General features: G+C 70.9%; 106 protein-coding genes, 4 tRNA genes and 2 pseudogenes. 63 read left to right on the top strand and 49 right to left on the bottom strand.

Translation table 11 applies throughout. The features are described from left to right. Positions 1–225: 225 nt before the first annotated feature. A complete protein-coding gene (locus ADL05_RS19980; RefSeq protein ID WP_053618505.1) occupies positions 226–534 on the bottom strand; it encodes a hypothetical protein in 309 nt (102 codons plus the stop codon). 489 nt (positions 535–1,023) lie between these two features. On the opposite strand from ADL05_RS19980, the gene ADL05_RS19975 reads away from it, so the two are divergent. The 5 genes from ADL05_RS19975 to ADL05_RS19960 all read left to right on the top strand — a co-directional run bounded on the left by ADL05_RS19975 (position 1,024) and on the right by ADL05_RS19960 (position 4,816). After that, a complete protein-coding gene (locus ADL05_RS19975; RefSeq protein ID WP_053618528.1) occupies positions 1,024–1,788 on the top strand; it encodes a helix-turn-helix transcriptional regulator in 765 nt (254 codons plus the stop codon). A gap of 149 nt (positions 1,789–1,937) precedes the next feature. Further along, positions 1,938–2,060 carry a DLW-39 family protein gene (locus tag ADL05_RS30650; protein WP_231640829.1) on the top strand — a complete coding sequence of 41 codons (123 nt, stop codon included), beginning with the start codon at positions 1,938–1,940 and terminating at the stop codon, positions 2,058–2,060. Between the two features lie 225 nt (positions 2,061–2,285). Beyond that, positions 2,286–2,358 (top strand) — tRNA-Ala (locus tag ADL05_RS19970). 1,209 nt (positions 2,359–3,567) lie between these two features. Further along, entirely contained in the window at positions 3,568–3,900 is a 333-nt protein-coding gene (locus ADL05_RS32310) for a WhiB family transcriptional regulator (RefSeq protein WP_053618504.1), read from the top strand. A gap of 310 nt (positions 3,901–4,210) precedes the next feature. Beyond that, positions 4,211–4,816, top strand: a complete 606-nt coding sequence (locus ADL05_RS19960) for a DUF1707 and DUF4870 domain-containing protein (RefSeq protein WP_231640825.1) — start codon at positions 4,211–4,213, stop codon at positions 4,814–4,816. 78 nt (positions 4,817–4,894) lie between these two features. On the opposite strand, the gene ADL05_RS19955 is transcribed toward ADL05_RS19960, so the two are convergent. Then, positions 4,895–5,491 (bottom strand): hypothetical protein, encoded by a 597-nt coding sequence (locus ADL05_RS19955; protein WP_053618502.1) that lies wholly within the window; start codon positions 5,489–5,491, stop codon positions 4,895–4,897. A gap of 363 nt (positions 5,492–5,854) precedes the next feature. On the opposite strand from ADL05_RS19955, the gene ADL05_RS19950 reads away from it, so the two are divergent. Both ADL05_RS19950 and ADL05_RS19945 read left to right on the top strand, forming a co-directional pair. Then, positions 5,855–6,379, top strand: a complete 525-nt coding sequence (locus ADL05_RS19950; protein ID WP_053618527.1) for a peptidylprolyl isomerase — start codon at positions 5,855–5,857, stop codon at positions 6,377–6,379. Between the two features lie 285 nt (positions 6,380–6,664). After that, positions 6,665–7,414, top strand: coding sequence for a rhomboid family intramembrane serine protease (locus ADL05_RS19945; protein WP_369800976.1), 750 nt, complete (start codon positions 6,665–6,667; stop codon positions 7,412–7,414). A gap of 292 nt (positions 7,415–7,706) precedes the next feature. Here ADL05_RS19945 and ADL05_RS19940 read toward each other — a convergent pair whose 3' ends face one another. The 8 genes from ADL05_RS19940 to ADL05_RS19905 form a co-directional block, all read right to left on the bottom strand. Continuing rightward, positions 7,707–7,961 carry a cell division protein CrgA gene (locus ADL05_RS19940; RefSeq protein ID WP_053618500.1) on the bottom strand — a complete coding sequence of 85 codons (255 nt, stop codon included), beginning with the start codon at positions 7,959–7,961 and terminating at the stop codon, positions 7,707–7,709. Between the two features lie 139 nt (positions 7,962–8,100). Beyond that, positions 8,101–9,888: a Stk1 family PASTA domain-containing Ser/Thr kinase gene (pknB, locus tag ADL05_RS19935; RefSeq protein WP_053618499.1), complete on the bottom strand. Its 1,788-nt coding sequence runs from the start codon at positions 9,886–9,888 to the stop codon at positions 8,101–8,103. An 86-nt stretch (positions 9,889–9,974) separates the two neighbouring features. Then, positions 9,975–11,462 (bottom strand): serine/threonine-protein kinase, encoded by a 1,488-nt coding sequence (locus ADL05_RS19930; protein WP_053618498.1) that lies wholly within the window; start codon positions 11,460–11,462, stop codon positions 9,975–9,977. Beyond that, complete coding sequence (locus ADL05_RS19925) at positions 11,462–12,925, bottom strand: penicillin-binding protein 2 (protein WP_053618497.1); 1,464 nt, start codon at positions 12,923–12,925, stop codon at positions 11,462–11,464. The genes ADL05_RS19930 and ADL05_RS19925 overlap by 1 nt, the downstream gene beginning before the upstream one ends. Then, complete coding sequence (locus tag ADL05_RS19920) at positions 12,922–14,328, bottom strand: FtsW/RodA/SpoVE family cell cycle protein (protein WP_053618496.1); 1,407 nt, start codon at positions 14,326–14,328, stop codon at positions 12,922–12,924. The genes ADL05_RS19925 and ADL05_RS19920 overlap by 4 nt, the downstream gene beginning before the upstream one ends. 4 nt (positions 14,329–14,332) lie before the next feature. Continuing rightward, complete coding sequence (locus ADL05_RS19915; RefSeq protein WP_053618495.1) at positions 14,333–15,688, bottom strand: Stp1/IreP family PP2C-type Ser/Thr phosphatase; 1,356 nt, start codon at positions 15,686–15,688, stop codon at positions 14,333–14,335. Further along, positions 15,685–16,248 (bottom strand): FHA domain-containing protein, encoded by a 564-nt coding sequence (locus ADL05_RS19910; RefSeq protein ID WP_053618494.1) that lies wholly within the window; start codon positions 16,246–16,248, stop codon positions 15,685–15,687. The genes ADL05_RS19915 and ADL05_RS19910 overlap by 4 nt, the downstream gene beginning before the upstream one ends. A gap of 233 nt (positions 16,249–16,481) precedes the next feature. Further along, positions 16,482–17,243, bottom strand: coding sequence for a DUF3662 and FHA domain-containing protein (locus ADL05_RS19905; protein ID WP_082376612.1), 762 nt, complete (start codon positions 17,241–17,243; stop codon positions 16,482–16,484). 249 nt (positions 17,244–17,492) lie between these two features. Here ADL05_RS19905 and ADL05_RS19900 point away from each other — a divergent pair. Further along, a tRNA-Leu gene (locus tag ADL05_RS19900) sits at positions 17,493–17,575 on the top strand. 286 nt (positions 17,576–17,861) lie between these two features. Further along, on the top strand, positions 17,862–18,476 hold the full coding sequence (locus tag ADL05_RS19895) for a TenA family protein (protein ID WP_053618492.1): 615 nt from the start codon (positions 17,862–17,864) through the stop codon (positions 18,474–18,476). Between the two features lie 112 nt (positions 18,477–18,588). Here the strand turns inward: ADL05_RS19895 and ADL05_RS19890 are convergent, their stop codons facing one another. Then, complete coding sequence (locus tag ADL05_RS19890; protein ID WP_053618491.1) at positions 18,589–19,161, bottom strand: SSI family serine proteinase inhibitor; 573 nt, start codon at positions 19,159–19,161, stop codon at positions 18,589–18,591. Positions 19,162–19,229: 68 nt separating this feature from the next. Here ADL05_RS19890 and ADL05_RS19885 point away from each other — a divergent pair, with 68 nt between their 5' ends. The 7 genes from ADL05_RS19885 (at position 19,230) to pheA (ending at position 26,120) form a co-directional block, all read left to right on the top strand. Continuing rightward, complete coding sequence (locus ADL05_RS19885) at positions 19,230–19,562, top strand: rhodanese-like domain-containing protein (protein WP_053618490.1); 333 nt, start codon at positions 19,230–19,232, stop codon at positions 19,560–19,562. Positions 19,563–19,639: 77 nt separating this feature from the next. Next, entirely contained in the window at positions 19,640–21,727 is a 2,088-nt protein-coding gene (locus tag ADL05_RS19880) for a PAS domain S-box protein (protein ID WP_053618489.1), read from the top strand. Between the two features lie 125 nt (positions 21,728–21,852). After that, positions 21,853–22,452, top strand: coding sequence for an ATP-binding protein (locus tag ADL05_RS19875; RefSeq protein WP_053618488.1), 600 nt, complete (start codon positions 21,853–21,855; stop codon positions 22,450–22,452). A 558-nt stretch (positions 22,453–23,010) separates the two neighbouring features. Then, on the top strand, positions 23,011–23,367 hold the full coding sequence (locus ADL05_RS19870) for an STAS domain-containing protein (RefSeq protein ID WP_197285866.1): 357 nt from the start codon (positions 23,011–23,013) through the stop codon (positions 23,365–23,367). A gap of 52 nt (positions 23,368–23,419) precedes the next feature. After that, positions 23,420–24,226 carry a glycosyltransferase gene (locus tag ADL05_RS19865; protein ID WP_053618525.1) on the top strand — a complete coding sequence of 269 codons (807 nt, stop codon included), beginning with the start codon at positions 23,420–23,422 and terminating at the stop codon, positions 24,224–24,226. 36 nt (positions 24,227–24,262) lie between these two features. Continuing rightward, positions 24,263–25,162 carry a DUF4446 family protein gene (locus tag ADL05_RS32490; RefSeq protein WP_369800974.1) on the top strand — a complete coding sequence of 300 codons (900 nt, stop codon included), beginning with the start codon at positions 24,263–24,265 and terminating at the stop codon, positions 25,160–25,162. Between the two features lie 10 nt (positions 25,163–25,172). Further along, positions 25,173–26,120 carry a prephenate dehydratase gene (gene pheA / locus ADL05_RS19855; protein WP_053618524.1) on the top strand — a complete coding sequence of 316 codons (948 nt, stop codon included), beginning with the start codon at positions 25,173–25,175 and terminating at the stop codon, positions 26,118–26,120. A 9-nt stretch (positions 26,121–26,129) separates the two neighbouring features. On the opposite strand, the gene ADL05_RS19850 is transcribed toward pheA, so the two are convergent. Beyond that, complete coding sequence (locus tag ADL05_RS19850; protein WP_053618523.1) at positions 26,130–26,309, bottom strand: hypothetical protein; 180 nt, start codon at positions 26,307–26,309, stop codon at positions 26,130–26,132. 143 nt (positions 26,310–26,452) lie between these two features. Between ADL05_RS19850 and serS the strand changes: the two genes are divergently transcribed. Further along, entirely contained in the window at positions 26,453–27,730 is a 1,278-nt protein-coding gene (gene serS / locus ADL05_RS19845; protein ID WP_053618522.1) for a serine--tRNA ligase, read from the top strand. A gap of 277 nt (positions 27,731–28,007) precedes the next feature. Here serS and ADL05_RS19840 read toward each other — a convergent pair whose 3' ends face one another. After that, positions 28,008–28,544, bottom strand: a complete 537-nt coding sequence (locus ADL05_RS19840) for a bacterial proteasome activator family protein (protein WP_053618487.1) — start codon at positions 28,542–28,544, stop codon at positions 28,008–28,010. A 33-nt stretch (positions 28,545–28,577) separates the two neighbouring features. Then, a complete protein-coding gene (locus ADL05_RS19835; RefSeq protein WP_053618486.1) occupies positions 28,578–29,552 on the bottom strand; it encodes an NAD(P)H-quinone oxidoreductase in 975 nt (324 codons plus the stop codon). A gap of 178 nt (positions 29,553–29,730) precedes the next feature. Between ADL05_RS19835 and ADL05_RS29865 the strand changes: the two genes are divergently transcribed. The 3 genes from ADL05_RS29865 (at position 29,731) to ADL05_RS19820 (ending at position 33,637) form a co-directional block, all read left to right on the top strand. Then, positions 29,731–31,614: a MinD/ParA family protein gene (locus ADL05_RS29865; RefSeq protein WP_197285865.1), complete on the top strand. Its 1,884-nt coding sequence runs from the start codon at positions 29,731–29,733 to the stop codon at positions 31,612–31,614. 84 nt (positions 31,615–31,698) lie between these two features. Beyond that, complete coding sequence (locus ADL05_RS19825; protein WP_053618485.1) at positions 31,699–32,613, top strand: universal stress protein; 915 nt, start codon at positions 31,699–31,701, stop codon at positions 32,611–32,613. Positions 32,614–32,704: 91 nt separating this feature from the next. Further along, a complete protein-coding gene (locus ADL05_RS19820; protein WP_197285864.1) occupies positions 32,705–33,637 on the top strand; it encodes a universal stress protein in 933 nt (310 codons plus the stop codon). A 63-nt stretch (positions 33,638–33,700) separates the two neighbouring features. On the opposite strand, the gene ADL05_RS19815 is transcribed toward ADL05_RS19820, so the two are convergent. The 4 genes from ADL05_RS19815 to ADL05_RS19800 form a co-directional block, all read right to left on the bottom strand. After that, positions 33,701–34,096 carry a nuclear transport factor 2 family protein gene (locus ADL05_RS19815; protein ID WP_053618483.1) on the bottom strand — a complete coding sequence of 132 codons (396 nt, stop codon included), beginning with the start codon at positions 34,094–34,096 and terminating at the stop codon, positions 33,701–33,703. 150 nt (positions 34,097–34,246) lie between these two features. Beyond that, positions 34,247–34,335 (bottom strand) — tRNA-Ser (locus ADL05_RS19810). A gap of 69 nt (positions 34,336–34,404) precedes the next feature. Continuing rightward, complete coding sequence (gene alc, locus ADL05_RS19805; protein ID WP_053618482.1) at positions 34,405–35,529, bottom strand: allantoicase; 1,125 nt, start codon at positions 35,527–35,529, stop codon at positions 34,405–34,407. Positions 35,530–35,616: 87 nt separating this feature from the next. Next, positions 35,617–36,543 (bottom strand): LysR family transcriptional regulator, encoded by a 927-nt coding sequence (locus tag ADL05_RS19800; RefSeq protein WP_053618520.1) that lies wholly within the window; start codon positions 36,541–36,543, stop codon positions 35,617–35,619. Between the two features lie 111 nt (positions 36,544–36,654). Here ADL05_RS19800 and ADL05_RS19795 point away from each other — a divergent pair, with 111 nt between their 5' ends. Further along, on the top strand, positions 36,655–37,113 hold the full coding sequence (locus ADL05_RS19795) for a DUF4442 domain-containing protein (RefSeq protein ID WP_053618519.1): 459 nt from the start codon (positions 36,655–36,657) through the stop codon (positions 37,111–37,113). Positions 37,114–37,384: 271 nt separating this feature from the next. Further along, entirely contained in the window at positions 37,385–38,539 is a 1,155-nt protein-coding gene (gene dnaN, locus ADL05_RS19790) for a DNA polymerase III subunit beta (RefSeq protein WP_053618481.1), read from the top strand. Positions 38,540–38,787: 248 nt separating this feature from the next. On the opposite strand, the gene ADL05_RS19785 is transcribed toward dnaN, so the two are convergent. The 3 genes from ADL05_RS19785 to ADL05_RS19775 form a co-directional block, all read right to left on the bottom strand. Next, on the bottom strand, positions 38,788–39,588 hold the full coding sequence (locus tag ADL05_RS19785; RefSeq protein WP_053618480.1) for a DUF2786 domain-containing protein: 801 nt from the start codon (positions 39,586–39,588) through the stop codon (positions 38,788–38,790). A 157-nt stretch (positions 39,589–39,745) separates the two neighbouring features. Beyond that, on the bottom strand, positions 39,746–40,183 hold the full coding sequence (locus tag ADL05_RS19780; RefSeq protein WP_053618479.1) for a hypothetical protein: 438 nt from the start codon (positions 40,181–40,183) through the stop codon (positions 39,746–39,748). 230 nt (positions 40,184–40,413) lie between these two features. Continuing rightward, positions 40,414–40,920: an NUDIX hydrolase gene (locus ADL05_RS19775; RefSeq protein ID WP_053618518.1), complete on the bottom strand. Its 507-nt coding sequence runs from the start codon at positions 40,918–40,920 to the stop codon at positions 40,414–40,416. A 113-nt stretch (positions 40,921–41,033) separates the two neighbouring features. Here ADL05_RS19775 and ADL05_RS19770 point away from each other — a divergent pair, with 113 nt between their 5' ends. After that, complete coding sequence (locus ADL05_RS19770; protein WP_053618478.1) at positions 41,034–42,338, top strand: hypothetical protein; 1,305 nt, start codon at positions 41,034–41,036, stop codon at positions 42,336–42,338. 176 nt (positions 42,339–42,514) lie between these two features. Here ADL05_RS19770 and ADL05_RS19765 read toward each other — a convergent pair whose 3' ends face one another. The 3 genes from ADL05_RS19765 to ADL05_RS19755 form a co-directional block, all read right to left on the bottom strand. Then, a complete protein-coding gene (locus tag ADL05_RS19765) occupies positions 42,515–43,087 on the bottom strand; it encodes a hypothetical protein (RefSeq protein WP_156365931.1) in 573 nt (190 codons plus the stop codon). A 1,303-nt stretch (positions 43,088–44,390) separates the two neighbouring features. Next, positions 44,391–44,999 (bottom strand): hypothetical protein, encoded by a 609-nt coding sequence (locus ADL05_RS19760; protein WP_053618476.1) that lies wholly within the window; start codon positions 44,997–44,999, stop codon positions 44,391–44,393. 2 nt (positions 45,000–45,001) lie between these two features. Next, entirely contained in the window at positions 45,002–45,700 is a 699-nt protein-coding gene (locus ADL05_RS19755) for a hypothetical protein (RefSeq protein ID WP_053618475.1), read from the bottom strand. Between the two features lie 608 nt (positions 45,701–46,308). On the opposite strand from ADL05_RS19755, the gene ADL05_RS31205 reads away from it, so the two are divergent. Continuing rightward, the gene (locus ADL05_RS31205) at positions 46,309–46,482 is read left to right on the top strand and encodes a hypothetical protein (protein ID WP_197285863.1); all 174 of its coding nucleotides are present in this window, start codon (positions 46,309–46,311) and stop codon (positions 46,480–46,482) included. A 169-nt stretch (positions 46,483–46,651) separates the two neighbouring features. After that, positions 46,652–49,591: a BTAD domain-containing putative transcriptional regulator gene (locus ADL05_RS19750; RefSeq protein WP_053618474.1), complete on the top strand. Its 2,940-nt coding sequence runs from the start codon at positions 46,652–46,654 to the stop codon at positions 49,589–49,591. 85 nt (positions 49,592–49,676) lie between these two features. On the opposite strand, the gene ADL05_RS19745 is transcribed toward ADL05_RS19750, so the two are convergent. Further along, complete coding sequence (locus ADL05_RS19745; RefSeq protein ID WP_053618473.1) at positions 49,677–50,471, bottom strand: oxygenase MpaB family protein; 795 nt, start codon at positions 50,469–50,471, stop codon at positions 49,677–49,679. Between the two features lie 644 nt (positions 50,472–51,115). Between ADL05_RS19745 and ADL05_RS19740 the strand changes: the two genes are divergently transcribed. The 3 genes from ADL05_RS19740 (at position 51,116) to ADL05_RS19730 (ending at position 53,545) form a co-directional block, all read left to right on the top strand. Further along, positions 51,116–51,640, top strand: a complete 525-nt coding sequence (locus tag ADL05_RS19740; RefSeq protein ID WP_053618472.1) for a lytic polysaccharide monooxygenase auxiliary activity family 9 protein — start codon at positions 51,116–51,118, stop codon at positions 51,638–51,640. Between the two features lie 472 nt (positions 51,641–52,112). Then, on the top strand, positions 52,113–52,784 hold the full coding sequence (locus tag ADL05_RS19735; protein WP_053618471.1) for a hypothetical protein: 672 nt from the start codon (positions 52,113–52,115) through the stop codon (positions 52,782–52,784). Between the two features lie 53 nt (positions 52,785–52,837). Next, complete coding sequence (locus ADL05_RS19730) at positions 52,838–53,545, top strand: hypothetical protein (RefSeq protein ID WP_197285862.1); 708 nt, start codon at positions 52,838–52,840, stop codon at positions 53,543–53,545. A gap of 145 nt (positions 53,546–53,690) precedes the next feature. On the opposite strand, the gene ADL05_RS19725 is transcribed toward ADL05_RS19730, so the two are convergent. Then, positions 53,691–54,392, bottom strand: coding sequence for a CPBP family intramembrane glutamic endopeptidase (locus tag ADL05_RS19725; RefSeq protein ID WP_197285861.1), 702 nt, complete (start codon positions 54,390–54,392; stop codon positions 53,691–53,693). 107 nt (positions 54,393–54,499) lie between these two features. Here ADL05_RS19725 and ADL05_RS19720 point away from each other — a divergent pair, with 107 nt between their 5' ends. Then, the gene (locus ADL05_RS19720; protein WP_156365930.1) at positions 54,500–55,087 is read left to right on the top strand and encodes a DUF2975 domain-containing protein; all 588 of its coding nucleotides are present in this window, start codon (positions 54,500–54,502) and stop codon (positions 55,085–55,087) included. Between the two features lie 210 nt (positions 55,088–55,297). Here the strand turns inward: ADL05_RS19720 and ADL05_RS19715 are convergent, their stop codons facing one another. The 3 genes and pseudogenes from ADL05_RS19715 to ADL05_RS19705 form a co-directional block, all read right to left on the bottom strand. Next, positions 55,298–55,852 carry a bifunctional 4-hydroxy-2-oxoglutarate aldolase/2-dehydro-3-deoxy-phosphogluconate aldolase gene (locus ADL05_RS19715; RefSeq protein WP_053618516.1) on the bottom strand — a complete coding sequence of 185 codons (555 nt, stop codon included), beginning with the start codon at positions 55,850–55,852 and terminating at the stop codon, positions 55,298–55,300. Positions 55,853–56,030: 178 nt separating this feature from the next. Then, positions 56,031–56,777, bottom strand: a complete 747-nt coding sequence (locus ADL05_RS19710) for an IclR family transcriptional regulator (RefSeq protein ID WP_053618468.1) — start codon at positions 56,775–56,777, stop codon at positions 56,031–56,033. Between the two features lie 240 nt (positions 56,778–57,017). Further along, a pseudogene (locus ADL05_RS19705) lies at positions 57,018–58,055 on the bottom strand (sugar kinase); the annotation flags it as partial. Positions 58,056–58,252: 197 nt separating this feature from the next. Between ADL05_RS19705 and ADL05_RS19700 the strand changes: the two are divergent. The 4 genes from ADL05_RS19700 to ADL05_RS19685 all read left to right on the top strand — a co-directional run bounded on the left by ADL05_RS19700 (position 58,253) and on the right by ADL05_RS19685 (position 62,994). Continuing rightward, positions 58,253–59,518 carry an amidohydrolase/deacetylase family metallohydrolase gene (locus ADL05_RS19700; RefSeq protein WP_053618467.1) on the top strand — a complete coding sequence of 422 codons (1,266 nt, stop codon included), beginning with the start codon at positions 58,253–58,255 and terminating at the stop codon, positions 59,516–59,518. Further along, positions 59,515–60,894: an alanine racemase gene (locus tag ADL05_RS19695; RefSeq protein WP_082376592.1), complete on the top strand. Its 1,380-nt coding sequence runs from the start codon at positions 59,515–59,517 to the stop codon at positions 60,892–60,894. Before ADL05_RS19700 ends, ADL05_RS19695 begins: the two co-directional genes overlap by 4 nt. Before the next feature lie 51 nt (positions 60,895–60,945). Continuing rightward, a complete protein-coding gene (locus ADL05_RS19690; protein WP_053618466.1) occupies positions 60,946–61,332 on the top strand; it encodes a RidA family protein in 387 nt (128 codons plus the stop codon). A gap of 162 nt (positions 61,333–61,494) precedes the next feature. Continuing rightward, positions 61,495–62,994, top strand: coding sequence for a sodium:solute symporter family protein (locus tag ADL05_RS19685; protein WP_053618465.1), 1,500 nt, complete (start codon positions 61,495–61,497; stop codon positions 62,992–62,994). Positions 62,995–63,045: 51 nt separating this feature from the next. Here ADL05_RS19685 and ADL05_RS19680 read toward each other — a convergent pair whose 3' ends face one another. Further along, a complete protein-coding gene (locus ADL05_RS19680; protein WP_053618464.1) occupies positions 63,046–63,855 on the bottom strand; it encodes an alpha/beta fold hydrolase in 810 nt (269 codons plus the stop codon). Positions 63,856–64,926: 1,071 nt separating this feature from the next. Here ADL05_RS19680 and ADL05_RS29855 point away from each other — a divergent pair. Then, a complete protein-coding gene (locus tag ADL05_RS29855) occupies positions 64,927–66,267 on the top strand; it encodes a DUF3696 domain-containing protein (protein ID WP_082376590.1) in 1,341 nt (446 codons plus the stop codon). 903 nt (positions 66,268–67,170) lie between these two features. Here ADL05_RS29855 and ADL05_RS19675 read toward each other — a convergent pair. Together ADL05_RS19675 and ADL05_RS19670 are read right to left on the bottom strand one after the other, a co-directional pair. Further along, positions 67,171–67,707: a flavoprotein gene (locus ADL05_RS19675; RefSeq protein WP_053618463.1), complete on the bottom strand. Its 537-nt coding sequence runs from the start codon at positions 67,705–67,707 to the stop codon at positions 67,171–67,173. A 61-nt stretch (positions 67,708–67,768) separates the two neighbouring features. Next, positions 67,769–68,224 (bottom strand): NUDIX hydrolase, encoded by a 456-nt coding sequence (locus ADL05_RS19670; RefSeq protein WP_231640823.1) that lies wholly within the window; start codon positions 68,222–68,224, stop codon positions 67,769–67,771. A gap of 30 nt (positions 68,225–68,254) precedes the next feature. Between ADL05_RS19670 and ADL05_RS19665 the strand changes: the two genes are divergently transcribed. The 7 genes from ADL05_RS19665 to ADL05_RS19635 all read left to right on the top strand — a co-directional run bounded on the left by ADL05_RS19665 (position 68,255) and on the right by ADL05_RS19635 (position 73,588). Further along, entirely contained in the window at positions 68,255–69,034 is a 780-nt protein-coding gene (locus ADL05_RS19665) for a GntR family transcriptional regulator (RefSeq protein WP_053618462.1), read from the top strand. A 611-nt stretch (positions 69,035–69,645) separates the two neighbouring features. Continuing rightward, complete coding sequence (locus ADL05_RS19660) at positions 69,646–69,906, top strand: hypothetical protein (RefSeq protein WP_231640822.1); 261 nt, start codon at positions 69,646–69,648, stop codon at positions 69,904–69,906. Beyond that, on the top strand, positions 69,903–70,334 hold the full coding sequence (locus ADL05_RS19655; protein WP_082376586.1) for a hypothetical protein: 432 nt from the start codon (positions 69,903–69,905) through the stop codon (positions 70,332–70,334). Before ADL05_RS19660 ends, ADL05_RS19655 begins: the two co-directional genes overlap by 4 nt. A gap of 213 nt (positions 70,335–70,547) precedes the next feature. Further along, entirely contained in the window at positions 70,548–71,288 is a 741-nt protein-coding gene (locus ADL05_RS19650) for a GntR family transcriptional regulator (RefSeq protein WP_053618461.1), read from the top strand. A gap of 113 nt (positions 71,289–71,401) precedes the next feature. Then, positions 71,402–71,809: a hypothetical protein gene (locus tag ADL05_RS19645; RefSeq protein ID WP_053618460.1), complete on the top strand. Its 408-nt coding sequence runs from the start codon at positions 71,402–71,404 to the stop codon at positions 71,807–71,809. Positions 71,810–71,909: 100 nt separating this feature from the next. Further along, a complete protein-coding gene (locus tag ADL05_RS19640) occupies positions 71,910–72,161 on the top strand; it encodes a hypothetical protein (RefSeq protein WP_053618459.1) in 252 nt (83 codons plus the stop codon). Further along, positions 72,161–73,588: an FtsK/SpoIIIE domain-containing protein gene (locus ADL05_RS19635; RefSeq protein WP_156365929.1), complete on the top strand. Its 1,428-nt coding sequence runs from the start codon at positions 72,161–72,163 to the stop codon at positions 73,586–73,588. Before ADL05_RS19640 ends, ADL05_RS19635 begins: the two co-directional genes overlap by 1 nt. Here ADL05_RS19635 and ADL05_RS19630 read toward each other — a convergent pair. Further along, entirely contained in the window at positions 73,561–73,785 is a 225-nt protein-coding gene (locus tag ADL05_RS19630; protein ID WP_053618457.1) for a hypothetical protein, read from the bottom strand. The two genes, ADL05_RS19635 and ADL05_RS19630, sit on opposite strands and share 28 nt — an antisense overlap. A 29-nt stretch (positions 73,786–73,814) precedes the next feature. Here ADL05_RS19630 and ADL05_RS19625 point away from each other — a divergent pair, with 29 nt between their 5' ends. From ADL05_RS19625 to ADL05_RS19620, 3 genes are read left to right on the top strand one after another with little or no spacing between them, the layout of a single operon-like run. Continuing rightward, positions 73,815–75,500: a replication initiator gene (locus ADL05_RS19625; RefSeq protein WP_053618456.1), complete on the top strand. Its 1,686-nt coding sequence runs from the start codon at positions 73,815–73,817 to the stop codon at positions 75,498–75,500. Continuing rightward, the gene (locus ADL05_RS29850; protein ID WP_082376585.1) at positions 75,497–75,706 is read left to right on the top strand and encodes an AlpA family transcriptional regulator; all 210 of its coding nucleotides are present in this window, start codon (positions 75,497–75,499) and stop codon (positions 75,704–75,706) included. The genes ADL05_RS19625 and ADL05_RS29850 overlap by 4 nt, the downstream gene beginning before the upstream one ends. A 27-nt stretch (positions 75,707–75,733) precedes the next feature. Further along, complete coding sequence (locus tag ADL05_RS19620) at positions 75,734–76,933, top strand: site-specific integrase (protein ID WP_053618455.1); 1,200 nt, start codon at positions 75,734–75,736, stop codon at positions 76,931–76,933. Between the two features lie 102 nt (positions 76,934–77,035). Here ADL05_RS19620 and ADL05_RS19615 read toward each other — a convergent pair. Beyond that, positions 77,036–77,109, bottom strand: a tRNA-Pro gene (locus tag ADL05_RS19615). Positions 77,110–77,182: 73 nt separating this feature from the next. Continuing rightward, positions 77,183–78,106 carry a metallophosphoesterase gene (locus ADL05_RS19610; RefSeq protein WP_053618454.1) on the bottom strand — a complete coding sequence of 308 codons (924 nt, stop codon included), beginning with the start codon at positions 78,104–78,106 and terminating at the stop codon, positions 77,183–77,185. A gap of 100 nt (positions 78,107–78,206) precedes the next feature. On the opposite strand from ADL05_RS19610, the gene ADL05_RS19605 reads away from it, so the two are divergent. Next, the gene (locus ADL05_RS19605; protein WP_053618511.1) at positions 78,207–78,659 is read left to right on the top strand and encodes a GatB/YqeY domain-containing protein; all 453 of its coding nucleotides are present in this window, start codon (positions 78,207–78,209) and stop codon (positions 78,657–78,659) included. A 216-nt stretch (positions 78,660–78,875) separates the two neighbouring features. Here ADL05_RS19605 and ADL05_RS19600 read toward each other — a convergent pair whose 3' ends face one another. Continuing rightward, positions 78,876–81,260, bottom strand: a complete 2,385-nt coding sequence (locus ADL05_RS19600; RefSeq protein WP_053618453.1) for a penicillin-binding protein — start codon at positions 81,258–81,260, stop codon at positions 78,876–78,878. 446 nt (positions 81,261–81,706) lie between these two features. On the opposite strand from ADL05_RS19600, the gene ADL05_RS19595 reads away from it, so the two are divergent. Further along, on the top strand, positions 81,707–82,024 hold the full coding sequence (locus tag ADL05_RS19595; RefSeq protein WP_053618452.1) for a WhiB family transcriptional regulator: 318 nt from the start codon (positions 81,707–81,709) through the stop codon (positions 82,022–82,024). Between the two features lie 292 nt (positions 82,025–82,316). Here the strand turns inward: ADL05_RS19595 and ADL05_RS19590 are convergent, their stop codons facing one another. After that, a complete protein-coding gene (locus ADL05_RS19590) occupies positions 82,317–83,519 on the bottom strand; it encodes an ArsA family ATPase (protein WP_053618451.1) in 1,203 nt (400 codons plus the stop codon). Next, positions 83,516–84,562 (bottom strand): ArsA-related P-loop ATPase, encoded by a 1,047-nt coding sequence (locus tag ADL05_RS19585; protein WP_053618450.1) that lies wholly within the window; start codon positions 84,560–84,562, stop codon positions 83,516–83,518. Before ADL05_RS19585 ends, ADL05_RS19590 begins: the two co-directional genes overlap by 4 nt. Before the next feature lie 380 nt (positions 84,563–84,942). On the opposite strand from ADL05_RS19585, the gene ADL05_RS29845 reads away from it, so the two are divergent. The 4 genes from ADL05_RS29845 to ADL05_RS19570 all read left to right on the top strand — a co-directional run bounded on the left by ADL05_RS29845 (position 84,943) and on the right by ADL05_RS19570 (position 87,538). After that, positions 84,943–85,116, top strand: coding sequence for a DUF4177 domain-containing protein (locus tag ADL05_RS29845; protein ID WP_073381827.1), 174 nt, complete (start codon positions 84,943–84,945; stop codon positions 85,114–85,116). Continuing rightward, on the top strand, positions 85,116–85,577 hold the full coding sequence (locus tag ADL05_RS19580; protein WP_053618449.1) for a RidA family protein: 462 nt from the start codon (positions 85,116–85,118) through the stop codon (positions 85,575–85,577). Before ADL05_RS29845 ends, ADL05_RS19580 begins: the two co-directional genes overlap by 1 nt. A 229-nt stretch (positions 85,578–85,806) precedes the next feature. Beyond that, entirely contained in the window at positions 85,807–86,637 is an 831-nt protein-coding gene (locus tag ADL05_RS19575) for an NUDIX hydrolase (RefSeq protein WP_053618448.1), read from the top strand. A 94-nt stretch (positions 86,638–86,731) separates the two neighbouring features. Continuing rightward, positions 86,732–87,538 carry an MBL fold metallo-hydrolase gene (locus tag ADL05_RS19570; protein WP_053618447.1) on the top strand — a complete coding sequence of 269 codons (807 nt, stop codon included), beginning with the start codon at positions 86,732–86,734 and terminating at the stop codon, positions 87,536–87,538. 133 nt (positions 87,539–87,671) lie between these two features. Here ADL05_RS19570 and ADL05_RS19565 read toward each other — a convergent pair whose 3' ends face one another. From ADL05_RS19565 to ADL05_RS19550, 4 genes are all read right to left on the bottom strand, one after another. Further along, complete coding sequence (locus ADL05_RS19565) at positions 87,672–88,643, bottom strand: NAD(P)-dependent alcohol dehydrogenase (RefSeq protein WP_053618446.1); 972 nt, start codon at positions 88,641–88,643, stop codon at positions 87,672–87,674. Beyond that, positions 88,640–88,903, bottom strand: a complete 264-nt coding sequence (locus tag ADL05_RS19560) for a helix-turn-helix transcriptional regulator (protein ID WP_053618445.1) — start codon at positions 88,901–88,903, stop codon at positions 88,640–88,642. The genes ADL05_RS19565 and ADL05_RS19560 overlap by 4 nt, the downstream gene beginning before the upstream one ends. A 2-nt stretch (positions 88,904–88,905) precedes the next feature. Next, complete coding sequence (locus ADL05_RS19555) at positions 88,906–89,325, bottom strand: hypothetical protein (protein ID WP_082376584.1); 420 nt, start codon at positions 89,323–89,325, stop codon at positions 88,906–88,908. A gap of 316 nt (positions 89,326–89,641) precedes the next feature. Further along, a complete protein-coding gene (locus ADL05_RS19550; protein WP_082376582.1) occupies positions 89,642–90,328 on the bottom strand; it encodes a Crp/Fnr family transcriptional regulator in 687 nt (228 codons plus the stop codon). Between the two features lie 287 nt (positions 90,329–90,615). Between ADL05_RS19550 and nth the strand changes: the two genes are divergently transcribed. From nth to ADL05_RS19535, 3 genes are all read left to right on the top strand, one after another. Next, the gene (gene nth, locus ADL05_RS19545; protein WP_197285860.1) at positions 90,616–91,359 is read left to right on the top strand and encodes an endonuclease III; all 744 of its coding nucleotides are present in this window, start codon (positions 90,616–90,618) and stop codon (positions 91,357–91,359) included. 280 nt (positions 91,360–91,639) lie between these two features. Further along, positions 91,640–92,293 (top strand): CoA pyrophosphatase, encoded by a 654-nt coding sequence (locus tag ADL05_RS19540; protein WP_053618442.1) that lies wholly within the window; start codon positions 91,640–91,642, stop codon positions 92,291–92,293. A 22-nt stretch (positions 92,294–92,315) separates the two neighbouring features. After that, positions 92,316–93,494 (top strand): MarP family serine protease, encoded by a 1,179-nt coding sequence (locus tag ADL05_RS19535; protein WP_053618441.1) that lies wholly within the window; start codon positions 92,316–92,318, stop codon positions 93,492–93,494. A 164-nt stretch (positions 93,495–93,658) separates the two neighbouring features. On the opposite strand, the gene ADL05_RS19530 is transcribed toward ADL05_RS19535, so the two are convergent. Both ADL05_RS19530 and ADL05_RS19525 read right to left on the bottom strand, forming a co-directional pair. Then, positions 93,659–94,228 carry an ATP-binding protein gene (locus ADL05_RS19530; RefSeq protein WP_053618440.1) on the bottom strand — a complete coding sequence of 190 codons (570 nt, stop codon included), beginning with the start codon at positions 94,226–94,228 and terminating at the stop codon, positions 93,659–93,661. Positions 94,229–94,241: 13 nt separating this feature from the next. Continuing rightward, positions 94,242–94,589 (bottom strand): STAS domain-containing protein, encoded by a 348-nt coding sequence (locus tag ADL05_RS19525; protein ID WP_026117083.1) that lies wholly within the window; start codon positions 94,587–94,589, stop codon positions 94,242–94,244. Between the two features lie 224 nt (positions 94,590–94,813). Here ADL05_RS19525 and ADL05_RS19520 point away from each other — a divergent pair, with 224 nt between their 5' ends. The 4 genes from ADL05_RS19520 (at position 94,814) to ADL05_RS19505 (ending at position 98,120) form a co-directional block, all read left to right on the top strand. Then, a complete protein-coding gene (locus ADL05_RS19520; protein WP_053618439.1) occupies positions 94,814–97,102 on the top strand; it encodes a DEAD/DEAH box helicase in 2,289 nt (762 codons plus the stop codon). A gap of 144 nt (positions 97,103–97,246) precedes the next feature. Then, complete coding sequence (locus ADL05_RS19515) at positions 97,247–97,435, top strand: DUF4244 domain-containing protein (protein ID WP_053618438.1); 189 nt, start codon at positions 97,247–97,249, stop codon at positions 97,433–97,435. Then, positions 97,413–97,763: a TadE family type IV pilus minor pilin gene (locus tag ADL05_RS19510; RefSeq protein ID WP_255351850.1), complete on the top strand. Its 351-nt coding sequence runs from the start codon at positions 97,413–97,415 to the stop codon at positions 97,761–97,763. The genes ADL05_RS19515 and ADL05_RS19510 overlap by 23 nt, the downstream gene beginning before the upstream one ends. A 3-nt stretch (positions 97,764–97,766) precedes the next feature. Next, on the top strand, positions 97,767–98,120 hold the full coding sequence (locus ADL05_RS19505; protein WP_053618437.1) for an Rv3654c family TadE-like protein: 354 nt from the start codon (positions 97,767–97,769) through the stop codon (positions 98,118–98,120). Between the two features lie 207 nt (positions 98,121–98,327). On the opposite strand, the gene ADL05_RS19500 is transcribed toward ADL05_RS19505, so the two are convergent. The 5 genes and pseudogenes from ADL05_RS19500 to ADL05_RS19480 form a co-directional block, all read right to left on the bottom strand. Next, a complete protein-coding gene (locus tag ADL05_RS19500; RefSeq protein WP_369800978.1) occupies positions 98,328–98,981 on the bottom strand; it encodes a type II secretion system F family protein in 654 nt (217 codons plus the stop codon). A 187-nt stretch (positions 98,982–99,168) separates the two neighbouring features. Then, positions 99,169–99,879, bottom strand: a complete 711-nt coding sequence (locus ADL05_RS19495; RefSeq protein WP_053618436.1) for a type II secretion system F family protein — start codon at positions 99,877–99,879, stop codon at positions 99,169–99,171. A 344-nt stretch (positions 99,880–100,223) separates the two neighbouring features. Beyond that, positions 100,224–101,378 (bottom strand): annotated as a pseudogene (locus ADL05_RS19490) (TadA family conjugal transfer-associated ATPase); the annotation flags it as partial. Beyond that, positions 101,375–102,463, bottom strand: coding sequence for a septum site-determining protein Ssd (ssd, locus tag ADL05_RS19485; RefSeq protein WP_053618435.1), 1,089 nt, complete (start codon positions 102,461–102,463; stop codon positions 101,375–101,377). The pseudogene ADL05_RS19490 and the gene ssd, both read right to left, overlap by 4 nt. A gap of 1,113 nt (positions 102,464–103,576) precedes the next feature. Further along, positions 103,577–104,389, bottom strand: a complete 813-nt coding sequence (locus ADL05_RS19480) for a hypothetical protein (RefSeq protein WP_053618507.1) — start codon at positions 104,387–104,389, stop codon at positions 103,577–103,579. 218 nt (positions 104,390–104,607) lie between these two features. Here ADL05_RS19480 and acs point away from each other — a divergent pair, with 218 nt between their 5' ends. From acs to ADL05_RS19450, 6 genes are all read left to right on the top strand, one after another. Then, complete coding sequence (gene acs / locus ADL05_RS19475) at positions 104,608–106,578, top strand: acetate--CoA ligase (protein ID WP_053618434.1); 1,971 nt, start codon at positions 104,608–104,610, stop codon at positions 106,576–106,578. Between the two features lie 214 nt (positions 106,579–106,792). Further along, positions 106,793–107,284 carry a phage holin family protein gene (locus tag ADL05_RS19470; protein ID WP_053618433.1) on the top strand — a complete coding sequence of 164 codons (492 nt, stop codon included), beginning with the start codon at positions 106,793–106,795 and terminating at the stop codon, positions 107,282–107,284. An 11-nt stretch (positions 107,285–107,295) separates the two neighbouring features. Then, entirely contained in the window at positions 107,296–108,210 is a 915-nt protein-coding gene (locus ADL05_RS31880; RefSeq protein ID WP_053618432.1) for an alpha/beta fold hydrolase, read from the top strand. Positions 108,211–108,228: 18 nt separating this feature from the next. Beyond that, a complete protein-coding gene (locus ADL05_RS31875) occupies positions 108,229–108,750 on the top strand; it encodes a DUF309 domain-containing protein (RefSeq protein WP_053618431.1) in 522 nt (173 codons plus the stop codon). 606 nt (positions 108,751–109,356) lie between these two features. Next, positions 109,357–111,816 carry a sodium-translocating pyrophosphatase gene (locus ADL05_RS19455; RefSeq protein ID WP_053618430.1) on the top strand — a complete coding sequence of 820 codons (2,460 nt, stop codon included), beginning with the start codon at positions 109,357–109,359 and terminating at the stop codon, positions 111,814–111,816. 472 nt (positions 111,817–112,288) lie between these two features. Further along, on the top strand, positions 112,289–112,768 hold the full coding sequence (locus ADL05_RS19450) for a histidine phosphatase family protein (protein ID WP_053618429.1): 480 nt from the start codon (positions 112,289–112,291) through the stop codon (positions 112,766–112,768). Positions 112,769–113,317: the final 549 nt, after the last annotated feature.

Genomic DNA, 113,317 nt, shown 5'->3' with positions numbered 1-113,317 from the left:
GATCAATAAGCCTCTGGTGGCCGAATTGATGTGAGAAGTCTGGGTTAACCCCTCGTGAGGTCAGGCGGAACGAGGGGCGGAGAGGAGAATGGTCGCCGGGAGCGCGGGAGCCGGGAGCCGGGGCTGAGCGCTGGCCCGTCCGCGGGGGCCGCCTCCGGCAGGGCCCGTGAGACGCGCTGAGCGGGCCGCGGTGGCCCGGCGCCGTGCCGACCGCGACGGCGTCCCTCAGACGCGCTGCTGGAGCGCGCTGCGGCACTCCGGGCAGCGGCAGCGCTTGTTGTAGCCCGTCACCGTGCCGTGCGGCAATGCTGGATCGCGCTGCTCCGTGAGGGTGGCGTCGAGCTGGTCGCCGAAGGGCGTGAGGATGCGCGCCGTGGAGAAGACCTGCTTGGGCCGGATGTCCAGCTCGGCCGCGGCCTCGTCGATGTGCCTCCCCATGCGGAGCTTCGCGATGAGCCGGGACCGTGTGCTCGGAGGCATCTGGGCCTCCGCGTTCGCGATCAGCTGCTCGGTGTCGTCTATGGGGTGGCTCATGGGTTTCCTCTGCGTGTGCGGGTACGCCCGCCGGGACGGGCACCACAAGCATCGTACGCGCTTTCTTCCCCGTGGCATCAGGTTGAGACGTAGACGACAGAAACGGACAAACCGGCCATCTGGTCACGTCAGCTCCCCGCACCTCACCGAGCGGCGGTCCGGCACGGTGGGCCGCGTGTGCTGAGTGACTGACGTGGCTGAGGTGAACCCGGTTCTTCTGATGGTGCTGATGTGGCTCTTCAACCGGAAGTAGCCCCTGCGCTTCGTGACAATCCGTAGTTCTGGCGTCCGATCGGGCCGGTGTTCACGAGCCCTAATGCATCGAATCCAGCGTTGTTTTCTAGAAACGCATTGCTAGATGCTAGGCGTCGTGTTTCGCTGGAGGACGACCACCCCACTCCGTGTCATTGGATGCGCGTTATGGCCAGCCCCACGGTTCGTCGTCGTCGACTCTCCGCCGAACTCCGCCGTCGCCGCGTGCAGGCGGGCCTGACCCTCAGCGACGTCGCCGACGAACTGGAGTGGTCGCCCGCCAAGCTGGGCCACATCGAGACCGGGATCCGCAAGTGGCCGTCGGTCATGGAGATCTCGGCGCTCCTGCGCCTGTACGGCGTCACCGGAGGGCAGCGCGAGGCGATCCTGACACTCGTCCGGGAGTCCCGGCTGCGGCCGTGGTGGACGGAGTACGAGGACGTGCTCCCCTCCGCCTACGTCGGCAACGAGGCGGGCGCGGTGGCCGTCGAGTGCTACGCCGGCATCCTCGTGCCCGACCTGCTCCAGGTGCCCGACTACACGGCCGCGGTCGCCCGGGCCCTGGGGCACGGGGAGCGCGGGGCCGAACGCATGGTGGCGGCCCAGCTGAAGCGCCAGGAGATCCTCGACCAGGGCGGCCTGGCGCGGTACCACGCGATCGTCGAGGAGGACGCCCTCCAACGGGTCGCCTCCGACCTCGACCTCCTGCGGGCGCAGACCACCCGGCTCGTGGAACTGGCGACCGGGAGCGACCACGTCACCATCCAGCTGCTGCCGACCTCGGCCGGCCCCCACGCGGGCGTCGCGGGCCCGTTCGCCGTCCTGGAGTTCGACGAGGACGAGGCCGCCCTGGCCTACGTCGACGCCACCCAGGGCGGGGCCATCGTCGAGTCGGAGGAGGCGGTTCGCGCATGCCGTCGGGTCTGGGGCGAACTCGCCCGTGTGGCGGCGTCGCCGCAGGCCACCGTGGGCATCCTCCGCCGGATGGCCCTGCTCACCTGACCGTCCTTCGGAGAAGTTGGTGTGAATCGGTCCACGGTGGCGGGGACCGCCCGAGAATGCTTGCTAGTGTGCTAGGTGACAACCTCATAAAGTTCTCCATGGACCCCCGTCCGGGGGACCGTGTCAGTACCAACGAAAGGGTCCAGGCAGTGAAGAAGATCATCATCCTGGCGCTGGTGGCCCTCGGGGCTTTCGCCGTCTACCGCAAGATCCAGGCCGACCGCGCCGAGCTCGACCTGTGGACCGAGGCCACGGCGGTCAGCGAGAGCTGATCGGCGCACGCCTGGCCGCCGTCAGGAGGCCGGTCGGTTTCCACCGGGAGGACCCCGAGTCCGCCCGTGCGGGACACGAAGACGTGGGTGGGCCGATGAACCCGAGGTGCGACCCACGGCTTTGTGCTGTTTCTGGTTCCTGGAGCGTGGCCCCACCCGAGTGATCGGGGCATCCCTGCGAGGAAGGTATGCTCCTCCTAGTGACCAGGGCGATCGCCCGGTCCGGGGGCCATAGCTCAGCTGGCAGAGCGCCGGTTTTGCATACCGGAGGTCAGGGGTTCGACTCCCCTTGGCTCCACTCGCGTTCGCGCGGTTCACAGACATGACGACGGCCACCCGGCCATGAGATCCGGGTGGCCGTCGCGCGTTTCGGGACACCTGCGCCAATCACTTGCGGCCATCCGCGCGCCGGGGTCCTCAGACCCTTGGCTCCTCCGCGTCCTGATGTACCGGTCGTCCGGAACCGCCCGATTCCCCGGCCGCGCCTGATTCGAGATGCGTCACGCCCGCCCGGCGCACTGGCGGCCCGGTCCCTGGGGCCACGCCCGGTCCCATGTCCACCGGGGCTCGCAGGCTCCGCTCCGCCTCGATACGCCGGTCGGTCCGGAACCGCCCGGCTCTCCGACCCCCGCTCGCCCCGACGGCCGCCGCGCCCGCCGCTACAGGGTCACTGCGCTCGGTCGGCTGATCCCGTCGATACGACCCGTTCGGCGCCCGGAACCCCTCGCGGGTGGTCGCCGCGCATCATCGTCTGTGCCCCTGTGCCCCTGTGCCCCTGTGCCCCTGTGCCCTCGCTGGCTCCTCACCGCCCGCCGGTCCCGGCGTGCTGGCCCGGTCCGACCGGGGGGTCGAACAGGCGAACGAGGTGTCGCGAAAGCGCAAAAATGGGGCATATGCCCATAAGAATGGCACTCGTGGATCCCCGGTGTGCGAAATGCGTTGGGTTACTATTCAGTAGGACAAAGATCGTCTTCGCGGGCTGGTTAATGAGTGACTCGTGGGGTTCGGGTGCGAGTCGGACCGGGTGGTCCGTATAGTCCGTTCGGGTGAGTCTGGTCACGGAGAGTCGGACTGGAGAACCGTGAACTGATTGGGCCACTCGATCATCGGATGTTACATCATCGCAGGTCAATACGCGTGTGGCGGAAAGGCTGGGGTGCGGCCTTGCATACTGGTTGCTCGCGGGCGATTCTGGCCCATGCAGTGACTCTCTGTGTGTGTATGATGACACTCCCCCTAAGTGCAATGGTCCTAGTGGGCCATATGAGAAATAGGCCTCTTGGGGTCTGTTGGTGAACTGGGACGATCCGTAGTTTCGACACCAGCGACAACGAGGAAGACAGCACGCCGAAACGATCGACCCCCAAGGCGAACCGGGCGGCCCCCGCCCGTACTCGCCCACCGTCCTTGTTTCGGTCCGCTTCTCCTCATCCGCCGACGGTCGTGGCAGTCGGTTCGGTCGGCGGAGACCGATCACCACACATGCTGATCTTGGGAGTGGGGCAACATGTGGAACGAAAAGATGGCGGCGCGCGCCAAATGCCGGGAGATCGACCCTGACGCGCTGTTCGTGCAGGGCGCGGCCCAGAACAGGGCCAAACTGATCTGCCGTGGCTGCCCCGTCCGAACGCAGTGCCTGGCCGAAGCGCTGGACAGCCGGATCGAGTTCGGTGTCTGGGGAGGAATGACCGAACGGGAGCGCCGGGCGCTGCTGCGCAGGCGCAAGGACGTCACCAACTGGTACGAGCTGCTCACCAGCGCGGAGCGGCACTACGAGCGCGAGCGCGGCGACCAGGAGGCCGCCAGGCCGGTCGGTGTGCCGGCGGCCGCGCGGCGGTAGCGGAGCCCGCTGGGCGTGCCGCACGGGGCTGGGGAGGCCCGTGCGGGGGCGGACACCGGGTCGGAGGGGCCGACGGAGGGGAGCGGCCGCCGACACGGCGGGAGCGGGGGTGACCGACCAAAGTCGGTCCGCGTCCGCGACGAAGGTCGCGGACGACCTCAGGGGAGGATCAGGGACAGCCCCCATATCCACGGCCGCACCCATGGCGCATCATGGAAGGGAGCACGGTCGTCCTGGACGGTCTCGACCGTCGACCGTGCTTCCTTCGGCGTTGGGAGTGGGAGTGGCTGTGAAGGACGCTCAGTATCCGGTGAGGCGACCAGGGGAGCGGCCCGGTGTCCAGCCCCACCTCCGACTCACCCACGCGGACCGCGACGCCGTCGCGGAGGTCCTCCGCGAGGCCTACAGCCAGGGGCAGCTCGACGAGGACGAGTTCGAGGAACGCCTGGACACCGCCATGCGCGCCAAGGTCGGGGCGGACCTGGAACCGCTCACCGCCGACCTGGGCGTCGCGCCGCTGGGCGCGCCCTCCGGGCCCGCCGCGGCACCCGCCGCCAAGGACCGGCCGGGCCCCAAGGAACCCCTGGAGAGCACCTCCACCGAGCGGGTGCTCGCGGGAGTCGGCCACGCCGGGAACTACTTCTTCCCGGTCATCGCGCCGCTGCTGCTCTTCCTGGTCAGCGACCGCGCCTCCCCCTACCTGCGCCGGCAGGCCCTGGAATCACTGAACTTCCAGCTCTTCTGCATCATCGGCGGGATCGCGAGCGTGCTCCTGGCCTGGCTGGTGCTGCCGATCGCCGTCCTGGTCTACGTCGTGGTGGGATGGATGGTCCTGCCCGCGGTCGCGACCATCGCGAGCCTGCTCGGGCGCAACTGGCGCTACCCCATGTTCTTCCGGGTGGTCAAGGACGACTGACACCCGGGGCCGACGACGGAACGGCCCGGGACCATCGGCGAGTACGCCGTTCGGTCCCGGGCCGTTCCCGTGTCCGGGTCAGCGGTCGGCACGCCCGTTCTTCTGGGCGCGGTCCTCCCCCACCGCGCTGCGGACCTTCTCCTTGGCCTCCTTGGCCTTCTCCTTCGTCGACTTACCGGCCTCGGCGGCCTTGTCGGCGGCGGCGGAGGCCGACTCCTCGAGGTTCTCCCGCGTCTCGCGCACCTGCTCCCGGGCCTGGTCCAGGTGCTCCTCCCACTCGGCGTCCTGGGAGGACTGGCGCAGCCGGATGAGCGAGTACACGATCACCCCGCCGACCAGGGCGGCACCGCCGATGAGCACGCCCCGGGGGACGCGCCGGGACCCGCGCAGCCTGCGCAGCCCGCGGCGGGCCGGCGCCGGGTCGACGCGCTGGGCGGCCGAGCTGAGCAGCCCGGACACGCGGGGCGCGAAGGTGTCCTCCACGCGCTGTGCGGCGGTCTCCAGTCGGGGCGCGGTCCAGCCGCGCGCCTGCAGGAGCTTGAGGGCGGCCTGGTCCCGTGCCTGGTCGGCGTAGGGGCCGAACCGCTCGGCCTGTTCCTTGGCCAGGTCCTGCAGGCGGGCGAGAGTCGCTTCCGCCTCCTTGCGTGCCTTGCGACGCTTGGCAGTGATAGGCACGTCGTCAGCTCCTTTGATCGTTCACTGGATTCCTGCGTTCGCCACCCGGTGGCCGACCTGGCCACGCAAAGCGGCCTGCAGTCGTCCCTACCCGTTATCCGGGTGTTATCTCAACTTACGTCCTCTCCGGCGGCGTTTGGAGCTTCGACACCGGCTGTGGCACTTTCGATGCGTCCTCATCCTCCTCATGCGTGTCACCGGTCCCACCCGCCCCGCCGCTCCCTCGGCGCGGAACGGACCCGGAGGTCGCGCCGCCTGTCCCGGGTGCGGCCGTATCGTCCACAACCCGCCCGGTTCCGGCGAACCGCGGTGGCCAGCCGGGTAACGTGAGCACGTAACCGAAGTCGATCGAAAGGCACATTGGTGTCCGACTCCAAGGGTCAGCCCACCGCGCGGCTGAACACCAACAAGGGAACCATCGTCGTCAAGCTGTTCGAGGAGGAGGCGCCCGAAACGGTCGCCAACTTCATCGGGCTGGCGGACGGGTCGAAGCAGTGGATGGACCCCACCACGGGCAAGCCGTCCAACAGCAGCCTGTACGAGGGCACGATCTTCCACCGCGTGATCGACGGCTTCATGATCCAGGGCGGCGACCCGCTCGGCACCGGCCGTGGCGGCCCCGGCTACACCTTCGGTGACGAGATCCACCCGAAGCTGCGCTTCGACCGCCCGTTCCTGCTGGCCATGGCCAACGCGGGCCCCGGCACCAACGGGTCGCAGTTCTTCATCACCGTCGACAAGCCCTACTGGCTCGACGGCCGCCACACGATCTTCGGCGAGGTCGTCGAGGGCCAGGACGTCGTGGGCGAGATCGCGACGACCCCCACGGACGCCCAGGACCGTCCCCGCGAGGACGTGGTGATCAACAGCATCGAGATCTCCCGCTAGGGAGCCGTCGGACCGAGCACCAGGAGGCGGAACCCGCCCATGACCGCACCCCCACCACCGTCCGGGGCCGCGCCCGAGCCGGGGCCGGCAGCCCCACGCACCTGCTACCGCCACTCCGACCGGGAGACCGGGGTGAGCTGCACCAGGTGCGGGAGGCCGATCTGCCCGGACTGCATGGTCGAAGCGGCCGTGGGTTTCCAGTGCCCGTCCTGCGTCACGGAGGGGAGGCGCGGAACGAGGACCGCCCGGACCGCCTTCGGGGGCCGGACGGTCACCCGGCCGTACGTGACGTGGACCGTCCTGTCGCTGATGGCGGTGGGATACCTGGTCCAGATGGGAACGGCGGATCCGGTGGGGTCCGCCGCGGCGTCCCCGCTGGTGCGACTGTTCGGCATGCTGGGCTACGCCTACGATCCGGCCGCCGGACAGGCCATCGGCGTGCTGGGCGGCGAATGGTACCGGCTGATCACCGCCGCGTTCCTGCACGGCGGGATCTTCCACCTGCTGTTCAACGGGTACGCGATGTACCTGCTCGGCACGCAGTTGGAGCGGTGGCTGGGCCACGGGCGCTTCCTGGCCCTGTGGGGGCTCGGTGCCCTGTCCGGATCGGCACTGACACTGCTCGTCGCCTCGTACGGGCTGGAGCTGTCGCCGCTGGGCGGCCTGCCCGAGCCCGTGCTGGCACAGCTGTCCGTGCCGCTCAACCAGGTGTCGATCGGCGCGTCCGGAGCGGTCTTCGCCCTGTTCGGGGCGGTGTTCGTCCTCGGCCGCCGACTCAACCTCGACCTGCGGGCGGTCGGGATCCTGCTGCTGGTCAACCTCGTGTTGACCTTCCTGGTTCCGCGGATCTCCTGGACCGCGCACATCGGCGGTCTCATCGCCGGCCTGGTCCTGGGCGCGGTCTTCGCCTACGCGGCCGGCTCGGCCGCCCAAGCGGGGCGTCGCACGCTGGTGCACGTACTCCTGGCGACGGCCTACGGCGCGCTGGTCCTGGCCCTGGTGTTCCTCGTGGCACCGGGCCTGGTCTTCGACTGACGCGGTTCAGCCGACGTCCGACGGGCCCGGACCCGGCCGCGGGGGATCATCCCCGAGGCCGGCACCGGGCCCGTCGTCGTATGGGGGTCGTCAGGGTTCCGGGCGCCGACATGTCGACATGGCGACCCGGGGCGGTGGATCACCGGAACACCCCGACGCCCCACGACAGGGAGCCGGGGGCGGCCCCCGCCGGTGTGGAGCACGGGGAGAAGAGCCGTCCGCGCGGGAGGCGGACGTGACCGCGCGGGAGCGCCGTCCAGCGGCCGTCCCGGGCGGTACGCGGCTCAGGCGCTCAGTGCCAGCGCGTGGAGAGGACGACGGCGACGATGATCCCGCTGAAGCCGATCAGCAGGTTCCAGTTGTGCCAGTCCTGCATGTACGGGACGTACTGCCCCGCGATGTAGTAGACCGCGATCCAGAGAATGCCCAAGACGAAGAAGCCCAGCATCGTCGGCACGAGCCAACGCGGACTGACCTGGGGCTTCTCTTTGGAAGGAGGCGGCGTGTAGACGGCCTTCTTCTTGCGATCGTTGCGGGACTTGGGCACGGTCGCTGCTCCAGAGAGGTGGGGCGGTACGGAACGATTCCACAGTCTACGCCCCGGGGGACGCGGCCGTCACCGGCGGGACGCCGCGGGCCGCCCTCCCCACGGGGAGAGCGGCCCGTTCCGGTTCACCGGCGCCTGGTCACCCGCCCGGGAGGAACCCGCCGTCGTCCTCGTCCCCGTCCGGCGGCGTCTCGCCGTCGGTCGGCTCCTCGGGCTGCGTGGGCTCCTCCGGCTGCGTGGGCTCCTCGGGCTCCTCGGGCTCCGTGGCGATCGTGACCGTCACGGTGGTCCCGGAGTTGACCGTCTGACCGGCCGCGGGCGCCTGGGAGATGACCGTCCCCGCCGGCGCGTTCGCGTCCTCCTGCTCCTGGAAGGAGGCGGTCAGCCCCTCCTGGGACAGGGCCGCCTCGGCGTCCTCCCGCGTCATCCCGAGCAGGTCGGGAATCTCCACCTGTTCCGGCCCGGAGGAGACGTGCAGCGTGATATCGGCGCCCGGGTCGGCCGATTCGCCGGCGCCCGGGTCGGTGCCGATCGCGGTGCCCTGGGCGACGTCCTCACTCGGCCGCTCCTCCGGGACGACGTTGTCGAAGCCCGCTTCGTTGAGCGTCGAGGTCGCCTCCGACTGGCTCTGACCGGCCACGTCGGGGATCTCGATCGCCCCCGGGCCGCTGGAGACGAACAGGACGATCTCCTCGTCCAGTGCCAGGTCGGTGCCCGAGGCCGGGTCGGTCTCCACGACCGTCCCCGGTTCCTCGTCGCTCTCGCGGTTCTCCGAGGTGACGTTGGAGAAGCCCGCCTCCTCCAGGGTGGCGCGGGCCTCCTCCTCGGTGCTGCCGGCGACGTCGGGCACCGCCCGCAGTTCCGGTTCCTCCGTCGTCCCCTGGCTGAACAGGAAGTAGGCCAGGCCCAGCGACGCGATCACGCCGACGGCGAGCAGGACCCACAGCGCGGCCTTGCCCGCACCGCCCTTGCGGCGGTCGTCGTCGTAGTCGTCGTCGTAACCGTCGTCGTAGTCGTCATAGACCGCGGGCGGCAGCGTGGTCGTCGCGCCCGCCCCGGCCATCGCCATGGTGCCCGCCTGGGTGGGCATCCCGGCCAGGCCGCGCTGGATGTCGGCGCGCATCTCCGCGGCGTTCTGGTAGCGCTCCTCGCGGTCCTTGGTCAGGGCCCGCAGCGTGATGTCCTCCAGCCAGTCGGGGACCTGCGGGTCCACCTCGGTGGGCGGAACCGGCTCCTCCCGCACGTGCTGGTAGGCGATCGAGACGGGGGAGTCACCGGTGAAGGGCGGCTGGCCGGTCAGCAGCTCGTAGAGCACGCAGCCGGTGGAGTAGATGTCGCTGCGGGGGTCCACCCGCTCACCGCGCGCCTGCTCCGGTGACAGGTACTGCGCCGTGCCGATGACCTGTGACGCCTGGGTCATCGTCGCCTGGTCGTCGCCCATCGACCGGGCGATGCCGAAGTCCATCACCTTGACTTCGGCGTTGCGGGTCAGCATCACGTTCGCGGGCTTGATGTCGCGGTGGACGATCCCGTTGTCGTGGCTGTACTCCAGCGCGTTGAGGATGCCGTCGACCAGTTCCGCCGAGCGCTCGGGCACCAGGCGGCGGTCGTCGTCCAGGAGTTCCTTGAGCGTGCGGCCCTCCACGTACTCCATGACGATGTACGGGATGGACACCCCGTCGACCATGTCCTCGCCGGTGTCGTAGACGGCGATGATCGCGGGATGGTTCAGGGACGCCGCCGACTGGGCCTCCCGGCGGAACCGGGCCTGGAACACGTGGTCCCTGGCCAGGTCGTGTCTGAGGGTCTTGATCGCGACGAGACGGTCGAGTCGAAGGTCGCGGGCACGGAAAACCTCAGCCATGCCGCCGCGCCCGATCACCGTGTCGAGTTCGTAGCGGCCGCCAAGGAGCCGGGGCTGGGACATGTCGTGTACTGATCCTCGTGTCTTCCGGAGACCGCACGCGGGCGGCCCCCTACCGTGAGCGGCGCTCGCTCACGGCCTCGTCACTGTCAGGTCTCTCCGTCTTCTCCGCCGGTGTCGCCGCCGGTGCCGTCTCCGGGGGGAGTGCCCTCGTCGTCGTCACCGCCGCCACCACCGTCGTCACCGCTCGGGGGCGGGCTGCTCGTGTCGTCACCGGGCTCATCGTCGCCGGTACCGTCGTCACCCTCGGGATCGCTGGGCTCCGCCTCCGGATCGCTCGGCTCGGGGGACTCGGGCGTCTCCGGCTCCGTCGCCGGATCGTTCCAGTCGGGGGTGTGGTCGTACTCGGGCTCCACGTAGCCCCCGTCGGTCTCCTCCACCTCCTCGCTGGGGGTGTCGGACGGCGTGGACTCCACCGTCGCCGGTGTGTCGACGGAGTCCCGTGCCGTCTCCGCGTCCGAGCCCTGATCCCACAGGAAGCCCGCGAGCACCGCGCCGGCGATCAGGACCGTCGCGGCCACCGCGGCGACGACGACGGGGAACCGGACACGCCGGTCGGGCGTCGGGCCCAGCCTAGCGGAGTCGTCCGCCTGGCCAGCGGCGACGGCCTGCTGACCGGAGGTCCGGCGCGTCAGGGCCCCGCTGGAGGGGCCGGACACCGCGCCCACCACGGCGGTCGGCGCCACCGGGGAGAATCCGGTGGACGGTGTCGGCGGCCCCGTGCCGGCCTCGGAACGGATCACGGCGGCCATGTGCGCGACCTCGCTGGCGGACGAGGGGCGCTCCTCCGGGTCCTTGACCAGGAGTGCGGCCACCAGGTCGTCGACCTCCAGGGGCACGTGGTCGGGCAGCTCCGGCGGTTCGTCGCGGGTGTGCGCCAGTGCCAGCGCCACCGGGCTGTCCCCGGTGAACGGCGGGGTCCCGGCCAGGCACTCGTAGGCCACCACACCGAGCGCGTACAGGTCCGAGGCGCTGCTCGCGGGCTGGCCGAGCGCCTGCTCGGGCGAGATGTACTGCGCGGTCCCCATGACCATGCCGGTCTGGGTGAGCGTGACCGACATGTCGCCCCGCGCGATACCGAAGTCGGTCAGTTTGAGCTGACCGTCGCCCGTCACCAGGAGGTTGCCGGGCTTGATGTCGCGGTGCACCACACCGCGGGCGTGCGCGGCCGCGAGCGCCTGGGCGGCCTGGCACAGGAAGTCCAGGGTCTGGTCGGGCGTCAGCCGGCCGTGCTCGCGCAGGACCTGGGAGAGCGGTTCGCCGACGACCAGCTCCATGATCAGGAACGCCCGGCCGTCCTCCTCGCCGTAGTCGTAGACCTGGGCGATCCCCGGGTGGGAGAGCCCCGCCGTGATCCGTCCCTCGGTACGGAACCGCTGCCGCGCGGTCGGCTCGGCCATCTGGGACAGGTGCAGCAGTTTGACCGCCACAGGGCGGTTGAGCAGGGTGTCGGTGGCCTTCCACACCGTACCCATGCCGCCGGAGCCGATCTGCTCCTCCAGGCGGTAGCGATCGCTCAGAACGGTCCCAACCAGTTCATCGGGACCGTTCCGGGGAGTCGGTTCGTCGGCGCTCACTACAGAACCACTGCCTCCATCATCTGACGCGCGATCGGCGCGGCCAGCGAGCCACCGCTGCCGCCGCCGAACTCGATCACGACCGCCACGGCGATCTGCGGATCGTCGGCGGGCGCGAAGCCGATGAACCAGTTGTGGGTCCGGTCGGTGCCGTTCTCGGCGGTACCGGTCTTGCCGGCCACGTCCATACCCGGGATCGCGCCGTTGAGGCCGGATCCCTCGGGCGGGGTGGTGACCAGCACCATCATGTCCGTGAGCATGTCCGCCGTGCTGGGCTCGACGGCCTGGCTGTAGCTCTCCGGGCTGGCCTGCGTGACCACGGACATGTCGGAGTCGAGCACGGAGTCCACGAGGTAGGGGTGCATGACCTCGCCGTCGTTGGCGATGCCGGACGCGACCATCGCCATCTGCAGCGGAGTGGCCTCCACGTTGGACTGGCCGATGCCGGCGCGGCCGAGGATGCTCTCGTCCGACTCGGCCGGGGCGAAGCTCGGCTCCACGGACATCGGCACCTGGAGGCCCTCGTCCTCGGGCGGGTTGAAGCCGAAGGCGGTGGCCTGGTCGGACAGCGCCTGGCCGCCCATCTCGATCGCCCAGTTGGCCATGGACGTGTTGCACGAGATCTGGATCGAGTGCGCCAGCGAGTCCGGCTGACCGCCGTTGCAGGTGCCGCCGGGCGTGGCGTTGGGGAGCACGGGTCCGGTCGGGAACTCGAGGACGTCGGGGGCGTCCATGGTGGACTCCCCCGTGGCGTCCAGGTTCTCGATGGCGGCCGCCGCGGTCACGACCTTGAACGTGGAGCCCGGTGCGTAGCGCTCCTTGAAGGCCCGGTTGAGCAGCGGCTTGTCCTCGTCGTTCTCCATCGCCACGAAGTTGTCGATGGCGTCCTGCTGGTCGGTGATGCTCACGACCTCGTTGGCGTCGTAGGACGGGTAGGAGACCGCGCCGAGGATGGCGCCGGTGTCCGGCTGGATCGCGACGGCGGCGCCGTTCATGCCCAGGTCGACGAACCCCTGGTATCCGGCCTCCTGCACCGCGGGGTCGAGCGTGAGCTGCACGCGCGCCCCCTCCGGCTCGCGACCGGTGATGATGTCGCGGAAGTTGCGGACGGCGAGGCGGTCGTCCGAGCCGTCCAGCAGCGAGTTCTCGGTCTCCTCGATGCCCGACGCGCCGAAGGCGCGGAACGAGCCGACGACCGGCGTGTACGCCTCGCCGCCCTCGTAGACGCGCTGGTACTCGGGGGAGGCGTCGTCCTCGGCGATGTTCTCCGAGTAGGCGACGTTCTCGTCCCCGACGATGATCGGACCCCGCGCCTCGCTCAGCCGCTCGCTGTACAGGCGGCTGTTGAGCGGGTCCTCGATGAGGGAGTCGGCCTGGAACCCCTGGATCCAGGTGAGGTTCAGCATGAGCACGCCGAACAGCGCCATGGTGAAGACGCTCAGGCGGCGGATCGGTGTGTTCATCGTCGGATCACCTGGGTCGCGCCCTCGTCCTGGATTGCTTGCGGTGCGGGGCGCCGGGCGTTGTCACTGATGCGCAGCAGGACGCCCATCATGATCCAGCTCGCCATGAGCGCCGAACCGCCGGCCGCCATGAATGGAGTGGTGGAGCCGGTCAGGGGGATGACCCTCGTCAGCCCGCCCAGCACGATGAAGACCTGGTAGGCGAGGACGAAGGCGATACCGCTCGTCAACAGCTTGTTGAAGGGGCCGGTCGCCGCGAGGGCCACGCGCATGCCCCTCTCCACCAGCAGGAACAGGACCATCAGCACGGTCAGCAGACCGGTGAGTCCCAGCTCCTCGCCGAGGGAGGAGAGGATGAAGTCGCTGTCGGCGGCGAAGATCGTGTGCGCCTGGCCGGCGCCCAGCCCGGTACCGAAGACCCCGCCGTAGCCCATGCCGATGAGGCCCTGGACCAGCTGCTGGCTACCGCCGACCTCGTAGTAGACGTCCTGGTCGAAGGCGTTCTGCCAGATGTTGACGCGGGCGCGCACGTGCCAGAACAGGAAGTAGGCGACGGTCGCGCCGGCCATGAACAGCCCGAGGCCGATGACCACCCACGAGGAGCGCTGGGTCGCCACGTACAGCATGGCCAGGAAGGTACCGAAGAGCAGGAGCGAGGTGCCCAGGTCCCGCAGGAGCACCAGCATGCCGATGGCGGCGATCCAGCCGACCAGGATGGGAGCGAGGTCCCGGGCCCGGGGCAGGTCCATCAGCTTGAAGCGGCCGATCTTGATGGGCTTGCCGACGATCGACAGCACCTGGCGCTTGTTCATCAGGTAGGACGCCAGGAAGATGACCAGCGCGATCTTGGCGAACTCGGACGGCTGGAGGGTGAAGGGCCCGATGCCGATCCACAGGCGCGCGCCGTAGACCTCGCGCCCCAGGCCGGGGATGGCCGGGAGCATGAGCAGGACGATGGCGACGAGGCCGGTGATGTAGGTGTAGCGCTGGAGGACCCGGGGATCCTTCAGGAAGATGATGATGAGGAAGCACAGGACCAGGCCCACGGCAGACCAGACCAGCTGCATGCCCGCGCCGGCGCGTTCGATGTCCTCGGCCCCGACGACGTCCAGGCGCCAGATCATCGCGACCCCGATCCCGTTCAGGAACAGGGTGCAGGGGAGGATCAGCGGGTCCGCGTAGGGCGCGAAGAACCGCATGGCGACGTGCGCGGCGAGCGAGAGCGCGCCGAAGGTCATGCCGACGGTCCACATCGCGGCGGGGACGCGGCCGTTGAGGTTCAGGCCGGCGATGGCAATGCCGGCCATGGTGATGGCGACGGCGACCGCGACGAGGGCGAGTTCGGCGTTGCGCCGTTTGATCGGCGGTAGCGCGGTGGGCGCCTCAGGGGTGGTCGTGGTCATCGGTTCACTCCGACTCGGTCGCGGGCGATCCGGTGTCGGACCCGGTGGCGCGCTCGCCCATGTTCGCGACGACGTCCTGGGCGCTCTCCAGGTCATCGGCCGGCAGGGTGTTCTCCACCGACTGGAGGTCGGCCTCGGGCAGGTCGTCGAGCCTGATGCCCGTGTCCTCGACCTCTTCCGACAGGTCGATCCCGGCGATGTCGGTGTTGATGCCCTGGTAGACGCTCACGGTCTCCCCGTCGGGGGAGGGGCCGATGTAGTACTGGCTCTCCACGTACTGGCGCCCGAAGTAGTAGCCGCCCGCGGCCACGGCGCCGACGATGACGACGAAGACGAGCACGATCGGCCACCAGCGGCGCTGGCGGTACTCGGGCTCGGACGCGGGGCGGCCCCGGGGCGTCGGGGCGGGCTCGTAGTCGTCGTAGTCCTGGTCGTACCGGTCGTCGTAGGGCGCGCCCGCGTAGTCCGGCTCGGGTGCGTCGTCGCGGACGGGGTCCATCTCGGCGGTGTCGCCGCCCACGCGCAGCTCCTGGGCGCGTCTGGCGGGTGTGTCCGGTTCCGGTTCGAGGGTGGCGGCGCGCTGGTCGGCGGCGCCCACCACCTGCGCGGCGGCCGTGGGCCCCTCGCGGTCGGTGTCGGTCTCGATCACGTCGGCCACGACCGCGGTGATGTTGTCCGGACCGCCGCCGCGGTTGGCCAGGTCGATGAGCTTCTTGGCCGCGGCCCGCGGGTCGGTCTCGGTGGCCAGGGTCTCGTGGATCGTCTTCTTGCTGACCACGCCGGACAGGCCGTCCGAGCAGAGCATGTAGCGGTCGCCGACCTTGGCCTCGCTGATGGAGATGTCGGGGTCGACCGGGCTCTTGCCGTCCAGCGCGCGCAGGATGAGCGAGCGCTGGGGGTGGGTGGCGACCTCTTCCTCGGTGATCTTGCCCTCGTCGACGAGGGTCTGCACCAGGGTGTGGTCGTGGGTGATCTGCTCGAAGCGCGGCCCGCGCATGAGGTAGGCGCGGGAGTCGCCGATGTGGATCAGCGCGACCCGGTGGCCCGACCAGAGCATGGCGGTGAGGGTGGTGCCCATATTCTCGAGCCGGGGCTCCTCCATGATCCGCCGCGAGAGCGAGGCGTTGGCCTGCTCGACGGCGCGCTGGAGGTGCTCGGCCATCTCGTCGGGCTCGTGGTCCTCGGCGTCGAGGCGGCGGATCGAGGAGATCGCGATGGAGCTGGCCACCTCGCCGCCGGCGTAACCGCCCATGCCGTCGGCCACCGCGAGGAGGTGCTGGCCGGCGTAGCCGGAGTCTTCGTTGCCTTCGCGGAGGCATCCTACGTCGGAGTACGCCGCGTATCGGAGAGCGATTGTCATTTGCGCAGTTCCAGGACGGTTTTGCCGATACGGATGGGCTGACCCACCGTGATGGGCTGGGGGCGGTTCAGCTTCTGCTGGCCGAGGTAGGTGCCGTTCGTCGAGTTGAGGTCCTCCACGAACCAGCGGCCGTTGTCGGCGTAGACGCGCGCGTGGCGGCCCGACGCGTAGTCGTCCGTGATGACCAGGGTGGAGTCGGGCGCGCGTCCGATGAGGATGGGTTGGGAGGCGAGGTCGACCGTGGTCCCGGTGAGCGGTCCCTGGGTGACCGCCAGGACGGACGGCTCGTTGCGTCGCTGGCGCTGCGGCCGCTGACGGGGCGGCTCCGAAGCGGCGGCCCTGCTGGGCGGGGCGGTGCGCGCCCGCTGACGGGGCTTCTTCTTGGCCTTCTTCCTGGCGCCGAAGAGGTCCGTGCTGATAACGCCGACCGCCATGAGGACGAACAGCCAAAGCACCGCGAGGTACGCGATCTTGATCAGTATGAGGGTCAAGTTGGACATCGAACTGCTCTTCAGCCCCTGTCGTGCTTCGGCCGGGGTGGCGGTCGCTGCCGCCACCATGTCTGCCCCACCTTCGGTCGGTGAGTCGTCGAGCTCTGCGGACCGCGCCCCCCAGGGTCGCGGTCCCTCGTGCCAGATCGGTCAGGTCTTCGCGGAGACTACCGTCCCGACCGGATATCCGACAGCGGGCTCCTATTCCACCTGTCTCGGAACTATCGACCGTTCAGACGCCGACAAGACGGCGTTGGTTGCGGTCCTGTCGGCACTGATCGGCGGAACGCCCCGGGCGCGCGTCAGTCGCGGCGGAACGTCATGGTCGTGCGGCCGAGGCTGATCCTGGTGCCGTCGACGAGCCGGGCCTGCCTGACCTGCTGGCCGTTGACGAAGGTGCCGTTCGTGGACCCCTTGTCCACGAGGATCGCCTCTTCTCCGTCCAGCCGGATCTCCACGTGGTGCCGGGAGACGCCGTTGTCCACCAGCCGCAGGTCGCAGTCGGTGCCGCGGCCCAGGAGGGTGACCGGTGTCGTCAGCTCGAAGGACTGCTGCATGCCGTGGCTGGCGATGCTGCCCTCGGCGGTCGCGCCGCCGGGGGAGATCAGCAGCCGGGGCCGGCCGGTCTGGCGGGGCCCGCTGGAGGCGCCGGGGTCGCCGACGGGCTGGCGCACCTCGCCGTCCTTGCCGACCATGGTGCCGCGGACGACGCCGGACCGGATGCGGAAGCGGCCGGTCTTGAGTCCTTCGTCGGACCTGAAGTGCACGCGGACCGGACCGACGAAGGAGTATCCCTGTTCGGTCGCGTAGTCGCGTGCGAGTTTGGACAGCTCCTGGCCGAGGCTGTCGGCGTAGACCTCCAGGCGCTCTTTGTCGCTGGCCGCGAGTTCCACGATGAAGTCGTTCGGGACCAGTGTGCGGCCCTGCGCGACGATCGCGGCTCGTTCGTCCATCTCACGCTGGACGGCGCTCGCCACCTCGACCGGTTGGAGCTCGGACTTGAAGGCCATCGCGAAGGTGCCTTCGATCATGCCCTCAAGCCTGCGCTCGAAGCGTTGGAGCACTCCCACGAGGTACCTCCCTTGTACTCCACTCCGTATGTGTAGACGATCGTAACCGGGTCAGGGTGCCCCTGCTCTCAGGTGCACCCCCGGGAAGGGCCCTGGAGAGCCCGGTTCGAGGGGGACCGAAACGGGTGTGCGAGCCGCCTTCAGACCGTGCTAGCCTTATCCATGTCGCCAGGCGAACGGCCCACACAAGGGCGGATCACCTGGCCAGACAACTGGATACGGTCAACTGGATTCACTTCACCCGGGCGGGTGGCGGAACGGTAGACGCGCACGGTTCAGGTCCGTGTGTCCGAAAGGATGTGAGGGTTCAAATCCCTCCTCGCCCACTTCTCTCTCGGGGCGACCCTGCTGGCGCGTGAACGCGCTCACAGGGTCGTTCCGTCGTTTTCCCTGGGAAACTCCCCAGAGCCCCGACGCGGGGCTTCTTCCACAAGATACCCGGTGAGGATCGTGAAGCGATCGTCACCGGGTTTTCGCTTGTCCGGCCCCCGGGGTTCCGGACGTTCCGGTCGGAGGGACCGGGGCCGCAACCGGTCACGTGTCCCCTTCTCCCCCGCGCGTGGCGGCCGACCGGCCCAGAGGAGGCGTCCGGGCGGATGGCACACTTCGCTCGTGAGCACCATCGAACGACTCCATGAGATCGGGCGGCCCCTGGTCGCCGAGCAGCTGGCCCATCCGACCGTCGCCGGCATCGCCCGGGGCGACCTCGACGAGCGCGCCTTCCGCTACTGGCTGGAGCAGGACCACCTCTACCTGCTCGACTACGCGCGGGCGTTCTCCCGCCTGGCCTGGCAGGCGCCCGACGACCACCTCGCCGACCTGGTGGGCATCGCGCACAGCACCCTGAACGAGGAGTTGGAGCTGCACCGCTCGCTCTCCGGGGAGTTCGGCGCGGACCTGACCACGAAGGAGAAGGGCCCGGCGTGCGCGGCCTACACCGCGTGGCTGCTGGAGGCCGCCGCCGACTACCGGGACGGGCTCGCGGCCGTCTACCCCTGCATGTGGGGCTACAACACGCTCGGGCTCGAACTGGCGAAGTCGCGCCCGGCGGACCCGCGCTACGCGCGCTGGGTCGACACCTACGCCGACCCCGAGTTCACCCGGCTGACCGAGCACTACGGGCGCCGCCTGGAGGAGGCCGCACCGGATCCGGAGCGGGCGGAGCGCTTCTTCCTGGAGGGCATGCGGCACGAGGTGGCCTTCTGGGACACGCCCTACACCCCCTGAGACACGGCCGCGCCGGGACGGTCGCCCGCGCCGGGGCGGCCCACCCCGTTCGCGCGGGGCGGGCCGGACCGGGAGGGGCCGGGTCCTCGGGACCCGCCCCTCCCGGGCGGGGTCAGAAGGCGATGACGGTCTCGACCGTCTCGAAGCGGTCGATCTCGCAACCGCCGACCTTGTTGAACTCGGTGTCGATCTCGGTGTCGCCGATGTGGCCGGTGACGTGGACGACCTCGGGGCCGCCCATCTGCATCGTGCACATCATGTCGCTGGTGTCCATGAGGAACGGCTCGGTGCCGACCTCGGCGATCTCGTCGCAGGCCGCTTCGGCCTCGGGGTGGTCGCCGCCGACGGGGTCACAGGTGAGCGTCCACACGCCCTCCTCGTAACCGGCTTCCGGGGTGAGGGCCTCGTCGTCGCTGAGGGTGCGCTCGATCGTGAGGACGGTGTCGGCGGCGGGAGGGGTGGCCTCGGTGTCGTCGGGGGTGTCGGGGTCCTGGGTGTCGTCGTCCGGATCGGGTGACGCCTCCTGGTCGTCCTCGTCCGGGGGAGAGGCGGATTCCTGTTCTGCCTCGGGAGCGGCCGTGCCCACCTCGTCTGGCTCGGTGCCGCAGGCCGTGATAAGCAGGCCAAGGGCTGCGAGTGCGGCGAGGCGGGCCGGCAGGGCCGTGGCGATGGTGAGCTGAGCCATACAGTTTGGACGAACTCCGCGCACGCGTGGTTCCATCCATCTCGACGAAATGACGACCAGGGGGCGCAATGTTCGGTGGGGGAGTCCCGGAGACGGGCGTCACGGAGGTTCCCGAGGACGGGTACCTGCTCGATGTCCGCGAGGACGACGAGTGGCGGGCGGGACACGCGCCCGACGCCGTGCACATCCCGCTCGGAGAGCTCGGCGGGCGCGCGGACGAGGTGCCCAAGGACCGGAAGGTGTACGTGGTGTGCCGGGTCGGCGGCCGGTCGGCGCAGGCGGTCATGGCGCTGAACCAGGCGGGCTGGGACTCGGTCAACGTCGCGGGCGGAATGGCGGCCTGGGAGCGCGCCGGCCGCGAGATGGCGGCGGAGGCCGACGCCGAACCGCGAGTGGTGTGAGCGCCGATCGGCTACGAATTCGATCGGATTGCGCGAAGCCCTGCCACTGAGGCACTCGCGGGTGGCACTATGACGACGTGAGTTCCGAGCGCGCGCCCCTCAGCGCCGATGCCGTGCTGGCCTCATCAGCGGACGCCGTGGTCGGTATCGACAGCGAGCGCCGAGTCACCGTCTGGAATCCGGCGGCCGAGCGCATGTTCGGCTGGCGCGAGGAGGAGGTGCTCGGACGGGAGCTGCCGATCATCCCGGCCGAGCTGACGGCCGAGCACGGCGCGGTGCTCGAACAGGTGCGCTCGGGAAGCCCGCTGGCCGTGTTCACGCGCCGCGTGCGCAAGGACAGCGCTGTCATCGACGTCCGCATCAACACCAGCTGCGCCCGCGACCGCCAGGGCGGGCACATCGGCTGGGTGCAGACGCTCTCCCCGTGGAACGAGGTCCAGGTCCAGTCGGCGGCCATGGAACGGGCCCGGCTGGTGCGCCGCCTCACCGACGTGGTCGCCGACATCAACGCCGACCTCAGTCTGAAGTCGGTCCTGGACCGGATCTCCGGCAGTCTCACGGAACTGACCGGAGCCGACGCCGGCGGCTTCGTGCTGCTCAACGAGGACAGGGTCGAGCTGGTCAGCCTCACCGACCTGTCCGACGACCTCCACGGGTACAGCGCGCCGCTGGAGACCAGCCTGTTCGGGGAACTGCTGCGCAGCGGCAAGTCGGTCCTGCTGGCCAACGACGACACCCGGACGCTGGACGACCTGGTGTGGGCCGACCTGCCGGGACTGCACACCATCGCCCTGTGCGTGTCCAACGTGCACGGACGCCCCTACGGCGCGCTGTACGCGCTCTACAGCCAGCGCAGGGTCGGCCACGTCGAGCTGGAACTGCTCGAACTGCTGGCGGCGCACGCCGGGGTCGCGATCGGCAACGCGATGGCCTACGAGGAGCTCAACCTCCAGCGGGTCCACGAACAGGCGGTGTCGGACTCCAGCGCCGACGGGATCGCCGTGCTCGACTTCGGCGGGCGCATCCGCAAGTGGAACCGCTCCGCCGTCGAGCTCACCGGCTACCCGGTGGAGGCGGTCGAGGGGCGCCATCCGCCCTTCCCGCTGCCCGCGTCGCACGGTGAGCCGATCAAGCACCAGCTCAAGGACGGGCGCTGGCTGGAGATCCTCATGGCGCGCATCCCGCGCACGCACGAGTGGGTGGTGGACTTCCGCGACATCACGGCGCAGAAGGCGCTGGAGACCGAGCAGGAGTTCTTCCTGGCCACCACCGGGCACGAGCTGCGCACCCCGATCACGGTCATCCAGGGGTACGCGACCACCCTGATGCGCAAGTGGGACCGCCTGTCCGCGCAGGCCCAGCGCGAGGCCGTGGGCACCATCGCCGAGCGCTCGGCCACCCTGTCCGCGCTCGTGGACCGGCTCCGGCTGGGCTCGGACGTGGCGCGCGGGGAGCTCGACGTCAAGCGCGTCCGCTTCGACCTGCGGGAACTGCTGCGCCGGGCGGTGACCGCCTTCCAACCGCTCTCGGAGCGCCACGACATGACCCTGGACGCCGAGGGCGAGCTGACGCGGACGGTCGGCGACCCGCTGGCCACGGGGATCATCATGGACCAGCTGCTGGACAACGCCATCAAGTTCTCGCCCGAGGGCGGCACCGTGCGCGTGAGCGCCCGTGTGGAGGGCGAGCACGTGACGGTGCTCGTGGACGACGAGGGGCTGGGCGTCGTCCCCGGGGACGAGGACCGGATCTTCGACCGGTTCGTGCAGTCCGGGGTGCGCGGGGACCGGCGGGGCTTCGGCGGTCTCGGCCTGGGGCTGTACATCGTGCGCCAGCTCGCGCGGGAACAGGGCGGCGAGGTCACCGCGCACCGGCGGGAGCGGGGTACGCGGATGCGCCTGACCCTGCCCCGGCACGGCGACGGGCCGCCGGGCGCCGCTGCGGCGGCCACCGGAGTGCGGGCTTCCGGGCACGTGGCGGGCCGGGGGGAGACACGCGAGCGCCCCGGAGATGCCCGGCCGGAGGAGGCGCCGTTACCACCCGTGCCACCCGCTCGGGTGTCTCACGGGCAACCTCCGCACCAAGAAACATCAAACTCGACAAAAGCCGCAGAAGCCTTGCCACGCCAGCGATCCGCGACCCGAAGCCCCGATCGTCGGCCGTGATTCACCTCCTGGTGGGTTTCCCTCCGAGGTGATCGGGGCATTTCCACCCCTGGTGGAATTCGCTGGCACACTTTGGGCGGGTTCCGGACCGACCGAGAAGCCCCGAACGCGCAGGGAAGAAAGCCGTGTCTGGAGACCACACCCCACGTGACGCCCGCGGCGGCCGGCACAAGGTCGAGCGGAACGTCACCCTTCCCTACACCTCCGCCAGCGTCACCGGCGCCCGTCAGCGCCTGTGCAGCGACCTGCGGGCCGTGGAGATCGGCGAGAGCCGGGTCGACGACGCCGCCCTCATCCTCAGCGAGCTCGTCAGCAACGCTCTGCGCCATGCGAGCCCGCTGTGCACCCCGGGGGACCCCGACGGCTGTGTCGGGGTCTCCTGGCGTGTGGAGATCGATCGCGACGCCACGGGCGGCGGCTGGGTCGAGCTCGCGGTCCGCGACGGCGGCTCCAGCACGATGCCGCGGGTGGCGCGCCCCTCGGTCTCCGGCCTGGGCGGTCGCGGCCTGGGCATCGTGCAGACGCTCTCCGGGCGCTGGGGCACCGAGATGGACGCGACCACCACCACCGTGTGGGCTGTGCTGGACCTGTCACCCGAGGACGTGGCCGCGGCGCGCGACATCAGGACCGAGGTGACGGTGGACGGCGGCCACGAGGGAGCCGACGTCGTGGAGCTGCGGCTGCGCGTTCGCCAGAGCGCCGCGGCGTGGGGCGCGCTGCTCTAGCCGGGGCCTCCGCTCGTGCCCACGCCGTCGCCCGCCACCACCCTCAACGGACGCCTGCGGCGCAGCCCTTCCTGCTTTGGCCCGTGCTCGGGCGCCTTTGAGACGGGGCCTTCGCGCCTTGCGGTGCACGCCCTCCAGCCACTCCAGGACCCGTCGGCGCCCTCGCTGCGCCTCCTGGCGCCCTCGCAAGCTCGGACGCGGGGCGCCGGGTAGCCAGTGTTCTTCGTCGTCGACCTGCCTTGCTCGCAAGCTCGCGGCGGCCCCGTCTCCTCCTGCAGAACACTGGCGCGCCCCTCGCGAACCCCCAGTGGTTCCCAATGCGCAACGGCCTACCTTTCGCCCCCTGGGGCGGAGGTAGGACGCATCCGTGCGGCTCCGACCCCCTGGGATCCGTAGGGCTGTGCCTGCACTTCAGTCTGGGCGGCGACAGCCCCCGCAACGGCCTGGGTGTCACGGCCTGGGGTCTGAGCTGGGGTGTGTGCGGAGGAAGGGGATCGTTGCCGCGAAACGCCGCCAACGAGGTGGCCTCGGAGTGATGGGGCCGCTACAGTCACGACTGTGGAGTTGAACATATCGAGCCGATCTCAGGACGATCTCGCGGTGGTCACCGTGGGTGGTGAGGTCGACCTGTACACGGCACCCCAGTTGCGCAATGAGCTCGTCGATGCCCTGGAAGACGGCGCACGACGGCTCGTCATCGACATGTCGCGGGTGGAGTTCTGCGACTCGACCGGCATCAGTGTGCTGTTGTCCGCGATGAAGCGTTCGCGTGACAAGGGCGGCGACCTCGAACTCGTGGCGCCCAAGCCGGCGGTCATGAAGGTCCTGGAGGTCACGGGTCTGGACGAGGTGTTCGTCATCCATGCCGACCTCGACGCGCTCCCGGTGGCCGCGGGAACCGGCAACGCGCCGTAGACCGGCCGCGGGTCAGGGGGAGGCCGACGTACCGGTGCAGACGGGCATCGCCGTGATCATCGCGGCCAAGGACGAAGCGGAGCGGATCGGTCCGACCGTCGAGGAGGCCAAGGGGCTTCCCGGCGTGGACCTGGTGGTCGTGGTGGACGACGGTTCCACCGACGCCACCGTCGCGCGTGCGCTCGACGCGGGCGCGCGCGTGCTCAAGCACCGGCGCAACCGGGGCAAGGGCGCGGCCATGCAGACCGGGGCCGAGGGCGTCCGCCGGATCGAGCGGTCCGAGGCCGGCGGCGGCCGAGCCGTGCGCGAACCGCGCCACCTGCTCTTCCTCGACGCCGACCTCGGCGCGACGGCGGCCGAGGCCGCCCCGCTGATCGAACCCGTCCGCCGGGGGGACGCCGACATGGCGATCGCGCTCTTCCCCGCCACGCGACTGCGCCTGGGCGGGCACGGGTTCGTGGTGCGCCTGGCCCGGGGCGGGGTGCTGCGCGCCACGGGCTGGGAGCCGGAACAGCCGCTCAACGGGCAGCGCTGCATCACCCGCGCCGCCTTCGACGCCGCCACGCCGCTCGCCCGGGGCTTCGGCGTCGAGACGGGCCTGACCATCGACGTGCTCCGCGCCGGATTCCGGGTGGTCGAGGTGGAGGTGCCGCTGGAGCACCGTGCCACCGGCACCGACCTGCGGGCGCAGTTCCACCGCGCCCACCAGTTCACGGACGTGGCCCGGGCGCTCGCGACGCGCGAGCTGCGGCCGACCCTGCGGCGCCAGTGGGACCGCGCCCGGGGGCGCGCGGTCGCCGCCCCGGGTGAGCTGTCCCGAAAAATCATGCCAATGATCCATGGGAATCGCCGGGAGTAGCCCCATGGGTGCGGTGTGTAGCGCTACGCTCGCGCTGTGTTCACTACGATCCTGGCTTCGATAGGCATGCTCGCGGGCCTGGGCGGGCTCATCTGCGGCGGATACGCGCTGACCAGGGCCCGAGCGGTCACCAGCGACTCCCAGGTGCTCGCCGACCGGGCGGCCGCGGCCGCCGCGGCGGGCACCGACCCGCGCGCGGTCCGGGACGTGGCCGTGCTGCACTACGACGCGCTCGAAGAGATGTCGGGCGCCCGGTCGTTCTCGTTGGCGATGCTCAACAGCGACGGCGACGGGGTGGTCGTCACGTCCATCAACGGGCGGACCGAGTCGCGCACCTACGCCAAGGCGATCACCCGCGGCGACGCGGAGACCCTGCTCAGCCCCGAGGAGTACCGGGTCATCCGCTCCGCGCGCCTGGGCGACGGCGTCGGATCGGGGCTCCCGGTCACGGTGCCGCGGCCCGCGCCGAGCGGCGATGCCGCGCCGGACGGGGACGCGCAGGACGGGGACGCGCCGGACGACCAGCGGGTCACCGTCCTGCCCGGCGACGAGGACCCGAAGGACGCCGAGGACGCCGGTGCCGGGGACGGCACGGCGGAGAAGGGCGCGGCGGGGCCCGCACGGGCGGGCGGGGACACCGGGTCTGAGGCTGTTGACGGTCAGGACGGCGAGACTGCCGAGGGGCAGGACGGCGAGACCGCCGAGGGGCAGGACGGCGGGGACGGCGAGACTGCCGAGGGGCAGGACGGCGAGGACGCCGACGCGCCCGCGGAGGCGGTCGCCGGTCTCCGTTCCGGGGCCCCGGACGGCGCCGCCCCCGGCACCACCGCCGGAGGACGCCCGCGCGGTGAGCGGTCGGGCGCCCGGCGCGACGGACGCGACAGCGCCTCCGCCCCTCCCCGGCGCGACCGCGCCCGCGACGGCCGACCCGTATAACCTGAACAGCATGCCCAACCGTTACGCCTACCTCGGCCCCGAGGGCACCTTCACCGAAGCCGCCATGCGCGACCTGCGCCCGGACGCGCCCGACGAGGCGCGCATCCCGTGCGACGGGGTCGCCTCCGTCTTCGACGCGGTCCGCTCGGGGGCGGTGGACGGCGGTGTCGTGCCGCTGGAGAACTCGGTCGAGGGCGGGGTCACCGCCACGATCGCCGAACTCATCAACGGCGAGCCGCTGCTCATCACCGGGCAGACCGCCGTGCCGGTGGAGTTCGCGCTCTTCGCGCGCCCGGGAACGGCCCTGGAGGACGTCAAACGGGTGGCGACCCACCCGCACGCGCTCGCCCAGTGCCGCGGCTGGCTCGCCCAGCACCTGCCGGACGCCGACACCCACACCGTGTCCTCCACGGCCGCCGCCGCGCGCACCGTGGCCGAGCCGGGCGCCCCCTTCGACGCCGCGATCTGCGCGGTGTTCGCCGGGGAGCGCTACGGTCTGCACGCCCTGGCCCGGGGGATCGGCGACCGGTCGGACGCCGCCACCCGGTTCATCCACCTCTCGCGGCCCGGCCCGCTGCCCGAACCCACGGGCACCGACCTGACGTCACTGGTCGCCTTCATCGCCGACGACCACCCCGGCGCCCTGATCGAGGTCCTCAACCAGTTCGCGGTGCGCGGGGTCAACCTCACCCGGCTGGAGTCCCGCCCGACCGGCGACCGGCTGGGCAACTACTGCTTCTGCATCGACGCGGAGGGCCACGTCGCCGAGGCGCGCGTCGGCGAGGCGCTCATGGGCATCCGCCGGGTCTGCCGCGACGTGCGCTTCCTCGGCAGCTATCCGCGCAGCGGTCGAACCGACGACCTCGATCCGCCGCTGCGGCCGCGCTCCACCACCGACGCCGACTTCGCCGAGGCCGAGCGCTGGCTCGCGCGGATCCGCGCCGGCCAGGTGGACTGAGCGGCCGGATCAGCACACCTCGTACTGTTCCTCGTCGTCGCTGGCGTCGAAGACCCACTCCTCCTTCGCCGCCCGCCGCAGCTCCAGGTACAGCGCCAGCCGCAGCGCGGTGTCCTCCGGGCGCACGCTGTCCAGGGCCTCCAGGGCCTCGTTGAGCTCCTGGGTGGTCATCTCGCGCAGTGCCTTCACACCGTCCTCCTCCACGGTCGCCGTTCGGCCGGGCGGTCCCGCCGCCGGCCCCCTCATGGGGAGGACGGCGGAGATGCCCGGCCATGACGCGACTGGCGGAAAAGATGTCGGGCGCGGCGGGCCCTGACGGTAACCTGCTTGACGTGATCGACCTTCGCGCTCTCCGAGATGACCCCGAACGACTCCGTGCCTCGCAGCGGGCCCGAGGCGAGGACCCCTCCGTCGCCGACCGCCTGCTCGAACTGGACTCCGGCCGCCGCGCCGCGCTGACCCGGTTCGAGACCCTGCGCGCCGAGCAGAAGAGCGTGGGCAAGTCGGTCTCCAGGGCGTCGGCCGAGGAGCGCGAGGAACTGCTCACCCGGGCCAAGTCGCTGTCCGCCGAGGTCAAGGAGGCCGAGGCGGAGGCGGGCAGGCTCGGCGACGAGCTGAACGCCGCGCTGGCGCGCGTGCCCAACCTCGTGCAGGAGGGCGCCCCCGAGGGCGGCGTCGACGACTTCCGCGTCATGGAGACCGTGGGAGCGCCGCGCGAGTTCGACTTCACCCCGCGCGACCACCTGGAGCTGGGCGAGATGCTCGGCGCCATCGACATGGAGCGCGGGGCCAAGGTCTCCGGTGCCCGCTTCTACTTCCTCACCGGTGTGGGCGCGCAGCTGGAGCTGGCGCTGCTCAACATGGCGATGAACCAGGCCGTCGAGGCCGGTTTCACCCCGATGATCCCGCCGGTGCTGGTCAAGCCCGAGACCATGGAGGGCACGGGCTTCCTCGGCGAGCACTCCGACGAGATCTACCACCTGCCCGCCGACGACCTGTACCTCGTCGGCACCTCCGAGGTCCCGCTGGCCGGGTACCACGCCGCCGAGATCCTGCCCGCCGACGCGCTGCCCAACCGGTACATCGGCTGGTCGCCCTGCTTCCGCCGTGAGGCCGGTTCCTACGGCAAGGACACCCGCGGCATCATCCGCGTCCACCAGTTCAACAAGGTGGAGATGTTCGTGTACGCGCACCCCGACACCGCCGACGAGGAGCACCTGCGGCTGCTCGCGTGGGAGCGGGAGATGCTGGACAAGCTGGAGCTGCCCTACCGGGTGGTGGACATCGCCGGGGGCGACCTGGGGACGAGCGCGGCCCGCAAGTACGACTGCGAGGCGTGGGTGCCCACCCAGGAGACCTACCGGGAGCTGACCTCCACGTCCAACTGCACGGACTTCCAGGCCCGGCGCCTCAACGTGCGCTTCCGCGGCGAGGACGGCAAGCCCCGCTTCGCCGCCACGCTCAACGGCACGCTGGCCACCACGCGCTGGATCGTGGCGATCCTGGAGAACCACCAGCGCGAGGACGGCTCCGTGGTCGTGCCCGAGGCGCTGCGCCCCTACCTGGGCCGCGACGTCATCGAGCCGGTCGGCTCCACCGGGAGGGCCTGACCCCACCCCCGGAGCCATCGTCGGGCACGCGCCCCCGCGGGGCCCGTGGGAGCGCGCGCCCGAGCGGTGAAGGCGCGGCGCGAGCGCGGACCCGCGTGCCCCGTGGGGCGCTCAGCGCGCGCCCCACGGGGATGTGGCCGCGGGTACGGTCCTCCGGGGGCCTGGGGGAAGGCGGCCGTTCGGTCCGCCCCGGGGTCGGCTCGGGGCGCGCCGGTGTTCGGCTGGCCGAGGGTGTCGCCGCACGGAACGGGCGCGGGCCCCACGAAGGTACGGGTCCCTACAGGTACGGACCCGAACCGCCCTTCGGCTCCTCTCCGAGGCCGCCCTGGCCCTGCAGGCCGCCCACCCCGGGCGGCAGCGCCTTGCGCATGTTCTCCAGCTGGGCGCGAGCCGCCATCTGCTGGGCGAACAGGGTCGTCTGGATGCCGTGGAACAGACCTTCCAGCCATCCGACGAGCTGGGCCTGCGCGATCCGGAGTTCGGCGTCGCTGGGCGCCGAGCCCTCCGCGAACGGCAGTGTGAGCCGCTCCAGCTCCTCGATCAGCTCGGGGGCCAGCCCGTCCTCCAACTCCTTGATGGAGGACGTGTGGATCTCCTTGAGGCGGGTTCGGCTGGCCTCGTCGAGGGGCGCCGCCTTCACCTCGTCCAGGAGTTGGCGGATCATGCTGCCGATCCGCATCACCTTGGCGGGCTGTTCCACCATGTCGGCGAGGGTGCGGGGCTCCTCGGAGCCCTCGTCCGGCTCGCCGGTGTGCTCGTCGGACCCCATCACCAGCACGTGGGGTCGTTCGTTGTGCTCGTCTGCGCTGCTCATCAGTCCCCTTCAGCGGATGTCGTCGGCGCGCCGTCAGCGGGTGAGAAGGATCTTGCCGGTGTGCGCGCTCGATTCCATGACTCGGTGCGCCTCCGCCGCGTCCCTGAGGGGTACCTCGCGGTCCACGACGGGGCGGATCGTTCCTTGTTCTACCAACGGCCACACCTGTTCGAGTACTCCCGCGGTGATGGCGGCCTTCTCGGCGGCGGGCCGTGAGCGCAGTGTGGTGGCGTGGACCGACAGGCGCTTGGCGAGCATACGCCCCAGGTCGGCCTCCGCCCTGCGGCCTCCCATGAGGCCGATGATCACCAGTCGGCCGTTCGTGGCCAGCGACCGCAGGTTCGCGTCCAGGTAGGACCCGCCCATGATGTCCAGGACCAGGTTGGCGCCGCCCTCGGCGCGCATCCGCTCCGTGAAGTCCTCTGTGCGGTAGTTGACGGCGATGTCGGCGCCGAGCTCGCGACAGCGTTCCAGCTTGGCGTCACTGCCCGCGGTGACCGCGACCCGGGCTCCGAGGGCGCGGGCGAACTGGATGGCGAACGTGCCGATGCCGCTGCCGCCGCCGTGCACGAGGAAGGTCTCGCCCTTCCTCAGGCCGCCCACCATGACCAGGTTGGACCAGACGGTGCAGGCCACCTCGGGCAGCGCGGCCGCCTCGACGAGGCCGACTCCCTGGGGGACGGGCAGGAGTTGGCCGACGGGGACGGCGACCCGCTCGGCGTAGCCGCCGCCGGTCAGCAGCGCGCAGACGCGGTCGCCCACGCTCCAGCCGGAATCCTCGGTGCCGGGGCCGAGGGCGGCCACGGTGCCAGAGCACTCCAGACCGGGGTACTCGGAGGCGCCGGCCGGGGGCGGGTAGTGGCCCTGGCGCTGGGCGATGTCCGCGCGGTTGGCCGCGCTGGCGGCGATGTCCACCAGGACCTCGCCTTCGGCGGGGACCGGGTCGGGGACCTCGGTCCATGACAGGACCTCGGGCCCTCCGGGCTCTGGGATACGGATCGCGTACATGACGCAGACAGTACCCAGGGCGACGCCGGGCTACATCGTCGGATTGCTCTGTTCACGCCCCCTTCGATGATGCTTTGCTGTGCTTGTGCGGGTAGGAGTGCAGACGGGGTCCCCGGCGCTCCTCCCCGCGGCGCAGGCGCCCCCACACGGCTCAACCCCTCAACGCAGGAGAACGACGGTGGCAGACCAGGAACACAGCGGTCCGGGCGGCGGTCCCGACGAGGGGACCGACCCGACCGTCGAGGAGCGCTCCGAGGCACTCCGGGACCCGTCGGCGGACGGTCCCGAGGAGCTCGGCGAGGCGGCCACCGAGGTCACGCGGTTCCCGGCACCGGCCGCTCCGTCGCCCCGGGAGCAGTGGTTCGGCGGCTTCGACGGCGCGGCGCCGCCCCCGCCGCCCTACGCGCGGCTGCCCGAGACGTCCACGGCCGACGACACTCCGCCCGCCGGGTCGGCCGAGCCCTCTCCGGAGGCGTCGGCCCAGGACGCTTCGCCCCAGGAGACCCCTCCCCGGGGCGACCAGCCCCAGGGAGCCCGGCCCCCGGGGACCCGGCCCCAGGAAGACCGGCCCCCGGGAACCCAGCCCCCGGGGACCCCGGCGTCCGAACCGGGGACGGGTACGGCCCCGGTGTCGGCCGGACAGGACCAGGCGTCCGACCCGCCGGAGGAGGAGTTGGGCGGCGGCACGGTACGTCTCCTGCCCGGCCCGCGCAACCGGCGACCCATCCGCCCGACCCGCCCCGCCCGTCCCACACGTCCCGGTGGGGACGCCTCGGACCCGCTCGCGCCGAGGAAGCTGCGCGGCGACTCCGACGTGCCCGAACCCGAACAGCTGCCCCCGCTGGACACCGAGCGCGTCGACCTCCCGGGTTCGGCGCCGCGGAGCCCGGACGCGGGCGCCGTCCATCCACCGGGCGCCGCCGGCCGGGAGGGGGGCGAGGAGGACGGGACCCTCCCCCTCGCCCCCGGCACGGGTTCGTCCACGGTGCCCGCCCCGCCGCCGGAGAGCCCGGCCGCGTCGAGCCCGTGGGCGCCCTCGGCGGCCGGGACGCGCGGCGCCCCCGCGACTCCGGCCGCGCCCGCCGGCACGCCGACCGGTCCCCGGTGGGACCAGGGACTCCCCCCGGCCGAACCCGGGGAGACCTCGGACTCGCTCAACGCCGCCACCCTGGTCCGCAACCGGCGCCACGGCCCCAGCACGGGCTGGCGCAGGGCGGTGCACGCCGCCACGCTGGGCCTGGTCAACCCGGGCGAGTCGGCGCGGGTCCTGCACCGGCGCGAACTGGTCGCGCGGGCGTCCACACCGGTCGCGTCCGGGCACCACCGGGTGGCCGTGCTCAGCCTCAAGGGCGGTGTCGGCAAGACCACGACCACCGTCGCCCTCGGATCGACGCTCGCGTCGCTGCGCGGCGACCGTGTCCTGGCCGTGGACGCCAACCCCGACCGCGGCACGCTGTCGGACAAGGTGCGCCTGGAGACAGCCGCGACCATCCGCGACCTGCTCAACGAACGGCACCTGGTGTCGCGCTACGCCGACATCCGCGGCTTCACCTCCCAGGCCCCCAGCCGCCTGGAGATCCTGGCCTCGGACCGCGACCCCGCCGTGTCGGAGGCCTTCAGCGACGCCGACTACCGGGAGGTCGCCCGGATCGTCGAGCACTTCTACTCCATCTGCATCACCGACTGCGGCACCGGACTCCTGCACTCGGCGATGCGCGGAGTGCTGGGCCTGGCCGACCAGGTCGTCCTGGTGAGCTCGGCGTCCGTGGACGGGGCGCGCAGCGCCAGCGCCACGCTCGACTGGCTGGAGGCCCACGGCCACGGGCCGCTCGTGCGGGGCGCGGTCGTGGTGCTGTCGATGGTGCGTTCCAACAGCAAGAGCAGTGTCGACCTCGGGCGGCTGGAGGAGCACTTCGCGGGGCGCTGCCGCGCCGTGGTGCGGGTTCCGTGGGACGGGCACCTGGAGGAGGGCGCCGAGGTCGACCTCGAACAGCTGGCGCCCGCGACCAGGGAGTCCTACCTCCAGCTCGCCGCGTCCGTGGGCGAGGCCTTCGGCCGGTAGCCGCGCGGACCACGCGCGGAAGGGGCGCCTGCCCGGATTCCGGACCGTCCCTGTCGGACAATGGAGGCGAGGGAAGGGTTGAGGATGAACGCACAGGAACGCCCGCCCGCGGTGGTCGTCGGCGTGGACGGCTCACCCGCCGCCCGTGCCGCCCTGCTCTGGGCGGCCGACGAGGCGCACCGACGCCGGGAGCAGCTGAGGATCGTGCACGGTATGGGGCTGGCGTCGAAGCTGGGCGTCCACCCCCTGCCCGACCGGGCCTCCGTGGAGGAGGATCTCGTGGAGATCGGCCGTTCGCTGCTCTCCGAGAGCGTGGAGGCCGTGCGCCGGGCCAGACCGGACGTGGAGGTGGTCGACGTCCTGGCGGAGGACGACGCGCCGGCCGTGCTCCTCGACGACGCCCGGCACGGCGACGTGATCGTCGTTGGTTCGCGCGGGCTCGGCGGGATCAGGGCGATCATGCTGGGCTCGGTGAGCGCGCGGACGTCCTCGCACGCGCCGTGCCCGGTCGTGGTGGTCCCGGACGCCGACCGGCCGCGGCGGCCGCGGGGGCGGATCGTGGTCGGCGTGGACGGGTCGGACTCCTCGCACCGGGCACTGCGCTTCGGGCTGCGGGAGGCGCTGGTCAGCGAGTCCGAGGTGGTGGTCGTCAACAGCTGGGAGGTGCCGCTGCCCGCGGACGTGGACCCGGCGGCGGTCGACGCGCAGTCGGTCCACGAGGAGGTCTTCGACCGCCAGTCCGAGGAGGTCGTCGCCGGGGTGCTGGCCGAGGTGATCGACGACAGCACCGAGGGCGTGGAGATCAGCGCCGTGCGGATGCAGGCCGACCCGGTGGAGGCGCTGCTCAAGGCCGGAGAGGACGCCGACCTGATCGTGGTGGGATCACGCGGCCGGGGCGGGGTCCGGGGCCTGGTGATGGGGTCGGTGAGCCAGGGGGTGCTGCACCGCGCGCGTGTGCCGGTCGCCGTCCTGCCGCCGCACTCGGACGAGACCGATTGACCCGGCGCGTGGGGTCCTTGGGCCCTGTGCCGGTCCCACACCGCGGTGCTTTCCTGCGTAAGGATGGATCGTGGCTCTCAGGGGAGGAAGCATGGCAGACAGTGAACGCTCGGCTCACGTGGTCGTGGGGTACGACGGGTCCGACCACGCCGACGCGGCGGTCGAGTGGGGCGCGGTCGAGGCGGTGCGCAGGAACGTGCCGCTGAGACTGGTACACGCGCTGGGGATGCCGCTGATCGTGAGCGCGTACGGGGGTCCGACGCGCTTCGAGCCGACCGACGAGATGCGGGGGCACGCCACGAAGGCACTCGCCGCGGCGGCCGAGCGCGCCCGGTCGGTACGGCCGTCGGTGGCCGTGGAGACGGTGACCACGTTGGAGGACGCGCCGCTGGCGCTGCTGCGCCAGAGCCGCCCCGGCGACCTGATCGTGGTCGGCACGCGCGGCCTGGGCAGCGTCGCGTCGATGTTGGTCGGCTCCGTCAGCGTGCGCGTGGCCAGCCAGGCCCCCTGCCCCGTGGTGGTCGTGCCGACGGCCGCGGAGGACAGGCCCGCGACGACGTCGCTCGACAAGATCGTGGTCGGTGTCGACGGCGGCGGCAACTCGCGCCGCGCCCTGGTGCTGGCCATGGACCTGGCCGAGGAGTCCGGCGGCGAGGTCGTGGTGGTGCACAGCTGGGACGTCCCATTCGCCTACGACCCGGTCGCCCTGACCGCGTCGGGGTGGCAGCCGCAGGAGGAGCTGTTCGAGGCGCAGGCCGAGAAGCTGGTCGCGGAGCTGCTCGCCGACGTGGTCGACGAACGGCGCGAGGACTCCGAGGTGACCGTCAGCGTGGTCCGGACGCAGTCCCGTCCGGCCGAGGCGCTCCTGGAGGCGGCCACGGGCGCGGACGCCATCGTGGTGGGCTCGCGCGGGCGCGGCAGCGTACGCGGCCTGCTCCTGGGGTCGGTGAGCCAGACGGTGCTGCACCGCTCCACTGTCCCGGTGGTGGTCCTGCCCAGGCACGCCGACGAGGAAGAGGACTAGCCACAGGAACTCCACGGTCCCCGCGCCCCCGGGCGGGGACCGTGCCCGGTGGAGCGTGTGCGCTCAGCCGGGGTCGGCCGCGGTGATGTGGGTGAGCGCGCACCTCCAGAGGCCCTCGCGGCGCACGAACAGGTCGGTCACCCATTCGTCGGCGTCGAAGCGCTGCCCGCGGAAGAACGCCGTGTTCGTCATCCGCCCGGTCACGACGGCGGTGTCGCCCGCGTCGCCGTAGACGCGGACGCGGAGCGGCCCCGTGTCCCGCATCGCGGAGTGGGTCAGGTCCCCGGAGCGGACGTGGCCGAGGAACTCCGCGCGCGTGCCCACCCCCTGGCCCGAGACGATCACCCAGTCGTCGGTCAGGAAGGACCCGATCCGGTCGGGGTCGTTGGCGACGATGGCCGCCGACCAGTCCCGTTCCAGAGCCACGAGGCGGGCGTGCGTGTGCTCTTCGGCGCTCATGCCCGGACGGTACCCCGCGGGACCTCCCGGTACCCGGCGCCGCGAACGGCGAAGGCCGGTGGCTACCCGGGCCGTGTGCACCGGGCCCGGACCACCGGCCTTCGCCGTGTCCTACGGAAAGCTCCCACCTGGGGAAACTTCCGGGCTCTGCGGAGGGTGTGGGATTTGAACCCACGAAGCCCCGTCAAGGACTTGGTGCTTTTCAAGAGCACTGCACTCGGCCGCTATGCGAACCCTCCCGGGGAGAGCGGATCTCCGCGAGCCATGGTAGCCCACGACGCCGCGATCGCGGCGCCGTGGGCGGTCTGTCAGCCGGTCAGGGCGGCCCACCGGTCGGTGAGGGCGCGCCGGCCGGTCTCGGTCAGGGAGCCGAAGACGTGCAGGCGGGACATGCCGCCGTCCGGGAAGACGTCCGTGCGCACGTGGGTAACGGTCACGGGTGCGTCCAGGACGAAGCGGTGCACGCTGTCGGGTTGCAGGCGGGTGCGGCCCACGATCTCGAACCACGTGTCCGGGTCGGTCTCGGCGTCGCGCCCCAGGAGGGTGACCCAGCCCGCGGAGTTGCCCTTGAGGTAGGCGGTGTCGAGTTCGATCGCGCGGACGGAGGCCTGCGCGGTGAGCCGGAAGCGCACCCAGTCGTTGCCGTTGTCGCGGCGGCGGCGGTTCTCCCAGCCGTCGTCCATCTTCGCCGAGCGGCCCGGCGTGATGATGTTCTCCGGCGGGGAGTAGAAGCGGTCCGAGGCGTCCTCGACGACGCCGCCGTTCTCCAGGGCGGCCACGTCGAAGCCCTCCAGGGCGGAGAGCCAGGCGGGGTCCACGACCGACTCGCCGTACACGCGCAGGCGCGCCACACCGCCGTCCGGGAACTGCTTGAGGCGCAGGTGGGTCCAGCGGCGCTCCCGGGCGACCTCGAAGCCGTTGGCCGCGTGCCCGTACACGTAGGTGCGGGGCACGATCTCGGTCCACTCGGCGGCGAGCAGTTCCTCGGTGGAGGGGGTGCCCTCCACGTGGGCGGCCTCGACGCTGATCTCGCGCGGGTGGTTGCCGCGGAAGTGCGCGGTGTCCACGACCAGGCCGCGCACGACGCCGGGCAGGCCCAGGCGCACGAGCGCCCAGTCGTGGTCGTCGTCGGTGGGGTGCGGCTGCTCGGCGCTCGCGCCCCGGCGGCGCCGGGTCTCCCACCCGTCCATGACCTTGCCCTTGTGGCCGAACGCGTGCGGGTCGAACACCGCCGGCCCGGTCCTGAGGAGGTTCTCGCGCTCGGCGAAGAACTCGTCGTTGGCGGCGACGACTCCGCCTCCCAGTCGGCGATCGGCGAGGTCGACGAGGGAGGAGAAGTCGAGCTTCGTGTCCCTGTAGTCGGCGAAGGGGTCGCCGCCCTGGTACGGCTGTGCGTTGTAGGCGCTCGGATCGACGGGCTGGGTCGCGGTCATGCTTCTCCCGAGGGGTCGGTGGACGGACTACGTCCAGAGTGACAGTGAGAATTGATCACGTCCATCGAGAGTTTTCGATCATGATGTTCAGCTGAGCTGAACATTGGAGCGGGCGATCCCCTGGGCGGTCTCGGCGAGGTACCGGGTGACCTGGACGATCTGCGGGCGTCGGCTCGCGCCCGCGCGTACGGCGGTGACCACGTGCCGGCGGGGCTGGTCGGCGGCCAGGACGCGCAGGGCGACGCCCGGCGTGCGCTCCGGCGCGGCTAACCGGGGGAGCAGGGCGGTCCCCATGCCCGCCGCCACCATGTCGAGGATGGCCCGCCAGTCGGCCGCCACGTGCGCCTGTCTGGGGGCGAAACCGGCCTGGGCGCACGCGGACACGGTGATGTCGTGCCAGGGCCCGGCGTCGCCGTAGATCCAGGGTTCGTCGGCGAGGTCGGCCAGGCGCAGGCCGGGAGAGTTGGCCAGGCGGTGGTGCGCGGGCAGGGCGACGTCCAGGGGGTCGGTGAGCAGCTCCGTGCGGTCGTAGCGGCCGTCCTGGCCGGTGGGGGCCTCGGCGGCCAGGGACAGGCCGATGTCGACCTCGCCCGCGGCGAGGAGGTCGTAGACCTCGGCCGCCTCGGCCTGGTGGACGCGGACGGTCAGCCCCGGGTGGTCGCGGCGCAGGGCGGTGAGCGCGGGCACGACCAGCGAGGGGATGGCGGTCGCGAACGAACCCACGCGCACGTGTCCGGACTCGCCGCGCGCGAAGCCGTCGAGTTCGGCCTCGGCGCGTTCGAGCTGCGCCAGCACGAGGTCGGTGTGGCGGAGCAGGACGTGTCCGGCGTCGGTCAGGCGGACGCGCCGGCCGTGGGCCTCCAGGAGGGGGACGCCGACCTGCGTGGCGAGTGAGGAGAGCTGTTGGGACACCGCGGACGGTGTCATGTGCAGGGCTGCGGCGGTGGCCCTGACGGTGCCCAGCTCGTCGAGCGTGCGCAGGACGCGCAGTTTGCGTAGGTCCCAGTCGGTCATGATCCACAACTACCATTCAGCTCCGCTTAACGGCTGGGGCAGGGCGTGGTTCGGTCGGGGTGGTGTGGCACGGAGTGGTTACTCGGCAGTAACATCATCGGTATGGCAGAGATGAACGCCGAGACGGCGGAAACGGTCAAGTCCGGATTCCTGGCCTCCGTGCCCTTCGCGCGGACCCTGGGCGTGACCTTCACGGAACTCGACCACGGGCGCGCGGTGATGCGGCTCCCCGACAACGCCGACCACCACAACCACGTCGGCGGCCCGCACGCCGGCGCCATGTTCACCCTGGCCGAGTCCGCCTCCGGCGCCATCGTCATCGGCACCTTCGGCGACCAGCTGGACCGGGCCGTGCCGCTGGCGGTGAGCGCCGAGATCCAGTACCTCAAGCTCGCCATGGGCGACGTGACGGCGGAGGCCACGCTCGGGCGTTCGCGCGAGGAGGTCGTCGCCGACCTGGACGAGGGGCGGCGGCCCGAGTTCCCGGTCGAGATCGAGCTGCGCACGGACGACGGGACCGTCACCGGGCGCATGACGGTCCTCTGGACCCTCAAGCCGAGCCGGAAGTAGCCGGAGCGGGCGGGCCCCCGGCCCCCGGGCCTCTGGGCCGCCGGGGCCACGCGGTCGAGGTGGTCCGGGCGGCCCGCCCCGCGTCGGGCCCCGGCCGGCCGTGGACCGCCCCCGGACCGCCCCCGGACCGCCGCGTCGCGGTCGCGTTCGCGGGTCGCTCGCGTGCACCGCCGCCCCGGACGGCGATCGTGGATCGGGCGCGCTCCCCGGCGTCGAATGTCCGTGCTCCTGGGTACGTTCACCACGAGGTTCGACCTGAGGAGGCCACACCGTGAAGCTGCGAGTGGATCGCGACGCGTTCGCCGAGGCGGTGGCCTGGACGGCCCGCGCCCTGCCCACCCGCCCGGCGGTCCCGGTGCTCGCGGGCACCCGGATGGAGGTCGCGGCCGACGGCACGTCGCTGCACCTGTCCGGCTTCGACTACGAGGTCTCCACGCGCGCCTCGGTGGAGGTGGTCTCCGAGGAGGGCGGCGCGGCCCTGGTCCCCGGGCGGCTGCTCGCCGAGATCGTGCGCAACCTGCCGCCGGGGTCGGTGTTCATCGACTCCGACGGGACCACACTGCGGATCACCGGCGGCGCCGCGCGCTTCACCCTCATCACCATGCCGCTGGAGGACTACCCGGCGCTGCCGGGCATGCCCGGGCGGATCGGCTCGGTGCCCGCCGACCCCTTCGCCGCCGCGGTGCGCCAGGTGTGCCCGGCGGCCAGCCGCGACGACACCCTGCCCATGCTCACCGGCGCCTACCTCGACTTCCGCGGCGACGCCCTGAGCGTCGTGGCCACCGACCGCTACCGCATCGCCGTCCGCGAGCTCTGGTGGAGTCCGCGTGATCCGGAGGTGAGCCTGGCGGCGCTCGTCCCGGCCCGCACGCTGCAGGAGACCGTCAAGGGCATGATCGGCACGTCCAACGTGGACATCGCCCTGTCCACGGTCACCGTGGGCGAAGGCGTGGCCCTGTCCCCGGGCGAGGGCATGATCGGCTTCGAGAACGGCGAGCGGCGCACCACCACCCGGCTGATCGACAGCGACTTCGTGAAGTACGAGTCGTGGTTCCCCCGCGAGTTCGGCGCGCGCGCCGAGGTGGCGGTGGCGCGGCTGAGCGAGGCCGTGAAGCGGGTCGCGCTGGTCGCCGACCGCAACACGCCGCTCCGGCTGGCCTTCACCCCGGGCGAGGTCGTGCTGGAGGCGGGTTCGGGGGAGGACGCCCAGGCGGTCGAGGCGATCGAGGTCGACTACGAGGGCGACCCGCTGCGGATCGCCTTCCGGCCCGACTACCTGCTCGACGGGCTGGCGGGGGTGGAGACCGACACCGCCTACCTGAACTTCACCGAACCCACCAAGCCCGCGGTCTTCACCGACGTGCCCGCCAAGGAGGGCGACGCCCCCGCGTTCCGCTACCTCGTTCAGCCCCTGAGGGTGCCGTGACCGGGGCCCCGGCGTTCCCGGTCGGTCCCCCGGTCGGCGCGCCAAGTTATCCACAGGCTGGTCGGCGAGTCTGTGGATAACTCACGGCCATCACCCACAGGAACACCCGAAACACCCTCGGAATGCTCTCGGATTTCCGCATTGACGTGGGAAAACGCCACATGGGCCGATTCTGTGCACAGCCTGTGGACAACGTGGGAGACGCGGACGCGTGAGCACCCCCGAACACCCCGCGCACGGGTCGGGGGTCAGTCGCTCTCGGCCAGCGCGGAGGTTCCTCCACTGGTCAACGGGGTGTCCAGGCCCAGCTGCGCCTGACGGCCGCGCCGGTACCCGGCGCGTGCGCCGGCCGCGCTGTGCGTGCGCTCGGGACGGTGCTTGCGCAACTGGGGGAACTGCTTCTGGAACTCCTCGTTCACCCGGTGCACGTCGTCCCTCAGGATGAGTTCCGCGCCGCGAGAGGGCGCCCCTTCGGGCGAACCGGAAACCCCTTCTGGAGTGGCCGATTCCTGCAAGCGAGCCCGGAACTCGCGAATGCGCTCCGCGACGGCCTGCCCGTAGGCACGCACGAACGACCGGTAGTAGCGCTTACGCTCCGTCTCCAGTTCCGAGCGCGTGTAGTTGCGCAGTTCCCGGATATCGGTGACGTGCGAGGAACTCATGAACTTCGCGGACGCCTCCATCTGCATGGAGATCGACGGCATCAGCATCCGCAGCGCGTCCAGCGCGTCGACCGTCCCCACGAGGATGATGGTCCGGTCGGTGTTCTCCGAGCTGTTGCCCCGGACCGCCGACTGGCAGCCGTAGGCCGCCGCGATGTCGGCCAGGGCCCGGACCCGGGCCTTGCCGTGGCCGCCCACCCCCGGGACCGTGTAGTCCATGCGGCTGATCGCGTCGGGTTCCTCGCCCCGCTCTGCGCGGGCCTCGGCCTCGGCGATCGCGTGGCGGGTCATCAGCTCGGCGGCCTTGGCGGTGAACGCCTGGCTCTCGGCATCAGTCACCGAGGGATCCTCCGCCATGCGGAGGAGCCCTCGGACCCGCTCGACCATCTTCTGACGAGCAGCTTCAGTCATCGGCGCCGGTTGTCTCCCGTAGGTGAGTGTCGTCTGTCCCGCCTCCGGACAGGAAACACCGAGCCTAGGCCCTCTTGTTCCTCGCCACCATCTCGGTGGCGCTCCACGGCGCCGACGCGCGGTCGCACGCCGACTAGTTCTTGTTGCCGGCGACCATCGCCACGACGCCGATGAGCACCCACAGCACCAGTCCCACACCCAGTCCGGCGAAGAGGGCGCCGAACAGGCCGCTGAAGATCGCGAAGCTGCCGATCACGGATGCGATATAGGTCATGACGGCCGTGGCGCCGCCGCCGAGCAGCGCGGGAGCGGTCGCGTAGCGGAAGGGGTAGGCCGCCGCCCAGCGGCGCCCGCGGCGGTCGCCCTTCTTGCTCAGGACACCGCCGACCCCGCCGATGAGGGCGAAGAAGAAGATGCCGGTCGAGACGGCGGTCGGGATGCCGGCCAGACCGAAGTTCATGAGGAAGGAGAGCGCACCGGTGACGGTGCCGCCCAGCAGTGACGCCCCCCAGGGCCAGATCATCGTCGCCGAGGCGACGGGAGTGAATGCGTTGCCGCGCTCCAGCGTCATGTTCACAGCTCCAGTCGAATCGCGTGACGCCCGCTCTTCGCCGGGGCGTCACATCCAGGATGCGAGGTCGGGGTTCCGAGCGCATCAGGGCCTGTCCCTGACTTACCCCCGAGGCCGCACCCCGGCACCTGCGCTGGGATACGGTCACTGATTTCTCGGTCGGGTCCGCCACCCGGTTCGGTACCGCCCCGGAGGCGGCCCGGTGCCGAGCACCTCACAGGGACCAACGATCAGCCGGAGGCGGAAGTGCCCGGTTCGGCCAGACTCACGGCCGCCGTGAGGTCGGCGTGCAGGCGCGGCCAGGCGGTGCGGAACGCGGGCAGGAGGGGGAGGGCCATGGTGTCGGCCACGGGCACCCAGCGGATCTCCTCGCTCTCCGCGTTGGCCGCCCGGTAGGGGCGCAGGTCGGGCACGCTCGCGAGGAAGGTGTCGTAGCGCCACACGCCCAGGTCGTGCTCGTGCGTGCCGAGCACCGTGTAGCCCTCCAGATCCCCCGCGACCTCCTCGCTGAACTCGCGGACCGCGGCCTCCAGAGGGGTCTCGTCGCGGTTGCGCGCCCCGCCCGGAATGCCCCACATGCCCCCCATGTGGGTCCAGCCCGCCCGGTGTTGGAGCAGCACATGGCCGGTTCCGGCCATGTCCCTGGCGTACAGCAGGAGCCCGGCCGCGCCGTAGACTCCCCAGCGCCGGGACCCGTCCGGCAGCTTCACCCAGCCGTTTCCGTCGACCTCGCGCATCCAGCCCTCCCGCTTCGCGTCGCGTGTGTTCGGCGGCGGCCGTCCGCCGCCGGGGCCCATCCGTGGACCGCCGGGGACCCCTGGCGGCCGTGCCCGCTAACCTCTATGAACCTATGGCCAGACCGACGTCTTCCGCAGTCCTTCTCCCGGCGTACACGATCGACCTCGTGTGGCGCTACTGGGCGCCTCTGCTGTGCGTCTACACGGCCGGGATGCTGGTGCACGCGCTCCTCATGCGCGGCCTGGTGGCGTTCTCCGACGTCAACGCGACGCTGTCGCTGGCCGGGCTCGGTCTGACACTGCTCGTCACCCTGATCACGTTCGTCATCATGTTCCAGCTGGTGCGGCCGAGCCTGCGCACCATCGACAGCGAGCTGAGCGCCGAGCCGGTGCGGCGGCACAAGAAGACCGGGTTCGTCGAACGCGAGCGCCGCGTCGTCGACGGCGTCGCCCTGGCGATCCTGCCCTTCCTGCTCTTCTACGGGGCCTGGGGGCTGATCGCCGAGGAGTTCAACGTCTACAGCATCGGCCTCCTCAACACGGAGGGGCTGGCGGCCTTCGCCGAACCGACCGAGCTGAGCTGGTACGGGATGCCGCTGGCCGTGGCGCTGGTGGCGTGGGTCCTGCGTCGCGTGTGCGGGCGGTTCTACGAGTCGAGCCGCAACCCCGCGCTGGGCGTCCTCACCGCCCTGTTCGAGGGTGTGTGGACGTTCATGTTCCTGTTCTCCCTCGGGCACCTGATCACCGAGGCGCAGACCTGGTTGACCGGCCGGGTCGCGTGGGTGACGGTCCAGGAGTCGCTCGCCGCCTCCGTCGACGGACTGGGCGCGATGGTCGACCTCCCCGACCTGTCGGACACCGTGGCCGCCGCCCTCGCGTCCCTGTGGGACTCGCTCAAGGCGGGCATCGCCGGACCGCTGCTGTGGCTGACCATCGCCGCCGTGATCTACCGCGCCGAGGTCGACGAACACGACGCCTACCTGGAGGTACCCGCCGGGCGGGGCGACCTCGGCCGTGTCGTGGACAAGGCGATCCGGGCGGGCAAGCTGTTCGGTGAGGCCGTCGGCAAGGACCTGCACGGCAAGTACACGCCGTGCATCAACGCCCTGCGCTTCGTCCTCGGCGTCGGCCCGGTGTTCTACCTGTCGTTCTGCCTGGCGTTCGTGGTGCTGGACGTCGGTTTCAGCCAGCTCGGGAGGGCCGTGTACGTGGTGATGGGGCCGGGCTCGTTCACCGGTGAGTGGTGGCCGTGGCTCCAGCCCGTCGACTTCGTCCTGGAGGCCGTGCACATGGTGCTGCGCGTGTGCCTGCTGGGCGCGGCGTTCGAGATCGCCCTGCGCGAGGCGGAGCACCGCAGCTCGGGGCGCCGCGTGTGGCGGGTGGCCAACCACGCGCTCGGGCGGGAGCCGAACCGCTGAGACGGTGAGCGCGCCGGAGCCGGTGGGGATCCCGGAGCCGGTGAGCGCGCCGGAGCCGGTGAGGGCTCCGGGGCCAGTGAGGGCTTCGGGTCCGGTCGCGACGACAGAGCCGGTGGGCCCCGGGTCCGGTGGCGACGACAGAGCCGGTGGGCCCCGGGTCCGGTCCCGGGTCGGGCTCACTCCAGGATCTCGGCCTCGAAGAGTACGGCTTCGGGCCGCGGCCGCTGCTCGGCGGTGCTGGTGGCCACGGTGACCTCGAAGAGCAGGTCCTCCGCGACGTCCTCGGGAACGAGGAACGACAACGCGAACGCCTGGCCCGCCCCGGGCGCGACCGGTTCGTGCTCGGCGTTGGTGCACCCGCCGCCCGAGACGTTGCCGGGGTCGTCCAGCAGCTGGCGCAGGGAGTACTCGTTCGTCGGGGTCCACGAGCGTCCCTGGGCGTCCACGGCGCGGAAGGCGCAGTGCGCGGCCAGCAGCTCGCTCGCCTCCTCGTCCGCGGGAGTGACCTCGAAGGCCATGTCCACGAGCTGGACGCCGTCCGGCGGAGGCTCCTCGTCCCCGATGTTGCCCACGAAGGAGCCGACCGCCCGCCACTCGCTGCCCGCGAGCGTGGCCGTGTCGCCGTCCACCGCCCGGGCCTGCGGCCTGATGGTCCCGCGGTCGAGACCGGCCTGGTACTCGGTGCTGTAGGGCCAGATCACCATGAGGGGGAACAGGACGGCCAGACCCGCCAGATACGGCAGGCGCAAGCGCCGCCACAGCGGAAGCGCGTGCCGGAGCGCGCCGGGGCGACCGGGACGGGCCGCGCGGGGCGGACCGTGACCGCGGGCGGGGGCACCGGCGGCCGCGGCGGCACCGGCCGCCCGGGTGTCGTAGCCGGGACCCTGGGGCGGCCGGGCCCAGCCCGGCTGCGGACCGGTGGGCGGCACCTGGTGCCAGCGCCCGCCCTCGGGGGACGGGCCCGGCGCGGGGTACCCGCCGGTGCCCTGCCGCGTCGCGTCGGAGGGTGCCGGTGACCGCCGCCGGGAAGGCCGTCGTTCGCCGAGAGGCACGTTGGGCGCGGGGGGTCGTGTGTGTGCTGCCTGTGCGCCCGTGGCGTCCTGTGGCGGTCGCGCGTAGGGGCTCTGTGCGCCGGTGGTGTCCTGTGGCGGTCGTGGCGTGTTGGGCGCGGGCGGCCGTGCGTGCGGGTTCCGCGCGCCCGTGGCCTCTTGAGGCGGTCGCGCGTAGGGGCGCTGGGCACCGGTGGTGTCCTGCGGGCCACGACGGTCGGCGGGCGCGGGCGGCCGCGCGTACGGGTTCTGCGCCCCGGTGGCGTCCTGGGGCGGTCGTGGCGCGTTGGGCGCGGGCGGCCGTGTGTAGGGGCTCCGGGCACCGGGTGTGTCCTGGGATCGCCGGGGATCGCCGGAGGCGCTCGGCCGTACGTCCGGCCGCCGGCCTCCGGCGGTGTCCTGGGGCCCACGGGCGTCCTGTGGACGGGCGGCGCGCCGCGACCGGGGCCCCTGGTCGTGCGCCGGCCTCCGCGGTTCCTGGGAGCCGTCGGCCGGAGCGCCGCGGCGGCCACGCGGGTCCTGGGGAGCGGGCGACTGCTGGGGGTGCTGAGGATCCTGGGGCGTACCGCCGCCCGGACGGCCCTGGCCGCGCCGGGAGTCCCGCTGTCCCCGCGGCCCCTCGTCCCCGCCGGTTCCGGGCCTGCTGTGCCGCCCCTGTGCCTGGGGAGCCGGGGGCATGTGGGAGGCCTGAGGTGTTCTGGGAGGCAGTGGACTCAGCCCGGGCGTGGGTCCCGCTGGCCCCTGGGGTGCTGGGGGGCCCGGGGGCCGCTGCGGTTCCCCGGACGACGCTGGGCCCGGCCGGCCCCGGGGCGCCAGGGGGTCCCGCGGGCCCGCTCCGGCCGCGGGCGCCGGTCCGCCCTGGGGTCCCTGGGAACTCCGTGGTCCTGGCCCGGGCGCGGGGCTCGGGCGCCCCTCGGGCCCCTGCGGCTCCTGTGCGCCCTGGGGACGCCGACCGGTCCGCGGGTCCCGCTCGTCGGGCAGCCGTCCGTGCTGTCGGCGCGGGTCATTCGGATGCATCGGCGGTGTCCCCCATCTGGACCTCCGGCGGAAGGAGGGCGATCGGCGCGTCGGAGGGAGCCGGGTCGGTGAGGCCCAGGTCGATGTCCGCCTGGGCCCCCAGGCGGCGGTCGAGGCCGGAGGCGTTGGTGAGGAGCAGGGCAGGCCGGTCCAGCCGGTCCCGCGGGACCTCGAACACGAACGCGCCGTACACGGTGATGCCCGGGGAGAAGTCCGACCGGCCGAGCGAGTCTGTGAACCACCCGCGCTCGGAGTAGAGCGTGTCGTCGTCCATGCGCAGCTCGGCGTACATCGTGTCGATCGGGGTGTGCTCGGAGGTCACCCGCACCCACACGACCACCCACACGCCGTTGGCCTCGACCTCCTGCGTCGTGCCGTCGGTGCCGGCGACCTCCAGTGCGGTCGCGACCCCGGTCTCGGCCACCTCGGCCGTGAAGTCGTCGGTGGCGACCGCGGCGTCCGCGGTACCGGAGGTGGCGATCGGGTCGAGCTGGTCCTGGTCGGACACGAGGAACCGCTGCAGGGCGACGATCACGACGACCAGCACCACCGAGGCGACGATGGACCACAGACGGCGGACCACGGGGCTGGACACGGTCAGATCCTCTCCACCGACAGTTCGACGACCCCGACGACGACGGGCGTGTCCACCCACAGGTCCTGTCCGTCGCGGGTCTGGATCTTCTCCGCCTCGTGGAGTCGGATCTCGATGCCCTCGACGTCCTCGGCGGTCACACCCTCCTCGGTCGCCTCGTCCTTGGGGCCGAACAGCTCCGCGTCGCCGCCCTCGGCGGTCTCCTCCTCGGTGAAGAGGTCGTCCAGAGGGGAGTCGGCCGCCACCGACCAGATCAGGGCGGTCTCGTCGCGCATGTGCGGCTGGAAGTCGAAGGTCGTCGAGGCGGGGTAGCGCACGGCGCTGGCGCTGGGGAACCTGATCTCCTGGCCGCCGGGCAGCACGCGCGCGACCATCGTCGAACCGACGGTCTGGACGGTGACGGGCTCGTCCACCCCGTGGACCTCCACGTCGGCGCGGACGTGGATCTCGAAGCCGTACTCGTCCGTGACCAGCTGCGCCTCGTGCGGTGTGAGCGCGAACAGGGTGTTGCGCATCTCGTCGCCGGGGGACGAGGGCCGCGGTGTCGCGTCGGCCGACTCCAGTCCGCCGAACACGGCGACGCCGCCGATCGCGACGGCGAGAACCGCCGCGGCGGCGGACGCCACCGCGACGCGCGCGAGGCGGTTCTGGGGGATCAGGGACCGACCGGGGTTCTCGTCGGTGCCGGCATGGTGGACCACGAGAAGGAAGTGTACGGGCCGGAGCGGACAACCGCCCCGAATCATCCGTAAGCGGCCACAACAGGTCACCACGAGAACGCTTCCGCGCCCTTCTCCGCGGGGCTTCCCGCGCGCATTTCCGGTCGAAAGAAGTGCCTCACACCGAGTCGGATGAGCAAACCCGTGAGATGAGTGGGATTTCCTTCGCCTTTTGTCAACGGAAAGTGCTGTGAAACGCACGGAACGGATGCGCGGCGCCGAAAGCGGATCACGCCCTATGGCCACACCCGGTCACTCGGTGGCGCGGGGGCCCTCAGGGCGCAGTGTGTGTACGCGGCGACGTTCCGTCATGGAAACCGCTGGTCACACGCCGAAAGCCGACTGAAAGCGGAGTGGAAGAGGATCTCTCTAGTGTGGAACACGTTCGACGCGATCGGTTCCCACGAGAGGACGGCTCGTGGCCGAAGACCGGTGCGACGTTCGTTGGACACAGGTCACCCGTGGCGAGTCTGAGGCGGAACCGCCACGGGTGGCCGGTCCCCCCAAGGCGGTGATCCCCCATGATGCTTCGTAGACGACGTAGGGCAACGTTGCGGCTCTACACGAGTGCAGTGAGACGAGGAGTTCGAGTGCCGAAGATGCTGACGGTTGACGAGCGGTTCGAGGCGATCGTCGCCGATGTGGCGCCCGACGCGAAGATGGTGCCCTTCCAGGAGCCGACCGACCCGGAGAAGAGCGCCCCGGCTGAGGGGGCTCCCGAGGAGACCGCTCCCGCCGAGGAGAAGCCCGGCAAGGACGAGTAGGCCCGAACTGAGGTAACCGAACAGTCGCTCCGAGTACTTGGGCAGAGGGGGGTACTCGGAGCTTTCGGCATGCCCGACATCCGGTTCGCATTAATCGCCCTTGCTAGGGTTGGCCCTTGTGGAATTCGGCGTGCTTGGCCCCATCACCGTCTGGTCCGATGGCCGACCGATGTCCGTCGGCGGGCCGCGCCAGCGCTGTGTGCTCGGGGCGCTGTTGGTCCATCTCGGGCGCGAGGTCACGGTAGATCAGCTGATCGGCTATCTCTGGAGTGACGACCCGCCGCGCACGGCACGTTCGGTCATCCAGGTGCAGATCTCTCACCTGCGGCGGGCTCTGCCCGACTGCATCGCCACGACGCCCGGCGGCTACATCATGGACGTCGACCCGGATTCTGTGGACCTGCACCGCTTCCGCCGGCTCCGCGACACGGCTTCGGCATCGGAGGCCGCGGCCGCGGTCGGCCTCCTGGACGAGGCCCTGGACTGCTGGCGGGGAGTGCCGTTCTCAGGTGTCGGGTCGGAGAACCTCGACTACTCGGTGGTCGCGCCGTTGCGCGAGGAGCGCTGGGCCGCCATCGTGGAGTGGGCGACGTGCGCGCTGGCTCTCGGGCGGTCCACCGAAGTGGTCTCCCGCCTGACCCCTCTTGTGAGTGAGGAACCGTTCCGGGAGCGCCTGCACCACCTCCTCATCACGGCCCTGTGGCGGGACAACGAAAGAGCCCGGGCGCTCACCGCGTATGAGAGGTTCCGGGCGCGGCTCGCCGACGAACTGGGCGTCGACCCGGGCCCAGAGCTGGCGGCCCTGCACACCCGGATTCTTCGGGAGGACTCCGAGGAGGAACCCGCGGCGGCTGAACCCGAGGCCGACACGGGGTTCCGCTACCTGGTGCGCAACGACCTGCCGCGTGACCTGCCCGACTTCACCGGGCGTCAGGAGCCCTTGGCGAAGCTGGAAGCAGCGGCCTTCTCCGAGGAGGGGCGCGCCCAGCTCTGTGTCATCACCGGTGGTGGCGGGGAGGGGAAGACGGCGACGGCGGTCCGGTTCGGCTACGAAACCGCCAAGCGCTTCCCCGATGGGCAGTTGTTCATCGACCTGTACGGCTACACGTCGAACAAGGAGCCTCTCGATCCCGCCTCCGCGCTCGGTGCTCTCCTGCGCGCGGTGGGGATGGCACCCGAGGCCGTGCCCGAACAGCTCGACGAGCGGGCGGCGTTGTGGCGGGCGACGCTCATGGGGCGCAAGGTGCTCCTCATCCTGGACAACGCAGCCAGTTTCGCCCAGGTCAGCCCTCTCCTGGCGTCATCGCCCGGGTCGATGACCGTCATCACCACCCGTACAGAACTCTCCGGGCTCAGCGGCGCCCGTTTCCTCTCCCTCGGGATGTTCGACGAGGGCTCATCGCTGGAACTCTTCGGGCGAGTACTGGGTGAGGACCGTGTTCGGCGTGAGACCGAGCAGGCGGCGGAGATCGCCCGCATCTGCGGAGGTCTGCCGCTCGCTCTCAGGGTGGTCGCCGGGCGTATGCTCACACGCCCCAAGTGGTCGTTCGCGCACGTGGCCAGGCGGCTCGGCGAGCAGAACCGCAAGCTCCGCGAACTGCGCGTGGAGGGACAGAGCGTCGAGTCCGCGATCGACCTGTCGTACCAGAGCCTCAACCAGAAGCAGCGACGGACGTTCTGCCTGCTGGGCCGGATCATCGGCAACTCGGTCGACCTGGTGGGGGCGGCCGCACTCCTCGACATGGCGGTGGAGGACGCCGACGACCTCCTCCAGGAACTCGTGGGTGTGTGCCTGCTCGACGAACCCCAAGGGGACGTCTACCGGTTGCACGACCTGATCCGGGAGTTCGCGTCGGAACGCGCCCTCGAGGAGTTCTCCGCCGACGAGGTGGAGGCGGCGAGGTTCCGGCTGGCGGAAAACTACCTGACGACCGCCCAGCACGCCGCTGAGCTTCTCGGGCCGCGCGGTCACGACGACGGCGGCGTTCGCTCCGGATACCGTACGGACCTCTCTGGGAGGGAGGACGCCGAAAACTGGTTCTCCCTGCACCAGGAGAACCTGGCGGAGGCCATCGAGTACTTCGCCTCGGGCGAGAACGGTGATCTGGCCTGGCGGATGGCGGACGCGGTATGGCGCTTCTACGCTCTGCACGGCCACATGGCCCTGCTGGCGAGCTCGCACGAACGGGTGCTCAAGATCAGCGTCAAACAGGGGAACCGGCGCGGCCAGGCCGTGACGCTCATCGGTCTGGGCATCGCCCACTACATCGCGGGTCGTTTCGAGGAGTCCTTGGAACTCCTGACCGATGCCCGGGACCTGTTGGCCGCGGTCGGTGACGATCGTGGCATCATCCGAGCCCTGTCGAACCTCGGCATGGTCTACGAGAGGGTTGGCCGGTTCGCCGACTCCAGCGAAGCCATCGAGGGTGTCCTGGACTACGCGAGGGCCCTGGGGGACCGGACGGTGGAGGCCATGCAGTGGGGCAACCTGGCCGTGCTGCGCCTGAGCCTCGGGGACTACGAGGGCTCGATCGAATGCAGTGAGCAGGCGATTCTCAAGTCAGCGGGCGACGACTGCGGTGAGATCCACGCCCTTGCCACGCGTGCCATGGGAGAGGCCTATGTCGCGCTGGGAGAACTCCGACTCGGCTTCCAGAAACTGAATGAGGCGCTGGAACTCTGCCTGAACCTACAGTTGGTGGGGCACCAGATCTACGTGCACAACTCCCTGGGCACGGCCTATCGAGCCGCCGGGTGCTGGGACGACGCCGTCGAGGCCCATTCGACGTCCCTGTCGCTGGCTGACCAACACGGAGACCACAGCGGGGACGCGGAGATCCTCACGGACCTGGGCATCACCTACGCGGCGGCCGGCCGGCTCGACGAGGCCGCGGTCGAGCTGGAGAAGGCGCACGCTATCGCGGTCGAGCGCAACGAACGCTACGCCATGGCGCGGGCCGCGTTCGCCCTCGGCCGGCTCCCGGAGCCCACGATGCCCGCCGCACGCGCTCGCTCCCTGCTGGAGGACGCCGTCCAGGCGTTCACCGACCTGGGCCTGCGCGAGGCCGAGCAGGCCCGTGAGGCCCTGCGGCAGCTGGGAGACGAGTGACCGGGGGCGGCCTCGCCCGGACCGCGGTCCGGGCATGAGTCGACCGCTCTGACGGGAGTGCCTGTGCGAGGGCGGTCCGCCCTGCTCAGACGACGGCCTTCGGCCGCAGCCACCCCCGACGGCCGCGCAGGGAGCGCAGGTACAGCGTGGCGGGCAGGGTGCGGACACGGTCGGGCAGGTGCGGGTAGAGGCGGCGCGTCGTGCGCATCAGCAGGTCGAACCCGCGCTGGTGGCCGGGCGACCAGGGGATGCCGTACCTCTGGCGCAGCTCCGGGGGCAGCAGCCCGCCCGACAGGAAGCGCTGGGTGTAGGTGAGCGGCCACAGCAGCGGGTTGTTCGGCCGGAACAGCTGAACGGCCAGGCCGCGCGCGACGTCCCCCACCTCCAGGCGGTCCATCGCCTTGGCCCAGTAGACGTCGAACTCCGCCGGGCTGGCCGGCCACTCCTCGGCCGGGAGGCCCAGGGCGGTCGCGAACACCGACGCCTCGTCGAGGTAGTCGGCGAACTCCTCCTCGCTCAACTCGCGGACGGTGAGCTCGTAGAGCCGGACTCCCGAGTGGAACAGCGTGGCCGCCACCCACAGGAGCAGGTCCGGGTCGAGCGCGCGGTAGGTGGGGCCGGTGACCTTGCGGTGCATCGCCAGGACGATGGCGCGGACGCGTTCGCGCTCCTCCTCGCTTCCGTAGGCCAGCCCGTACACGTAGTAGAGCGTGCCGCGCAGCCGGTCCAGCGGCCGGGAGGAGAAGTCGCTGTGGTCGTGGACGCCCTGCGCGACGCTCGGATGGGCGATCTGCAGCAGCACGGCGTAGCCGGCGCCGCCCAGCAGGCTGGCCTCGGAGCTGATGCGCCTCAGGGGCGAGTCGTCGGACGTGGGACCCATGCCTGAATCGTAGGCCGGGGACCGCTCGGTGTACCGGATGGCGCGCCGTCCGTATTCGTGTCACTACGTCATGGCTTCGTCGGGGGCCGGGACGGGCCGGGTCGGCGGCCGCATCACCGTGCGGATCGAGACCGAACGGACGCGGGGTCGGGTCCGGCCGGAAGCGGGGTCGGGGTCGGTCAGAAGTGGGGACAGGAAAGTGTGGCTTGGAGGTCAGGTATGGTCCGGCGGTCGAGCCGGGGCGGCGGGCGCGGCACGGCTCCGGGGGCAGACCGCCCGCGGGGACGGCGGGACGCTTGCCAGGTCGCCGACGCGACCGTTCCCGTGACCCGGCCGTACCAGTGGGTGACGGTCGTTCTCCCGGCGCGGCCACTGGTACGGATCGGCGCGCTCAACGCCGCGTGACGGGCCCCTTGACGTGGAGTAACGGTCTTTCTACGGTCACGGCGATGGACGGGTGGAGGATTCCGGGTCCGCCGGACCGCCTCCAGGACGACGTGGTCCGGTGCCCTCGGGAGCGATCCGACCCCGATGGCCTCCCCGTCCGCCCTGGACCGGAGACGGTCCGTGTCATCCCGCTATGTTCCCCGAGGCCGGACCGACGAGGGCCGGGACCCGGGGATCGTGACCGAAGGGCCCCGCACATGAAGTTCCGCACCAGAATCCGATCCGCCTCCGCCGTCGCCGCGGCCACGGCGCTGATCTTCACCCTCATGCCCGCCGGCGTCGCCAGCGCCCACGGCTACGTCTCGGCCCCGCCCAGCCGACAGGCGCAGTGCGCCGCCGGATGGGTGGAGTGCGGGGGCATCAAGTGGGAGCCGCAGAGCGTCGAGGGGCCCAAGGGCCTCACCAGCTGCTCCGGTGGGAACGCCCGCTTCTCCGAACTGGACGACGACGACCGCGGCTGGTACGTGACCCCGGTGGGCACCTCGCTGACCTTCACGTGGACGCTCACCGCCATGCACTCCACCGCTGACTGGGAGTACTACATCGGCGGCGACCGCATCGCCCACTTCGAGGACGGCGGAGCCCGGCCGCCGTCGTCCGTCACCCACGCCGTCGACCTGTCCGGCTACAGCGGCCGGCAGAAGGTCCTGGCGGTGTGGAACATCGCCGACACGGCCAACGCGTTCTACGCCTGCGTGGACGTCAGCGTCGGCGCGGCCTGACCGCCGAGCGGCCGCCGTCGGCCTGACGGCTCCGCGGCCTGTTCACTCCGGCCCCTGACCCCGGCCGTCCCGGTCCGGTTCCCCCACCGGACCGGGCCCCGCTCTCCGCGGCCGACCGGTCTTGACCGGAATGGGCCAAAACCGGGGGCTGTGCCGGATTCGGACGCCACGCCATGGGACGATGCGGTGCGTCAGGTGTCGACTACCGCTCGGACGGACTCCGCCCATGGGACAGCCCTATCCCCCTCCTGGACACCCTCCCCCCGGGCCGCCGTCCGGGCCGACTCCCGGGCCGCCGTCCGGACCCGCGTCCGGACCCGCGCCCGGGACGCCTCCCGGGCCACCACCTGCCGGACCGCCTCCCGGGGCGCCTCCGGGGCCGCCTCCCGGACCGCCGTCCGGTCCTCCGGGACCTCCTGCCGGTCCTCCCGGATTCCCTCCCGGGCCGCCCCCGCCCGGCCACCCGAACCCGATGGCGTATCCGCAGGCCCCGCGCCCGCCCCGCACCGGGCTGACCGTGGCTGTCACCGCGGTGGTGACGCTGACCGCGGCCGGACTCCTCACCTGGGCCGGCGCCACGGCCCTCGCTTCCCCCACCCAGGTGCGCCCCGCGCCGGGGCTGCCGCCCGACCCGTGCTCGCAGCTCGGCGAGGACACCCTCGCCGCGATGGACGGCGAGTTCTACTCCTGGTACTCGGGCACCTATGCCAACGGGTGCACCTGGACCATGTCCCTGGCCGGTCGGGACGATACGCCCGTCTACTTGACACGCGCGGTGCCGATGTCGGGTTCCGACGCGAGGGCGGCGGAGCGCTTCAGCGCGGACGGGGAGATCCACCGCGACGTCGACGCCCTGTTCGCGGCGACCGTCGACGATGCCGGGGAACTCGGCTACGAGTCGGATGACGCGTCCGTCGTCGACACCGAGGAGAAGTCCCTGGACTTCGGCGACGAGAGCGTGCTCGTCGTGACCGACATCGACTACGGCTACTCCGACAGCGTCTCCCCGCGGGTGAGCCTCATCGTCAGGGAGGGCGACCTCGTCAGCCAGATCCGCTTCAGTCCCCTCGCCAGTGACGACGGCATCGACGCGGACGAGGCGGAGGAACTCCTCGCCGAGGTGGCCACCGACATGTTCGGCTGAGCCCCCACCGCGGACAGCGCCCCGACGACGCCCAGACCACCAGGAGACCCGCCGTGTACGACGGCCCAGCGCAGCAGTTCCCCCAGCCCCCGGCCGCCCCCGCCCCTCCGACCCCGCGCAGGGGGAGCACCGGCCGTACCGTGGTGATCACCGCGGCCGCGACGCTCGCCGCCTACGCCGCCGTGGCCGGAGTCGTCGGCGCGGTCACCCTCACCGCAGAGGAGGGCATGGCCGGTCCGGAGCCCGAGTTCGCGGAGCTGCCCGCCGACCCCTGTGCCGCCGCGTCCCGGTCACAGCTGGGCGCCGTCTCGGCCCGGATGCCGTCCGCGTCGTTCGCCGACGAGCGCTCCACGTGCTCGTGGCACGCCGAGTTCTCGGACGGATCCCCGGGGCACCTCAGTATCACTTTTCGGCTTCCCTTGGACAGCGACCGCGAGCCGCAGGTGGACGAGTCGGCCGCCGAGGCGGAGTTCGAAGAGCGCAGGAGCGAACTGGTCGACGGCTCCGACGGGGACTACTGGACCGTGGAGGTCCTGGAGTCGCGTGAGCTCGACATCGCCGACGAGTCGGTGGTGTCCCACGTCGTGGAGAGCGACGAGGAGTCCGGGAGCCGGGCCGAGGTGCTGGTGAGGGTGGGGAGCGTCCTGGTCGAGGTCTCGGCGAGCGAGCCCTGGGAAGTGCGCACCGGAAGGGCCGACCTCACCGGGGACGAGGACGTCCTCGTCGACATCGCCGAACGGGCGGCCACCTCCCTGGAGTGACCGCGGCGAGCCGTCCGCCGCCAGGGACGCCTGGGGCCCACCCCCCGAGGGCCGCTCGCCGGGAACGACCCGCACGCGGCGGAAGCCGCGCGCCATCGGCGGGGGACCCGCCGGCCGGGCCCGCACGCGCCCGTGGCTCGGGCCGTCATCCGTAGAGCGCCAGCACGGTGACCAGGGCCGACACGTTCCACAGGGAGTGGGCGACCACGGTCGCCGTGAGACGGCGGGTCAGCAGGAAGAGGCCCGTGTAGACCACGCTGGCCAGGACGATGGCGGCGATGTCGGGGCCCGAGGTCGGCAGGTGCAGCACCGAGAAGAGCAGGACGGACACCGCCGCCGCCCCGTACAGGGCCGCCCGCCGGTGGACGAAGGCCGTGGGCAGCGCGCCCAGGAGGAAGCCGCGGAAGTAGAGCTCCTCGGCCAGACCGCCTCCCACGACACCGAGGACGAGTGCCGCGGTCAGGGCCGCGACGCTCGCCGAGGCACTGGCGAGGACTTCCTGGACCCCCGGGTTCTGGGCGCCCCCGGCCATCGGGATCAGGACGCCGAACTCGATCAGCAGGCGCGGAGGCACCGTCGCGGCGCCCACCAGCGCGTCCCGGACCCAGTGCCGCGACGTCAGCCCGACGTCGGAGGGAGTCAGGGACCTCCGGCGCAGCCACCAGAACACGAGTGCCGCCGCCGAGACGAGTTCGACGAGGGCCACCGCGACCAGGGCCAGGGGCGGGGGTGAGTCCCGGACCAGCAGGCCGAGGGTCAGGGGTGGGACGACGAAGCAGACGATGGCCCCGGTCAGGAAGATCGCCGACGAGCGGACGGGGGCGGGGGGAGGGGCGGCATCGGTCACAGGGGACTCCGGATCTCATGGGGGGTGGCGAACTTATCGATTATCGATAGACTAGGCGCGAGCTTATCGATTGTCGATAGGCGTTGAGTCCGAGTCCGGGAGAGCCTGTGAGTGTCATACGTCAACGCGCGTTCGAGTGGACAGCTCTCCTGGCGGTCGTGCTGGGGGCGCTGCTGGCCCTGTTCTCCGCTGGAGGAACCCTGGTGGCGGACCGTCTCATCGTGCCCGTGGAGGTACCGGCCGCGGCGCTGTCCGTCCCCTCCGAGGGGAGATTCGCGATCACCGGCCCGGCCGGGGCCGAGCTGGCGGTGACCGATCCGACCATGGCCGAACGCGTGTGGACGATGGGCCCCTCGCTCCTCGTGGCCGTCCTGATCGTGCTCGTCGGAACGCTGCTGCTGCGCGTCGTACGGTCACTGCGGACCGGTGACCCCTTCGACGCCGTGAACGCGCGCCGACTCGGCGTGTGCGCCGCCATCACTCTGGTCGGCGGCGGCATCGCGGCGGGACTGCAGGCCGGCGGTGCCCGCGCGGTCGTCGGCGGGGCCGAGCTGTCCGCGGTCGGCGGGGCCGCCGTGGAACCGGTGTTCGAGGTGCCGGTCGCCGCGCTGCTCCTCGGTCTCGGCTTCGCCGCGGCCGCGGAGTTCCTCCGCCGGGGCGCGCTCCTGAGCGAAGAGGTCGACGGCCTCATCTGAGCGCGGGGCGGCCACAGGACTTGGGCCCGCGGGAATCGGGCCGGTCGGAGGGTGCTGGCGCGTGTCGGCGCAGGGAGAACGTCCGACCGGGTCACCGATGGCCGAGGCGATGAGCGACGCTCGGTCCGGCGGTGCCGCACAAGCGGGCGGTCGCCGCAGCGCGGGGAAGCCCGGTCGGCGCGGGGTTCGGCGTCCTTCGGAGATCACGGCCTAGCGGGACAGCGAGGAGACGAGTTCGGCCAGGGCGCCGTCCGAGGCCAGCGATCGGCCCACGCCCAGCCCGAGGGCTCCGGCGCGCAGGTAGTCGGGTGCGCTCGGCGCGTCGACACCGCCGGTGGCCACCACGCGCAGCTCCGGGAACGGCCCGGCGAGCGCGGAGATCCAGGCGGGGCCCAGGATGCTCGCGGGGAACGCCTTGACGGCGGTCACGCCGAGCCGCAGGGCCTGGCCGACCTCGGTCGGGGTGGCGACGCCCGGAAGGAACGGGACGCCCAGGCGCTCGGCCGCGGCGACGGTGTCGGGATCGAGGCCGGGCGCCACACCGAAGCGGGCTCCGGCGTCCACCGCCCGGCGCAGCCGCTCGGGTGTGGTCAGCGTCCCCGCCCCGACCGGGACGCGCCCCTCCGCGGCATGCACGACCGCCTCCAGGGCGGGGAGCCCGGATTCGCCCTCCAGTGTGACCTCCACCAGCCGCACACCGGCCGACCAGGCGTTCCGGGCCGCGGCGACCGCGTCGTCGGGCGAGGCGCCGCGCAGGATCAGCATCAGCGGGACCGGGGACAGCCCGTCGGCGAAGAAGTCGGCCCACTCGGCGAGGGGGACGGCCCGGGCCCCGGTGGTGTTCGCGGTGCCGGTTCCGGCACCGGCTTCGGCGTCGGTGCCGGGGTCGCGGCCGGTGCCGGCGGCGTCGTGCGTGTCGGTCATGTGCGGCTCCAACCCGGGGTCATGTGCGGCTCCAACCCAGTTCTTCGCTGATGTCGCGCGCGGTGGCGGTGAGGTCTTCCGTGAGGGCGAGCAGGTCGGACCGGTCCAGGACCATGCTCGGTGCGGAGACCGAGATGGCGGCGCTCACCCGCCCGGCCGCGTCGAAGACCGGCGCGGCCACGCAGTGGATGAACTCCTCGTGCTCGAAGTCGTCCAGGGCCCAGCCCCGCTCTGCGGTGCGGGCCAGCTCCTCGTCGAGTGCGGCCCGGTCCGTGCGGGTGTTCGGCGTGCACGACTCGAACGGCGGATCGCCGAGCAGGGTGTCGCGTTCGCGCTCGGGAAGGTGGGCGAGGATCGCCTTGCCGATCCCCGTGGCGTGCAGCGGCGCCAGCGCGCCGATGTGGGAGTACATCCGCACGGCGTGCCGCGACTCCACCTTGTCCAGGTACACGACGCGGTTGCTCTCCAGGGCGCCCAGGTGCACGGTCTGGCCGGTCGACGCGCCCAGGCCGCGCAGGTGCCGCGCCGCCAGGCCCCGGATGTCGAGGCCCTCCAACGCGGCCGCGGCGAGGGTGGCCATGCGCGGTCCGAGCTGGTAGCTGCCGTCGTCGGTACGGCGCACGAAGCGCTGTTCCTCCAGGGTGCGCAGCAGGCGCAGCGAGGTCGTGCGGTGCACGTCCAGGCGGCGGCCGAGCTCACTGATGGTGGTGGGGCCGTCGGCCAGCTCCACGAGTATCCGCATGGCGCGTTCGACACTGTTGGACACCGGTAGTTCTCCCCTTGGTCGTCACGGGCGGGCCCGAGGTCAGGCTCCCAGGTCAGGGCCGGAGACAGTCTCCCAGGCGGCGCGCGGGCCGGGGGAGGCCCGGGAGCCGTGGGTGTCCAGGGAGTCATGGGTCTCCTGGGAGCTGCGGGCGCTCGGGGAATGGTGTGCGTCCCTGGAGCTGCGGGAGTCCTGGGGGTCACGGGGGACGTGCAGGTCATGGGACCCGTGGGAGGTCGTCGACGGCTGAGCGGGGATGTCGCCGGGAATGCCCAGGACGACCCCGGCCAGCCGGGCGCCCTCGGCCAGGCATTCGGGCATGGGCGCGTCGTCCAGGAACCGGTCCAGGAACCCGGCCGCGAAGGCGTCCCCGGCGCCGACCGGTTCGACGACCTCGACCCGGGGGGCCGCCTGGAACCAGGACAGGTCGCCGCGGACGGCGGTGGCGCCCTCCGCGCCCTGTTTGACGACGAGCAGGTCCGGGCCGCGCAGAAGCTCGCGCAGCCTCCGCGGGTCGGTCACGCCCCACAGCGACCGGGCCTCGTCCAGTCCGCAGAACACCACGTCGGCGCGGCGCGCCAGGTCCAGGAGCCGGTCGGCGTTGCGGGTGCCGTGCAGGGCGGGGCGGTAGTTGACGTCGAAGCTGCGCAGTGTGCCGGGCGGGGCGGCGTCCAGCAGCTCCTCGACGAGGGCGTCGGCGGAGGCGGACAGGGCCGCGGTGATCCCGGACGTGTGGACCAGGCGGGGCCGCAGCAGCCAGGCCTGCGCGGCGTCCGGCCGACCGAGGGTGGAGGCCGCCGAGTCGCGGCGCCAGTAGCGCACACGCGTCCCCTCGGGGCGCGGCTCCTTCATGTAGAGCCCGGTGGTGCGCTCGTGGTCGGTGCGCGCGACGCAGCGCACGCCGGCGGCGGTGAGGCGCGAGCGGATGAGGTGTCCGAAGGGGTCGTCGCCCAGAGCGCTGAGCCAGGCCGCCGATCGGCCGGCGCGGGCCAGGTGCACGGCGACGTTGGACTCGGCTCCACCGATCTCGGCGTGGAAGCGGGAAGGGGCGCACGCGCCGTCGGACCGCGGTCCCGCGCCGGGGGCGGGGGACGGGCTCCACGCGTCCGGATCGGAACCGCGGGACGGTCTCACGGGGTCCGAGCCCGCTCCGGAGGTCGGACCGCCCGAGTGCGGCCCCGTGCCGGGATCGGGGGACGGGCTCCCGGAACCCGGTCCGTTCGGTCGTGGGCCGTCGGGGATCAGCAGCGCCATCGTCTCGCCCACACACACGGCGTCGATCGGCTCCGGCGCGCCACCGGGGTGGACGGAGGAGTGCGGTTCGTCCTCGGTCCGCTGCGGCATGTTCACCCACGACCTCCCGATGGTTGTCCGCGTCACAGGGGGTGTTGACCTGCGGCACTGCCGAATGCTATTCCTGGCGATGGTAAATATGCAACAGTGCTGCGCATAGCGCAGCATCGAAGGGACTGGTTGGTGTGTGGGACCTGTTGCTGCGCGGCGGCCGCGTCATCGACCCCGACTCAGGGCGCGACGGCACCGCCGACGTCGCCGTGCGGGCGGGCCGGATCGCCGCCGTCGCCCCCGGGCTCCCGACGACCGGGGCCGCTCAGGTCGTCGACGTCACCGGTCGCCTCGTCCTGCCCGGCCTGGTCGACCTGCACACCCACCTGTGGCACGGCGCCACCTACTGGGGGCTCGACCCCGTCGCGCTGGCCTGGCGCACCGGCGTGACGACCTGGGTCGACGCCGGATCGGCCGGCGCCTACGCCATGGACGGCCTGCGCCGCACCGTCGCCGAGCCCGCGCCCTTCCGGGTCCACGCGCTGATCAACGTCTCCGGGCTCGGGCTGGTCGGCCGTACCGGCGAGCACCACGTCCTGGACAACCTCGACGTGGATGCCGCCGTCGCGGTCGCCGCCCAGCAGGGCGACCTCGTCCGCGGCGTCAAGGCGCGCATCGACCGCCACACCGTCGGCGAGCACGGCGTGGAGCCGCTGCGCCGGGCCGCGGCACTGGCCCGCCGCATCGAACGGCCGCTCATGGTGCACATCGGGTACGGCCCGCCCGGACTGGCCGACGTCGAACCCTTCCTCGACGAGGGCGACATCCTCACCCACTGCGCCACCGGCGTGGCCCCCGACCTGGTCGTCGACGGACGGCCCACCGACGCCCTCAAGCGCCTGCGCGACTCCGGCGTGGTCTTCGACCTCGGCCACGGGTCGGGGGCCTTCGACTTCGACGTGCTCGAAGCCGAACTCGCCGCCGGGGTCGATCCCGTCGTCTCCACGGACCTGCACATCCGCTCGGTGTACGGGCCGGCGTTCGACCTGCCGACGGTGATGGGCAAGGCCATGGCGGCCGGAATGGACCTGGCCCGCACCATCGCCGCCGTCACCGTGCGCCCGGCGCGCGCCCTCGGACTCGACGCGGGGACGCTGGCGGTCGGCGCGCGGGCGGACATCGCCGTGTTCGACGCCGAACGGGGATCCTTCCCCACGGTGGACGTGCACGGCGGGGTCCGCGACGCGCCACTGCGGCTGACCAACACCGCCACCTACTCCGCGGGACGCCTGCTCGAACCGCACGCCGCCCAGGCCCCGCCGGTGTGGGTCCCGCTCAGCGACGCCCAGCGGCGGGCCGAGGACGAGCGCCGCGCCCGGGTCCGGGCCTCCGTCCAGCACCTGGACCGGCCCGAGGACTTCAACGAACCCTTCCCCCGTCCCCAGGGAGCACAGCGATGACCGACCGCACGCCCCGGCCCGAACCCTCAACCCCTGGTCCGAGCGGGACCCCGAACCCGTCGTCCGATGCGGTCGGGGCCCCGGAGGCACCGTCCGCCATCGCCGGGTCCGGGCTGCCCGCAGCGCTCCTGGCCGCCCTGGACACCGCGCCCGTCGAGGCGCGGTCCCTGCCGGACAGCCCCACCACCCCGGCCGCGGTCCGCTCCGCGGGCCTGCACCTGCGCGACCTCTGGCTGCCCGCCGTCACCCTGGACGAGTCGGCCCTGCGCCACAACCTGGACCGCTTCGCGCGCTGGTGCGCGGACCAGGGCGCCGACCTGGCCCCGCACGCCAAGACCACCATGTCGCCGCACCTGTGGTCGGCGCAGCTGGACCGCGGCGCGTGGGGCCTGACCGCCGCCACCACCGCCCAGGCGCGCACCATGAGGTCCTTCGGTGCTCCACGCGTGCTGATCGCCAACGAGGTCGTGGAGGAGGGGCAGCTCGCGTGGATCGCCGACGCCCTCGCCGACCCGGACTTCCACGTGTTCTGCCTGGTCGACTCCGTCGCAGGCGTACGCATCATGGAATCGGCCCTGGCCGACGCCCAGCGCCCCCTCCCCGTGCTCGTGGAACTGGGCGTGGCTGGACGGCGCACGGGCGTGCGCGACCTCGACGACGCCCTCGGCCTCGCCCGTCGCGTCGCCGCCTGCCCGGCCCTGACCCTGGCCGGAGTCGAGGCCTTCGAGGGCGTGTTCCCGCAGCGCCGCGACGACGACTCGCCCGCGCGGGTCCGCTCCTGGCTCGACCGGCTGCTCGACTTCGCGCGCCGCGCCGACGCCGAGGGCCTGTTCGCCGGCGCCGACGAGGTCATCGTCACCGCGGGCGGCAGCAGCTACCCCGACCTGGTCGCCGACGCCCTGTCGTCCCCGCCCGAACTGTCACTGCCGATCCGGCGGATCATCCGGTCCGGCTGCTACCTCACCCACGACGACCTCTTCATGGAACGCGCCTCGCCGCTGCGCTCCGCCGTGGCCGACGACCCGCTGCGCCCCGCGCTCAGCTGCCACGCACGCGTGCTGTCCCGACCCGAGCCCGGGCGGGCCCTGCTGGGCGTCGGCAAGCGCGACGTGTCCTTCGACATCGACCTGCCCGTCCCCCGCGCCCTGTTGCGAGGGGACCGGCGGATCCCGCTGGACGGCGCCGCCCGCGTCGTCGAGCTCAACGACCACCACGGGTTCCTCGACTTCACCGGCACCGGCGACCAGGCCCCCGACGTGGGCGACATCGTCGAACTCGGGCTGTCACACCCGTGCACGGTGTTCGACAAGTGGCCGCTGATCCCGGTACTCGACTCCGAGGGCCGGATCGTGGACGCCGTCCGCACCCTGTTCTGACCGCGTCGGCCACGCACCGACGCTCGCACGCACACCAAGGAGGCCACGCACATGGCTAAGAAGAAGCAGGTCATCACCACCCCGGACGCCGCACCGCCCGGCGGTCCCTACTCCCACGCCGTCATCGCCGGGGACTTCGTGTACCTGGCCGGCGCCACCCCGCACCGCACCGACCGCTCGCTGGTGGACGGTCCGTTCGAGGAGCAGGCCCGCGCCACCTTCGACAACCTCGTCACCGTGGCCGAGGCCGCCGGTTCGAGCCTGGCCGACGCCGTCCAGGCGAGGGTCTACCTGCGCGACCTGGACGACTTCCAGGCGATGAACGCGGTCTTCCAGGAGTACTTCGGCGACGAGCCGCCGGTCCGCACCACCATCCAGGCGGACCTGCCCGGCTTCCTCATCGAGGTCGACGCGGTGCTCTACAAGCCCGCCGAGTAGGACCCCGCCGCACACCGGCCTCCCACCGGGATCCCGCACCGATCCCACCGGGGGCACACCCGGCACCGCACCGGGTGTGCCCCACCCTCCCCGCGCTCACAGCGAGGCCCACCCCTCGTGCATCACCGAGCGTCACTCCCCTGTCACCATTGGACCTTCGCCATGATCGAATCCCACATGGGCTACCTGGTGGCCCTCCTCCTCGCGGTCCTCCTCATGCTCGGCATCAGCTGGTGGGTCGCCCGGCGCACCAGCACCGGAGAGGACTTCCTCCTCGCCGGGCGCAAGCTCAGCACCCCGCTGGTGATGGGAAGCACCCTCGCCACACTCGTCGGCACCGGCTCCAGCCTGGGAGCGGTGGGCTTCGCCTACCAGAACGGCTGGGCCGGCGCGCTCTACGGGATCGGCGGCGCCCTCGGCATCTTCCTGCTGCTGTGGCTCTTCTCCGACGTCCGCAAGCACGGCTTCATGACCTTCGCCGAGGAGATGAGCTACTACTACGGCGCCAGCCGCGCGGTGAAGGGCGTGGTGGCCGTGCTGCTGTTCCTGGCCTCCGTGGGCTGGCTGGGCGCGCACATCATGGGCGGGGCCATGTACCTGTCCTTCCTCACCGGCATGGACGAGAACCTGGCCAAGGTGGTCATCGCGGTCGGATTCGGCCTGTACACCGTGGTGGGCGGCTACCTGGCGGTGGTCATCACCGACGTCATCCAGGGCACCATCCTGTTCCTCGGCTTCACCGTCCTGGCGGTCCTGTCCCTGGTCACCGTCGGAGGCTTCGACGGCCTGAGCGAGGGCGTCTCCGACGAGGCCGCCTCCATGCTCGGCGTCCAGGCCCTGGGCCCGCTCCCCGCGGTGTCGCTCGCCCTGGTCATCGCGGTCGGCGTGCTGGCCACACCCTCCTACCGGCAGCGGATCTACTCCGCGGCCAACGTGCGGACCGTCCGGCGCAGCTTCCTGCTCGCCGGGGTGCTCTTCGCCGCCTTCTCACTGCTCCCGGCGGTCGCCGGAATGTCGGCCAGCGGCCTGGCGCCCGGCCTGGAGAACCCGGACATGGCGTTCCCGTACCTGGCCACGACCCTGTTCCCGCTGTGGATCGGCGCGTTCCTGCTGGTCGCCGGGCTGTCGGCGACGATGTCCTCCGGTGACTCCGACGCCATCGTCGGCGTCACCATCCTGATGCGCGACGTCTCCCAGGTGGTCACGGGCAAGCTGCCCAAGGCCGAGAACCTCGTCCGCGCCTCGCGGTGGTCCCTGGTCGCGGTGCTCGGCCTGGCCCTGGGCTTCGCACTGCTGGCCACGACGATCATCGAGTACATCACCCTGATGATCTCCACGGTGCTCACGGGTCTGCTGGTGGCCTCGCTCCTGGGCAAGTTCTGGCCGCGCGCCACCTGGCAGGGCGGGATCGCTGCCATGCTCGGCGGTTCGGCGGCGGCCCTGGTCGTCAACAACGTGGAGTCCTTCGGTGCCTTCTGGGGCAACGCGGTGATCCCGTCGCTCACGGTGGCCCTGGTGGCCGGAGTGGTCGTCAGCCTCGTCACTCCGCGCACCACGGTGACGGGGGAGGAGGCGCTGCGCCGCCTCGCCGAGGAGCGCACCGAACTCGAGGTCGGCACGCGCATCCGCGGCGCCGAGCCCGAGGGACAGCCGAAGAGCTGATCCGGCGGCTACGAGCGAGGGGCCGCCCCGGGCCGAAGGGCAGGGGCGGTCTCAGCCCTGGTTCTCCACGTCGCGCCAGAACGCGTCGACGCGAGCGTTCCACACGTCCGGCATTTCCTGGAAGGGCTGGTGGGCCTCGTCCTCCAGGACCTCGAAGAGGCCGCCGGGAATCTGCAGGGCGACGGCTCGGCAGAGCGATGGGCGCGTGACCGTGTCGATGCCGCCGGAGAGGACGAGAGTCGGCGCGGCGATCGCCGACAACCTGTCGGAAGCGTCGTGCTCCATGAAGGCGTCGATATGGCGCTGGACGCTCTCGACCGACTGCTTGTGGGGAAAGGCGAGCGCTTCGTCGATGATCTGGTCGACGGTCCCGTCGTTGTGCGATCGCGGCGTGTAGATGTCGAGGAAGAAGCCCTCGAGGAACGCTCGCTCGCTCGGCGCCACAGCCACGAGCCAACGGACGAAGCGGGCCCACGAGCGCAGGTAGCGGTCCATCGTCGACCACGTGCTCTGCAGGACGAGACTGCGCACGACCTCGGGGTGCCGCAGTGCCACCTCCTGGGCGACGATGCTGCCGCCGGAGAAGCCGACCACGTGTGCGGACGGAATGTCGAGCGCCCAGAGCACCGCGGCCGCGTCGTCGGCCATCAGCTCCACGGACAGCGGACCCTCCGGCATCGCCGTCCGCCCCGCCCCGCGATTGTCGAAGGCGATGAGGCGATAGCGGTCCGCGAGTCCGTCGAGTTGGAACTGCCACGACTCGACGGTGTCGCCCAGACCCCCAATGAGCAGGACGGGCGCCCCCTCGCCGACCTGCTCGGTCCAGATGTCGAGCTCACTCGTGCGGATGTGCTCACCCATGCCGCCCTCCCCGTGCCCGCCGCGCGTCGGCTCAGGCCCTTGGATCGCAGATGAGTTCGCAGAGAGCCTGGTCAGACGATGTTTCCTGGCCCGGGGTGCGCTAAACACAGGCCGCCGGGAGCGCGGCCCTGGGCCGAGCACGCAAACCTCGATGAACTTGAACAGCGCATCGCCGCGGCAACGACGGCCAAGCTGATGTTCGACCTCAGGATGATGCCCCGGTGCTCGGCCACGAGCCCTCCTCCACGGTGGGCCTGATGGCCGCGGCATATGGCCGAGTTGCATGACCTGCGTACAGCCATAGCCATAGAGGGCGGTGCGGCGATGAACGGTGCCGGTCGCACGGTCTCCCGAAGCTCTCCCAGAACACGGATCAGGCGGCCACACCCCTCGGATCAGGCGGCCACACCCCTCCGTTCTCGGAGGCGTCTGACCGCCTGACCTGCTACTTCCCAGTCGGGGTGGCGGGATTTGAACCCACGACCTCTTCCCGTACCGGGGTCCTCCTCTGACCGGTAGATGGAACCCGGAAACCACCCCTGACCTCGCCGTTCGCCCCGATCGGTTCTCACCGCTTCCGGAGCTCTCCCGTAGCCATGTGCACTGAATGTGCATTGCTCTTGACCCCAGCCACAGGACGTCCGCCCCAGGTGCGATGGCCTGTCCCGCATACCTGAACCAAGCTCCCTCAGCCCCGGTCTTCGGCAACCATCGTCTTCGGTCCGGGGTGCCCGATGGCGCCGGGGCCGACACCCCAGACAGTCCGTGTCGCGCCATCGGGCACCCCGGGACCTGAACACGTCATCAACCATTGGGACCAAATGCCCTGACAGGCGACTGTGTCCTGAGTCACCATGGAGGTATCGGGCAGCTCTGGCCCCGCTCGCCGTACGGGCCTGTCCGAGAGACGTTGCGTGCGTGCGGCCTACGGCCGTGCGCTCGGGACCGGGCGGCAGCCCGCAGCCCGAGCGGCGGCCGAGGGCCGCTGCGACGGCGCGAGCGCCGTCGCCTTGATCCCATACAGCCCAACTCGGCAAACAGCAGCAGGCAGACTAGCAAATGGAGGAGCTAATGACAGAATCATCAGACATCAAAAGGTGGCGCCCGAAGGTGAAAACTCTATATCTTCGAATTATGGGATATAAGTCAATTAGAGGTATGACAAAAATGAAAATAAAGCCTTTGACGCTGATTGGAGGATCGAATAGCTCCGGAAAATCGAGCTTTATGCAGGGTCTACTTCTCGTGAAGCAAACGATCGAAGCTCAGTTTGACCCGGGGCCTCTCTTGATGAATGGTCCGAATGTTGCACTGACGTCTGTGGAGCAAATGTTCTCGAGGGGCAGGTCGAAAAATGACGCTGCCAAAATGTTCTCCGTTGGCGCGCACATTAACGGCATTTCAGTCGATCTTCAATTCACGAAGGTGAAAAGTGGATTGCACTTGAAGAACATGCGGCTAAAAAGGCGAGAAGAGGTAAACCTTCATCAGGGAATGTCTGCCGATATCGAATTCTTGCGAGAGGCGCCCGGTTCGCGGTTCAAGCGATATGAAAAGCTAATTGACGAAGCGTCGGCCAAGAGTTCGATTAAGAGAAACCGCTGTTTTCTTGAAGCTTCGGTGAAAGTTGACTCATTTGAATTTCCCATTCCTAACTACGCGGTGAACACGTTTCGCAGGCTGGCTGTGGATACGATCCACGTTCCCGGACTCCGGGGGAACCCTGAACGCGTTTATCCAAGTTCTGCTGTGGGGACTGCATTTCCCGGAAAGTTTGAGAAGTACGTAGCTAGTCTAATTGACTCTTGGCAGAATGGATCTACCGAGGATAAAGCTAAGCTTTCCGCGTTGAATCGGGATCTAGAGAGTCTTGGTCTGACATGGAAGATCATGTCCAAGCCAGTGAATGACATCAGCGTAGAGCTCCTAGTAGGGAGGCTTCCGCATGCACAGCAAGGCGGGGCACATGACCTAGTAAATATTGCCGATGTTGGCTTTGGTGTCTCCCAAACCCTTCCTGTTTTGGTTTCGCTGATAGCCGCTGACGCAGGTCAGATTGTTTATATTGAACAGCCCGAGATTCATCTCCATCCACGGGCTCAGTCCGCCCTTTCCAAAGTTCTTGTGAGGCATGCGAAACGGGGTGTAAGGGTAATAGTTGAAACTCATAGTCCACTGATTATTAAGGGGGTCCAGTCCTCTCTTGCGCACAAAGAGGTCGATCCGGAAGATGTGGCCCTGCACTGGTTCACTCGATCCTCGGAAGATGGGTGCACCAGCCTTAAGACTGCAAACGTTGATGAGTTTGGGCGTTTCGGTGACTGGCCTATCGATTTCGACGAAGTTGTTATGAATTCTGAAATGGAATATCTAGACGCGGTAGAAGACAGGATGCAGGAGGAGGGTTTTTGAAGCCGTCAAATGAGAGTGAATACATTATAATTGATGCGTGTGTGGCTGGAAGTGCTAGTACGAGCAACAGTCCTATGTCAGATAATGCTAGGAATATTTTGGCAGCCGTATTGACGAATAGGATTGGCGCAGTTTTCTCTCCTGAAGTAACTCGCGAATGGAAGAAAAACGGAAGCAAGTTGTCACTGAACTGGAGGTATCAGATGATGTCGCGAAAACTTATTAAGCGAGCTGAGGATAAGGAAAATAGATTGCTTCGATCAAAAATTAATGAGTGTCTACCTGATGCAAACGATATAGCGGCGCTTCTTAAGGATGCTCACCTGCTTGAACTCTCCTTGCGGTTAGGGAACGCGGTCGTGTCGAGCGACAAGCGGTCAGAAAAGCTTGCCAAGAGGGTGTCGGAGGAGTTCTCTCCAATTAAACGAGTGCAGTGGGTGGATCCGAATGTAGGTAATAATGATTGTACTTCTTGGATATCTGGTCGGGTATCTGATGTAACCTTCAGGAGGCTGGGGGGTGCATGAATAGATAAAATTTTCACTATTGTTGGTGATGTTCAGTGGGTTTGCGTATATTTCTCCTCGGGGCGGCTTGCAGCGGAGGGCTAGGTAGACGATCCTCCGGGCCATCTTCTTGTTAGACACCCGTAAGGTGTTCCATTTCGACGTGGATTCCATTTTCTTGCAGGGGCTCGCGCGCAACGTCTTTCTCCGGAGTTTCGTCCAACTTCGGGGTGCCCTAGGGGTTCCCAGGTGCCGTTGTCCCTGCGGCGGAACACCAGCACGCGTCTGTTCGCGCGTATGACTGCCCCTGCAAAAGAAACCGAGTGCAGCGGTGTTGATAGGGGGCCATCGGTTTCACGGTTCATCCATTGCAGACCTGGATTCCGGTTCTACTGCCTTAGAGAGTCTTCTCTGCTTCGTCTAGAGCAAGCTGCCAAGGGAATTTGTCGAACACGCTCGACCCGCTTCCGGCTTCGTGCGGGGTGAACGCGCCTAGTCCGATCAATACGAATACCTCTTCGGTTCGGAGCTTCTTAATGCTTTCTCGGAACGGGGCTCTGCTGGCGTAAGCGGAGTTCACAAAGGGGAGGATGACGGTCGGTACACCGAGGCCGATGGCCTCGCTCACCACGTCCAGCACGTAGTTATCGGCGATCCCGTTGGCCAGCTTATTGATGGTGTTGAACGTGGCCGGGGCGATGACGATGGCGTCGGCTTTCGGAGAGCGGGGGTCCCCTGGCGCGCGGTGTTGGCTCCGGACTAGTCGGCCGGTCTGCTTCTTCAAGGTCTCGACTTCGATCAAGCTGACAGCGGCTGGAGTGGCCATGACTTGAACTGTCCAGCCTCGGCCCTGGGCCAACCTGACCAGAGTGCCGACTTCGGAAGCCGGTCCTGCCGCGCACACCACCACGTAGAGCGTCTTCTGGTCACCCATGGAATCAGAAACCGACCCTTTCCGAGATGAGTTCTGCCTCGTAGTGTGCTCGGGAGAGTACTTACTGGCTTGAGGAGAGTCGTTTCCCGTCGTGGGTGCGAACACGAGGGAGGTTCGGTTCCAGAGCATCCAGAAGGCGAACTGCGTAGACCTCGCCCATGTGCTTCTTGACCTCGTCGGGTGTGAGCCACTCGACGGCGGTTGCCTCGCTCGTGGTGCTCTCCTCGCCCCCTGACGGCTTACAGCGGAAGACAAGAGCGACGATTCCGCGGGCCATGTTCTTGTAGACGCCCGTGAGCTGTTCCACTTCGACGTGGATGCCGGTCTCTTCCAGGACCTCCCGGACCACGCCATCTTCGGGGGTCTCGTCCAACTCCAGGACTCCGCCTGGTGGCTCCCAGGTGCCGTTGTCCCTGCGCCGGATCGCCAGCATGCGTCCGTCTTCGCGTATGACGGCACCTGCCACGGACACCGAGTGCAGCGGCGTTGACGGCTTGTCTCCGGTGCTGTTACTCATGTACAGGAGCATAGGAGGAACAGAAGGACTATGGCGAGCACTGTAGGGGCGAAGTCGGCGAAGCCCCGGTATCTCCAGATCGCGGACGACATCGAAGAGCAGATCCGGGCCGGCGGCCTGGCTCCTGCTGAGGAGATTCCGAGCGAGACGACGCTGATGGAGCGCTACGGCGTCTCGTCGGGCACAGTCCGTAAGGCGGTAGCCCAGTTGCGGACGTCGGGCCTGGTGGACACGTACCAGGGCAAGGGCTCCTTCGTGAAGTCCAGACCGCCCGTCAGACGCAAGTCCTCGGATCGGTTCCGTCGCTCCCATCGCCGTGCGGGCAAGGCCGCGTACATCGCGGAGACCGAACAGGCGGGCGTGAAGCCGACGGTCCAGGTGATTTCCATCGGTCCCGTGTCCGCTCCGGCAGAGATCGCCGAGCGCCTGGCCGTGGATGAGGGCGACAAGGTGCTTGCCCGGCGTCGGCTCTACTTCAGTGACGGCACACCCACCGAGGAAGCGACGTCCTACCTGCCGTGGGACGTGGCGCGAGACATCCCCGAACTCTTCGAGGAGAACCCCGGCGGTGGTGGCATCTACGCCCGGTTGGAAGAGCACGGTCACGAGTTCGAGGAGTACACCGAGACCGTGCGGGCGCGTCTGGCGACCAAGCAGGAGGCGAGTGCGCTCGCGCTCAGTCCTGGCTCTCCGGTCATCCACCTGACCCGCAACGCCGTGACCGCGGAGGGGCGTGTCGTGGAGGTGTGCGACACCATCATGGCCGCTGATCAGTTCGTGCTCGACTACCGGATCCCGGCCACGGACTGACGGCCTGGCTGGCGCCTTGGGAGCCGCGTCTTCGACTCAGAGGGTTGACTCATGTACAGGAGTACGTCACTCTTATCTACATCACTCATGTACATGAGTGGATGGGTTCAGCTTATGTATAGAGGTTGAGTCCTGGGTTCGTTGATGTGACAGGCGTGCCCCCTGCTCTTGCGGTGGGGTGCTGCCACCCCCAGTCCCCTCGGGAGCGTGCTTCGTGGAATCCGTCGCCGTATCCGCTCCGAAGCGGTGCAGGTCCTGCCGTGGTCGCGGGTGGAAATCGATCCGCTCACGGCGGCTCGTCGTGGTCCGCTCGTCCACCGCACGTGAACCTGCAGTCCGTGCGGCTCCCTGCACGGCATGCCGAGGGAGCGGAACGAACTCGTGATGAAGCGGGGCGCGTACTCCTGCGCCGGGTGGCTCCCGGTTCGTCGGCGGTTCCGCCCCATAGACAGCAGACCCCCGCGACGCGGGCTAGGCATCCGGGGGCGCGGCCAACCTGATGGAAGCAGGCTGACGTGAGAGACCTTATCGCCCTGATTCGGGCGCTGGTGACTCTGATACGACCGACCCGACACGGCAGGCACCACCGTGCCGGCCCGCCGCTGTTCCGCGTGCCGACTCCCAAACGGGTGGAGGTCTGGCCCGCTCCGGACCCCATCGTGATGGACGGCGACGACCCCCGCGCCTACTCCCTGGTGCGTGGCCCCTACGCGCACGTGGAGCGTCGTCGCTTCGCTCAGCGGGCTGAGAACGACCGGCGGGGGATAGACCTCCTGGTGCAGATCGCGAAGCCGTCCCCCGCTCCGGATGACATGGCCGAGTTGCGTGACCTGGTGCGCACGGCCATAGCCATAGGGGCGGTGCGGCGATGAGCGGCGACGGACGCGGCACGGTGATCGACCGCGAAACTCTGATGACCTGGGCTCGTTCCCAGGGTGTGCGGGTGCGTGTGGCCTGTGAGGACTGGGAGTCCATCACTTACGAGACCCTGGCCCGGCAACCGGACGGGACGTCCCTGGTTCAGCGGCATCGGTGGGTGCTGCCCGAACCGGTGACGCGGCGACGGCTGCTGATGACGTACGTCGTCGGGCTGTGTCACGAGGTCGATGGGGCCGAGTGCAACCATGTCCGGCGCATTGTGCCCCCGGTGCTGTCCTCGGCGGATGAGGCGGCCCGGCATGACGTGGCCCTGGTCGCCGCCGCGATGGTGGAGGTCGAGCGCCGGGCGGTGTGCGGGGCGACGGTGGACAACCTGCGGGTCTACATCGTCGAGCGCGCCGTGCACTGGCGGTCCTTCTGAGAACTCCCGCGTGCTCCGGCCTCTCTCTCCCTGACCCCGGGGACCGGGGCACGCGGGCCTCGTTCTTCCTCACACGGTGATGTGCGCGCCCGAGCGGCGTGCTTCCCGCCGTGCTCCCTGATCGCGGGTCGGGGCTCAAATGTGCCCCCACCTGCTGACAGGGCCAGACCACGCAAGTAAGCTACTCGACCATACGAGTACTAGAGTCACCAGGTGGACAATATGTCGAGTCTGGAGTTCGCTCCGCCCAAGTACGTACAGATCGTGCGGGCGATCCAAGAGCGCATCGAAGACGGTACGTACCCCGTGGGGGAGATGCTTCCCTCGGAATCCCGGATGGTGCGCGAGTTCGGGGCCGGACGCTCCACGGTGGTGCGGGCCTTGCAGATCCTGAGCATGCAGGGGTGGATCGAACGCGAACACGGGCGCGGGTCGTTCGTGCGGGGCGTTCCGCAGCAGACCTCCGAGCGCTCCCATGCCGGCGCCAGTGCCTTCGACGCCTCCGAGGAGGCCAAGAGCAACCGCATTCTCAAAGCGGGCCGTACTCCCGTGCCCGCTGCTGTGGCTGAGGCGGTGGGTGTGCCCGAGGGTTCCCCGGCGATCAGGCGTCAACGCCTGGTCCTGGATGACGGCCAACCCAGTGAGCTGGTCACCCTGTGGTTCCCCCTCGACGTCGCGGACGGCACCGACCTGGGCGACGAGCAGTCGATCAGCATCGGTGCACGCGAACACGTGCAGATGGTCAAGCAGGTGCGGCCCTCTCGGGTCTCCGAGCGGCTGTGCGCGCGGCTGGCCACGGACGAGGAGTCCGAGCGCCTGGGTCTGGACGAGGGGACTCCCGTGCTCGGCATCACGGCTCGGATACTGGATGCCTCAGAGAAAGTGATCGCGGTCGCCGAGGTGGTTCTTCCCGGTGACCTGCACGAACTGGAGGACTCCTACCCGGCGGGGTAGTCGCGGGCGAACACCGGCCACTTATCTACTTGTCCGATCAAGTGTGGCCGGTTATCCTGAACTCAACTTGACCGGACAAGTGGTTGAGTGATCATCAAATGGAAGGCTGATTGATGGCTATTCAGGGTGCGTTGCCGGTGTCCTTCGGGACGGTGTTCCCGCACGGTGCCTTCGCGCTGGGCGTGGAGGCGATCACGGACTTCGAGACGAAGCGTCCGCAGATGGACAAGGAGACCGGTCTGCCGCTGTGGGCGGTGGATGTGATCGATGCCGACCCGGAAGCGCGGGGCAAGGCCAAGTCGGTGAAGGTCAAGGTCGCCGCCGAGGTGTGCCCGACCCTGCCGGACGAGGTTCCCGGGCTGCCGTTCCGGCCGATCGAGTTCGAGGCGATGGCGGTCATGCCCTACGTGGACGACAACGGCCGCCGCCCCCGGGTGGCGTACTCGTTGCGGGCCCGTGGTGTGAAGGCTCCCGGCGGCGCTGTGGGTGGTCGTCGTGCCCCGGCCAAGGAAGCCGCCTGATCCGCACATGAGTCGGGGCGGCCTGGTGCTGCAACACCGTCGGCCGCCCCTTCCACCCCTCCCGTTACCTGCGAAAGCTTCGTGAAGAGGTGTCTTCAGTATGTCCGATTACCCCACTGACCTGTCCGGCCTGACCGGCGCGCAGTTGGTCCGGCTGTTCCTGGACGCGGTCGACTCCCGGCCCGCCACCGATGCCGAGCGCGCCGAGTTCTTCGACTTCAAGGCCCGTGTGTTCGCCACGCTCGCGGACCGGGACGACAACCCGGACGCCGTCAAGGCCGCTGCTCGTGCCCGCGCTGACCGTGACCGGGTCCTGGCGCGGATCGAAGACGCGATGGGCGGTGACCGGTGATGGCGAAGATCGGTGCTGCCCAGACCCCTCCGACGCTGCCGACCCCGGCTCAGGGAGTGCGGTGGACGACTCCGATCGTGGAAACCCCCGGCATCGTCGTCCTGGGCTCGTGGATCTGGCGGCTGATCCGCTTCCTGGTCACTTTGCCGTTCCGCTTCCCGGTCCTCGTCGCTACTGCCTCGGTGTCTTTCGCTGCCTGGTGGTGGCTGGACTGGCCCGGCCTGGCCGGACTCTGGGCCGCTGCCGCTGTGGCCTCCCTGGTGTGGTGGCGTACCTGGCCCGACTCCTACCGGACCTGGGTCCCACTTCGCCTGTTGGCGTGGTGGAGGCACGTGTTCGTCTACCGCCGTCACTGGCAACCAGTGCTGGTGATCTCCGGGCTGGCCGAGTCCTACCAGGAACGCCGCTACCTCCCCCGCATCCGCCGCGTCACCTGTGACACCTGGGCCGACCGGGTCCGGGTCTCCCTCGTCGCCGGTACGTCTCCGGCGGACTTCGAGACGCGGGTGGCCGAGCTGGCTCACGGGTTTGCCGCTCCCTCGTGCCGGGTGATCGTGAACGGGCCGAGGGACATCACCTTAGAGTTCCCCCGGCGCGACACCCTGGCCGAACCCCTCGACGCCCTGGACATCCCTGACGCCCCGGAACTGAGCGCACTCCACGTGGGCCAGAGGGAAGACGGCTCTCCGTGGCGGCTGCACCTGCACGGCACGCACGTCCTGGTCGCCGGGGTGACCGGTGCGGGCAAGGGATCGGTGATCTGGTCGGCGGTCCGGGCGATGCTCTCCGCCGTCGCGGACAACACCGCGCAGGTGTGGGCGATCGACCCCAAGCGGATGGAACTCGCCTACGGGCGGGACCTGTTCGCGCACTATGCCGACGACGGTGAATCCGCGGTGGAGGTGCTGGAAGTGGCCGTGGCCCAGATGCAGGACCGGGCCCGGCGCTACGCGGGCAAGCGGCGCTTCCACACGCCAACCGTTGAGGACCCTTTCGTCCTGGTGGTCCTCGATGAGGTGGCGTTCCTAACCGCGTATCACCCGGACCGGGATGTCCGCCGTCGGGCAGAGAACGCCATCGCGACTCTGACCTCGCAGGGCCGATCGGTCGGCTTCGCCGTCCTGGCCGCACTCCAGGACCCCCGCAAGGAGGTCATGAACCTTCGGAACCTGTTCCCGGACAAGGTCGCGCTTCGCCTGGACGAGGCGTCCCAGGTCGACATGATCCTCGGGGAAGGCGCCCGGGACCGTGGCGCGAACGCGCATCTGATCGACCCCACCTTGCCCGGGGTGGGCTACGTCCGTGTGGAGGGCTCACCGGCCCCGGTCAGGGTCCGGGCCGCCTACGTGTCGGACGAGGACATCACCGCCATGGTGAGTGCACACCGTGGCAGTGCGAATCACTCCGTCGACGGCGGTGAGGGGTGAGTCGTGCTCTCGCTGCTGCGGTCCATCTGCTCCAGGTGGGCACGCCGGTACGAACGAAAGCTCGTAGTGGCGGTGCAGATTGCTGCAATCCCGGTGCACGTGGCGAACAGAGTGTCGCCCTGGGCCAGATGCCCGAATGTGAGCACGCTGAACGCCATCGTGCCGATCAAGTTCGCCAGGCCGGACAGGGCTTGCATGGCACCTCTGTATTTCGGGGGGTGGGGTAGTGCCGACGCCTACCGGTAAGTCGACACGAGCCGAGCGGCTCGCGCAACCCCTGGCGCGTGAGGTCGCCGAACAGGTCGCCGCCGACCACGCGGTGTGCATCCGTCCGGTCTCCCTTCGACGCACCGATATCGCGACCGGTGCCACTGAGGTGATCGACGTTCCGTGTGGGTCCACGTTGGAGTCCCGGTGTCCGGCCTGTGCGAAGCGGAAGCGCTCCCTGCGGCGGACGCAATGTGAAGAGGGTTGGCACCTGGCCGAGGAACCCGTCGTGGAACCTGACCCTCCGTCCGAGGAACAGCGTGGGTGGGTCGAACAGCGGGCCATGGTGACCGCCGAACGGGACCGGCTCGCCTCCACGGGTGCCGCGTCGGCTGAGGACCTGGCACGGCTGGATGCGGTGATCGCTGATCTGGATGAGGAGATCACCGCCTCGGGGCTCCGGGGATCGGTGACCCGATCGGCCGATACCTCCTCGTCTGGGTCGCGTCGGGTGCGCTCCACCAAGCGCCGACAGGACGTGCCGGATCTCCCCAAGCGACCGATGACCAGGAAGACGGTCGGGCGGGCCTTCACCGATCCGGCCTCGGGCAAGGTGTTCCGGCCCTCGCTGTTCATCACGCTCACCCTGGACTCGTACGGGCGGGTGCGCTCGGACGGCACCCCGGTCGATTTCTCGACGTATGACTACCGTAGTGCTGCTCGGGACGCGCTGCACTTCTCCAAGCTGGTCGATCGGTTCGTGCAGAACCTTCGGCGGGTGGCCGGGTTCGATGTGCAGTACTTCGCGGCTGTGGAACCGCAACGGCGTCTGGCTCCGCACCTGCACATGGCCACGCGGGGAACGATTCCGCGTGCCGAGCTGCGGCAGATCGCGGCGGCGACGTATCACCAGGTGTGGTGGCCGAGTGCCGATCGTGTGGTCTTCGAGGGCGATCACCTCCCCGAGTGGGACGAGGCGACAGGTGTCTTTGTCGACCCGTCGACAGGCGAAGTCCTACCCACCTGGGACGAGGCGTTGGACGACCTCGACGCCGACCCCGACGCCGAACCCCATCACGTGGTCCGGTTCGGTCGACAAGTCGATGCCAAGGGTGTGGTCGCGGGTTCGGCTGACGCTGATCGGTGTGTGCGCTACCTGGCGAAGTACCTGACCAAGGACATCGCCGACTGCCACGCCGCCGAGACGACCCGGCAGGAACAGCACGTAGACCGCCTCCTGGACGCTCTCCGCTTCGAACCGTGCTCGCCTCGGTGCTCGAACTGGCTCCGCTACGGCATTCAGCCTGAGAACGCCAAAGCGGGTATGCGTCCGGGGTTCTGCCGGTCCAAGGCTCACCGTCGCGAGTACCTGGGCTACGCGGGTCGCCGGGTGCTGGTCTCCCGGAAGTGGTCGGGCAAGACACTCGCCGACCACAAGGCGGACCGGCTGGCCTGGGTCCTGGACGCCCTGGGGATCGACCCCACCGACGACGGCCAGGGCGACGAGGACAACCCTCGCCCCGCGCTCATGACGGTCGCCTCCGGCTCCTACGCCTGGGAACTGGCACGCCCCACAGACCCCGACGTCGCTCCCCGCGAACAACGCCTACTCCGGGCCGTGGGCGAAGCGCTCAAACGCCGTGCACAGCTCGACGCGGCTCGGCAGACGGATCTTTCGGCAACTCCAGAGACGAGGGTGGCATGAGTGCAGCGACGGCCCGTGTGGACGTTCCCGAACAGCGTCGGGCCGACGTCCTGTGGTCGGTCAAGGATGCCGCCGCCTATCTCCGCGTTCCCCCGAAAACGCTCTACGAATGGCGGTACAAGGGCGACGGTCCTCCCTCATACCGGGTCGGTCGCTACGTCCGCTACGTGCCCGCTGAGGTCCGTGCCTGGGTCCGATCCCAGTAATCCCAACCCCCGAGAGGAACACTCCCCATGGCTCGTGCGTGGGTCTACGACCGCACCAAGGACAAGGCATACGTGGAGGCGGTGAAGAAGGCCAAGGCGACCAAGCGCACGCCTCCCGCGCGCTGGATGGTCCGCTATTACGATCCCTCCGGCCGGATCAAGAGCGGTGGCACGTTCAAGAAGAAGCCGGACGCCGAGAAGAAGCAGACCGAGATCGAGAACAGCCTGCACGAGGGCAGCTATCGCAACCCTCACGACGCCAAGGTCACCCTGGCCGAGATGGCTGAGAAGTGGCTGAGCACGCGCACCGACATCAAGCGATCGACCTGGTGGAAGTACCGGGGCCTCCTGGACGCGCACGTGTTGCCTCGCTGGGGAGAGCTTCCGATCTCGGGGGTGTACTCCGAGGACGTCGCCGTGTGGGTGGCCGAACTCCAGAAGCCGCGGGACGAGGGCGGCGCCAATCTGGGAGCCTCACAGACCCGGCACGCCTACGGCGTTCTCTCCATGGTTCTCGAATGGTGCGTGCCACGCCGCCTCCCGGCCAATCCCGCACGCGGGGTCCCGCTACCGAAACCGAGTGAGGCCGAACACGTCTACCTCGATCACCTCCAGGTGGAGGCGCTGGCGGACGCGGCCGGATCGCTGCGGACCAAGTACGGCCAGATCGCCGCCGCCGCGAACATCAACCGGCCGCTCATCCTCCTTCTCGCCTACACGGGCCTGCGCTTCAACGAAGCCGCCGCGCTGCGGGTCGGCAGGGTGGATCTGGAGACACGGCGCATCCGGATCGTGACGGCCTTCGCCGAGGTGGAAGGCAAGCTGGTCGAACAGTCGCCCAAGACGGGCAAGAGTCGGACCGTGCCCATTCCCAGGTCCCTCGTCGCCGAGCTGCTTCCCCTCGTGCAGGGGCGGTCGGACTCGGCGCTCGTGTTCACCACCAAGCGGGGGACAGAGGTGCGGCTGCGCAACTGGCGAAACCGGGAGTTCGGCAAGGCACTCAAGGCCGCTGGGCTCGACGGGATGGGTCTGACGCCGCACAAGCTCCGGCACACCGCCGCGTCACTCGCCATCGCGGCCGGCGCTGACGTCAAGGTCGTGCAAGCGATGCTCGGGCACGCCACCGCGACCATGACCCTGGACCGGTACGGGCACCTGTTCCCCGACCGCCTGGACGAGGTGGCCGAAGCGATGGACGCGGCCCGACTGCGGGTGCTCGCGGCCTGACCGGCGGACCGACCATCCGGCCCACGACCCCCACCATGTGCAATGAATGTGCACTGCGGCCCTGAGGGCTCCATGCCTGGAAAACGAAGAACGGGTGCCCAGTCGGGGTGGCGGGATTTGAACCCACGACCTCTTCGTCCCGAACGAAGCGCGCTGCCAAGCTGCGCTACACCCCGAAGCAACGTCCCCAAGTCTAGCGGACGTGTGGAGTGCTCGCGCACCTGATTTAGGGGCGGGCCGCCGGGAGGATCAGTCCGCCGCCGGGACGAGGTCGAGCAGGGACGCCTCCGGGCGGCAGCAGAAGCGCACCGGGGCGTACGGCGAGGTGCCCAGGCCGCCGGACACGTGCAGCCACGCGTCGTCGTACTCGTGCAGCCCCCACGCGCGGCGCCGGTCGATGCCGCAGTTGGTGACCAGGGTTCCGTAGAACGGCAGGCACAGCTGCCCCCCGTGCGTGTGCCCCGCGAGGAGGAGCTGGTAGCCGTCGGCCGCGAAGCGGTCGAGGTTGGCGGGCTCAGGTGAGTGCAGAACGCCGAGTCGGATGTCCGCCGCCGGGTCCGCCGGTCCCGCGATCGCGTCGTACCGGTCGAGCTTGATGTGCGAGTCGTGCACGCCCGCCAGGGCGACGTCGAGGACGCCCGCCTTCAGCGATCCCTTGCGGTTGTTCAGGTCCAGCCAGCCCGCCGAGCTCATGGCCGCGCCGAGCTCGCGCCAGGGCAGATCCGGTACTCGGCGCTTGTTGTAGTCGTTCTTGCTGGTCCGCCACAGGTAGCGCGCCGGGTTCTTCAGCTGGGGCGAGAACATGTCGTTCGACCCGTACACGAACGCGCCCGGCCGGTCCAGCAGCGGCCCCAGGGCGTCGATGAACGGTTCCACCGCGTCCGGGTGGGCCAAGGAGTCGCCCGTGTTGACCACCAGATCCGGTTCGTAGGCCTCCAGGCCGCGGATCCAGTCGATGAGCATCCGCCGCCCGGGCGTCAGGTGCGCGTCGGACAGGTGCAGCACGCGCAGCCGCGGGCTCCCCGGCGGCAACAGCGGCAGTTCATAGCGGCGCAGTCGGAACCAGTTGCGCTCCACGACCGAGGCGTAGGCCAGACCGGCCACCCCGACGGCGCCGGTCACGGCGGCCGCGCGCCCCACGCGGCGCAGGAGTCGTCTGTTGTCGGTGCCCATCCGCCCTCTCCTTCGTTGTCGACTGATCGTCTCAGATCCGTGGCGACGCCGTGCACAAACGGTTGGTCCGCCCGTCCTCGCCGGCCGTAGGATCATGGTCATGTCCGAACTCAAAGCCCGCCTCAAATCCGACCTGACCACCGCCATGAAGGCGCGTGACAAGGTGCGCACCGGCACCCTGCGGATGGTGCTGGCCGCCATCGCCACCGAGGAGACCGCCGGGTCCGCCCAGCGCGCCCTCGACGACGACGAGGTCACCAAGGTGCTGGTCCGCGAGACCAAGAAGCGCCGCGAGGCTGCCGAGGCCTTCGAGAAGGGCGGGCGTACCGAGGACGCCGCCAACGAGCGCGCCGAGAGCGACATCATCGCCGACTACCTGCCCAAGCAGCTCACGGACGAGGAGCTGGCCGGGCTCGTGGACGCCGCCGTCGCCGAGACCGGTGCCTCCGGCATGAAGGAGATGGGCAAGGTCATGAAGGTCCTCAACCCGAAGGTCGCCGGCCTGGCCGAGGGCTCGCGGGTGGCCGCCGAGGTCAAGAAGCGCCTGGCCTGACGGCCCCACCCGCCTGAACGGCCCTACCGGCCTCACGAGCCTTTGGGACCGTCAACCCCACTGGCCCAACCAGCCCCACCGGGCCCAAGGCCCACGGACCCCCAAGCCCCACTGGCCCACCAGCCCCACCGGCCCCAAGGCCCACCGGCCGGTCCCACGGCCCCCTGGCACAACGAAAGGGGCGGCGGTGTCACACCGCCGCCCCTTCGTCATGTCCTACTGGGTGTCGTCCTCCCGGCCGAGGGATGTCGCCGGGACCACCGGCATCCACTCCTCGTCCGAACCGTCCGACGGCCCGTCCGCGCTCCCGCCGCCGCTGCTCAGGAACACGTTGACCGTGGCACCCTCCGGCAGGCGGGTCCCGGGGTCGGGGTTGACCGCGGCCACCGTGCCCTCGGGCTCGGCCGAGCGGATCGGCGTCCCGGAGACGTTGACCGTGTAGCCCGCCGACTCCAGAGCCGACACCGCGGCCGCCTCGGACTCACCGATGACGTCGGGAACGCCACCGGGGTCACTGGCCGGACTCGCGTCGTCCTCGGGCTCGGGTTGGCGTGGTGCCGACGTGGAACCGAACTTCGACGGGGACGGGGGCAGGTTCTCCGTCTCCAGCCCCTCATGGGCGCCCTGCATGGTCTCCTGCCAGATCGGGCCGGGGATCGTCGCCCCGTAGACCACCCCGTAGTAGCGGTCGCCGATGGTGACGTTGCGCAGCGGGTACTGCTGGGGGCCGCGCGGGTCGCCGACGAACACGGCACTGGCCATCGTCGGGGTGCCGCCGGCGAACCAGGCCGCCGCCGATCCGTCGGTGGTGCCGGTCTTGGCGAACGCCGGTCGGCCGATGCCCAGTCCGGTGGTGGTGCCGCCGTTGAACGTCTGCGACAGCAGGTACGTGACGCCGTGGGCCACGTCCTCGTCGATGACCCGCTCGCACTCCGGTTCCATCTCGATCGTGGTGCCCGCCTGGCGGTCCTCGATCCGGGTGATGGCCTGCGGCTCGCAGTAGACGCCGCCGGAGGCGAAGGTCGCGTAGGCGTTGGCCACCCGAAGCGGGGAGACCTCCTCACTGCCCAGCGTGAAGCTGCTGTTGGCCAGCGAGTTCGGGTTCTCCGTGAACAGGGTGCCGTCGGCCCGCTTGAGGCCCAGGCGCTCGGCCATCTGCATGACGTCGCAGATCCCCGCCCGGCGCTGGAGCTGGGCGAAGAAGGTGTTGGACGAGGCCTTGGTGCCCGACACCATGTTGTGCACGCCCTCGTTGCTGTCGCCGGCGTTGCTCGGCGACCACGTCGAGAGGGTGCCGCCGTTGCACGATCGCTGTCCGGACACCGACACCGAGGCCGGCGAGGGGAACGAGGTGCTGTAGGGCATGCCCTTGTCCAGCGCGGTCGCCAGGGTGATCGCCTTGAACGTCGATCCGGCCTGGAACCCGCTGCTGCCGCCCCGGTCGGCGTCGGTGGCGAAGTTGATGGACGTCTCGCCGATCTTGCTCTCGTCCGGGCCGTAGTTGCGGCTCTGCACCATGCCCAGGATCTGGCCGCTGCCCGGCTCGATGACGACCTCGGCCGCCACCTTGCGCGACTCGTTCTCGCGCGGTACCCACTTGTCGACGGCTTCCTGGCCGGACTCCTGGGTCTGCGGGTCGAGCGTGGTGTGGATCTCCAGCCCGGCCGTGCGCAGCCAGCGCGCCCGCTCGGTCTCGCTGGGACCGAAGGCCTCGTCCTGTTCGATCTCCTGGACGACGTAGTCGCAGAAGAACGGCTGGTCGCTGGGCACGCACCCGTTGGGCGGGGTGTCCAGGTCCAGGTCCATGTCCTCGGTCTTGGCCTCCTCGGCCTCGGCCTCGGTGATGGCACCCGTGGAGACCATGCGGTCGAGCACGACGTTGCGGCGCTCGATGGTCTGTTCGGGGAAGAACCGGGGGTTGTAGAGGTAGGGGTAGCGGACCAGGCCCGCGATCGTGGCGGCCTGGTGCAGCTCCAGTTCGCTGGCCGGGACCTGGAAGAAGTGCTGGGCCGCCGACTCCACGCCGTAGGCCCCGTCGCTGAAGTAGGCGATGTTGAGGTAGCCCTCGAGGATCTCGTCCTTCTCCATGCGCTGTTCGAGCGCGATCGCGTACCGCAGTTCGCGGATCTTGCGCGCGATCGTCTCCTCGCGGGCCTCGTCCAGCTCCTCCTGCGAGGTGGCCGCCTCGATCTGCACGTTCTTCACGTACTGCTGGGTGATGGAGGAGGCGCCCTGGGTGTTTCCGCCCAGGGTGCGCACGGCCGCGCGCAGCGTGCCCGCCACGTCCAGGCCGCCGTGTTCGTAGAAGCTGGCGTCCTCGATGGCGAGGATCGCGTCGATCATCACCGGCGAGACGTCCTCGATCTCGACGATCTCGCGGTTCTGGTCGAAGATCTCGGCGATGACACCGCCCTCGCTGTCGTAGATCGTCGAGCGTTGGGGGGGAGGCGGTGTCTCCAGGTTTCCGGGCATGTCCAGGAATCCACTCGCGACGTTACGCGCGGTGATCCCCAGGCCGCCGATCGCGGGAAGTGCCAGCGCGGCAACGAGAAGACCCGCTATGGCGCCGACGACGACGAGTTGGCTGATTCGTTGAAGCAATGTCCCCTGACCCACCCCATCAGACTAAGTGACCGCGAACGCGCAAATGGTGCGATGTGGAACGGACCGAGAGCGAGTGCAAGGAACCGCCCGCGCCGGTCGTACGGACTGTGCACCCGGACTGTGCACCTCGAACATCTTTTCATGGTTATCGCAGCTCGATCGCTGAGCGGTTCGGCTGTGCGAGGACCCGCCGGACCTCTCCGGAGAGGTGCCGGGCCCCACGCCCATGGCCCGAGTGGGCCATGACGAGTGAGATGGAAAGTAGGCCGTTCGGGTTCTGTCGGCGCGGCCTCGGTGTCCGTACGTTCGTGACTACGGGCGGAAGGCGGGAGCCCCACACGAGCCACCGCGCGCGAGAGACCGGAGCCTACCGCGTTCCCCGCCCGTCCAACGCACACGAGTCCCCCACGCCACGCCAGTGCTCACGTATGGGAGAAGGACACATGTGGACCCACCAATGGACCAAGAGCGCGCTGTGCCGCCGCCTGGACCCTGACGCCCTCTTCGTGCGGGGCGCGGCGCAGAACAGCGCGAAACTCATCTGCCAGGAGTGCCCGGTGCGCACCCAGTGCCTGGCCGACGCCCTGGACAACAGGGTCGAGTTCGGGGTCTGGGGCGGCATGACCGAGCGGGAGCGCCGCTCGCTGTTGCGCAAGCACCCCGCGGTCGTCGACTGGCAACCGCTCCTGGAGGAGGCGCACCGGGACGGCGGCGGCGACCTGTCGCGCTACGCGGAGGAGTACGCGGCCGCCGCCTCCTGACCTCCCGGCCGCCGTGTCCGGTCCGCCGAGCGCTGCCGCGACCCGGCCCACCGTGTGCGGCTCTGACTCGGGTCCGCCGTGCGTGCCGTGACCCCGGCCCGCTATGTGCGGTCCTGGCCCCGGTCCGCTACCCGTGCTCCCGCGCCTCCTGACCTCCCGGCCGCCGTGTGCGGTCCCTCGCCGTGTGGCTCTCCGGCCGAGTCGGCGGGCCGATCCCGTCCGCGCTCACGTCGGCCGAACCCCCGGCCCGTGTCCCTCACCAGGCCGCACCGACCCCCGCGGCCCCACGCGTTCACTCCGCCGTTCGACCCTGCCCCGCGTCGGCCAACGCGGCGCCGATCCGCCGCAGGCCGTCCAGGTCGTGCACGTCCTCGGGCAGCGCGGCGACCTCGGTCACCCGGACCCGGGGGTGGCCCGACAGCATCCGGTCCCGCAGCAGCGTCTCCCGTTCGCGCGTGCGCACCCGCTCGGCGTGCAGGCGCAGCGCCGCCGCGGCCAGCGGCCGGTCGCCCGCCCGGTCCAGCGCGTCGGCCGCCGACAGGGCCAGGTCCCGGGACAGGCCGGACGCCGCCCCGTCGGGCAGGGGGTGGGCACGGTTGACGACCAGGCCCGCCAACGGCATCGCGTCCGTGGCCAGGCGCTCCACGAAGAAGGAGGCCTCGCGCATCGCGTCCGTGTCGGGGACGGCCACCACCACGAACGCCGTGCCGGGCGCGCGCAGCAGCCGGTACGTGCGCTCGGCGCGCTCCTGGAACCCGCCGAACACCGTGTCGAACGCGGAGACGAAGGAGCGCAGGTCGTCGAGGAACTGGGCGCCCACGATCTTGCCGATCGCCGACGTCATGAGGTTGAACCCCGCGCCCAGCAGCCGGAAGGCGCCTGTGCTCGCGGGTGTGCTCAGGAACCGGATCAGCCGTCCGTCCAGGAACCGTCCGAGCCGCTTGGGGGCGTCCAGGAAGTCCAGCGCCGACCGGCTGGGCGGGGTGTCCACGACGATCAGGTCCCACTCGCCGGACTGGCGCAGCTGCCCCAGCTTCTCCATGGCCATGTACTCCTGCGTGCCGGAGAAGCTCGTGGAGAGCGTCTGGTAGAAGGGGTTGGCCAGGATCTGCCGGGCGCGCTCGGGGTCGGCGTGCTCCCTGACGACCTCGTCGAAGGTCCGCTTCATGTCGAGCATCATCGCGTGCATGCTGCCCCGCGCCCCGTCCGGCAGGGGCACCGGACGCGGTGTGTTGTCCAGCGACTCCAGCCCCATGGACTGGGCCAGCCGCCGGGCGGGGTCGACCGTGATCACCACGGCCCGGCGCCCGCGCTCCGCGGCGCGCAGTCCGAGGGCCGCGGCGGTGGTCGTCTTGCCGACACCGCCCGACCCGCAGCACACGACGATCCGCGTCCCCGGATCGTCCAGGAGCGCGTCGGTGTCCAGCGCCCGCCGGAGCGCGCCGTCGACGCCACGGCTCGTCCCGCGGTCGGAGTCGTCCGCTGAGCCGGTCATCGGCTCACCCCCTGCGAGGTCAGGTGCCGGGCGAGGCCGTCGAGCGCGGCGCGGCCGACCCCGCCCTCCACCAGCGGCAGCTCCACCAGCGGGTGCCCCAGGTCCGACAGCCGCGCGCGGACCCGACGCTCCAACGCCACCCGCAGCGCGTGCGCGCGCACCTCTTCGGCGAGGTCCTCGGCGAGCGGGCCGGCGTCCGCCAGCCCCGCCGCCTTGAGTCCCGCGGCGAGGTCCTCGACGTCGGGCCCGCCGTCCACGGCCGCGGCCAGGTCGGCCTCGCCCAGCAGCGGTGAGCGCACCATGTTGACCACCACCATGCCGACCTCGATCCCCAGTGCCGCCATCTCCGCCACACCGTCCCGGCACTCCTGCGCGGGCATCTCCTCCAGCACGGTCACGAAGTGCACCCGGGTCTGGGCGGAGCGGATGACCTCCATGACCTTGTCCGCGTGGTTGCGGATCGGCCCGACCCTGGCCAGCCCCGCCACCTCGGAGTTGACGTTGAGGAACTGGGCGATCCTGCCGGTGGGCGGGGCGTCCATCACCACGGCGTCGTAGTGGAACGGGCCCGTGGACGGCGCTCCCGAGGGTCGTCCTCGCCCGCCGCGGCGGCGCCGCACCGCCTCGGTCGCCTTTCCGGTGAGCAGGACGTCGCGCAGCCCGGGGGCGATCGTGGTCGCGAAGTCGACCGCGCCCAACCGGTTCAGCGCCTGCCCGGCCCGGCGCATGCCGTAGAACATCTCCAGGTACTCCAGGAGGGCGGCCTCGGCGTCCGCGGCCAGGACGAAGACCCGTCCGCCGCCGGGTACGGAGACCAGCTCGCGCTCCTCGTAGCGCAGCGGGGCCTCGTCGAGCAGTGTGGCGACGCCCTGGCGTCCCTCGACCTCCACCAGGAGCACCCGGGCGCCGTCGGCCGCCAGGGCCGTGGCCAGGGCCGCGGCGACCGTGGTCTTGCCGGTTCCGCCCTTCCCGGTGACGATGTGCAGACGGGCACCGGCGCACGCCTGCCCCGGTCGCGGTGGTGGGTGCTCACGCTCGCTCACCTCACGGAGTCTATGCGGGCAGGCGCGCTCGGGCCGTTCACGGTGTCCTGGCGGCGTTCCGCGCCTCGGCGGTCGCCCGGCCTCCGGGCCGGTGCTGTCTCCGCGTGCGTCGCGGCCGCGGCGGTCCCGGCTTCTGGCGCCGCCCCGGCCCCACACCTGCCCCGCGCGTCCTGGCCTCCCCACGCGCGTCCTGTTCCCCGAACGACGCCGCCTCCGGCCGAGGCCGCTCCCGACCAACCCCGCCCCCAGCCCCTGCGGCCCCCCGAGCACCGCGTCGGGGACGGCACGCACGCGGGGGTGCGCGCGGGTCAGTAAGGTGGCGGCGTTGACGTGCGGCACCGGGTCCGGCCCGGCCGCCGGTTACCGATGGGGGAGTACGTATGAGCAAGTGGGAGTACCAGACGGTGGCGCTGCTGTCGCACGCCACCAAGCAGATCCTCGACAACTGGGGTTCGGACGGGTGGGAGCTGGTCTCCGTCGTCCCGGCCCCGCTGCCCGAGGGCACCGATCCCCGCAACCAGCAGTACGTGGCGTACATGAAGCGGGAGCTGTGATGGCGACCCCCGAGGAGCGTCTGGCCGAACTCGGCCTGACCCTGCCCGACGTCGTGCCGCCGGTGGCCTCCTACACGCCGACCGTGCGCAGCGGCGGCCACGTGTACGTCTCCGGCCAGCTGCCGTTCGTCGACGGCAAGCTGCCCGCCACGGGCAAGGTCGGCGCGGAGGTCACGCCCGAGACCGCCCAGGAGCTGGCGGCGCTGTGCGCGCTGAACGGCATCGCGGCCGTCAAGGCCGAGATCGGCGACCTGTCCAACGTGGTGCGGGTGGTGAAGCTGGGCGGGTTCGTGGCCAGCACCCCCGATTTCACCGGGCACCCCGGCGTCATCAACGGCGCCAGCGACCTGGTCGGCCAGGTGTTCGGCGACGCCGGTGTGCACGCCCGTGCCGCCGTGGGCGTGGCCGCCCTGCCGCTCGACTCCCCGGTCGAGGTCGACATGATCGTCGAGGTCGTCTGACCGGGTTCGGCCGCTGACCGGCCGGGCCCCGCGGAGCCCGGGCCGGGAGTGACCCGGGCCCGGGCCGTGTGCGAAGGTGCCCTGAGCACGCCCCGCGTGCGGGGACGACGCGCTCCGTCCGCTCCGGCCGGTGCCGGGCACCCGGCCCACTGGGGCCGCGTGCGGCGCCGGGAGCGGGTCGGTCGCCCCCGGCACGCCGCGTGCCGCCCGACCCGAGGGAGGACTCGCCATGCCCGAGCAGACCGGTCCCGTGACGCCGCGGCCCGCCGCCACCGTGATGCTCCTGCGCGAGCCGGCCACGGGGCCGCGGGCCGGACACGGCCTGGAGGTCCTGCTCATGCGCAGGGTCGGGTCCATGGGGTTCGCGCCGGGCGCCTACGTCTTCCCCGGTGGCGGCGTGGACGAACGCGACGCCGACGGCGACCTTCCCTGGACCGGACCCGGTCCGCGGGAGTGGGCCGCGGTCCTGGGGACGGACGTTCCCATGGCCCGCGCGCTGGTGTGCGCGGCGGTGCGCGAGACCTTCGAGGAGACCGGGGTGCTCCTGGCGGGTCCGCCCGGCGCCGGCACGGGGGCGCCCGCGCTGGACACCACCACCGAGGACTGGGAACGCGACCGGCTGGGCCTGATCGACCGCACGCACTCCTTCACCGAGGTTCTGTCCAGGCGCGGGCTGGTGCTGCGCTCGGAGTGGCTCAGGGCCTGGTCCCGGTGGATCACGCCCAGGGCGCAGCCGCGCCGCTACGACACCTGGTTCTTCACCGCCGAACTCCCGCCGGGGCAGCGGCACCGCGACGTGGGCGGCGAAGCCGACCTCACCTGCTGGACCGACCCCGCGACCGTCGCCGAGGCGTGGAGCGGGGGCCGGATGCCGATGCTTCCGCCCACGGTGGTGGCCTGTGCGGAGCTGGCGAAGTGCCGGACCCTGGAAGGTGTACGGACGGCTCGACGGGATATCGTCCCCTTTGAACCGGACGTTCGGGAAATCGGCGGTCAGCTCCGCGTCATTGCCCCCGACGGGGCTGAGTTCCCCGTACCGACACCCGACGCGCGATCCTGACGACCCGCGTGCCAGCGCGGGCCGCGGGGTGGCGGAGAGGTCTCACAGCATGTCCTCCAGACCAGTCCGGTCTCGGCGATCGAAGCGAGGTGCGATGAGGATCGACGGTTCCGGGACACTGCGCGCCAGCTGTGTGCTGTGCCCCAACCCTGGCCCGATGACGTTGGAGGGGACCAACACCTGGATCCTGCGTGAGCCCGGTGCCCGCGGGGTCGTGGTCGTCGACCCCGGCCCCCACGACGAACGCCACCTCGAACGGGTGGCGCGCACGGTGCAGGAGCAGGGCGCGCAGGTGCTGATGGCCATCGTGACGCACCGGCACCCGGACCACTCGGAGGGTTCCCGGTACTTCTCCGAGCTGACCGGGGCGCCCGTCCACGCCGTCGACCCCGCCATGCGATTCGCCGGAGCCGGCCTGGCCGACGGCGAGCTGCTCTCGGTGGACGGCCTGGGCCTGCGGGTGATCGCGACCCCGGGCCACACGGACGACTCCGTGTGCCTGCTGCTGGAGTCCGACAACGCCCTGCTGACGGGTGACACCGTCCTGGGCCACGGCACGCCCGTCATCGACGGGGACGACGGCCTCGGGCCCTACATGGACTCACTCTACCGCCTCAGGGACCTGGTGCGCGAGCACCAGGTCCGCACCCTGCTGCCCGGCCACGGTCCCATCCTGACCTCGCCGACGGCGGTGCTGAACTCCTACATCGACCACCGCGAGTCGCGCCTGGAGCAGGTCCGCGACGCCGTCGGAGCGGGCGCGACCAAGGTCGAGGAGATCGTCGACCGCGTCTACCCGGACATCACGGAGCAGATCCGCTTCGCCGCGAGCTCGTCCGTGCGGGCCCAGCTGCGCTACCTGGCCGACCGCGGCGAACTCCCCGAGGGCATCGACGCCTGACCCGGGCCGCCCCTCCGGCCGGGTCGTCCGGGCCCGGTGCCCGGCACCTTCGGGCCGCACAGCGCCCGGGCGGCCTCCGGGCGGACCTGCCCGGGACTGATCGGCTCCCGGTTCGGCTCGGGCCGGGGCTCCCTCAGCAGGTGACGACCACGGTCCCGGCCTTGTGGCCGCTCTCCGCGCGTCGGTGGGCCTCCACGAGATCCGCCAGCGGGTACACGCCGTCGATGACGGCTCGGATCGCGCCGGAACCGGCCAGCGCGTCCAGGTGGGCGAGGTTGTCGGGGCTCTGCCGCAGGCCGGTGGCCGCGAACCGGCAGGTGCGGCCCCGCCCCCTGGCCGTCCACAGGCTGTGGAACAGGGCCGAGGGCCCAGGGGCGGTCGTCAGGTAGGTGCCGGTGGGCGTGAGCGCCCGGCGCGCCCGGACGAACGAGCTCTTGCCCGCCGCGTCGAAGAAGACGTCCTGGAGGCGGTGCTCCGGAGCGCCCGGGAGGGTGGGGTCCGTCCGCGTGCGGTCGACGACCCGGTCGGCGCCCAGGGACCGCGCCAGGTCGGCGTTGGCGGGGCCGCACACCGCGGTGACCTCGGCGCCGTAGTGCTTGGCGAGTTGCACGCCGTAGCTCCCCACCGAACCGGTGGCGCCGTTGACCAGCACCTTCTGGCCGGGTCGGACCGGGCCCACGTCGCGGAGGAAGGTCAGGGCGGTCGTGGCCTCGACGACGCTCGCGGCCTCCACGTAGGACAGGGCGCTCGTGATCCGCGCCATCGGCCGGTCCTGCGGCAGGCACAGGAACTCCGCGTGGGTACCGAAGTCGTTCGGGCTGAGGCCGAGGACGCGGTCGCCCGCCGAGAACCGCCGCACGTCCGCGCCGACCGCCACGACGTCCCCGGCGAAGGCCCCGCCCAGCACGGCGAACCGCGGCCGGAGCAGGCCCGAGTACAGGCGGGCGACGAACGGGCGCCCCGACCGGAACGCGCAGTCGGCAGCGGTGACCGTCGTCGCGCGGACCCGGATCAGGACGTCGTCCGCTCCCGGTTCCGGGGTGGGGAGCTCCCGCAGTTCGAGTACGTCGGGTGGTCCGTACGCGGGGCAGGACATGGCTCTCATGGTGTGCCTCCTCGGGCGTCGCCCGAGATCCCGGCGGGTCCGGGGTCGTCGGGGTACTGGAAGACCTCCTCCAACGGCGTACCGAGCGCCCGGGAGATCTGGAAGGCCATCTCCAAGGAGGGCGAGTAGCGGCCCTTCTCGATGGCGATGACGGTCTGCCGGGTCACGCCGACGCGCTCGGCCAGTTCCGCCTGGGTCATCTCGCCCCGCGCGAAGCGCAGCGCCCGGATGCTGTTGGTGACCCTCGTCCGCCTGGCCATGGTCAGAAACCCCTGCGATAGGCGACGAGCTTGACGGCTGACGACGCGACCGCGGCGGTGACGTAGGCGAGGTAGATCGTGTTGGCGATCCAGAAGTAGGGCTCCTCGAGCAGCGCGAGGCTGAACGGGACGACCGTGAGGACGGACATGACGACGAAGCCGACGTAGTCGCCCCGGCGGTCGATCTCCTTGTCCCGGGGATCCTTCTGGTAGGCGCCCTTGGGCCACAGCGCGGCGGACACCATGTTGAGGAGGATCGTCGCGGCGAGCGACACCCCCAGGGCCGTCACCAGCGGACGCTGGTAGGCCAGGTCCGCGACGTCCGTGCCCGCCGCCCGGGCGAGGAGTACCACGAGGTAGGCGGCCGGTACCAGCACCGCCACCGCGAGGTAGATCCAGATGCGCCTCTCCTCGAACGACATGTCCGCTCCCTCCGTGATGTCAAACAACTTTGACATCTCAAAAGTAAAGCAGAGCGGACACGACGTCAAGGATGCTTAACATCGTGGGGCAGGGGGAGGCCGTGGTGACAGCGGGCGATCACCGGGACGGTGGTGGCCACTGGGGCGGCGGCCAGCGGGACGGCGGGCGACCACTGGGATGGCGGAGGCCACCGGGACGGTGGTGGCCACGGGGGCGGCGGGCACCGTGACAGCGGCGGCCACCGGACAGCGCTGCGGCCGCCCACCCTTCCGGGTGAGCGGCCGCACAGCGTGTTCGTCGGAGCGGCGCGGTCGCCTAACGGGCGCGGCGACGCATCCGCTCGACGTCGAGCAGGACGACCGCCTTGGCCTCGATCCGCAGCCAACCGCGCAGGGCGAACTCGGCGAGCGCCTTGTTCACCGTCTCGCGGGAGGCGCCGACCAGCTGGGCGAGCTCCTCCTGTGTGAGGTCGTGGTGGACGTGGAGTCCGTCCTCGCCCTCCTTGCCGAACTTGTCGGCGAGCTCCAGCAGGGCCTTGGCCACGCGGCCGGGCACGTCGGTGAAGACCAGGTCGGCCATCACGTCGTTGGTCCGGCGCAGGCGGGCGGCCAGCGACTTCAGCAGCTGCAGCGACACGTGCGGGCGGCTCGACAGGAACGGGCGCAGGTCGTCGTGCCCCAGGCCCGCCAGTACGGAGTCGGTGACCGCCACGGCGCTCGCGGTGCGCGGGCGCGGGTCGAACAGGGACAGCTCACCGAACATCTCGCTGGGGCCGAGCACGCCCAGGAGGTTCTCGCGGCCGTCGACGGCCGTGCGGGTCAGCTTCACCTTCCCGCTGAGGATGACGTACAGGCGGTCGCCCTCGTCACCCTCGCTGAACAGGGTCTGGCCGCGGCCGAGACGGACCTCGCTCACCGAGGCGCGCAGCCCGGCCGTGTCCTCCTCGTCCAATGCCTCGAACAGAGGGGCCTTCCGCAGCACCTCGTTGACTTCGTCCACCACACGTCCTCCTCAAACCTGACCATCAACAGTGTGACGTATATCGCACCCGGGTGTGACACCAGGTCGTTACCTCGGCTCGTCCGCCGGGAGACAACGTGCCCACAACCGCCGACGTCAGCCCATGCGATCTTAGTCGTGGTCGCTATCTATCAGGGCGATCCGCGCCGTGTCACCGGACATTGGTTACATAATCTCGGTCACCTGGGGGAACTTCCGGTGGACCACGGGGGCCGGCCGTCCGACCCGCGGGCGGGACCCCCTCCCGCCCGGGCGCCTACCCTGTGACGATGCCCCGTGACACACCTGACGCGCCCGCGCGGTCGTCCACCCCGTCGGGCGAGAGCCGACTCGCGCTGGTCCGGCGTGCCCGCAAGATGTACCGCGAACTCGTCGAGCTGTACCCCGACGCGCACTGCGAACTGAACTTCACGACCCCGCTCGAACTGCTGGTCGCGACGATCCTGTCGGCCCAGTGCACCGACAAGCGGGTCAACCTGGTCACCCCCGCGCTCTTCGCGCGCTATCCCGACGCGCAGGCCTACGCCGGTGCGCGACGCGAGGAGCTGGAGGAGCTGATCCGGTCGACCGGCTTCTTCCGGGCCAAGGCCAACAGCCTCATCGGGTTGGGCCAGGCCTTGTGCGAACGGCACGGTGGCGAGGTTCCGGGGAACCTCGCCGACCTGGTCAAACTACCTGGTGTAGGACGAAAGACCGCAAACGTACTGCTCGGTAACGCCTTCGGTGTGCCCGGTATCACGGTCGACACCCATTTCGGCCGCCTCGTCCGCCGGTTCGGGTGGACCGACGAACAGGACCCCGTCAAGGTCGAGCACGCGATCGGTGAACTCTTCCCGCCCAAGGACTGGACGATGCTCTCCCACCGCGTGGTCTGGCACGGGCGGCGGGTCTGCCATGCCCGCAGGCCCGCGTGCGGCGCCTGCGGCCTGGCCCGCTGGTGCCCGTCCTTCGGCGAGGGGCCCACCGACGAGGCGACCGCGACCAAGCTGCTCAGGATGCGCTCCTTCGCCTGACGGGAGGGGGCGCCGACCACCGCCGACCACCGTCGGCGACCGGGGCCGGTGGCGGTGGTTTGTACTCTGATGAGCGTGAGCGCGCGCACACCGGTCCCGAGCCGTCCTCCCCGGCGGTGGTCCCACCGGCCTCCCGGCGCCGCCCACCGTGAGGAAGGTCCGAGCGCGCGCGGGTCCCGTGGCCCGCGTACGGCGACGGGGACACACGTGTCCTCCCGGAGTTCTCCGTCCCACGATCCGACCACTGACGGCGCGACAACCCCCGGAACAGGCTCTGCGAATGAATCCGATCCCGCTCTGGCTGGCCTCGCTCACGGACGCCGCCGCCACCATGTCCGTGCCCGAGCTGATGCGTCCGCCGGCGAAGGGCGGCCGTGAGTCCGCGGTCCTCATCCTCTTCGGCGAGGGGCCCCACGGCCCCGACCTCCTGCTGATCCAGCGCAACGACGGGCTGCGGCGGCACTCCGGCCAGCCCGCGTTCCCGGGCGGCCGGATCGAACCGACCGACGCCTCCCCCGAGGCCGCGGCACTGCGGGAGGCCGAGGAGGAGACCGGCCTGGTCCCGGCCGGTGTCGACGTGGTCGGCCGCATGCCCGAGCTCTACCTGCGCTTCAGCGACTTCCGGGTGGCCCCGGTCATCGGCTGGTGGCGCGACCCCTGCGAGGTGCGGCCCACCGACCTCGCCGAGGTCGCCGCGGTGTCGCGCGTGCCGATCGCCGACCTGGCCGAACCCGGCAACCGCGTCACGGTCCGCTACGGGAGCGGCCCGGGCTGGGGTCCGGGCTTCCGTGTGAACGGCATGCTCGTGTGGGGTTTCACGGGGTCGATCATCGACCGCCTCCTCGCCCTGGGAGGCTGGGAACTTCCGTGGCACCGCGAGGGTCTCACTGACGTGTTCGAAGCGACTCCGCAAGGCCTCAGGCCGGTCGGGTAGCACTCACATCCTGGAGGGCACTGTGCTCGACGTCGTCCTGTTCGTCCTGCTCCTGCTGTTCGCCGTCACCGGCTACCGGCAGGGGTTCATCGTCGGGGTCTTCAGCTTCGGGGGGTTCATCGGCGGCGGCGTCCTCGCCGCGCTCACCGCGCCCGACCTCATCCGCGACTGGGTGGGGGACACGGGCCGGCAGGCGCTGCTGGCGATCGCCGTGGTGTTCCTGTCCGCGGCCCTGGGCCAGTTCCTCGCCTCCTACCTGGGCACCATGGTGCGCAACAGGGTCACGTGGGATTCGGCGCGCGTGCTGGACGCGGTGGGCGGCGCCATCGTCAGCGGCCTGTCGGTCCTGCTGGTGGCGTGGTTCATCGGCAGCACGGTGGCCAACTCGGCCCTGCCGTACGTGGCCACGCAGGTGAGGGACTCGCGGATACTGCAGTCGGTGGACGCGCTGATGCCGGAGGCCGCCCACAGCGGCTTCTCGACCTTCCGCAGGATCGTGGACCAGAGCTCCTTCCCGCAGGTGTTCAGCGGGCTCGGCACGGGAGAGCTGGCCGAGGTGGAGCCGCCGGACCCGGACGTGCTCACCACGCAGGAGCTGATCGACTCCAGCCGCAGCGTGGTGAAGGTGCTCGGGACCGCGCCCGAGTGCCAGCAGCGCGTGGAGGGGACCGGCTTCGTCTACGGCGAGGACCGGATCATGACCAACGCGCACGTGGTCGCGGGCGTCACCGACGACCTGCGCGTGGTCACGAGGGACGGCTACCAGCTGGAGGCGACGCTGGTGCTCTTCGACCCCCAACAGGACCTGGCGGTGCTGGACGTGCCCGGGTTGGACCTGGAGCCGCTGGAGTTCGACCACGAGGCCGTGCAGGGCGACGACGCGGTCGTGGCGGGCTTCCCGCGCAACAGCGGGTTCACGGCCGTGCCGGCCAGGGTCCGGGCCAAGCAGACGGCACAGGGGCCGGACTTCTACCACTCGCAGCAGGTGAGCCGCGAGATCTACCAGGTGCGCGCGGTCGTCCGCCCGGGCAACTCCGGCGGTCCGCTGCTGTCCCCGGACGGATCGGTCTACGGGGTGGTCTTCGCTGCGGCGACGAACGAGGACGAGACGGGCTACGTCCTGACCGCCGACGAGATCGCTGAGAACGCGCAGACCGGGCTGGCGGCCACCGAGGAGGTCTCCGCCCAGGTGTGCGAGTGAGCGGACCCGAGCGGCGGCCTCAGGCGGCCCTCAGGGGCCGCGTGACGGACACGGCGGGCACGGGCGGCCCCGGCACAGCGAAACGGGCGTCTCCCCGCGAAGGGAGGCGCCCGTCGTCGACCCGGTCGAATCCTGCTGTGTCCTGGCTCGAACCCTGCTATGCCCTAGTTGGAACTCGGGTCCTGCGCGTGTTTGGCCGCGAGCGGCCAGCTCATGCGCACGACCGTGCCCTGGTCGGTCGGCTCGATCTCGACCTCGTCGGCGAGTCCGGTGATGACCGCCAGGCCCAGGCCCGGGGAGAAACCGGAGATCCCGCCGGGAGGCGTGTCCTCGCCGTCCAGGAAGAGTCCGTCGAGGATGGGCTCGTTGTGGTCGGCGGGCTCCTCCGTGTCCTTGGCCGGGGCACGGTCGGTCACGACGACCTCGAAGCGCTGTGTGGCGCTCCCGTTGGCGCGCAGCGGACGGCCCGGGGCGTCGGGTCGATCCCCCGTCGTGTCCTGGACCGCGGCCGACCCGGAGGCGCCGCCGTCGATCAGCTGCAGCTGGATCGGCTGTGCGGGGCAGTGGAGCTTGTGGGCCGCCACCGCCCGTGAACAGGCCTCACCGACCGCCAGTCTGATCTCGTCGATCGCCGAGGCGGCGATGCCGGCCCGACGTGCGACCGTCGCGGCCATGAGCCGCGCGGTGCGCACGTGGGCCGGAAGCGCGCTGATGGTGAGCGTGATGGTTGCCATCGCTCGCTCAGGGCTACTTGGAGGAACGCTTGTCAATGGCTTCCTGCACCGAGCCGTGGATACCGAAGACCTTCGTCAGACCGGTGATCCGGAAGATCTTCAGGATGCGCTCCTGGGTGCAGACCAGGTCGAGCGTGCCGTCGTGCGCGCGGACGCGCTTCAGGCCGCCGACGAGCACTCCGAGCCCCGTCGAGTCGAGGAACTCCACCTTCTCCATGTTGACCACGAGGTGGAAGTTGCCCTTGTTGACCAGATCGATCAGCAGCTCGCGGAGCCGGGGCGCGGTATAGACATCGATCTCACCCTCAACGACGACGATCTCGGTGTCGCCCTCGGTGTAATGATCAAGCTTCAAGTCCACTAGTCCTCCAGCGCCGAACCGCGAATTCTCGCGAATGATCTCTGCCGGGCGTTACCCCACCAGGACGCATTCAACCACGGCTGTCAGGTGTGTCTTCCAGTCCTGTACAAAAAACCGTGACTCCGCGGCACTCTTCCCTCGGATGTCACACTGAAACCGATGCGCATCAGTGTCTCCACCTTGGTCGGAGGGCGTCGAACGTGTCCAGTGAGGAGGGGTCTCGGATGAGGCGACCGGAGCCCGTACTTCCCGGTGTGTGGCGTGACGATACCCGGTACCCGCAGGTGACCCACATCGAACACGTGGTCCGCAACGACGGGGTCAGCGGGGAGTGGCCGGAATGGACACCGCCCCACCTGGTCGACAGGCTCGCCGAACGCGGGATCACGGGTCCGTGGTCCCACCAGGCTGCCGCCGCCGACCTCGCTCGTTCGGGCCGTGATGTGATCATAGCCACGGGTACCGCCTCGGGAAAGTCACTTGGGTTCCTTATGCCCGCCGTGGACGCCGTTGACGCGGGTGGAACGGTGCTCTTCCTCTCCCCGACCAAAGCGCTCGCCCAGGACCAGCTCCGGTGGATCAGCGAACTGGGCCTGCCGGGCCTGCGCGCGGCCGTCTACGACGGCGATACCTCGGTCGAGGAGCGCTCGTGGGTGCGCGAGCACGGCAATTACGTCCTCACCAATCCGGACATGCTCCACCACGGAATCCTGCCGCGCCACGGGGCGTGGTCGCGCTTCCTGCGGCGGCTGCGCTACGTGGTGATCGACGAGGCGCACCGGTACCGGGGGGTGTTCGGCTCGCACGTGGCGCAGATCCTGCGGCGGCTGCGCCGGGTGTGCGCCCGGTACCGGAGCGAGCCGGTGTTCGTGCTCGCGTCGGCGACCTCCGGCGGCCCCGCGGAGAGCGCCACGCGGCTCACCGGAGTGCCCGTGACGGCCGTGGACGAGGACGGTTCGCCGCGGCCGGGGATGTCGGTGGCGCTCGTGGAGCCGGAGCTGACCGACCTGACGGGTGAGAACGGTGCCCCGGTACGCAGGACCGCGCCGTCGCAGGCCGCAGAAATGCTCGTTGACCTGGTACGGGACGGAGTGCGCACTCTCGTGTTCGTGCGCTCGCGCCAGGGGGCGGAGGTGGTCGCGCTGACGGCCCAGCGCCTGCTGTCGGAGCGGGGAGACCACGCGCTGGCCGGTCGCGTGGCCGCCTACCGCGGCGGCTACCTGGCGTCGGAGCGGCGCGGGTTGGAGGAGGCGCTGCGCTCGGGCGAGCTGCTGGGGCTGGTGAGCACCAACGCGCTCGAACTCGGGGTGGACATCAGCGGGCTGGACGCCGTCCTGATCGCCGGGTGGCCGGGCACCCTGGCGTCGCTGTGGCAGCAGGCGGGGCGCGCCGGGCGGCGCGGGGAGGACGCCCTGGCGGTGTTCATCGCACGCGACGATCCCCTGGACACCTACCTCGCCCACCACCCGGAGGCCATTTTCGGACGCTCTGTCGAGGCCACGGTCCTTGACCCGGAAAACCCCCACATCCTGGGTCCCCACCTGTGCGCGGCCGCTCAGGAACTCCCGATCACGCGGGACGACTTCGCGCTGTTCGGACCGGCCACGGAGGAGCAACTGGGCGAACTCGTCACGCGCGGACTGCTGAGGAAGCGCCCGCGGGGCTGGTTCTGGGCTAGCAATGAAAGGGCAAGTGACCTAGCCGATATCCGAGGTGCGGGGGGACCGCCGGTGCAGATCGTGGACGCCGGCAGCGGGCAGCTGCTCGGCGAGATCGACGAGGCCGCCTCGCACGGCACCGTCCACCCCGGAGCGGTCTACCTCCACCAGGGGGCGACCTATCTCGTCACGGACCTGGACCTGGAGGAGGGCGTCGCCCTGGTCCGCGCCGAGGAGCCCCCGTACAGCACGTGGGCACGGGACACCACGGACATCACGGTCCGCTCCACCCTGCGGCGGGAGGAGTGGCCGAGCGGGGCGACCGTGCACTTCGGCGAGGTCGAGGTGCGCCGCCAGGTGGTGGGGTTCCTCAAGCGGGACGTGCGCACGGGCACGGTCCTGGGCGAGCAGTCCCTGGACATGCCCGAGCGGACCCTCCACACCCGGGCCGTGTGGTGGACGCTGCCCGCGGACGGCGAGGCGCGGCTGCGCAAGGAGGACGTGCCGCTGCTGGGCGCCGCCCACGCCGCGGAGCACGCCGCGATCGGGCTCCTGCCGCTCCTGGCGACGTGCGACCGGTGGGACATCGGTGGCGTGTCGACCGCCGTCCACGGGGACACCGGGCTCCTGACGGTGTTCGTCTACGACGGGTACGCGGGCGGCGCGGGCTTCGCGGACCGGGGCTACACCCAGGCGCGCGAGTGGCTCACCGCGACCCGGGCGGCGATCGCGGACTGCGAGTGCGACCAGGGCTGCCCGTCCTGCATCCAGTCCCCCAAGTGCGGGACCGGCAACGAGCCGCTGAGCAAGTCCGGCGCGCTGCGCCTGCTGGACGAGGTCCTGGTCGCGCACTGACGCCGTCCACAGGCTGTGGACGGTCGGGTCTTCGGGTCGGCCGCGTTGTCCACAGGCCGTGGACAGGGGCTTTCGCCCGGGCTCCGCTCGCCCGAACCTGGTGGGGAGGACCGACACCGCGTCGGTCCCGCTCGGGGAGGTCCCATGCCCACATCCATGCCCACACCACGGCTCCTGTCGTCCGACGACCACGGTATGACGACTGCTGAGTACGCTCTGTGCACGGTGACGGCCGTCGCCTTCGCGGGCGTCCTGTACGCCATCCTCACCAGCGACACCGTCCGGGACGTCCTCACGAACCTGGTCGTCGATGCGCTCGGCTCCGGATTCTGACCGCGGGTCCGTCACCATGGAGACCGCCATGGTGCTGCCCTCACTCCTGATGGTGCTGGCCCTGGCGCTGGGTGCCGTCGCCACGGCGGCCGCCCAGCTCTCCTGTGCCGACGCCGCTCGTGTGGGTGCCAGGGCCCTGGCCCGCGGCGAGAGCCACGAACGGGCCCGAGCGCTGGCGCTGTCCGCCGCGCCGGAGAACGCCGAGGCCGATCTCGTCGTCGAGGCGGAGACGGCCGAGGTCACGATCCGGGTCGAGTTCCGTGTGGGGCCGGGGCTGTCCCTCCCGGTCCGCGCCGAGGCCACCGCGCCACGGGAACCGCGGGTGTGACCCGTGCGTGCCGACACAGGTTCCGCGACCGTCTGGTGGGTGGCGCTGTGCGCCCTGCTGTGGTTCCTCACCCTGGCCGTGCTCATGGCGGCTTCCGTGCGGTTCGACCGCGACCGGGCCACCACCGCCGCCGACCTCGCCGCACTCGCGGCCGCCGCCCGGGCCGCGCAGGGCACCGACCACGCCTGCGAGCGGGCCCGAGCCATCGCCGAGGCCAACCGGGCCGCGCTGCGGACCTGTGTCCTCGACGGCCCGGTCGCCGAGGTGTCGGTGTCGGTGCCCTCCTCCGTCCTGGACCGGCCCATCATCGCCCGAGCCCGGGCCGGTCCGGCCCACGCCGTCCCGCCGCCCGGCTGACTCCCGGGCCCGCCGGGGCGTCCCGGGGAAGACGTGAGTGCGCGCCCGCCTCCGAAGGAGAACGCGATGGCGCCCGGGCGTCCTGGGAGCGGGAGGCGGGTCTGCTCTCGGCCGAGACCTCGGTGTCATGACGCCCGACACACCAAGAGAGAGGTAGGCGCGCCCGTTTCCGGTTGAGCCGGGTGTTCGGCTGCCCCGCAGGGCGGGTCACCGCAGGGCCTGGGCCAGGAGGTCGGCGGCCATCGGGACGATACCGATCAGCACGAACGCTGGCAGGAAGCACAGCCCCAGCGGCGCCACGACCAGCACCCCCAGCCGTTCCACGCGCGCGGTCGCCCGGGCTCTCAGCACGCGCCGCAGATCCGTGACGTGTCGGTCCAGCAGATCGGCCACCGGGGCGCCGGTATCGGTCGCCCGCGCGAGGTCGCGGCCCACCGCGGCCAGAGGCACGGGCAGGTTCGACCGCCGCCAGGCCTGCTCGGGGTCGGCCCCCAGCCGGAGCCGTTCGGCCACCGCCGACAGCTCACCTCCGAGCCGCCCTCCCACCGCACGCGCGACTGGGGGCAGACACGTCTGAACGGTCGCCCCCGCCCGCACACCGGCGGCGAGCAGACCGATCACCACGGGCAGATCCTCCGTCACCGGCAACCGGTCGGGTCGGGCTCGGTCGTGACGCGTCCGCAGCCACAGAGCCGTACACCCTCCGGCCGCCACCAGTCCGCCTAACGGACCGAACGCGGCCGAGGCGACGGACACCGCGACCGCGACGGCCACGGCGAGCAGGAAAGGGCGGACCGGCAGCGCCGACCTCTCAGGAGCCGGACCCATCCTGCGCAGCCGTCTCGCCGTTCCACCGCCCATCGCCACCCATGTCGCCAGCGACCCGAAGACCACCATGGCGAACGCACTCACCCGATCCCTCCTTCGGTGATGACCAGAGCCGAACGTCCTGGTCGGCCCCGCGCCGCCCTCTCCTGAGTCGAGCCCGTCCACCCCGCTGGCCTGAATCGGGCGTCGGCCTCCCCGGAACTCGTCGGTCGAGCGTCGCTCAGGGCTCGGTCAGCGCGGAACGCACCATCCGCAGCGTCCACCACGCCCCGAGCAGGTCGAGTGCCACGCCCAACACCAGGCACGCCAGTCCCAGCGGGGTGGTGAACAGGAAGGCCAGCGGAGACCCGCCGAGCCCGGACGCCATCAGCAGACCCACGAGCGGCAGCCCGCTGAGGACCATGGCCGTGGTGCGCGGCCCCGCCGTGCGCGCGGCCGCCTCGGCACGCTGTTCCTCCTGTTCGGTCAACCCCTCGGCGAGTGTGTCCACCACGTCGGCGAGTCGCGCACCCGTGTCCGCGGCGACCTCCCAGCACACCGCCAGATAGCCCAGCCCGCGCAGGTCCGGGTCGCGTCCGGCCGCGGATCGCAGCGACTCGGCGTCGGTCACGTCCGCCAGAGCCGGTCCGGCTTCGGCACCCGATAGGCGAAGGGCCTCCCGCGGCGGTTGGCCCGCGCGTAACTCGGTGGCCAGTACCCGGCAGAGCGCTGTGACCGCCTGGCGGCGCGCGGTTCCCTCACGGGCTCCGGCCGACCGCATCGACCCGCGTCCGGCGTTCCACAGTCGGCGGCCCGTGGAGCGCAGCCGCCGGAGCGGATCACCGTGAGGGCGAGTACGTGGAGGGAGCACGGTGGCCGCCCTTCGGCGCTCGCCGGAGGGAACCAGGGCCAACAGCACGAGGCCGACGGCGCACACCACCAACAGGGTCATCGCCGATCCCGCCCCACGACCGGCCACCGACCCCGGAGCCGAGTCCCCGCCTCAGTAGGCCGAGTCCCCGCCTCGGGATCCGGTCGCCCCGCCTCCCGGCTCGGTTGCCCCGACGCGGCGACCCGGCCCGCCCCCTCCTCGCTCCGGTCGTGTCCATCACGGACCCGAACCGCCGTCGGCCGCCCTCGAATCGGAGCCTCGTCGGCCGCGATCGCCGTGGTCCTCCTGGCGGGCGGGTGGCTCCAGTCCGGTTCCGGGCCCTCTCGCGCGCTCGCGCCCGTGTTCGCGGCGGACCGGTTCGCGGCCGGGGGACCGCCCCGCGCCGGGCCCGGGGCGCCCGACTCACGCCAGCGGTTGCCCAACAGGGCGTCGAGGTCGGCCGCCGCCTCGAACTCCTGGCAGGCGCCGTCGGCGGAGAAGGCGACCGCGGGAACCGCGCGCACCAGCCCGGAGCGGTCCCGCCGCAGAACGCGCAGTTCGGACAGCCGTCGTCCCCGGGCGTCGCGGACCAGGTGCACCACCACCGCCCGGGTGGCCGCGAGCTGGCTGTGGACGGCGGCACGGCCGAGACCGGCCGCGCATCCCAGCGCCTCGATCCGGGCCGGGACGTCCTCGGCTCCGTTGGCGTGGAGGGTTCCGGCCCCGCCTCCGTGACCGGTGTTGAGAGCACCCAGCAGGGGCACGATCTCCGGTCCCCGGGCCTCGCCGACCACCAGCCGGTCCGGGCGCATCCGCAACGCCTGGCGCACCAGGTCCTCCAGTGCGATCTCGCCGCTGCCCTCGATGTTGGCCGGGCGGGCTTGCAGCCGGACCACGTGCGGATGCTCCGGCCGCAGTTCGGGCGAGTCCTCGACGAGCACGATCCGCTCGCCGGGGTCCACCAGCGACAGCAGCGACGACAGGACGGTCGTCTTGCCCGCTCCGGTCCCGCCGCTCACCAGGAAAGGAGCGCGGGCGACCACCAGGGCGCGCAGAAGAGCGGCTCCGGGCGGGGTCAGCGTCGCGCACGCCACCAGATCGTCCAGACCGAACACCCGCCCAGGCGGCATCCGCAGGGAGATGCACGCGCCGTCCGGAGCCACCGGGGGCAGGACGGCGTGCAGGCGGGCGCCGTTCGGCAGCCGGGCGTCCACGTAGGGCACCGCGGCGTCGAGCCGGCGGCCCGCCTGGGCGGCCAGCCGCTGGGCGAGTCGGCGGACCTCGTCCGGGGAGCCGAACCGCACGTCGGCGCGGTGCAGGCCGTCCCCGTCGTCCACCCACACCTCGTCGGGTCCGTTGACCAGGATGTCGGTGACTCCGCGGGTCATCAGGGCCTCCAACGGGCCCGCACCCGACAGGTCGGCCGCCAGGCGACGGGTCAGGGCCAGTAGTTCCGTGTCGCCCAGGACCCCGCCTTCCGCACGCAGAGCGGCCGCGACGGTGGCCGCAGTCACGGGTTCTCCCGCGTCCACCAACCGGTCGCGGACCGCCTCCGTCACGTCGGCCGCGCGGGCACTCATCGCCCCTCCCGTCCGCCGGACAGCTCGGCCACGGCGCGGTCGGCGAACCTGGCCAGGGGTGAACGCCGCTGACGTGCCGGAACCCGGCCCGCGGCCAAGTCCCGGTCGAGTCCCCGCTCGTCGGGCAGGTCCGCGCCCAGGGGCAGGCCCAGCGTCCCGGCCACGGTGTCGGCGGTCAGTTCGCCGTGGGCCCCGCGCACCACGACCCGGACCGACGAGGACTCCTCCGTCAGCCAGGGCACCAGCCGGGCCGCCGCCACCACGGAGGGGACGTCGGCGGGCACCACCACGTAGACCACGTCCGAGCGGTTGAGGAAGACGGCCGACGCCGGGGCGGGCCCGCGGGGCAGGTCCGCGACGACGAGGTCGGTCCCGTGCCGGGCGGAGGCGAGCACGGCACGGGCCGCTCCCACCGGCAGCGCGTCCGTCCGGGCCGGACCCGAGCGGCGGGTCCATGCCAGGACGGACATCCGGGGCGTTCCCGGCAGGCCCTCGCGCAGGTCACGCCAGTGCACCCGGCCGTGCCGCACCAGGAGGTCGCCCCACCCCGTCCGGCCGCCCGAACCGGTGTCGTCGCATCCCAAGTAGATGTCACAGCCACAGCCCAGGGGGTCGGTGTCGAGCAGGGCGGTGGTGCGGCCGGCCCGTTCGCCCGCCAGGGCGAGGGCCACCCCGAGCAGGCTCGCTCCCGCGCCGCCGCGCCCGCCGACGACCGACACGGTGGGTGCGGGGGGCCGGACGGGGACGTCGGACCGGGCCAGGAGGCCCGCCAGGGCGGACTCGTCCCTGGGCAGGAGGAGCGGCGAGTTCTCGGATCCCGGCGGTGCTCCGTCGGTGGACCCGGTCTCGCCGGTGCCGTGACCCACGACCACGAGACGGGGGTGCGGGGGAGGATCGGCCGTGCGCAGCGCGGCGCGCAGGTCGGCGCCGATCACGGCCAGCGGGGCGTGGGTCCAGGAGCGCAGGGCCTGGTCGACCGTGCGGGCGACGTTCACCTCGGTCGAGGCGGCCGAGGCCAGCCGGAGGAGGTCGTCGAGGAGGACGGGGTCGGCGGTGGCGAGCAGGGGGCGGCTACGAACGTCCAAGGCGGTCTCCGATGGCGGGAAGTCGTACTTCCGACCATCGGCGACGCGGGTTCGCCGCGAAAGGCCCGATGCGGATCTGTGGATAACTTCGCGCGGCACCGGTGAGGTCTCAGGTCGCTGCCCCTGGCACCTGCGGGGCCCGTGGTTCGCCGACCGTTCCGGTGGCCTGACCATGGATTCGCTCGGCACGGGGCCACAGGCCTGAGACGGCGACGGGCCTCAAACGGTGCTCTCAGTGCTGCCGTCAGCGGGTTCGGGGCGCCCCAGGCCGGGATGCCATCGGCACCTGCGGCGCCGACCGTTCCGGTGGCGTGCACGCGGATTCGTGCGCCCCGGGGCCACCGGATCCCACCCGACGGGCGGGATGCGCGTACGGGGGCGAACGCGCATCCCCGCCCGACAGGCGAGAAGAGCGGACATGGAGACGGTCTCGCAGGGGGAAGGAGACCGTCGATCGCGTCCGGTCCCGGGGGGAGAGGACCGGGCCCACTCTCTGGAAGGGCACGTCGGCACCGAAGCACCGACCACCATCGAAAGACCTGGTCACGCACACGTCCACGGGAGAACAGCGGTGACCCTGCGGTGGAGGCCGTGTGGCCGTTCGGGCCGCGATCGTGTCGCCGGCCCCGACCGCCCGGCATTGGCAGTGGTGACGAGCACTGTTCTCTGTGGAACGCCGGATCCGACGCTACCACGATGGCCGGGTATCGGTTCGGGAATCTGATCGGAAAACTTCGGACAACCGTCTTTTCGGAAGGCTCGCCCGAGCGTAGAAAGAAAGCAGTTGGTGGCGAAGACCCACCCCGACTCGGCGTCCGGGAACCCACGCGCCTCTTGGCCGCGTATGGCCTGTCTAGGCCGGGCAAGTCAGCATCGTGCCTGGTCAGACTATGACAATGGACGCCTGTTAGCCCGGTCCGACGAGTCGGAAGCGGCGCCTTGAGAGGTTCTCTCGGGCGCCGTTCGCCATGCACGTGCACATGCGGACGCCAATCCGAAACATTCCGCACCAGGGGAGCGTGACCGAAACGATATCGTTCACGCCGACTACTCGTTGGTAATTTAACGAGTTCGCGAACTCGACGCCTTTCCGCGGGATGCGCGCCGCGGCGCTCAGCCGCGTTTGAGCGCCTCACACGTGGCAAGGGAGTCCTGTGCGCCGGCCCGCACGGCGCGGCAGCAGTACACCACCCACGCCGCCACCCCCTCGGGAGTGCCGCCCATGTACCCGCGCAGCGCCGGAGCGTACTCGTCCTTCAGCGTCCGGTGCCCGAGCTCCGACGTCACCAGGGACTTCGGGTCCAGGCCCCGCTCCACCAGCGTCAGTCGCTCGGCCGCGCGCGCGACCAGGCCGTCGCCCCACCCGAACGGGCGGATCGACATCAGCTCGCCGTGCACCAGCGCCGACGTCACCAGCGCGGGCACCGACGTCCGGGCACCGAGCAGCGCGTACAGGCCCTCCAACCGGGCCAGCGCCACCGAGGGCTCGGGTGCGGGGCCCAGCTCCAGCGGGTCCTCGACCCGCTCGCCCGCCAGCCGCGGCCGCCCCAGGGCGTCGGCCGACACCGCGTCGGCCGCCACCAGGGTGTGCATGCGGGCCAGGGCCTGCCGCGGCGCCTTGGGCCAGGTGTCCACCAGCGTCCCCAGTTCGCTGGACACGCGCAGCGCGCCCTTGATCCGGGTGTCGTACACGTGCCCGTCCCGGATCTCGTCCATCGAGACCTCGGCGCCCTCCAGTGCCGCCGACGCGCAGGCGCCGCGCAGGGAGGACTCCATCGACACGTCGCTGCTGCGGCGGCGCAGGATGCGGTGGCCCAGGAGCTTGTCGACCAGGGCACGGGTCTCGGCGACCGCGTCGCTCACGCCGGGCAGTCCGGCGATCCGCGCCAGCGGGTCGGGCAGGGAGTCAGAAGTCGGTTCGCTCACGGAGAACAACACTACGCGCCGGTAACCGGGGGAGCCGACACCGACTCCGCCGAGCTCACGGCCGGGTCCGGGCCGACCGCTCGTCGCGGGTCGCCGACCGTTCGCCGCCCGTTCGTCGCGCGCCCGGAGGTCCCTGCCGCTGGATCCGCGCCCAGCTGTTCACGCGGTATGGACCACATGATTAATTGGTGTCCATCGCCGACGTAAGGAGAATCACAGTGGCTGACAGCACTCCCCCGAGCCAGGAGACACTGTCCAACCTTCTCCACGAGACCCGCAGCTACCCGCCGCCCGCCGAACTCGCGGCCGAGGCCAACGTGAAGGCCGACGCCTACGAGACCGCCGCCGCGGACCGTCTCGGCTTCTGGGAGGAGCAGGCCCGACGGCTCCAGTGGGAACAGCCCTGGGACACCGTCCTGGACTGGAACCCGCCGTTCGCCAAGTGGTTCGACGGTGGTCGGATCAACGCCTCGGTCAACTGCGTGGACCGGCACGTCGACGCCGGTCTGGGCGAGCGGGTCGCCCTCCAGTGGGAGGGCGAGCCGGGTGACACCCGCACCATCACCTACGCCCAGCTCAAGGACATGGTCTCCCAGGCGGCCAACGCCCTGACGCAGCTCGGGGTGGCCAAGGGCGACCGCGTCGCCATCTACATGCCGATGATCCCCGAGACGGTCGTCGCGATGCTCGCCTGCGCGCGCATCGGCGCCGTCCACATGGTCGTCTTCGGCGGATTCTCCGTCGACGCCCTCGGCCAGCGCCTGGACGACAGCCAGGCCAAGCTCGTCATCACCGCCGACGGCGGCTACCGGCGCGGCAAGGCCAGCGCGCTCAAGCCCGCGGTGGACGGCGCCGTCGCCGACCGCCCCGCCGTGGAGAAGGTGCTCGTCGTCCGCCGCACCGGCCAGGACGTGGAGTGGACCGACCGCGACGTGTGGTGGCACGAGGTCGTCGAGACCCAGAGCACCGAGCACACGCCCGAGGCCCACGACGCCGAGCACCCGCTGTACATCATGTACACCAGCGGCACCACGGCCAAGCCCAAGGGCATCCTGCACACCACGGGCGGCTACCTCACCCAGGTGTCCTACACCCACTGGGCGGTCTTCGACCTCAAGCCCGAGACGGACGTCTACTGGTGCGCCGCCGACATCGGCTGGGTGACCGGGCACTCCTACATCGTCTACGGCCCGCTCTCCAACGCCGCCACCGTCGTCATGTACGAGGGCACCCCGGACACCCCGCACCGCGGGCGCTTCTGGGAGATCATCGAGAAGTACAAGGTCACCATCGCCTACATGGCGCCCACGGCGATCCGCACCTTCATGAAGTGGGGCGACGAGATCCCCGCGAAGTACGACCTGTCCAGCCTCCGCGTCATCGGGTCGGTCGGCGAGCCGATCAACCCCGAGGCCTACGTCTGGTACCGGGAGAACATCGGCGGCGGCAGCACCCCCGTGGTCGACACGTGGTGGCAGACCGAGACCGGCGCCATCATGGTCAGCCCCCTGCCGGGCGTGACCGCCGGCAAGCCGGGCGCCGCGATGAGGGCCGTCCCCGGGATCGTGGCCGACGTCGTGGACGAGAGCGGCGCCTCCGTACCCGACGGTGACGGCGGCTTCATCGTCATCCGCGAGCCGTGGCCGTCCATGCTCCGCGGCATCTGGGGCGACCCCGAGCGCTACAAGGACACCTACTGGTCGCGCTTCGAGGGCCTGTACTTCCCCGGCGACGGTGCGAAGAAGGACAGCGACGGCGACCTGTGGCTGCTCGGCCGCGTGGACGACGTCATGCTCATCTCCGGCCACAACATCTCCACCACCGAGGTCGAGTCCGCGCTGGTCTCCCACCCCCGGGTGGCGGAGGCCGCGGTCGTGGGCGCCGCCGACAAGGTGACCGGCCAGGCCATCGTCGGTTTCGTGATCCTGCGCGGCGGCGGTGAGGAGGTCCCCGAGGACCTCGTCCAGGAGCTGCGCAACCACGTCGGCACCTCGCTCGGCCCCATCGCGAAGCCGGCCCGCCTGCTGGCCGTGCCGGAGCTGCCCAAGACCCGCTCCGGCAAGATCATGCGCCGCCTGCTGCGCGACATCGCCGAGAACAGGGCGATCGGTGACACCTCCACGCTCACCGACTCCTCGATCATGGACGTGATCGCCAAGCAGCTGCCGTCCGCCTCGACGGGCGAGTGAGCGGCGGCCCCCGGTCGGGACGCGACCGGGGGCCGTGCGCACGCTGCGCGGCGGTGTCCCGGCCCTTCCGGACCGGGACACCGCCGTTCGCGCGCGGGTGCGACCCAACGGAACACCGGCGTTGTGCGTGCCGTGTGAGGTCCGCGAGGTGGGGCATGTGCGAGGATGCGGAGGATCATCCGCGTGTTCGGACCGAGAGAAGGGAACCCCCACGATGGTGGACAAGCCGGGTGCCGGTGAACCTGGCGCTCCCAGCGGCACCGACCGTTCCATCGGTGAACTGGTCTCCGACGCCACCGACAACCTCTCGCGGCTGGTGCGGCTGGAGATCAAGCTCGCCAAGCTGGAGGCCAAGGCCGACGCCGTCAAGATCGGCAAGGGCATCGGCGAGTTCCTCGCCGCGGGTGTGATCCTCCACCTCTTCGCGATCCTGCTGTCGGTCACCATCGGGCTGGGGCTCTGGGAGATCTTCGACCTCCCGCTCTGGGGCGCGTTCGGCATCGTCACGCTCTTCTACCTGCTGGTCGCCGCCGCCTTCGTCCTCGTCGCGCTGATCAACTTCCGCCGGCGCCAGGGGCTCGTCCGCACGGCCGAGACCTCGTCCCGGCTCGTGGCGATCCTGCGCGGCGAGATCCGCCCGCCCAAGGGCGATCGCTCCGTGGCCACGTCCGAGCGGGCTCCCGCGTCCTCCGACTCCGCCGCCTAGTACCGCGCGAGGTGTTGGACGACTCGGCCGCCTACGTCGACGGCCCCTGGACCCACCGCGTCGTCAGCGCGGCGGGCACGCGGTTCCACGTGGCCGAGGCCGGCGAGGGACCGCTCGTTCTGCTGCTGCACGGGTTCCCGCAGTTCTGGTGGGCGTGGCGGTCCCAGATCATCGCGCTCGCCGCCGCGGGGTACCGCGCGGCCGCCGTCGACCTGCGCGGGTACGGGGCCAGTGACAAGCCCCCGCGCGGCTACGACCTGGTCACGCTCGCCCAGGACGCGGCCGGACTCGTGCGCTCCCTCGGCGAGGGCGAGGCCGTCGTGGTCGGCCACGGCATGGGCGGCGCCATCGGCTGGACCGTGGCGGCCTACCACCCGCGTACCGTCCGTGCCCTCGCGACCGTGTCGGCGCCGCATCCGGCGCGGGCGGCACGCCTGGCGGCCTCCGGTGGCCCCGGCGTCCGCCACATGCTCCGGGCCCAGGTACCGGTCCTGCCCGAGCACCGCCTCCTGGCCGACGGCTGTGAACGCGTCGGCGACCTCATCCGCAGGTGGAGCGGCCCCGGCTGGCCCGACGCCGAGGCCGAGGAGCGCTACCGCCGGGCCTTCGCGATCCCGAAGGTCTCCCACTGCTCCCTGGAGTACCACCGCTGGATCTTCCGGTCCCGCTGGCGCCCCGACGGGGCCCGTTACGCCGCCCGGATGCGCACGCCCGTCCGGATGCCGGTCCTCCAGGTCCACGGCGCCCTCGACCCGGCCTGTCCCCCCGAGGCCGCACGCGTCGCGCGCCGCCTCGTCGCCGGGCCGTACCGTTGGAGGCAGGTCGCGGGCGCGGGGCACTTCCCGCACGAGGAACGCCCGGAGGAGGTCTCCGGCGCGCTCGTGGAGTGGCTCGCGGACGTGGACGGGACCCGCGGTGAGCGCTGAGGAAAGGGTGGTGGAGCGATGACGACGGTGACCGGAGACGGACCCGGACGGGGTGACGGCCGGGACCGCGACGTGTCCGGGCGCGCGCAGAACCAGCGCCCGCGGGACAAGTACGGCCGACCGCTGCCGCACGGCAGCGAGGGCGAGGTCGAACGGGTTCCGGACGACGCCGAATTCACCGCCGGGGAAGGTCTGGAAGAGGCCCAGCGGATGCTCGACTCGGGGTACGCTTTCACCGCCCACGAAGTCCTCGAAGCCGTGTGGAAGTCCTCCCCCGAACCCGAACGGGAACTGTGGCGGGGACTCGCCCAGACGGCCGTCGGAGTGACCCACGCCCAGCGGGGCAACACGGTGGGCGCGGCGCGCCTGCTCCGTCGCGGAGCGGACCGTGTGGAGGTGTTCGGGCCGAACGCGCCGCACGGTGTCGACGTGGCGGGTGTGGCGGCCTTCGCCCGCGCGCTGGCCGACGATCTGGACGCCGGACGGGCGCGTCCCGGTGACGGGATCGACCCGTCGGGGATGCGGTTGCGCGGCGCGTAGCGGTCGGCACGTCCTCCTCCGCCGGACCCGAGCGGGCGGAGCCGGGGGACATCGCGTGGTACCTCCGACGGCCACCGGTGCCTGTGCGATGCCGGAGACGCCCCCGCGATCGGTCCTACGCGCAGGGCGGCGCGTGCCCCGCTCGTGGCCGACGCGTGCTCTGATGCGATCTGCCGCTGTCTGGGGCTGATCAGCACATTCGTGCCGATATATGGCCTTTAGCGTTAACATCGTATTACGGCATTATGAGAAACATAATAAGCCGAATGTCATCGATAAAGGCATTTATCCGCTTCCCTAGATCACCAAGTGATCACATCTTTGATCTCTCTTGGGGAAATGCTGAATCGGCTCTCACCTTTATTCGGCACCGTGCGTAGAATCCCCGGACCACCGCCCGTGCGCGCAAAGCGCGGGCGGGGCGCTCCACAACCAAAGGTGGCACCGCTTCGACCCCGCCAAGCGTGCCGTCGGGCCAGCTCAGGCACCTTCCGGACGGCGGTACGTCCACGGTCGCGCGCGGGACCGGCACCCACGGGGTGAACCGTTCCGGACGTGTCCGGGGACGGGGGCAGAAACGGTCGTGCCCGTCGCAAGGAGGACGGATTGTCTGGGCTCAACCTCGCCGCGGAAAGCGGCACGGCCCTAGCACTGGAAGGCAGCGACTTCACACTCGTCATCATCGTCATGGTGGTGGCACTTCTGGCCCTCGCCGTCGCGGGGATGCTGGTGCGTGAGGTCCTCGCCGCAGGGCAGGGCACAGAGCGAATGCGCAACATCGCGTTCGCGGTACAGGAAGGAGCGGCGGCCTACCTGAAACGACAGTTCCGCACCCTCGCGGTCTTCGTCGTGCTCATCCCGCTCCTGCTCCTCCTGCTCCCCGCGGACTCCTGGGCCATCGCCATCGGCCGGTCGGTGTTCTTCGCCCTCGGCGCGCTGCTGTCGGCGGCGACGGGCTTCATCGGGATGTGGCTGGCCGTGCGCGGCAACGTCAGGGTCGCGGCCGCGGCGCGCGGCGGCGACGCGGCCGCCGGCCACACCGCGATGCGGATCGCCTTCCGCACCGGCGGTGTGGCGGGCATGATCACCGTCGGACTCGGGCTGTTCGGCGCCGCCGCCGTGGTCATGCTGTACCGCGGCGACGCGCCCATCGTGCTGGAGGGCTTCGGCTTCGGTGCCGCGCTGCTCGCCATGTTCATGCGTGTGGGCGGCGGCATCTTCACCAAGGCCGCCGACGTCGGCGCAGACCTCGTCGGCAAGGTCGAGCAGGGCATCCCCGAGGACGACCCCCGCAACGCCGCCACCATCGCCGACAACGTCGGCGACAACGTGGGCGACTGCGCGGGCATGGCGGCGGACCTCTTCGAGTCCTACGCGGTCGTGCTCGTGGCCTCCCTCATCCTGGGCCGGGTGGCCTTCGGTACCGAGGGCCTCGTGTTCCCGCTCCTGGTCCCGATGATCGGCATCATCACCGCCATGATCGGCATCTTCATCGTCGCGCCCCGTCCGCGGGACAGGACCGCGATGACCGCGATCAACCGCGGGTTCTTCATCTCCGCGGCGATCTCCGCCGTGCTCGTGGTCGCCACCTCCTTCTGGTACCTGCCCGGCAGCTTCGAGGAGCTGTCCGGCGTCAGCCCGCAGGTGCTCGCGGAGATCGAGGCGGCCGGCAACGACCCCGACCCGCGGATCATCGCGGTGGCCGCCGTCCTCATCGGCCTCGTGCTCGCCGCGGCGATCCAGATGCTCACCGGGTACTTCACCGAGACCAACCGGCGTCCCGTCCGGGACATCGGCGAGAGTTCGGAGACCGGCGCGGCGACCGTCATCCTCTCCGGCATCTCCGTGGGCCTGGAGTCGGCCGTCTACTCCGCCCTCCTCATCGCCGGAGCCGTCTACGCGGCCTTCCTGCTGGGCGGCGGGTCGATCACCCTGAGCCTGTTCGCCGTGGCGCTCGCCGGCACGGGCCTGCTCACCACGGTCGGCATCATCGTGGCCATGGACACCTTCGGGCCGGTCTCGGACAACGCCCAGGGCATCGCCGAGATGTCGGGTGACGTCGAGGGCCCCGGCGCGGAGATCCTCACCGGGCTGGACGCCGTCGGCAACACGACCAAGGCGATCACCAAGGGCATCGCGATCGCCACGGCCGTGCTCGCGGCCACCGCGCTGTTCGGGGCGTTCCGCACGTCCGTGCAGGAGCAGCTCGGCGACGCCGAGGCGTTCTCCCTGTCCATCGACCAGCCGGACGTGCTGGTCGGCGTGATCATCGGCGCCAGCGTCGTGTTCTTCTTCTCCGGCCTGGCCATCATGGCCGTCGGCCGCGCGGCCGGCCGGGTCGTGCTGGAGGTGCGCAACCAGTTCCGGACCCGCCCGGGGATCATGGACGGCACCGAGAAGCCGGAGTACGCCCGGGTCGTCGACATCTGCACGAAGGACTCGCTGCGGGAACTGGTCACGCCCGGCCTCCTGGCCGTGCTCGCGCCGATCGCGGTCGGCTTCGCCCTGGGCTACGCGCCGCTCGGAGCGTTCCTCGGCGGTGCCATCGCCGCCGGTGTGCTCATGGCGGTCTTCCTGTCCAACTCCGGCGGAGCCTGGGACAACGCCAAGAAGCTCGTCGAGGACGGCCACCACGGCGGCAAGGGATCGGCGGCCCACGAGGCCACGGTGATCGGCGACACGGTCGGCGACCCGTTCAAGGACACGGCCGGCCCGGCCATCAACCCCCTTCTGAAGGTGATGAACCTCGTCGCGCTCATCGTCGCGCCCAGCGTGGTGATCTACGCGGACAACACGGCACTGCGGGCGGGCGTGAGCGTGGTCGCCGTGGGCGTGCTCGTCGGAGCCGTCCTGTGGTCCAAGCGCCGCGGCGCGGGGACCGAGACCGAACTGGCCGAGATCGACCGCGCGGTCGAGCCCCGGGACGCACCCGAGAGCGGGGACACCGGCCAGGGCGCTCCGGACCAGGAGCCGACGGCGTCCGGGGACGGCGACACCGACAGCGGCAAGAAGGAGAACGTGCCCGACCACAAGGAGGAGGCCCGCGCCGGAGACGGCAAGGGCTGAGGTTGCCGGAGGAGTGGGGCCCGCCGTCCGGGTGTGGCCCGCTCCGACGCGGTCGTGGCGGCCGTCCGGGGATGCCCGGGCGGCCGCCGCCGCGTGTGCGGTCGCGCGTGTACGCGATCGGCCGTCATCGCGGGTTCGCGGTTGGTGCCGAGACGTGGTCCGGCGCGACCGCGCGCGGTGGAGAGGGGCCCTCGGTCGTCCGTCCGGGTCCTCGGCGCCCGCGGGAGTCGGAACCGGTTCCGGAAGCCTGGCCAGAAGAGGTGAGAAACGGCTGCGAGGGGGCACTGTTCCGGGTGTGGAGGACGCACCTAACCTTGAGTCGGGTATCGATGCGGGCGGCGGCCGTGCCGTGGCGGCACCGAGTGACGAGGGGGAGGTGCCTGGTGACCGGGATGAAGGGCTTGTTCGTCATCGTGGGAGTGATGGTGGGGTTCATCGGAGCACTGGCGCTCGTCGCAACGGCTCTCGCGTCATGAAGCGGACACTGCTGCTCATGCGCCACGCCAAGGCCGACGTCGGCCACGGCGAGGACGACTTCGACCGTCCGCTCAACGACAGGGGCCATCTCCAGGCCGCCACCGTCGGCCGACTGCTCTCGGAGCGCGGGTACGCACCCGACCACGTGATCTGTTCCGGGGCCAGGCGTACCAGGCAGACGCTCAAGGGTGTGCTCCACGAACTGGGTCTCGCGGGCTCTCCTGAGGTCGACTACTCGGACGAGGTCTACTCAGCGGGCCCGGACGAACTCCTGGAGATGATCAACCGCCTCGACCCGAGCGCGGAGACGGTGCTCGTGGTGGGCCACAACCCGACGATCGCCCAGCTGGCGGCGGGGTTCCTGGGAGACGACCATCTGACGCGGTACCCGCCGGCGACGGTCGCCGCCATCGACCTGGAGGTCGAATGGCTCTACGCGGCACCGGGCACGGGCACGGGCGAGATCCTCGGCTGATGTGACTCACGTCACTCCCTGAACGGTTTGCGGGTGCGCGGGGCGGAGGGTAATGTTCTCCGAGTCGCCTCCGACCGGTCCAGGACCGCGAGGGGTCGGCCATCCACCGAGCGAAACGAACACGGTTCCACGTGGGCGTGCCGGTGGCACTCTCCAGGTTCCAGATCTTCGACTCTCCTCTGATGTGCTGCGCATGTCATGGACCGAAGGTGTGGACAGGGCATCCGGTTCCGAGCACTGATGCGGTTCCGGTAGGCTCGGGGAGTTGCTTCGAGAGCCGGGCGAATTCGCCGGGTCGGAGAAGCGGAACGGGCTTTACCCCGATCAATTGCTCCGAAACCGCCGATTTGGCGGGGTACGGAACACCTGATAAAGTAAAGACACAACGAGGCGTCCACACCGCACTGGCGGTGGAAACGCAGACAGCCTTCCATGGAAGAGCACACCGACCGGTGAAACGGTCGGGGGCTTGTACGGGATGAGCGGTTGTTTCTTGAGAACTCAACAGCGCGTGTTTGATTTTCTTTAAGCCATGTTTGTTTTGGCCCC

This window comes from Nocardiopsis sp. NRRL B-16309 (assembly GCF_001279585.1).
In the GTDB taxonomy this organism is placed as follows: Bacteria; Actinomycetota; Actinomycetes; order Streptosporangiales; family Streptosporangiaceae; genus Nocardiopsis.
This window is presented reverse-complemented; position numbering and strand designations above follow the sequence as displayed.

What these genes read in the sequence shown, in the direction of transcription:
- ADL05_RS19920 (WP_053618496.1), bottom strand. Translation starts at nt 14,328, where the DNA reads ATGACCACGACCACCCCTGAGGCGCCCACCGCGCTACCGCCGATCAAA.
- ADL05_RS19635 (WP_156365929.1), top strand. Translation starts at nt 72,161, where the DNA reads ATGGCGAAGATCGGTGCTGCCCAGACCCCTCCGACGCTGCCGACCCCG.
- ADL05_RS19740 (WP_053618472.1), top strand. Translation starts at nt 51,116, where the DNA reads ATGAAGTTCCGCACCAGAATCCGATCCGCCTCCGCCGTCGCCGCGGCC.
- ADL05_RS19560 (WP_053618445.1), bottom strand. Translation starts at nt 88,903, where the DNA reads ATGGCCAGGCGGACGAGGGTCACCAACAGCATCCGGGCGCTGCGCTTC.
- ADL05_RS19695 (WP_082376592.1), top strand. Translation starts at nt 59,515, where the DNA reads ATGACCGACCGCACGCCCCGGCCCGAACCCTCAACCCCTGGTCCGAGC.
- ADL05_RS19825 (WP_053618485.1), top strand. Translation starts at nt 31,699, where the DNA reads ATGAACGCACAGGAACGCCCGCCCGCGGTGGTCGTCGGCGTGGACGGC.
- ADL05_RS19595 (WP_053618452.1), top strand. Translation starts at nt 81,707, where the DNA reads ATGTGGACCCACCAATGGACCAAGAGCGCGCTGTGCCGCCGCCTGGAC.
- ADL05_RS19735 (WP_053618471.1), top strand. Translation starts at nt 52,113, where the DNA reads ATGGCGTATCCGCAGGCCCCGCGCCCGCCCCGCACCGGGCTGACCGTG.
- ADL05_RS19890 (WP_053618491.1), bottom strand. Translation starts at nt 19,161, where the DNA reads ATGGCTCAGCTCACCATCGCCACGGCCCTGCCGGCCCGCCTCGCCGCA.
- ADL05_RS19575 (WP_053618448.1), top strand. Translation starts at nt 85,807, where the DNA reads ATGCCCGAGCAGACCGGTCCCGTGACGCCGCGGCCCGCCGCCACCGTG.
- ADL05_RS19610 (WP_053618454.1), bottom strand. Translation starts at nt 78,106, where the DNA reads ATGGGCACCGACAACAGACGACTCCTGCGCCGCGTGGGGCGCGCGGCC.
- ADL05_RS19540 (WP_053618442.1), top strand. Translation starts at nt 91,640, where the DNA reads ATGAATCCGATCCCGCTCTGGCTGGCCTCGCTCACGGACGCCGCCGCC.
- ADL05_RS31875 (WP_053618431.1), top strand. Translation starts at nt 108,229, where the DNA reads ATGACGACGGTGACCGGAGACGGACCCGGACGGGGTGACGGCCGGGAC.
- ADL05_RS19630 (WP_053618457.1), bottom strand. Translation starts at nt 73,785, where the DNA reads ATGCAAGCCCTGTCCGGCCTGGCGAACTTGATCGGCACGATGGCGTTC.
- ADL05_RS19640 (WP_053618459.1), top strand. Translation starts at nt 71,910, where the DNA reads ATGTCCGATTACCCCACTGACCTGTCCGGCCTGACCGGCGCGCAGTTG.
- ADL05_RS19690 (WP_053618466.1), top strand. Translation starts at nt 60,946, where the DNA reads ATGGCTAAGAAGAAGCAGGTCATCACCACCCCGGACGCCGCACCGCCC.
- ADL05_RS19570 (WP_053618447.1), top strand. Translation starts at nt 86,732, where the DNA reads ATGAGGATCGACGGTTCCGGGACACTGCGCGCCAGCTGTGTGCTGTGC.
- ADL05_RS19565 (WP_053618446.1), bottom strand. Translation starts at nt 88,643, where the DNA reads ATGAGAGCCATGTCCTGCCCCGCGTACGGACCACCCGACGTACTCGAA.
- ADL05_RS29850 (WP_082376585.1), top strand. Translation starts at nt 75,497, where the DNA reads ATGAGTGCAGCGACGGCCCGTGTGGACGTTCCCGAACAGCGTCGGGCC.
- ADL05_RS29855 (WP_082376590.1), top strand. Translation starts at nt 64,927, where the DNA reads ATGACAGAATCATCAGACATCAAAAGGTGGCGCCCGAAGGTGAAAACT.
- ADL05_RS19665 (WP_053618462.1), top strand. Translation starts at nt 68,255, where the DNA reads ATGGCGAGCACTGTAGGGGCGAAGTCGGCGAAGCCCCGGTATCTCCAG.
- ADL05_RS19555 (WP_082376584.1), bottom strand. Translation starts at nt 89,325, where the DNA reads ATGTCGTTCGAGGAGAGGCGCATCTGGATCTACCTCGCGGTGGCGGTG.
- ADL05_RS29845 (WP_073381827.1), top strand. Translation starts at nt 84,943, where the DNA reads ATGAGCAAGTGGGAGTACCAGACGGTGGCGCTGCTGTCGCACGCCACC.
- ADL05_RS19910 (WP_053618494.1), bottom strand. Translation starts at nt 16,248, where the DNA reads ATGGTGGCGGCAGCGACCGCCACCCCGGCCGAAGCACGACAGGGGCTG.
- ADL05_RS19655 (WP_082376586.1), top strand. Translation starts at nt 69,903, where the DNA reads ATGAGCGGCGACGGACGCGGCACGGTGATCGACCGCGAAACTCTGATG.
- ADL05_RS19925 (WP_053618497.1), bottom strand. Translation starts at nt 12,925, where the DNA reads ATGAACACACCGATCCGCCGCCTGAGCGTCTTCACCATGGCGCTGTTC.
- ADL05_RS19840 (WP_053618487.1), bottom strand. Translation starts at nt 28,544, where the DNA reads ATGAGCAGCGCAGACGAGCACAACGAACGACCCCACGTGCTGGTGATG.
- ADL05_RS19495 (WP_053618436.1), bottom strand. Translation starts at nt 99,879, where the DNA reads ATGACCCTGTTGGTGGTGTGCGCCGTCGGCCTCGTGCTGTTGGCCCTG.
- pheA (WP_053618524.1), top strand. Translation starts at nt 25,173, where the DNA reads ATGCCCAACCGTTACGCCTACCTCGGCCCCGAGGGCACCTTCACCGAA.
- ADL05_RS19775 (WP_053618518.1), bottom strand. Translation starts at nt 40,920, where the DNA reads ATGCGCGAGGTCGACGGAAACGGCTGGGTGAAGCTGCCGGACGGGTCC.
- ADL05_RS19785 (WP_053618480.1), bottom strand. Translation starts at nt 39,588, where the DNA reads ATGGTCGAGCGGGTCCGAGGGCTCCTCCGCATGGCGGAGGATCCCTCG.
- ADL05_RS19450 (WP_053618429.1), top strand. Translation starts at nt 112,289, where the DNA reads ATGAAGCGGACACTGCTGCTCATGCGCCACGCCAAGGCCGACGTCGGC.
- ADL05_RS19800 (WP_053618520.1), bottom strand. Translation starts at nt 36,543, where the DNA reads ATGACCGACTGGGACCTACGCAAACTGCGCGTCCTGCGCACGCTCGAC.
- ADL05_RS19470 (WP_053618433.1), top strand. Translation starts at nt 106,793, where the DNA reads ATGGTGGACAAGCCGGGTGCCGGTGAACCTGGCGCTCCCAGCGGCACC.
- alc (WP_053618482.1), bottom strand. Translation starts at nt 35,529, where the DNA reads ATGACCGCGACCCAGCCCGTCGATCCGAGCGCCTACAACGCACAGCCG.
- ADL05_RS19500 (WP_369800978.1), bottom strand. Translation starts at nt 98,981, where the DNA reads ATGGGCGGTGGAACGGCGAGACGGCTGCGCAGGATGGGTCCGGCTCCT.
- ADL05_RS19520 (WP_053618439.1), top strand. Translation starts at nt 94,814, where the DNA reads ATGAGGCGACCGGAGCCCGTACTTCCCGGTGTGTGGCGTGACGATACC.
- ADL05_RS19580 (WP_053618449.1), top strand. Translation starts at nt 85,116, where the DNA reads ATGGCGACCCCCGAGGAGCGTCTGGCCGAACTCGGCCTGACCCTGCCC.
- ADL05_RS19750 (WP_053618474.1), top strand. Translation starts at nt 46,652, where the DNA reads ATGTCCGTCGGCGGGCCGCGCCAGCGCTGTGTGCTCGGGGCGCTGTTG.
- ADL05_RS19795 (WP_053618519.1), top strand. Translation starts at nt 36,655, where the DNA reads ATGAACGCCGAGACGGCGGAAACGGTCAAGTCCGGATTCCTGGCCTCC.
- ADL05_RS19605 (WP_053618511.1), top strand. Translation starts at nt 78,207, where the DNA reads ATGTCCGAACTCAAAGCCCGCCTCAAATCCGACCTGACCACCGCCATG.
- ADL05_RS19885 (WP_053618490.1), top strand. Translation starts at nt 19,230, where the DNA reads ATGTTCGGTGGGGGAGTCCCGGAGACGGGCGTCACGGAGGTTCCCGAG.
- nth (WP_197285860.1), top strand. Translation starts at nt 90,616, where the DNA reads ATGCCCCGTGACACACCTGACGCGCCCGCGCGGTCGTCCACCCCGTCG.
- ADL05_RS19645 (WP_053618460.1), top strand. Translation starts at nt 71,402, where the DNA reads ATGGCTATTCAGGGTGCGTTGCCGGTGTCCTTCGGGACGGTGTTCCCG.
- ADL05_RS19620 (WP_053618455.1), top strand. Translation starts at nt 75,734, where the DNA reads ATGGCTCGTGCGTGGGTCTACGACCGCACCAAGGACAAGGCATACGTG.
- ADL05_RS19915 (WP_053618495.1), bottom strand. Translation starts at nt 15,688, where the DNA reads ATGACAATCGCTCTCCGATACGCGGCGTACTCCGACGTAGGATGCCTC.
- ADL05_RS19530 (WP_053618440.1), bottom strand. Translation starts at nt 94,228, where the DNA reads ATGGCAACCATCACGCTCACCATCAGCGCGCTTCCGGCCCACGTGCGC.
- ADL05_RS19745 (WP_053618473.1), bottom strand. Translation starts at nt 50,471, where the DNA reads ATGGGTCCCACGTCCGACGACTCGCCCCTGAGGCGCATCAGCTCCGAG.
- ADL05_RS19685 (WP_053618465.1), top strand. Translation starts at nt 61,495, where the DNA reads ATGATCGAATCCCACATGGGCTACCTGGTGGCCCTCCTCCTCGCGGTC.
- ADL05_RS19670 (WP_231640823.1), bottom strand. Translation starts at nt 68,224, where the DNA reads ATGAGTAACAGCACCGGAGACAAGCCGTCAACGCCGCTGCACTCGGTG.
- ADL05_RS32310 (WP_053618504.1), top strand. Translation starts at nt 3,568, where the DNA reads ATGTGGAACGAAAAGATGGCGGCGCGCGCCAAATGCCGGGAGATCGAC.
- ADL05_RS19675 (WP_053618463.1), bottom strand. Translation starts at nt 67,707, where the DNA reads ATGGGTGACCAGAAGACGCTCTACGTGGTGGTGTGCGCGGCAGGACCG.
- ADL05_RS19590 (WP_053618451.1), bottom strand. Translation starts at nt 83,519, where the DNA reads ATGACCGGCTCAGCGGACGACTCCGACCGCGGGACGAGCCGTGGCGTC.
- ADL05_RS19780 (WP_053618479.1), bottom strand. Translation starts at nt 40,183, where the DNA reads ATGACGCTGGAGCGCGGCAACGCATTCACTCCCGTCGCCTCGGCGACG.
- ADL05_RS19815 (WP_053618483.1), bottom strand. Translation starts at nt 34,096, where the DNA reads ATGAGCGCCGAAGAGCACACGCACGCCCGCCTCGTGGCTCTGGAACGG.
- ADL05_RS19770 (WP_053618478.1), top strand. Translation starts at nt 41,034, where the DNA reads ATGGCCAGACCGACGTCTTCCGCAGTCCTTCTCCCGGCGTACACGATC.
- ADL05_RS19680 (WP_053618464.1), bottom strand. Translation starts at nt 63,855, where the DNA reads ATGGGTGAGCACATCCGCACGAGTGAGCTCGACATCTGGACCGAGCAG.
- ADL05_RS19715 (WP_053618516.1), bottom strand. Translation starts at nt 55,852, where the DNA reads ATGCTGATCCTGCGCGGCGCCTCGCCCGACGACGCGGTCGCCGCGGCC.
- ADL05_RS19820 (WP_197285864.1), top strand. Translation starts at nt 32,705, where the DNA reads ATGGCAGACAGTGAACGCTCGGCTCACGTGGTCGTGGGGTACGACGGG.
- pknB (WP_053618499.1), bottom strand. Translation starts at nt 9,888, where the DNA reads ATGTCCCAGCCCCGGCTCCTTGGCGGCCGCTACGAACTCGACACGGTG.
- ADL05_RS19980 (WP_053618505.1), bottom strand. Translation starts at nt 534, where the DNA reads ATGAGCCACCCCATAGACGACACCGAGCAGCTGATCGCGAACGCGGAG.
- ADL05_RS19835 (WP_053618486.1), bottom strand. Translation starts at nt 29,552, where the DNA reads ATGTACGCGATCCGTATCCCAGAGCCCGGAGGGCCCGAGGTCCTGTCA.
- ADL05_RS19510 (WP_255351850.1), top strand. Translation starts at nt 97,413, where the DNA reads ATGCGCTCGGCTCCGGATTCTGACCGCGGGTCCGTCACCATGGAGACC.
- ADL05_RS19515 (WP_053618438.1), top strand. Translation starts at nt 97,247, where the DNA reads ATGCCCACATCCATGCCCACACCACGGCTCCTGTCGTCCGACGACCAC.